We start from the raw sequence: 109,701 nt of genomic DNA on the forward strand, positions 1-109,701 counted from the left end.
CAAGAGCCAAGGGATCAAAACCGAATAAACGCGGAAGAAATGTCTCAATAATTGGAGCTATATCGGTCAAAGAAGTCCTAACATCAGTCAATTTAATAGGTACAACTGATGGAATTACATTTGAGGCTTTTATTATCCGAAAATTAGTGCCAAAATTATGGAAAGCGGTTTGTGTAGTAATGGATAATTGTACTATTCATACCGGAGAAGAAGTAGAAAAAGCCATCCAAAAAAAAGGGGCAAAATTAATATACTTGTCGCCCTATTCGCCGGATTTCTCCCCAATTGAAAATTTATGGTCAAAACTTAAAAATATTCTCCGTTCTATCAAGACACCTAATTATCAAGAGTTAGCAAAAGCCATAGAGTTTGCATTTAGTGAAGTTACATCAGCAAATATTTGGAATTGGTTTACTCACTGCTGTTATTGTACCTCACCTTTGTAAGAAATGCTATATCTTGTAACTTCTCCAATAATAATCTACTTTGGATTGAATTAGACTGTGTTTTGCTGTCATGCCATTTTTCTCCGCGATTTGCCCGTCCACCCATTCCATATCGTCGGTGGGACTGGCTATAAAGTCTTCTAGAGAAACATTGTCTGATAAAACGGCTGCCATTACCATAGCCATTTACTCCCTTTTGTAGAATTCACTCATATTGTAGCAATCTTTGGTAATTGGTAATTGGAAATTGGAAATTGGAAATTGGTAATTGGTAATTGGAACTGAGATATTGCACCATTTTCAGCAACGCAAGATGCCTGTTCCACAAGAAAATCAATATCTTTGTGGAACAGGCATCTTGCCTGTTCATAAAAGGCTTATTGAGAATGGTGCAATATCTCAGTTGGAGTAAAAAAATAACCCATGCCCTATGCCCTATGCCCTATGCCCCATGCCCTATGCCCAATTTACTCAATATTAATTTGATTGGGAGGCTTAGGTTGATTCTGTTGCTCATCCTTCAAAGTTTTACGCCCAGAACTAGCATAATCTTTGTACAATTCCACAAACATCTTTGTCAACTGCTGTAAAGAAAGTTGTTCCCCATTAATTTGAGCTTTCATATAAGCTTTAAGCACTTCAATGTAAGCCAAACCGAGGGCAAGCGTGAGAGTTGCTGCGGTTGCACCGGAGATAGCACCGCCGACAACAGTACCCGCACCAGGAATCATTTTAATCAAATTAGTAACAATACTTCTGCCGACAGCAGTCACACCCCCAGCGCCGCTAATAGCAGACAGCATAGCCGAAATAAACCCCTTATCAAAGGGCATTCCAAAAATCACAGTAATATTAGCAATCATTGCCGTTTGCATCGTCATCAAAATCGGCGCATCTGCAAACGGTACAGGAGTCGCACCGACAATAGCCGAACCGGCTACATAAGCACTTAGATACTTAAATGCCATATCGGATTTGAGCGCAATATTAGCAATTTGTTCTTTAACAAAAGCTTTTTTAGCTACTTCCGGCAGCAGTTGAAAAGTTGCATCTACCAACTTATCTAAACCGTGAGATTTTACTGTATAATCCTCATCTATTTCTTCCGGTTCAGCCATAACGGGGATGATTTGACTGACGGGTAAATTCATGTGTTCCAGTTGCTTGAAAAATTCGCTCGGCTTTTTAGATGTAGTTTGAGTCAAAACTAAAATCACTGGTACATCTTTGACTTCCATTTCTTTTAGCCAGCTTTCCTCCACAGATTCTATTCTATTGGCGCTGTGATTGATGCAGTACCAGATGACGTGAATGTGTTCTTTTGGGTGCAGGAGTCTTTGGTCTTCAATCAGTTTAGCAACGTTTAATTGGATAACTTTAATTTGTTCGGCATTGAGTTCGAGTCCGGGAGTATCGTAGACTGTAATGGGGCAATTCGGTTTGGTATATTGGCGAATGCCTTGAGTGATGGGGCGGCCGACTCCGGTTTCTGCTAAGCGTTGGCGAAAAACGGAATTTATCAGGGTACTTTTGCCGACGCCGGTTTTGCCGATGACTAAAACATTGCACTGTCCCACTTGGTTTTCTGCATCTTTGAAGGCGTAGTAACTTCTATTTAAAAGCTCGTCTAAGGAAAAGTCGTCTGACATGGCGGTTTGCTCCGATAATGGTGGGATATTAATTAAATACCACCGAATAGAATTCCGATGCTCTACAAACGAAGTCCGCGAAGGCGGACTGAGGATTCTTAAACATATTGTAGCAATTTGATTTCAGAACTGGTGCAACGGGTAGAGGAGAGTTTTGTGTTGCGTGCTGCTAAATGAAAGGTTGTAGAATTTAGTTTAAGCTAGCAATCGATCGACATCGATGCTAAAACCGATCAGGATTTGTTGGGTACTGGCGGTATCGCCGGCTCGAAATGTCAATATTTGATTTTGAGTCATCACGAATATTAAACGACTTTCGGGAAAAACTAGCCAAACTTCCTGACAGCTAGATTCTAAATATTCCTGTGCTTTGAGAAAGACATCTTCAGCGATATCGGTGGGTGAAACTATTTCGGCAATTAAAGGGAAACTTTGGGGTAAAGTGGCAAGATTGCCAAATTGTGCAACTAATTCGGGTGTGAGATAAGCGACATCGGGCCGGCGAATTTGTTGCTTAGTGCGGCAAGGTGGTGAAATATAAACTTCTCCTCCTTGTTTGCTGGAAATCATGTAATTTGCCCAAGCACAACCCAGGCTTGATTGAATTTTACCATGCTTGAGCGTGGCTCCATTTTTCTCCACGAGTTGTCCGTCCACCCATTCCATGTTGTCGGGGGGATTAGCCATGAAGTCTTCTAAAGTAAAATTATCCTGTACAGCAGTAGCAGTGACCATAGTTATTTATTCGCTTTTAGTAAACTTACTTGTTACTATTATGACTGATACGGTGAGAAGTTATTGCGTGATGAGTACCCGCATTTTTACGGTAGTTTCTCGCGCAGGGAAAGCCAACTGTTGAGATTTTCATCTAAAACATATTGATAGCTGTCAGCGAGTGCTGCTATAACTTTTAAGCGATTTTTAAGTTTTCTTAACTCGCGAATTTCTGCAATGGGTAGCGTTTTCCAATTAGCTGCTTTTTTTTCCACATCTTCGCACGACTCTTTGATGTTGTTCCAAAACCAGTGTAGAATTAAGTTAACATCGAGAACAGGATGACCGGAAATTACTCCGTGTTTGTCTATCGCCCCAGCCCGCAGCATCATTGAGGAAATCGTAAAAGACTCACCGCTACCTGGTTTTTTGCGATCGGCATCATCGGCTAGGCGATCGTAAATTGCGGTTGCTACTTCTGCCCCTGTGCGATCTGGAAAACCTGAACCATTTGGACTTTTTCGAGCCTTAGCAGAGCAAATATCAGCTAATAATAGCCAGTTAAAGTCTTGTGGTTGCGCGGTTTTACCTGAAAATATGTTGTTTATCCAAATCAGTAGAGATTCGGCATTTGGTTCGAGGATGCGATTGATCGATATTGTCGCAGGATATTGAGTCATAATCCCATGTGCGATCGGCACTGAATAGCAGTTTTTTTACTTTGGCGAACCAAGCCACTTGAGAAACGTATAGCGAAATCTTGTCTGGCGGCTTAAGTCCTGGTAGTTGACTCCTGGAATCGCGCACATTCTAATCTTAACATTGCTGAACTTTGACTGCACTTCCGATTCCAGTTTTTCGAGAATAAATTTCTGCTGATTGTAGGTATCTTCTGGGAAATAAAGTCTCATCTCGCCACCACCGTTAAGACACTTAGCATCCGCATACTTTTCAGCAGTTTCCTTGAGGCTTTTGATATTTAGCTCAACTGAACTTCTTTTACCTAGTTCTGGATTGGCAGGTTGCCAAGCTTTTGCGTCACAAATAAGATGACAGGAACTTACATAAAAATCGGGGTTTAGTTGTTTCCCCGAATTTGATTCAAGCTTAGGTTTTATCTGGAATTCTGACCAATCAAGCTTATCTTCACTGTCAACGTCTAACAAAACTTTCAAAACTGCTAGTTCTCCTGAGTCTCCTAACATTTTGAGCCAAGGCCAACTCTTGTAAGCCAAAGGATTGTTTTTCAAATCTGTGATGATACTTGTGATGATAGAAGTATCAGCAGAAGTATTGGCTAAGCTAATTGTTGGAGAAATGATTGAAGCCAAAAAATTTTGATTCCCAATCGTACCAACACCCCACCGACTTTGTATCTCTTCCAATTCCTCTCTTAAATGTTCAACTTGACTTAAACATTCCTCACACATTTCTAGCAGCGTAGAAAACTGCCAATCTAACTCAGAAGCAGGACACTCAGAGAGTCGATCGGCGCAAGCGCGAACTTCTTCCATCGTTTCTAGTAGTTGGACGACTTTACTCCGCCATTGTTCGATGTCGTCTCTGAGTGTCCCCATATTTTACTCCTTAACCCCAACGGGATTTAATTTCTTCAAGCATTTCTATGGCTGTTCTGAGTTCGCTAGATACCTCGTCACAGCCCTCTGATAAACTTGAGAATTTTCTGCTTAGTTCAGATTCAACAGTCTCAGGAATAGTTGCTGATGAACTACTCACCTCTTCCAGAGACTCAACTATTCTATTAATCATTGCCCGGAATTCTTCAATTTCAGATGATAGACTCATTGAGATACCTCCATCTCAGGAATAGATAAAACATTTTACAATTCGGTAGTGAGATAGCGCCAGAGCGTATCTTCTACTAAGACTTTCTTGCCGACTGGAACTTGAATATAGGGAGTATTTACGTAATTATTGTCATCACCTCCAACTAGCATTAAAACAGCCCTGCCGCGAGATTCTTTTGAGATTTTAGCAGCTTGGCTAGTTGCTATAATAGCTTGACTAGCGTCTGAACTTACTCGGAAAACGATTTTTTCTTCGCAGGATTCAAGCACCTGTGGTGTAATTATGGCAGTTGATGGTCTTTGAGTGCAGTAAATAACATGAAGACCGCATTTACGCCCCTTACGCGCATACTCAATTAATCTCGTCTGAATCGTTTCTTTTAATTTACTGGGCGCAAGTGCTATGTCTGCTGCTTCATCAATAATCCAAAGCGTGCGCTGAATCTCTACACCCTCTTCTCTTAACTGTTGAATATTCTGGACTTCAGCTTCTTTCATTAACTCAATTCGTCTTTGATACTCCTCAGTATGAATTTTTTCAACTAATTTCTGACATTCTTCTACGGTTGTGATAATTTCAACGTTATCTTGGAAGTGCTTCGCCAAAAAGTTAAAGTCAACTCCAGCAAAATCGGCGATATAAATTTTTCCGGTGGGATTAGCATAGAGAAATTGGAAAATTACCCAATTGAGAAAGTTAGTTTTCCCTGCACCTGGTACGCCAGCAACTAAGCGATGAGGAGTTTCTGCCCAGCTTGATATTACGGGATTTCCTTCGTCATTAATGCCTACAATGTAGCAATCTCGGTAAGTATCATAATCTTGTTCGAGAAGATTTTTGTAATACTTGAATAAGCCTTCAGTATTAGCAACGGGCAAGGATTTTTCTGTCCTACTTTCAATAGAGATTTCCTGGGAAACAGCTATGCGGAAAAAGCCGCTAATTTCTTGAGCTGTCGCCAGCCGGTGCAATGGTTTTAAATCAACCATTCGAGATGGGGACGGAGTTGATGACAACTTCGCTAAACCTGAACCATCTGAAACAGCATTATATAGTTGCGGTAAATTTGGATTTTGATCTGAGTTGACACCGCCTATCATTGGTGGTTGATTTGGATGGTACAATGATGGTTTGTCGGGAAGACTGCCAAAATTACCACCGAATTTTGCTAATCCTTTTTTTTCGGGCTGAATTGCATTTACAATTGACATTTGACTGTTGTTTTTCTGCCAACCTTCCCATTCAATAGCACTGGAAATATCTACGTTTTTTGTGGCTTCCAAGCTTTCGTAAAATCCGGGTTTATCTTTGCTAATTTGGATGATTCGGCATCGTTTCCCGTGAGGTGTTTGTTTGATGGCGTGATTGATGAGAGTGTCGAGGACGGGAAAAGCATCGGCACGATTTTCGGCTAGGGCTTTGATGCTATATTGGAATAGGTCGCTGTTGGGATATGACTGTTGGTATTTTTGGTAGAGTGCTGATGTGACTGAGAGAATGTTGTCTTTGATTCCGGTGGTGTTGGCGTTGACTTTATCCAATTGAGCGAGCATTTGGTTGATGGCATTTACCCACAAGAATTTTTGAGTGGGGTTGTCATAGGTTTTCAGGGTGATTTCTAAAATTAGTTTGCTGTCTAAGCGGTGGATGACTTCGCAGACTGCTGACATATCATTGGTTTGATTTGCCTCGAAAAGGTGAGGTAGGTAGTAATTTTGGGGTGGGATGAATTCTTCATGTTTGAGAATTTCGCCAATTGTTTGCACCCATTCTAAGTTTTGAAATGGGGTAAGGTTTGGTTGAGGGGTGAGGGTGAAGAATTGGCTTAATTTGCCTTTGGTGAGGAGGCTCAGGATTTGTTCGGAATGTTCTTCTGTGTGGGTGTTGTGGGGGTGATTGATGAGGAGGTAGGTTTTGAGTTTGGGGGATTGATCGGGTTCATAGATGTAGCGGAGGGAAATTGTTAGGTTAGTACCGAGGTGGCTAATTGAGCTTATTAGCTGTTCTTGGGTTTGCTGGAGGTTTTTACGGAGTTCAGTTGGGCGAGTGTTATCGTGAATAGTCCGCTTAGGAGTAATCTCTAAGCCGAGAAGATATGATTGATTACTTATTCTTTCCATTGAGTATTTAACTTGTATATAAGAGACTGTATGTCTTTAATGTTTTTCTCTGTTTTTTCACGATATCTGACCACAAAGGGAAACCTTATTCCTATTGTTACTATTAATATCACGCCGAGCCATGCCCATCCATAAAAAACTGGTACTACAATAAGTAGGGCATAATATAACACAATTAATAAGGCTTGTGTGTCATTGAATCCACACTGGAATGATAAATTCAAGTCATACTTTCTTAATTGATATAATGTCTTAAATAAATCATCTAATGCTGTTTTTGATGACACGATGGGGTTTAAAAAGGATTGAATAGTTTGATTTTTTTTTATATATTCCTTTATTGATTTCAAATCCATTTGAATTTTGTAAATTTGGTTGTAAGTATGGAATTCTGTAGTATAAAGTACAAAATTTGCGTCACAAACACACACATTTTCAGGAAGAGGAAAAAGACGCAGTTCGCTAGCCCAGGAAGACTCTAAATTAGTCATGATCTCAATAACTTCTTTAATCAAAATTTGATTAGATTTAACTTTTATCTGCTCTGTTTCAGTTTCAGAAATTTGATGTCTTAATACTTGTAGCCAACTTTCAATAGCTGACAGATATTCATCCTGCTTATTTTGCAGAAATTGTTTCAACACTGAAACCGATCGCCCATATCGTTGCGCTAATGATTCGGATGTTGTTATAGCACTTGTAAATAGTTCTGAAATTTTCCTGTAATCCTGACTTGCTGATGAAAAATAAGTTTCTAGTTGTGAAATTGTTAAGTCTTGTAGTTGAGGCTTCTGCAAAGTATTCAAACTGTAGCTAAAAACCAAAGCCTTCAATATCGTATCAGCATCAGGCTCTACTCTAACCAACTCCTGCTTGTATGGAGTCAACAGCCTCACCGCCGCATTCCGCAACTCTATCTTTTCCAACAATAACTGACTCAAGGTTTTCAGCCTTCTGCTTAAATCAGTTGTTGTATTGATAATCTCCGCCGCATAAATTCTCAATGCTATTTCATTGTTGAAATTAGCTAAAAACTCTTCCAAAAGTCCATAGATAAAATCCTCAGCATAGTGATGAAATACTGACTGAGCTTGACGCAGCGCCACTTCATGCAATTTGGGATTTGTCTCTTCCAACAACAACTTGCTTAAAGTTTGCACCCTTCTGTTTAAATCCGTTGCTGTATTGATAATCTCCGCCGCCTTAATTCTCAATGCTATTTCATTGTTGGAATTATGCAAAAACTCTTCCAAAAGTCCATAGATAAAATCCTCTATCTCGGCAGAGGGTTTAAATAACGACTGAGCTTGACGCAGCGCCACTTCATGCAATTTGGGATTTCTCTCTTCCAACAACAACTTGCTTAAATTTTTCAGCCTTCTGTTTACATCCGTTGCTGTATTGATAATCTCCGCCGCCTTAATTCTCAATGAGGTTTCATTGTTGGAATTATGCAAAAACTCTTCCAAAAGTCCATAGATAAAATCCTCAATCTCAGCAGATTCTTTAAAAATTAACTCAGCTTGCCGCAGCGCAGCTTCCTGTACAATGCTATTGGGTGATATCAATCCCAAATACACCCCTCGCCCGTGTAACTTGGAAATGACATCCCCGATTAAATCCTGATAATTCAAAGATCTATCATTATCATTTAATAATTCATCAGCGGGCCCGTATATCCAAAATTCTAGATGTCTTTCATATTCGGCCGTTGTTTCCCCTCTGGTGTTTAGGCGCGGAATTCTGTTAATTTCCACCAGCTTACGATCTCGAATTTCCCGGCGTATGCGATCTAGAGGTTCAGTGAAACCGCCCCCTTGTAAATTTTCTAAACTCTGTCGAGAATATCCGATCGCCTCCAACGCCGAAGCAGCCGCCCACCGAGTCAAATCGTTGCTAACTTCCCCCTTCCCCTTGACTTCCTTCGCGATATCTCTAAGCACATCCCAGTCATCTAGAGCTTCTTTAACGTGATAGTGTTTTGCAGCCACGCCTAAGCCTTGTAGCGCTAGAGCCCGGGTGGTTAGTGATGCTTGAGTTTGCCAGATATTGACGAAGAAAGGAACAGCGCGATCGGGATTGTTTTCTGCAAAATCGAAGAATGCTTGGATTTGTTCTCCTACATTCCTATAGCGATCGGGTAAATCGCCTCCGCCTGGGATGTTTGAAAGGTTACTCATGGGCTTAACTCAGATAGAGGGGGAAGCGCATGGAGAAATTATAACTGTTGCGGCCGAGCTTGTACCAATTTTGTGAAAGTTTGCTGCGAGTAATTCCTGTAGGGGCAATCCCCCCGTGGCCGTGGTTGCCCCGATCCTTATTCGGTGGCATCGGAATTGATATTACCCAGAGTCAGGGCACGGCAGTCCCCTTTCCCTACAATTAATCGGTGATGGTTACATCCGAGCGAGAAAGATTGATTATTTTGGGTAGGGAAACGGGATTGCGGTGTCCTCCTTTGCTTAAAAAAAGCGCCTGAGTTCCCCCAGACGCATACCATAAAATCAACAAATTGTCAACCCTAACCTAACCATTCAAAGCCTCAGCACCGCCGCAAACTTCCAAGATTTCCTGAGTAATTGCCGCTTGCCGCGCCTTGTTATAAGTCAGCGTCAAACTACCGATCAAATCGCTAGCATTCTCACTAGCATTGTTCATCGCCGTCATCCGCGCAGCCAACTCGCTAGCAGCAGACTCTTGCAAAGCCCGCAGCAATTGGTTGTTCAAATACAAGGGCAAAAGAGCCTCCAGAATTTGCGCCGGATCTTGCTCGAAAATCATGTCTCTGGGCAAGCTCTTCGTAGGTGAAGCAACCTTCTCGCGCGATACTTGAAACTGTCCGCCTTGCGATGTCAAGCGGAAGATTTCATCATCGGGAGTTTCCAAACCTTGGGGGTCGAGGGGCAGCAAAGTTTGAATTACCGGACGCGAACTAATTAGTGACACAAACTTGGTGTAAATTAGCTCAACTCTGTCCACAGTTCCTGACAGGAACAAAGAAAGCAATTCGTCAGCAATTTGTGCCGCTTCCGGTGCTGTGGGAATTTGTTCTAAGTTAGCGTAAGTAGCATCAATCGGCTGTTCGCGGCGCTGGAAATACTGAGTAGCTTTGCGTCCTACCAACACGTATTTGTAGTCTAAGCCTTCAGCTTTGATTTCCTTAGCGCGATTTTCGGCGTATCTGATGATGTTGCTGTTGTAGCCGCCGCACAAACCCCGATCGCCCGAAACTACCAACAGTCCCACCGATCGCACTTCGCGTTTTTTCAGCAGCGGCAAATCCAGGTTTTCAAACTGCAAGCGTTCCGCCAAACCGTACAATACCTCTGCCAGTCGATCGGCAAAAGGCCGAGTAGCAGTCACCTGTTCTTGAGCGCGGCGCACCTTTGCAGCGGCCACCAAGCGCATTGCTTCTGTAATCTTTTTAGTGTTCTTGACCGACTTAATGCGATCGCGAATAGTTTTCAGATTTGCCATAACTTTCTCCTTACATCCTTGCCCGCATCTTCTTAATTAAAACCGCAGATTAACGCAGAGTAACGCAGATTAACTTCAGATTATCTGCGTTAATCCGCGTTCATCTGCGGTTCAAAATTCCTACTTGTCTACGCAGAAACTAGAAAACTTTGCTTGTATTCAGTGATGCCTTCTTTCAGCAGCTTCTCAGCTTCATCAGTCAAAGCTTTTCCGCCTTGAACAATTTCGCCGTACTTCGGCTTGCTAGTCCGCAAATAGTCGCGCAAACCAACAGTAAACTTGCTGACTTTTTCCACTGGGATGTCATCCATATAGCCGTTAATACCGGCATAGATTACAGCCACTTGTTCGTTCATCGGCAGAGGCGAACTTTGGGGCTGTTTCAACAGTTCCCGCAAGCGCTGACCGCGCGACAATTGATTCTGAGTAGCTTTATCCAAGTCAGAAGCAAACTGAGAAAATGCTGCCAGTTCTTCAAACTGTGCCAATTCCAATTTCACCTTACCGGCTACTTTTTTCATGGCCTTAGTTTGAGCCGCCGAACCTACCCGCGATACCGAAATACCGGGGTTTACTGCAGGACGCAAACCAGCGTTAAACAAGTCAGAAGAAAGGAAGATTTGACCGTCGGTAATCGAAATTACGTTCGTCGGAATGTAAGCAGAAACGTCACCAGCTTGGGTTTCGATAATTGGCAAAGCAGTCATGCTGCCTTCGCCCAAATCGTCGCTCAATTTAGCAGCGCGTTCTAGCAAGCGAGAGTGCAGGTAAAACACGTCTCCGGGATAAGCTTCGCGACCGGGAGGACGGCGCAGCAACAAGGACATTTGGCGGTAAGCTTGTGCTTGTTTGGAAAGGTCATCGTAAATGACCAAAGTGTGCTTGCCTTTGTACATGAAATACTCGGCTAAGCTAGCACCTGTATAAGGAGCCAAGTATTGCAGGGTTGCGGGGTCACTAGCGTTGGCTGCTACTACGATCGTGTAGTCCATCGCGCCCTTTTCTTGCAGGACGTTGACGATGTTAGCTACTGTAGAAGCTTTTTGACCGATCGCCACGTAAACGCAGATCACGTTTTCCGATTTTTGGTTAATAATCGTGTCGATCGCGATCGCAGTTTTACCGGTTTGTCTGTCACCGATAATCAGTTCCCGCTGTCCTCTTCCCACCGGAATCATCGCATCAATAGCGGTAATTCCTGTTTGCATGGGTTCGTAAACAGAACGGCGAGAAACAATCCCCGGTGCCGGAGATTCAATCAAGCGAGATTCAGTAGTTTTAATTTCTCCTTTGCCGTCAATCGGACGGGCCAAAGCATCAACTACCCGTCCCAACATTGCTTCACCCACGGGGACTTCAGCAATTCTGCCAGTAGCAGTAACTGCCGAACCTTCTTGAATGCCGAGGCCTTGGCCCATCAACACTGCACCCACGTTATCTTGTTCGAGGTTCAGTGCAATGCCCACAGTGCCGTCGGCAAATTCTAGCAATTCCCCAGACATAGCTTTATCCAAGCCATAAATCCGGGCAATGCCGTCGCCTACTTGCAGAACAGTACCGACGTTAGAGACTTTTACGTCTTGGTCGTACTGCTCAATTTGCTGGCGAATAATGCTGCTAATTTCGTCAGGTCTGATTGCTGCCATGTCAGTTGTTTTTTGTCAGTTGTTTGTTGTCAGTTGTCAGTTATCAGTTGTTCAAAACTACCAACCGTTAACTGCTAATTAAATTAGCTAATAGTCATTAGCTATTGACTCTCAGGAATTCAAGCGAATTCCTAGACGGCGCAATTGTCCCCGCAGGCTGGCATCAATTACTTGAGAGCCTACTTTGATTACCACACCGCCGATTAAATCTGCGTCTATTTTGGTTTCAATTTCTACGCTTCTAGCGCTGGTCATCGCCTGCACTTTCTCGCGAACAGTCTGCTGTTGAGCGTCTGAAAGCGGGACTGCCGATGTAACTTCAGCCAATACTGTTTGGTTTAGTTCTCGGAGCCTTGCCAAGTATTGTTTGCCAATCCCTTCTAAAAAAAGAATTCTTCCTTTGTCTACTAATAGCTTCAGAAAGCTGTGCATCAAGGGGCTCATTTCTTCACCCGCTATTTGCTGAATCACGGCTTTTTTAGCATCCGGTTTTACCAGCGGATTGGCTAAAAATTGACGCAAGTCTTCCGAACCTTCTAGCAGGCTCAGCAAGGAACGAATATCTTCGCCGAACTTCTCTGAGAGATTGTTGGACTGAGCCAGTGACATCAAGGCAGATGCGTAAGGCTGTAAGACTTCTGTGCTGACTGTACTCACGTTTTAGCCTCCCAGTAACGCAATGCTGCGATCGATTAATTGGTGTTGAGCGCCGTCGTCCAAGCTAGTTTTTAGCTGGCTTTCCACCTTTGCTAATGCCAGAGATACAACCGCCGATCGCAGTTGGGCGATCGCTCTTTCCCGCTCCGCTTCCAACTCTTGACCTGCTGTTGCTCTCATGCGTTCAACGTCTTGCGCTGCCTGAGCTAGAATTGCTTCTTTTGCTTTCTTGGCAGTTTCTTCAGCAGCGGCACGAATGCGTTCGGCTTCTGCTTGCGCTTGAGTCAATTTTTGCTGTTGCTCTGCTAGAGCTGCTGCTGCATCTTTTTGGCGTTTTTCTGCTTCTTGAATCGCCTCTTGGATGGCCGAACGCCTCTCTGTCAGGATTTTACCTACAAATCCGCGCCCGAAATAAAACAGCACTGCAATAATAATGACCAGGTTAATCAGGTTGGTTTCTAAAATATCGAAATTTAAACCGAAACCACCTTCGCCGCTAGCTTCTGTGGCTAGCAATAAAACAGTCCCCATGATACTCTTCCATAATTGCGCGTGCAGATTGGGTGAAGCGATTTTAGATTTGAGATTCCATCAAAAATCTAAAACTCTTCGGTCTCGCTATTTGGCCAGCGACTGCCCTAATAGCTTTTCGAGAATTTGGCCGCTGAGCGCGTCTACTTGTTGTTCTAGTGAGCGCATTGCTTCTTGCTTTTGCTGCTCTATTTCTTGCCCAGCCTTTTCTCGCGCGACTTGAGCTTCTTGTTGAGCCTCAGCTACTTTTGCTGCCCCAATTTTTTGGGCATCAGCTTGAGCAGCAGCAATTACTGATTGAGACTGTTTGCGAGTTTCTCCCAGTTTTTGCTCGTACTGCTGCGCTAGTTGCTGAGCTTTTGCCAAGCGTTCTTGGGCGGAGACTTGAGTGTTGCGAATGTAATCGGCGCGATCGTCAATTGACTTGCTGAGCGGCTTGTAAAAAATTACATTCAAGACTGCGACTAGAATTAAAAACTGCACCGCCATCAGAGGCAGCGTAGCATCTATATCAAACAGTCCCCCTTCCTTAGCCGCTTCTTCAACTGCTAGTAATACTGTCCAGTGCATCATGATTTTTTGACGGCTTCCATCTAATTCGCTTAATCGATTTTAGATTTGAGATTTTGGATTAGAATCGCCAAAACCTCAAATCTAAAATTTCCAATTATTATGCGAAGGGGTTGGCAAACAGCAGCACTAGGGCTACGACCAAACCGTAAATTGTGAGCGCTTCCATGAACGCCAAACTCAACAGCAAGGTGCCGCGAATTTTACCTTCTGCTTCCGGCTGACGGGCAATCCCTTCTACAGCCTGACCTGCTGCATTTCCTTGACCAATGCCAGGGCCGATTGCAGCTAAACCTACTGCCAAAGCGGCGGCAATTACGGAAGCGGCAGCAACTGTTGGGTTCATGATGATTTTCCTTATCTAAAGTACAAAATTGAGAACAGATAGTCTAGAGAATTGTCCGATTTAACGGGAGGAAGTTTGAGTTCAGAATTTTTCTTTTTCCTCCTTCATTCTTCGCCGTTTATCGTTAGTTAATCGTGGTGTTCTTCGCCGTGACCGCCTTCTAGAGCTTCACCTATGTAGGCTGCGGCTAAGGTTGCAAAAATCAAAGCTTGAATTGCACTGGTAAATAGTCCCAGAACCATCACTGGCAGAGGAACAAATAAAGGCACTAGCAACACTAGCACTCCGACCACCAATTCGTCCGCAAGAATGTTGCCAAACAAACGGAAACTTAGGGACAGAGGCTTAGTGAAATCTTCTATGATTTTGAACGGCAACATGAAAGGCACCGGTTCAACATAGTGGGCGAAATACCCCAAGCCGCTTTTGCTGAGACCTGCATAAAAATATGCTAGAGAAGTCAGCAGTGCAAATGCTACCGTCGTGTTGATGTCAGCGGTAGGAGCTCCCAATTCGCCTGATGGCAGCTTAATCAGCTTCCAAGGAATTAGAGCACCAGACCAGTTTGACACAAAGATGAACAGAAATAATGTACCAATAAACGGTACCCAAGGGCGATATTCTTTTTCCCCAATTTGGTTTTTAGCCAAGTCCCGAATAAATTCCAGCGCATACTCCATAAAATTTTGCATTCCGCTGGGAATTCGCTGGATTTTGCTGGTTCCTAAAATCGAAACTACGACTAAAACAGCAATTACAAACCACGAGGTTAGAAAAACCTGTCCATGAACTTTCAGATTGCCGAGTTGCCAGTACAACTGCTGGCCAACTTCCAATTTGGCGAGGGGGAAACGATTAAAGGTGTTTAGAACGTCAAGCATTGCCATTCAACGGGCTTCCCCATACAAATCGATGAGTTGAGTTTTGCTCTTCTTACCTGACTTACCTGTAATCTAGTGCTAATGCACTTCGGATCACGTAAACCATCAGCGCAGCTTTGTAAGTCAGAAATCCCAAAAATATCGGTAAAATCTGTAGCTGATTCCACTGTGTTCCTACTATCATCACCGCGAAAAACAGACCGAGCCTTGTCTTGCTGATGCGTTGATTTTGGCTGCCGATTCGTTCAACGTCTCTAGCCAACATCTTTAAGTAAACCACACCTGTGACCGCCCCAAGCAAATAATTCAGGGCAATATTGAGCGAGTAAAAAATCCAAACGGAGATAAAAATAATCGCCGTAAAAGCAAGGGTGTACACCAACAACTCTTGTTGGAGGCGATAAAAGTCTTGCATGGGATTGCTAGTCTCGGACGAGGCTGTCGAGACTGTCGAGACTGTGCCAGCTTGAGGAATATCCTCGTTTGCTGCTGCGGGTTCGGTGGGTGTGTTTTGCGTGTTCACGAAGCTCAGAAACTAATGCAGGTAGCAGGCGAGTGCTTTGCAAACTCAGAAAAATCATACCACGCTGCGGTAACAATACTTAAAATAAAATTAATCATATTTTCAGAATTTGGTGTCTGGCGCGTCGGAAACCTCAAGCCGTTAAATGCCCGATCGACCTCACCCTACTTCTCCCACCGCCACACTGCACTTTGTTACACATTGTTCTCTTGCTTCTCACTGATTAAACCTCACTTAGTGAGAATTGACAGAGGACGATCGGGCAAATAGATGATCAGACTCTCCCTTCTCGGACTCTGCGCCCTCTGCGCCCTAGAAAAGTCAATTAAAACTTGATCTCATTCAATAACTTTAAACTCTTGAAGCGCCGGGAGAAAGTTTTTATTCTCGTGGCTCGATCGACTAAGCTTAATCAAAGCAAATCGCTGTAGTGGCTGCAAACTCGCCCACTGTGCCAAAGAAATTGTCACGCCGAGCTCTTGCGCTTTTGCCGAAACAGACTCCGGTACAGTTGCAGCATCCATCCACGGGGGATTTTCATCAACAGCCAAATCTGTTCCCGGTTTGCCTGTCTGTTGAATTAATATTTGATTTAGCTTTTCTCGGTAATCAATAATTTCTGCTTGTGTCAAGCAAGGTAACTCTACAAGACTTTGCCGTTCTGCTTGGTTGAAATGATTCCAATCCTGCAACTTCAATTTAATGCCGCAAGTATCTAACTTGAGACGTACTTGCATCGGAATGCAGCGCAAAGCTTCCACAAAATCAGCTTCAAATTCAAAAAACATATATTTAGCAAGTTTATTTGAGTTGTGAATGATATTTTTTTATTAACCGCAGAGGGCGCAGAGGGCGCCGAGTAAGAGAGGAGGGGGAAGGTGAAAAGAAATTGATGCAGGTTTATTGCTCTATATCAATAATTGCAGAAAATCGAGTCAGCATTTATAATTAAATAATATTACAAACTATTGACATGGATACCGTAGACTACCTTCGGATTAGCTTGATAGACCGCTGCAACTTCCGCTGTCTCTACTGTATGCCGGAAGGTAGCGAGTTGGACTATGTATTGCAGCAGCAGTTGTTAACTCACTCGGAATTGCTAACTCTGCTGCGGGAAGTTTTTATACCCGTGGGATTTACCAAGTTTCGCTTGACTGGAGGGGAACCGCTGCTGCGGCCTGGGGTGGTGGAATTGGTAAGGTCGATCGCCTCAATGCCCCAAACGCGAGATTTGTCAATGACAACTAATGGCTTTTTGCTCGCCGGAATGGCGGAAAATCTCTACAATGCTGGTTTGCGCCGGATTAATATTAGTTTGGATTCCTTGGAACCGGAGACTTTTGATAAGATAATTGGTAGTCGGGGACGATCGCGATGGATGCAGGTTTGGGAGGGAATTCAAGCAGCTTATCAAGCAGGATTCGACCCGCTGAAACTGAATGTTGTGGTAATTCCCGGTGTGAATGACAGCGAAATATTAGATTTGGCTGCATTAACTATTGACCGGAATTGGCACGTTCGATTTATTGAGTTTATGCCGATCGGCAATGGGGAGTTATTTGGCGATAAAGGTTGGGTAGCATCAGCCGAATTGCGACAACAAATTAGCGACAAATACGGGTTAGCCGAGTCGGGAGTGCGCGGAAATGGGCCGGCGGATGTGTTTCAAATTCCGGGGGCGAAAGGCACTTTAGGATTTATCAGCCAAATGTCCGAGTGTTTTTGCGATCGCTGCAACCGGATGCGTTTGTCTGCTGACGGGTGGCTTCGGCCTTGTCTGCTGAACGAAACGGGTCAAATTGACTTAAAAACTGCTTTACGGAATGGGGTGTCTACAGGCGAATTGCGCGATCGAGTGCGGCACATATTAGAGATTAAACCGGAGATTAATTTCAAGCAGCGAGATTCGGGAACTACTCAAGGAAATTACAGCCGCACAATGTCTCAAATCGGCGGGTGAACGGCCCGAAATCGATCGCTGAAGAAATAAAATACTTAAGGCAATACTTGACTATAATTGTCACAGTATTCGATTCTCAACAAACTCGATGACCATCAAGCCGATTCGGTGGGTTGGCCCTGCCCGCGAAGAAATCCAATCTCTTCCTGAAGATGCCCGAAAAGAAGCCGGTTTTTCACTTTGGACTCTCCAGCAGGGCATACAACCACCAGACTTTAAACCGATGTCGATCGTAGGTAAAGGCGTTGAAGAAATTCGGATTCGGACAGAAAATGCCTATCGGGTTTTCTATATTGCTAGATTTGAAGAAGCTATTTATGTGCTCCATGCCTTCCAAAAGAAAACTCAGAAAACAGCCAAGAAAAATATCGAAGTTGGGCAGAAACGCTACCAAGAGTTGTTACAAAATCGTTTAAACTCAAGAGAACCGGAACAATGAGCGAAAATACTATTACCCAAGCAGTCGATAATATCTTTCTAGACCTCGGATTCTCATCTGAAGAAGCGGATAACTTACTAATCCGATCGCAACTAATTCTCGCCCTGACTCATCAGATTAAAGAGCGCGGTTGGACTCTCGATCAAACGGCTCAACATCTCCAACAGTCCAACGATCGAATCAAAGCTCTAACTCAAGGTAAAATAGGGCAGTTTTCCGTTGACAGTCTGATTGCAATGCTCAATAAAGTAGGTATGACTGTCAAAGTCGAAATTTGCCCCAAGGTAGGTTAGGTGAAAATTATGCAATTTGGCGCATTCTACAACTGAAACTCTCCTCCCAAAACTTGTCCAGCCGTTAAATTCAACTGCGGAAATGTTGGAGAAACAAGTGTTTGTTCCCCTTGAAAAACCCCAACTTCGACATACTCACCTGATTCTAGTCGTAGTACCGCTACTATCTCCTCTTGAGGGTCAACAATCCAATATTCAGGGATACCCCGCGCTGCATATTGAGCTCGTTTACTAATGTAATCGCGATCGCGCCCAACTCTACCTGGACTAACAACCTCGACAACCAACTGAGGAGGTGGCATAGTTTGGGTGATGGTTAGCCTGGTTGCTGTCAGCAAGATGTGTTCGGGGCGCAAAACCACCAAATCTGGGTAGCGGTTAGCTGCGTCGCCCTCCCGCAGGATCGGAACTTGGATTTCGCACATATGTGTTCTGATCAGCCTCAGTGGGATGAACCCGCTACTAGCCAGAGTGAATAGTAGATAGTTAGCAATGAAATTGTTGGGGCCCGATTCTGGTGGCAATGTTACTAACTCTCCATCAATTAATTCGTAGCGGTTGTCGGTGTCGTCCTCATAGGTGAGGTACTCTTCAAAGGTAAGTTTCTGTTTGTGGGCTTGTGTCATTTTTTACCTTCCAGGATTGTTATTGTTATTAAAATATTTACACATCGGAGGGAAGCGGCGGCCGCAGTGATTTTCATTGAATTAACAAGCTGGGTAGCACTGTCCGATCGACACGGGGCGATCGGCTCGACACTTGCCACGGCTGACATGGGTGGCACGGCTCCAAAATTGCAGGATAGACGCCCTGTTGTGAGGTTTTGGGATCGATTGCACGTCTGGCACTGGCACGGCTGCCACAATTGCACCCTAAGCACGTCTGACACGGCTCGGAGTGTTGGCAGTGTCGGAGCGGTTGCACCTTGCCACGGTGGGAATGTTGCGGGTCTAGCGCTGTCGGAGTGTTGGAGCGGTGGCGGGGTTGTGTCAGTCTAGCTTTTTTGCATCAAGTGTCGAGATGTAAATAGTTGATGTCTTTAAAAATGTTTTGTGTTAAACTACTTTACTGTAATTTAGGAATGTTCTGTATGATTACTTCACATATAATGATGCCTACCTTTAGAAAGGATTCTTTATTTCAATCTGTTGAAGATAGTTTTACTTTGACAGAGGTCGCTAGGTACGATTTTGACTTAGGTTTAGAAGTAGGTGAGTTAATTAAAATTAGTAATATTACATCTTTATCTTTAGAGCTAGATTACATTGTTGAAGCTAGAGTTAAAAATAAATCAAAAATTCTTAAAGAAGAAAGGATAATTGTTGATGAGGTTGAGAAGGCTAAGTTTATAGTAAGAATTGAGTACGTTGTAGAATTTGAAAATAAAAAGGATTTAGACACATCTTATACTGGTCAAGAAAAAAGTTTCCTCTCATCCGATTCAGATTTGTTTTTAATGGAACTGGTAGAACTAGCGTATCAAGATAGCATAACTATTCCCATCACTCTTTTTGTTCAAGGTATAGTTGTTAAAGGGTGGTTGAGTAATGAAAATTGGTATTTTGTAAACATAAGAAAACATATCAAGAAGGCTATTAGTATTTATCCTACAGATGAAAGTAGAGTTAAATTTTTAGATTCCTTTAGAGAAGGAAGAAAACTGAGAAATCAAGAATTTATCTATTTATCAAGTGCGGAGATTCAATTTGGCAATTCTAGAACTAGAACAACCGATTGGGGTTTTTGGAGAGGTCGTTTAAGCCATGTTGATGGATTTTTGTTAGGTCACGTGACAAACGAAAGTTCATTCAGTTTAGAAGATGAATATTGGAATGATGAGGCTTATAACGATCTTTAATTAAACTTAGTAAAGTAAAGTTTTCGATATCCTTCCATCACTTGTACATACACACAGTTCTAGATGTTTGACGCTCTAAATCAGGAAATCACTCTTTCCTGATTTAGTAAAGTAACGTGCCTGATATTTGTTGATCTTCTTAACTGGTTCCCAGGCTCTTGGCCTGGGAACCGAGATCCAGAGGCTCTGCCTCGCTAACGGATAAAAATAAAAACAGGAGGCAGAGCGTCCTGGAATGTGTTCGGACTGTCACACTGCTACGGCTGGCAGGGTTGGCAAGTTTGGCGATCGTTTCGCTGGCACGGTCGGAGCGGTGGGAGTGTTGGTAAGGTTGGAGCGGTTGCGGGTCTAGCTTTTTTACGTTAAACCTTCAGGTGTATAGGGTTTTTGGGTCAGGTGAGGTATATCGTTCTTATGTTTAAAAATCTTTTGATTGGTCTAATCTCTACTGCCGGAGTTTTCTTTCCTTCTTTTTCTGGTGGGAGTGTCGCTACTCCGTTGCTCCAAGTTCAAAATCCCAACACATATCCAGAGGCTGACAAAAATGGAGACTACCGCATTGTCAACGGAAATAGTGTAGTCATGCCTTGGGTGTGGGAAGCCGTAGATCCAGAAGGTTTGAATGTTCGCTGTCAAGATAGGACTGGTCCGAGTAACCGACTGGATATGCTTGAGTTGCCCGTTGATAGAGTTATGCCACCTGGAGAAAGATTTGATACTGTTGGAATTTCTCTTGACCGACGGGGAAAACCTTGGCTATGGGTTGGTACTTCATTCAGTCGATTTCGCTGCTGGGTTAGAGCTAATACAAATTACGTCCGACCGATTCAAAGAATTAATCGCAACCTATAGCTTTTTTTGTTGGTCTTCTTAACTGGTTCCCAGGCTCTAGCCTGGACACCGAGATCCAGAGGCTCTGCCTCGCTAACGGATAAAAACAAAAACAGGAGGCAGATGCTCATGGAATGTGTTCCCAGGCCTTAGCCTGGGAACGAGCAAACACCTACGCTTTGCGCTTCCGACGGCGAATCAGCACACTCATGACTTGGTTCGGATTGGCTGCACGCTGTACGGGACTCCAATCGCCGACTTCGGCAAATCCCAGACGGTACAAAGTGAGTATGGTTTCCCTGACACCCTTGGGCGAACCTGTCACCGTTACACAAACCACATCCTGTTCCGATTCTGCTGCTGAGTCGTCATTTGGCCGTGCAAATTTGTTGTCGTCAGGCAAGAATTCCTGTGACATAATTATGTTCTCCTGGTTTTGGGTTTTCTAGAAAAACCCAAAAACCCAGCCGCCCCGCTTTTCAACGCATAGCAGGGCGGCTACAGAGAGTGTTATCATACTCCGTTAGCCTCCAGACTGCTGATACCAGTTTGGCGGTGAGCTGTCCATTGCTGCTACCAACAGCTTTGGGCAGTGCAACTAGATTTTTGGGCGACGCGGGTTACTTCCTCTACAAGCAAAGCAACCTCTAACTTCAAAGCGTAGCCGCAGACGGGGGCCTGTGTCAATCCATTTGGGATTTGGGATTTGGGAAAGGTGCGTCAGCTTTGAGATTGCTTCACTACCTTCGCAATAACAGAAAATCCTAGTACGTGCATCCAGGATTAACTGGTTCCCAGGCTAGAGCCTGGGAACGAGCAATCGCCTACTTCCTAGGCTTTGCGCTACAGTTATAATATTCAAATCAATTTAAAAAGTGCGATCGATTTTGTTATCATCAGCCCAAAAACTTGCACTCAAGGATAATTATGCTGCACAATCTTCAGCAATCTCACGAACAAGAGATACAGACGATTACTCAAGTTTTGGGAAAAATCACCAACCGCACGGCGGATCAGATTAAACCATTACTAGATGCGATGCTCAAACAGCTAATTGAACCTCAACAACCTCCATTTTATGAAACAGCTACCCCAACAGAATGGTCAATAGCATTTCAAGAATGGGTTGACAGTCATCGTACCCTAAATCTCCCCACTCTTTCAGATGAAGCTATTAGCAGAGAGAGCATTTATGGAGACAGAGGTTAAATGCCGTTTCTCGTAGATACTAACATACTGCTGCGTAGCATCGATACAGCACACCCAATGAATCCTGATGCCGTTAATGCCGTGATTACTCTGCGCGATCGCGGGGAACAACTTTATATCGTACCCCAAAATTTGATCGAGTTTTGGAACGTTTGCACGCGCCCGATCCAGAGAAATGGATGAGGGCGTACTGCAACAGAAGCAGAGGCAGAAATTAATCGCTTAAAACAGCTTTTTCCTCTGTTGTTGGATACCGAAGCAATTTATCAAGAATGGGAGCGACTGGTGATAACGTATAAGGTTATAGGTGTTAACGTTCATGATGCGCGGCTAGTTGCTGCTATGCTAGTTCATGGTTTAACCCATATCCTAACTTTTAACATTGCTGATTTCGCTCGTTATTCACAAATTACGGCTGTTAATCCTCCAACTGTAAAACCTTGATTAATTGGGAATTTAACATAAATTATACTCCGAGCAAAGAACAGGCAAGATGCCTGTTCCACAAAAGGCTAATTTGATTGTGGGGAGTAGGAGTTAAGCATCTTGCCCGCCCTTAGATTTTACCGGGTGTGAGCAAAATTAGCTGTTTTGATAAGATCGATCGCACTTCATCCAATCCCATCTCCACATCCGCCAAAATCTCTCCCACAGTTCTGGTATTGCAACCTTGCAAAAACTCAAATTCCGCACTTGACAAATTGACCAATTGGTAATTGCAATCAAACACTTGTTGACTAGGCCAACCGTGCATACAACCACTCAACTCTGGAATTGCCGCCAAAAGTGCCTTATCGTCCGACCAATCAATCTTATTAACAGGCTTTTTGCCCAAGAAAAACTCGTAATGAGTGATTTCGGTATCCAACAATTCAATTAATCGATAAAGCTCTCGTTCCGTCAAACCCTGAGCTCTTTCTATCAATTCCGGCGCTTTCCCCAAAAGTCTTTCTAACTGCCAATATCCCGGATTTGAGAAACCGATAAATTCCAATCCCGAAGCGTCAATTAACTCGAACAAAGTCTCAATATTGTAGTCAATTTCCTGCGGGTGAACGTACATATCAGCAAAACATTCGTCTCGCTGATTTTCTCCTGCCCAACGCTGTTTTTCGTACTTGATAAGACGGTTGTTTTCTGGTAAAGAAGCAAAGATTTGACGACCGAGTTTCACACCATCGGGATAGTCACCTTTTTTCGGGCCTTGGAGAAGGGCGATCGCCCTTTGCATGAGTTGAATTTCCCAGCGTCCGAGCTCAGCATACACAAAAATGTGCATCAAACCGCCCTCGGCCAACTTCGCCGCCAGCGCTTGAATGCCCCGGATCGGATCGGGTAAGTGGTGCAACACGCCCACGCAGTTGATCAAATCAAACTCGCCCTCTAACTCGGCGGCATCGTACAGGCTGAGGTGGCGAAAATCAGCTTCGCGGGCCCCCGATCGCCGACAGCGTTCTTGTGCTACCTTCAAAGCACCCGCACTCAGGTCGATCGCCGTTACCGAAGCTTCAGGATTGAGGTGAATCAGATAATCGGTGCTCGAACCAGTGCCGCAGCCAGCATCTAAAATCCGAATATCGAGTTTTGGCGGCTTTTGGCCAGTGCAAAAATTGTAAGCATCAGGCCAACTCCAGCGCCAGTTGTACCCAGGGGGCGGTTCATCTGACAAAGGATCGGGCGGGAAAGGGAAAGTATCGTAAAGCCGCCGCACGGCAGCACTGATATCAGGCGTAGTATCCATAGGTGAGGTAATAGTGCGTGGGTTTTGAGATTGGTTGTCAGTAGCTACGGACGAACAGCGCGACGCGATGCACTTCTATTGCTGCGTTACTGGCAACCAAAGTGGCGTCTCGCCAAGTTGGGAAGCCTAAGAGAGAGCGATCGGGCGATCGACTAACCCCTGGTAGCCAAGCCCTGACAGCTTCTGCGTAATAAAACTTATCATTTTTTCTCATATACGCTCTCTTAAATCTATACAATAAATCTCGGCAGGCTTTTTCACAAACGAGGACTGTCAATAACCCACCGCTGAACTGTCGGGTAAAGCGGAGGCGTCTTTAAGCAGAAAGTTAAAGGCAAGAGAAAAAGGCAGAAGAAATTTTTGATTTTCTTTTCCCTTAATTGACGGCACTTGCTGCAATCGCCCAAAGGCAACTCTCCTGCCGAGTCTTTTTTTCCACGGGTATACCGGCGGATCGCAGCGGAGGGAGTACCCCGTGCCTGCCTTCGGATCGGACATTTCCCGGCAGGCAGAAAGATGAAACCAAAACATTTTAATCTAAGAAAGTAAGCGCGCCCGAACCTCGTGACAGGTAAAGGCAAAAAGTAAACAAAGCAAAAATACCTACTTTGACCTGCATCAGAAGGCAAGGTTAGTCTGGTTAAATGCTGCAACTATTTGGATAGGGAGCTAAGGAGTCTAATGACTGTAAAGGCAAGTGGTGGAAGCTCGGTTGCGCGTCCGCAACTATATCAAACTGTACCGGTCGCAACAATTTCGCAAGCAGAACAGCAAGACCGCTTTCTACAGCGGGGCGAACTCAGCGAACTAGCAAGTTATTTCAGTTCCGGGGCTCTTCGGATCGATATCTCTGCGACGCTGACCCAAAACTCGGAACTGATAGTATCCCGCGCAGCCAACCGGATTTTTACCGGCGGTTCCCCGCTGGCATTTTTGGAAAGACCACAAGAACCTGCGATGGCTGTAGCAGGCGCGGCTCGCGGCGGTACGGCGAATGTCTCTGAAGGCATGAAACTAGGAAATGTCACCTACGTAGAAAGCCGCGCAGGCGGTGGCAACGGCGGTGGCGGCGGTGGTTTCTTGGGGCTAGGAAATCTATTTTCTGGCAACGGTGGCGGCTACAGCGGCCCAATCCCCGCAGGATTTCAGCCGATCAATGTCTCGCGCTACGGCCCGGGCAACATGACCAAATCTCTGCGGGATTTGAGCTGGTTTTTGCGCTACATCACCTACGCAATTGTCGCTGGCGACCCGAATATTATTTCGGTGAACGTGCGCGGATTGCGGGAAATCATCGAAAATGCTTGCTCTTCGGCGGCCACAATTGTGGCAATGCAGGAAATGAAGGCAGCATCCTTGGGCTATTTCAGAAACAATGCAGAGGCAAGTGCGATCGTCGGACAGTATTTCGACGTAGCAATTACCGAATTCAAAGCTCCCACACCTTCAGACAAGGTGCGGCAGCGCGAAAGCAACGACCAGCAAGGGCTGCAACTGCCCCAAATCTACTTCAACGCAGCCGAGCGACGGTCGAAATTCGTCATGAAAACCGGTCTGTCGTCGGCCGAAAAGCTCGAAGTAATCAAAGCAGCTTACCGCCAAGTATTCGAGCGCGATATTACCCGCGCATACAGCCAAAGCATTTCTGACCTGGAATCCAAGGTCAAAAATGGCGAAATCTCGATGAAAGAGTTTATTCGTCGTCTTGGCAAATCTCCTCTTTACCGTCAGCAATTCTACGAGCCGTTTGTCAACAGCCGTGCTGTAGAATTAGCCGCTCGTCACTTCCTAGGTCGCGGTTTGAGCTCGCGGGAGGAATTTAGCAAGTATTTTGCGATCGTCAGCAAAGGCGGCCTGCCAGCCCTCGTAGACGCGATGGTTTATTCCCAGGAGTATTCCGATTACTTCGGCGAAGAAACAGTGCCTTACCTGCGCGGTTTGGGCCAAGAAGCTCAGGAATGTCGCAACTGGGGCCCGCAAATTGATTTGTTCAATTTCAGCGCTCCGTTCCGCAAGGTTCCTCAGTTCATCACCTTGTTTGCTGGCTACAACCAGCCTCTGCCAGACCAGCACGTTTACGGTGTTGGCAATGATCCGTTAGAAATTCAGTTTGGCGCGATTTTCCCGAAAGAAACTCGCAACCCCAAGAGCCGTCCGGCTCCCTTCGGCAAGGACACCCGCCGCATCCTGATCCGTCAAGGTGCAGGTATTGACAATCAGTTGAGCAATCCGGCGGCTCGCGGTGCTGCTCCTGGTTCTCTGGGTCCCAAGGTCTTTAAATTAGACCAGTTACCGAGCAACTATGTTGCTTCCAAGAAAACTGCCCGCGGTGTCTCTAGCAGCTACAGCAATGCTTCCAGTGTCAAATTTACCGAAAGTTCCACCCAAGCGGTGATTCGGGCTGCTTACCTGCAAGTGTTTGGTCGCGATGTGTTCGACGGCCAGCGCCAAAAGGTAGCGGAAATTAAGCTGGAAAACGGCGAGATTCCGATGCGCGAGTTTATTCGGATGTTGGCGAAGTCTGACGTGTTCCGCAATATGTACTGGAGCAAGCTTTACGTTTGTAAGGCGATCGAGTACATTCACCGCCGACTCCTGGGACGCCCTACCTATGGCCGCCAGGAAATGAACGCTTACTTTGACATTTGCGCCAAGAAGGGTTTCTACGCGCTGGTCGATAGCATCCTGGACAGCACGGAGTACAACGAAGCTTTTGGGGAAGATACAGTGCCCTACGAGCGCTATGTGACTCCCGGTGGTTTGTCGATGCGGACGATGCGCTCGGGTTCCGTCGCTGAGCAAAATGTCCAAGCTCAGACGCCAGAAACTCCTCGGTTTATCGAACTCGGCACTGCGCTCGATCGGGGCGAATTCGAGTTACAAAATAGCCTCGCTCAAGGTGTCAGCAAGCGGCGCGAACAAACTAAGGTGTTCAAGCTGACGACTACTTCGGACAAAGTAGCTTTGAAAACTTTAATTCAAGCTGCTTACCGTCAAATTTTTGAGCGCGACATCAACCCGTATGTTGTGAAGAATGAATTCACGGCGCTGGAAAGCAAACTGGGCAACAATGAAATCAATCTCAAGGAGTTCATTGAGGCTTTGGGTTCCTCGTCGCTGTACATCAAACAGTTCTACGCACCTTATCCCAATACTAAGGTGATTGAGTTGGGAACCAAGCACTTCTTGGGCCGCGCTCCCCGCAATCAAGCGGAGATTCGGACGTACAACCAAATCTTGGCAAGTAAAGGGATTAAGGGCTTTATCAACGCGATGTTGAACAGCGTTGAATATGCCGAGGCGTTTGGCGAGGATACTGTTCCTTACCGTCGCTTTCCGACTCTGCCTGCTGCGAATTTCCCGAATACCGAAAGGCTGTACAATCAACTCACCAAGCAGAATGATGAGTTGGTGGTTCCAAGCTTTGAGCCAGTAGCTGCTACTGACAGAAGCTAACAACAAACTGCAAGAAAATTGAGTTGGTAGGTTGACAAAAATCCCTCGCTATGGTAACGCTGTAGCGGGGGATTTTTGGTAGAGGGCGATCGGGAATTGGGAATCCAGTAACAGATGAATCCAAAGGGCAATAACGAGCAATCAAATCCACTGAAAAAACTCAGGACTCCCCCTACAACCTCAGAGGCTCAATTAATTCAAAATCGAGAGACTTGGCTACCGCGTGCCGAAGCTCTAGCAGTAGATAAAGCTCAGGAAGTGATGAATGACCTTTACAGGGAGGGAGCAGAGTACGGTGATGGAAGTTGTGCTTTCATGGTAATGAAGGAACAATTTGAAGGAGGCGTAGGAAATCCACCGCAGTCGCTAAAAGATAGCACCCTCCACGCTGGAAAGTGCCAGCAGTACATTAAGGGACTGCGGAGGCATTTAGCAAAGTTGTCCTCTGAGGCACAGCAAAAAATTGAGCAGGAAATTGTCAAGATGGAAGAGGCGCTAAAATGGGCTGAAGACTACCGCAACAGCGATGAACCGGAGATTCCCAGATGGGCAAAACCTTGGAAAGAACAATTGGGGAAATAAAGTAATGCTTAAGTTAGACAGCAAGCGCAGTCGTTATTTAGGAATGGATTGGCAAAGCAAGCAGCATCCATTTGCGATCGAGCCGAATGACTCTCTAATCTGTTGCGATTTAAGAGGTTGTATCTTTGATAAACTAGATTTATCGGGATGTGAGTTTTTTGGTTGTCGCTTGAATGGAACATCTTTTCAAGGAGCAACTTTACATGAAACAAAATTTATTGGCTGTTTTTCTGATGAAGGAGATCGCCCAACGGATTTTAGCAATACGATCGCAGGAAGTGTATCAGTAGTAAGTTCTCACATAAACTTTCTATCGGAAGAACATCAGCCTAATTTTCAAAATAGTTTCTGGGGTGATGATTTAATCTTGGGAGATTCTATCCGAAATGTTTTTAGATGGCCTTCGGAAGTAGCAAAGGCTGCTGCTGATACACTCTCAGAACGCAATGATGTTAGATACAATGCTACTGTAAAATTGGGAGAGATAGATAATCCCGTTGTTGCTCCTCTACTGGGTTGCTTGCTTGCTGACAAGGAATGGGATGTAAGGGCGATCGCCCTGGAAGTATTAGGGAAGCTACGACATCAGGAATTTGGGTACGGCGACGAAGTATTATTAGAGTGGATGTTTGTATGTCTGGGAGACAAGCATTCGATCGTGCGGCAGACAGCGGCAGAACTTGTAGAAACTATTTCACCGCCAGAGCGCGTTTTACTGACTTCTATTAATAGAATGGTTGTAGGTACTTCCGATGAGGAGCGACTGGCTGGTTTGCTGGCGGTTATTGAACTCTGCCAACTCGATGATAATTATGTTGATTTATTGGATCGAGAAGTAATTGATTCTCTACTTTTAAAGGAAGGATCTGAAATTCGCAGCGAATCCTCGCGGCTGCTGGAGATTATTGGCGATCGGGCGATTTAGAATTATTGAAAGTGGCAAAATTATAAGATCCGTTTGATTTTTGGCAACTGTCTTTCAGATTTCCGAAAAGCCAGCCACATACAATTGTTAACAGCCTATGCAGGTTTGAGGACAAGTGTCAAGCGATTTTCTTTCACCCGAATCGCCACAGTAACCCCCCGCAGCTCACAGAGGCAATCCGAGCCGCCGCTCCTACTTCTGAAGCGCCTGTAATGGCAGAGGCGATCGCTCCACAGAGACTTCCTTGCTCAGTCGTCAAACTCAGGGCAGTAATATTTAGGAGCCAGAGCGTTAAGTGCATCAACTTCAGCATTGCCTTGAGGTTGCAGCAAGTCGATCGACATTCCCGCACTGAGCGCATTACATATCCCGCGCGCACGTTCGATAGCGGCTTGGGGATTTCGCTGAACGCGAGACACGGCATCAGATGAGGCTGAATTGAGCCGTTTGCTCAACGATCGTTGGTAACTATTAAGAAAGTCCTGGTCATTTGGCTGTAAAGCGATCGGGCGGCCTCTGCCACTACTTCCACAAAGCTTACCTAAGTCGATCGTTCGACCATCACTCGTCTGTATATAGCAAACGTAATCAACGGGTATTTGAGCGACTGAATCACTAGATTGAGATAAATCAGCGCCAAAGGCGATCGACACCATTACCAGAGAATAAAACACTCGTTTCGACTGGCGGACGTATTGCACAACTCTTCAAACTCCCACAAACCGTTAAACTTTCATAATTTTCTAGAGAACCAACACCGGATATTGCCACAATCCGGCGTGATTCGTCATATTCTGCATAGTGCGAACATTAAGCGTTTTACAGGCAAATAAAATGCTCGCACTATAAGGCAGTAATGTTATGCTCCTCGTTGAGACTTCCAAGGGCCCCAAATGGCAAACGTGATGCCTGGGGTTTGGATATTAACGAACAAAGTTTGACCATCGGGCGAGAAGCAGGCTCCCGCAAACTCCCGATCGTTGATAGCATTTTTGGCCAGATGATACAGTTCCCCGTTGGGAGTTACGCCCACCACGAACTGCTCATCATTGCCATCTTCGCAAATAATCAGATCACCATGAGGTGCCACAACAATGTTGTCAGGCCCATCGAGTTCGTCAGCCGATTTAGCCTCAACAAAAAGTTCGATCATATCTCGATCGGGAAGATACCGCCAAACCTGACCAAATCCGTTAGGTCTGCCATTGGCATCAACAGAGCCACCGTTCGTACAACAGAAATAAACTTCACGATTGCCGTACCAGATGCCTTCCCCACGAGCAAACTGGGCAGCACCTTTACCGAAACCTTCGACCCGTACCGTATCCGTAGCAGGGTCAGGATTGTCAATTGTCACCCATTCCACCGGCATCGGTTGGCGCTTGGGAAACCCTGCAAAAGTCTTTGCCTGAGCCATATTCTTAATCTTCAGCGCTTGCAGAGTGCCCCCTGCCCTTAAAATGTTCCGTTGAGATGGGATAAAGCGATAGAAGAGGCTATCTGCTCGGTCTTCAGTCTCGTAGACAATTCCAGTTGTGGGGTCGATCGCCACCGCTTCATGGTTAAACCGTCCCATCGCAACTAAAGGTACGGGATTCACAGGAACCTTTGTCTGAGCCGGAACTTCAAAGTTGTAGCCGTGAGATTTCGACACATTGGTCGGATTGTCAGGTCTATTAGTCGCCAGAGTCGAGGTATTCTCCTCGCAAGTAATCCAAGAACCCCAGGGAGTCGGCCCGCCCGCACAATTTCGATAAGTACCGCTAAGCGAAGCGTAGTGGTTGACGAGCTGACGATTGGGTCCTACCTGTAGTGTTGTTGTCCCCCCTTTGCAAAGAGGATCGTAAGGATTTGGACCCACAACTTGTGTTGTAGAATTCGGACTCAGTTCGTGATTGCGAACCAGAATCACCGTATTTTGGGGACCTGGGAAAGCCGCCATGCCATCGTGACCACCGGGAACAGGGGAACCATCGCTCATCATTTCGCCGGTTCGTGAAAAAGCCCGATACTGAAACCCACGGGGTAAATCTAACAATCCATTCGGATCGGGTACGAGTGGTCCATACCCTCCCCCAAATACTGATTGACCATTGGCTTTTCTGGCATAAAGCGCTTCTAGAGGAGAAATCATCAAAGTGCCAGCAGCGCTCGCTCCTGCCAAGGTAAAAAACTTTCGTCGTGATAGTTGCATCAGCTTTTCCGGTGAATTTAAAAAAAGCATACTAAACATCCATCAAGACCAAGATAAGGTTGGTTTAACTTCTCATTAAGGTTTTTTCATAGTTGTTCAATGTCAATCCCAGTGGCTCGTAACGGCTCGGCGAACCTGGCTGTTCGTTGCTCTGTTTTTTCAGCCAGTTGACGTTTTTTTTATGTAGGGACTTGTAGGGTGGAAAGCACGTTAATCAGCTTTATGCAAACACATTTTTCTAATGGGAATGTATGTCTATTCACTTGTCAAATTTTAGGAGAATCCACTAACATTTATGAGGCTTTAGTTGCGCCATCTATTTTTTAGTTTCGCCAGCTTCTATTTTTTTTTAACAGCTTCTATTTCTTCAACATCTACCCGGATAATAGCCGTTTCAAATTCTACGCCCACAACTTGGCTGACTTCGAGGATTTCTACAAAACTGGCACATTCAGATAGCGGTTTGCAATTGGATGCAGTACACCCCAAACGAGGAGCTTCTTCTTTTCGGCATTCTGAGCCTGTACGTCATCCTAATGAGAACCGCTATAAAGTCTTAATTCTCGTTCGCCAGCAGTGCCTGGTAACGCAGATCCAGAGGCTATGCCTCGCGTTGATAGAATTATTGAAATTGGTAAAATTATAACATCCGTTTGATTTTTGGCAACTGTCTTTCAGATTTTCGGAAAGCCAGCCAGATGCGATTGGTAACAGCCTGTGCAGGTTTGAGAACAAGTGTCAAGCGATTTTCTTTCACCCAATCTGCACACAAGTAGTCGGGAAGAACGCTAAAGCCAAATCCCAAGACAACCGCTTGTCTAATTGCTCTTAAATCGGGCACGATAAGTTTCGGATGAACGTCAATTCTTGTGCCAAATACAACTCGCCAAAAGCGGCGGGCGATCGGCAATTCTTCGCTGTAAGCAATCCAAGGTTGGGTTATAAGCCATTGATCGAGTGGATTCAGATCAGCTTGGCTGGTTCCTTCAGCAATAGGATTTGCAATATTTGGCGGCCCAATAAGCCAGAAATTTTCCTCGAATAGCAGTTGACATTCAATATCGGATAAAGTGATTTTTTGAGTGGCAATTACAATGTCTAGCTTTCCTGCTTTGAGTTGTTGGATTAACTCTGGTGTTAACCCAAATTGCACGGTGTAAAAAGTGCGATCGTCCTGCGGTAGTCGATCGAGAATTCGTTCTGTGAAAAATTCTTGGGGCGTACCGATTCTGATTGTTTGCGGAGTTTGGGATGTTGAGTTTTTGTGGGGAATTGATTCGAGTTTCTCGATCGCACCAGCAATTTGAGTATAAAGTCTTTGTCCCGCTTCCGTGGGAACCATCCGCCTCGGAGTCCTTTGAAACAAGGGATTTCCCAAAGCTGACTCTAGGGCTGCGACGTGTTGGCTAACAGCCGGTTGCGTGAGGAGGAGAACTTGGGCGGCCCCCGATACGGTTCCCCCGCGGTAAACTTCGATAAAGCTGCGATACCATTCAAAGTTAATCATAAATAGATTTATACCAGCTCTAAAATTTTATAATTTGTATTTTAGATAAATTCCACCTAGGATCAGAACAACAGGCACAAACACACCTGATAGTAAGAGGAATAGACGATGACTAGCCAAAAAGTTCTGATTGTTTTAACCAGCCACGGTACATTGGGCGACACTGGTAAAGAAACTGGTTTTTATCTCCCAGAGCTGACGCATCCCTTGGACGCATTTACTCAGGCCGGATTAACGGTAGATTTTGTCAGCCCCAAAGGCGGTAAAGCTCCAATGGTTGGGGTTGATTTAGAAGATCCGCTAAATAAGGCTTTTTTAGAGGATTTGCAACAGGTGGCGCGAGTGGAAAATACTCTCAATCCTGCACAAATTGACCCCGCAGAATATGGCGCTATTTTCTACGCTGGGGGACACGGTACAATGTGGGATTTTGCCGATAACCAGGAACTTGCTGCGATTGCTGCTGCTATTTACGAAGCAGGTGGCATTGTGGGTGCTGTCTGTCACGGGCCAGCGGCGTTAGTTAATCTTAAGTTGTCGGATGGTGAGCACCTGATTGCAAATAAGACTGTGGCTGCTTTTACTAATGAAGAGGAAGCCGCTGTGGAACTGACTGAAATAGTGCCGTTTTTGCTGGAGTCGAAATTAATTGAACGCGGCGCTAATTTTACGAAAGTTCCTAATTTTCAGGCTCATGTTGTCGCGAGCGAGAGGCTCGTCACAGGCCAAAATCCCGCTTCTGCAGCAGGTGTCGGTCACAAAATGGTAGAATTGCTCAAAAATAAGTAGTGCCCAAAAAAATATCACACCGAGAAACCCGGTTTCTTAAACAACACCTTCGCGTCTAAGTCACAATGCTCTAAGAAAGTAGGTTGGGTTGAGGCACTCGTACCCAACGCCATCAATTTTAAATTTTAGATTTTAGATTTTAGATTTTAGATTTTTGCTCCCATCTAAAATCTAAAATCTAAAATCAGTTGTTGGTTTCGCTTCACAAGGGCCCAACGTGCTGTAAAAAGGGCGAAGGTATTATAAAAAAAACCTGGTTTCTGGATACCTAATTACTACCTGTTTTTTTTTATTCGGTTAACCGTACTCCAATAGCCAGTTTTATTCGAGAACATTACTGCCAATTTTTCGTCTGTGATGTCAATGAATTCGCGCTCGCTGTACGAGGATAAATTACTTGTTTAGGGGGGTATTAGTGAATTACATTCATTCCCTGTACGCAAAAATTACGTATAATTTGGGAGTGCTGGTTAAGGGGGGAATCAAGATATTGAGAACCCCCTCAAACATCCGAATAAGTTGCGAACTTGTTCGGATTAGTAAAGTAGCGAAACGAATAAGCTATTAGGGCATAATGTAGTTTTGAGCGAACAGGGTATGGAACTAAATTTACAGAAATTTTATAGAGCCTGCAATCCCAGCTACACCCTGGCAGTAGCAAATCAAGAAGACCGACAATACTATATCGATTTCTCATCAGTGCGGGGCGGCACAATCGTCGAACAATTGGAGCGCACCATCAGCCGTCTGTCCCCCGATGCACCTACCTGTCAATTATTCACCGGTCACATCGGCTCTGGTAAATCAACAGAATTGCTGCGGCTGCAAGCTCAATTGCAGCAACAAGGATTTCATGTTGTTTACTTTGAGTCGAGTAAAGACTTAGACATGGCAGATGTCGATATCACTGACATTTTGTTGAGCGTTGCTCGTCAGGTGAGCGAAAGCATTGAGAAAATGAAAATCAAGCTGCAACCTACGGGTTTTAAAGCTTTGCTTAAAGGGGTTGCTGATGTTTTTCAAACTCAAATAGACTTGAGCGCTGAAGCTAATATCCCTGGTTTTGGGGAAATAAATGCCAGCACGGAGGGAGAATTTTCTCTGGCGTTGGGAATTGGCAAAATTACTGCTAAGGCGAAAGATGCTCCGAATCTGCGATCGGAGTTGAGGCAATATTTGGAGCCGCGAACTAACGTAATTTTAGATGCACTGAATAAGGAGTTGCTGGAACCGGCTAATAAAGAACTGAAACGCCAAGGGAAACAAGGACTTGTAGTAATTATCGACAATCTCGATCGCATACACCTGTGCGCGAAACCGACGGGGCGGCTTCAGCCGGAATACTTGTTTGTCGATCGCGGCGAACAGTTGGCCAGACTAAATTGCCACGTCGTGTATACAATTCCTTTGGTGCTGATTTTCTCTAACGATTTGGGCCAGTTGACCAATCGATTTGGGGTAGATCCGAAGGTTTTGCCGATGGTGCCGGTGCAGTTGAGCGACGGTTCTGAGTGCTCTGAGGGTGTGGAATTGCTGCGGCAGATGGTTCTGGCGCGGGCTTTTCCGACGGTGCATCCTTCACAGCGCTATGCTTTGGTTGGCAAAGTTTTCGACTCTGCGGAAACTCTCGATCGCCTGTGTCGAGTCAGCGGGGGTCATGTCCGCAATTTGCTGCAACTGCTGTATAGCTGTCTGCAGAAACAAGACCCTCCTCTGTCGCGGGAAACTTTGGAAAATGTGATCGTCCAGCGCCGCCACCAGCTTACATTGGCGATCGAACCCGATGAGTGGAAATTGCTGCGCCAAGTATCCGCTACCAAAACTGTGAGTGGGGAAACTAAATACCAAATCTTGCTGCGGAGTCTCTGGGTTTTTGAATACCGTTACGGCGAGGATTACTGGTTTGATGTCAATCCGATTTTGGCTGACGCCAAAGAGTTTCGGGAAACAGTTGAGAGTTGAGAGTTGACAGTTAACAGTTGACGGTTTACAGTCACTCGGCGAGGAAAATCGCTTCTGAACCAACGAAGTTCACTCTTAGCCGACTAAAGAATAAGGGCCCAACTGTAGCAGGTTCTGGTACGAAAACTAACAAAACTCAACAGTCAACCGTTAACAGTCAACAGTCAACAGTCAACTAACAACAATGATTAAAGGCACTACTAAACTGTTGGGAGTAATTGGTCATCCCGTCGAACATTCTCTGTCGCCGGCGATGCACAATGCTGCTATTTCCCACTTGGGAGTCGATTTTGTTTACCTGCCGTTTCTGGTAAAACCAGGGGATTTAAAAGCTGCTCTTGCAGGATTTGCGGCGATCGGCGTTCAGGGATTTAGCATAACGATTCCGCACAAACAAGCAATCTTACCGCTGTTGTCGGAAGTTTCCCCGATCGCCCGAGCGATCGGCGCAGTCAATACCGTATACCTGACTGATAAAGGTTGGTGCGGCACAAATACTGACGTTGAAGGCTTTCTCGCGCCGCTGCAAACCCCCCCAACTCGCCCTTACCAAGGGGGGGCTAAAGACGCGACCTCTCCTTTAGAAAGGGGCAATACGGCTGTCGAATCTGATTCGGCTCCTTACGAAACAGGGGCTGTTGAATCCTGTCCCCCCCCTTACCAAGGGGGGGCTAGGGGGGGTTCCGATTGGAGTCAGAAAGTAGCGGTAATTTTGGGGAATGGCGGGGCGGCGAGAGCTGTTGTGGCTGGATGCGCTCAATTGGGATGTGCAGAGATTCACGTTGTCGGCCGCAACGAACAAAATTTAGGGGAATTTCAGCAGAGTTGGGTCAATTCTCCGATGCCCGTGCAGAATTTGCAGATCCATACTTGGAATAATTTGTCAAGGTTAATTTCGCAGGCAGATTTGCTGGTGAACACGACGCCTGTGGGGATGTATCCGCAGGGGGAAAAGTCGCCGGTTGCGGCTGGTGAGATTGATCGAATTTCAGCAGGTGCGATCGTCTATGATTTAATTTACACCCCGAATCCTACCCAGTTTCTCAAAGATGCACAGCTTCGCGGAGCGCGAGCTATTGACGGACTCGAAATGCTAGTTCAACAAGGAGCAGCCGCCTTAAAAATTTGGCTCAACAAAGAATCCGTCCCAGTCGATGTGATGCGCCAAGCCTTGCGACAGCATTTAGGTCTAGACTAATGCCATTTCTTAAAAAAGTAAGTAGCTGTAGTTTTCAGAATTCCTATAAGTAGGAATTTGAGGCTGAATTCGCGCTAAGCTGAGAATTAAAATATACTTCCCCCGCCATTTATGAAATTTCGAGCTATCAGCCTTTTTTTTGCTACTTGCCTAATCGGAATTTTTAGTTTGGTATTCACTCCACCTGCTTGGGCTCTGACGCAGATTAAACTTTCCGACCTTTCTTATCGCGAATGTCCCGCAGAAATGGGAGAAGGAACAGTCACCAGCGGCAGTTCTATGGAAGCTAACTGCTTTTTGATTACTGGGAAAGCTGAAAATAGCACCGGCAAACCAGTTGTCAATGCCGATATTTTCGGCCGCATTTATGATGCCGACGACAATCCGGTGATGCAAAACCGGACTCGCTTGGGTTCTATAGAAGAAGTTCCTCCCGGAGTTAGCGATTTTCAGCTCAGAATTTCGGTTGCCGCCAATCAACGCACACCTTTGAAGCTCAAGCAATTTAAAGCTACAGGTTTTACTGGCGTGGTTCGCCGCTAACGAAACTATTTGAGATTTTAGATTGCTAATTTGAGATTTTGGGTTGGCTGCCCGTGAAACCGATCTGCAGTTTGAGATTTTAGATTTGAGATTGTTGAGTGGCTGGCAATTTCTCATTTCTAATGTAGAACTAACTCCCCAGCTTTTCAACCGGGGAGTTCATGTCAACATCTCAAATCTAAAATTTAGTTGTCTGTAGCTAGGTCTGCCAAACAATTTAGGCTAGATGCTTAAAAACTTAAGCTTTTCAAACTACAAGGATGTTTGCAAGCTGGTCAAAAGACCGATCAAGAATTCCGAGCCGAACTGAAGTACAAAAAAGGCAATCAGTGGCGAAAAGTCAATCCCTCCCAAGGGGGGGATAATCGATCGGAATAGATTGAGGTAAGGGTCCGTTAACTGACTCAAAATCGAAAACGGGGGGTCGTACCAATTGATATTGGGGAACCAGCTTAACAGCACCCGGAAAATCATCAGGACTAGATAGATTTGCAGAAATGTCGCTAGCGTGGTTGCCAAAAGGCCTATTGAAGAACTCATAAATTTTGCTTGTAGTTTGAGTAAAGTTTACAGACACTTTAACTGTGAGTTTAGCATAGCTGGGGGAGTGGGAGTGGGGGGGTGAGAAAGGAGGGAGAGGGTTAGATGGGGAGAGGGGGAGCGTTTTTGTTGTTCCTTGTTCCTTTTGTCTCTCCCTTTTAGCTGGAAAGATGAAGAGAGAAATGTGGGACTGTTGACCGATCGCCCGCATGGATCTGCCAGACTAATCTAAAATTTTCAATGGATTCAGGAGTCTTGGGCGATCGAACCCTCGCCGCCCGGCGCCGGCGCGTTGCCGTTTACGTCGCCGAGTTGCAGCCGCACGTCATCTATTGCCTGATTTAGCTGGGCAATTTTATCTTCTAAACTCAGCCTTGCTACTTCCATGCTGTCGGCTTCGAGTTGACCGGCTTTCCTCTGGCGGATCTTTCTTGTCTTTGCTTCTGAAGGTTCACTCAGCAAAGCTTCAGCAGCGCGCCGCGACAGCACCGCGCCCAAAACTGCACCCACCAAGCCGCCAACGGCAGCTCCGGCAATAAATCCCCCCGTAAAACCCTCTCGATTGCTCATGGCTCAACTCAACTGCGCGATATTTCTTTGATTTGTTTATTTTGACACTCTCCCGGTGAGAAACCGGCAGACGATCGTTCGATTTTAGATTTTAGACTTTTGATTAAAGAATTGAGATGGCGATCGGGAAAATGAGCTGGAGGGACAAAAGCCCAAAGGGGCATCAAGTCGTTTAGTTGTCAGGTAAGGCGAGAATTCCGACTTCAGAGTTAAAGCGGATCATTTCCAAAGATCGATCGCCATAAAGGTCTTCAATGTGTTCCAAGCAGCACTCGATCGCGAAATCGTTCAATTCAGTCGGCTCAACGCCGTACATATCCTGAAACACCTCTGAGTCTACCCGACAAAAGCGCGGTCGATCGGCGTAAATTCCGCATTCTCTGGTTGCTTTGTCAAAATTGATACACCAACCGTCATCTCCGACTAAGCTCAAGTAAAGCGATAATTCGTCTTCAGATAAATACTCGTCTAAGTCAGGGCGCTCTGTTGGGTCGAGGTAACAACAAGCACCGCACTGCTTTACACAACGCCAAGTAGCCATAGTTTGATTTTAGATTTTAGATTTTAGATTTTAGATTTTAGATTCGGAGCATTATGTGGAAAATGCCAAACTTTAGGAGACTGGAGCTCTTCAAGTATATCAATTGCCAGCGCCGGAGGCGGATATCCCGAAGGGGCGGTTCGATTTTAGATTTTAGATTTTAGATTGGGGGGACTTTCCGGGAAGGGGCATCAAGTCCCTGGTTTCTTGGGACTGAGAGGTCGATCGTAGTTTACATTTTGTTGAATTTTGTAAAGTTCCTTAAAAAATATGGTCGATCGCCCGGTAAAATCAGAAGCGGATTTTCTAATTCAACAATCTAGACTTAATCACTACAGTCAGGAGGACAAATGGACTTTATAACCGATCTTTTCAGTGGTCTGGGTGGTGTAGACTACCAACTCATTGTTCAGGTAGCTTTACTCGCAGCCGTCGTGCTTTCTGGCCCGATCGTGATTTTTCTGCTGGCAGCTAGAGGCGGCGATCTGTAATTATAGCACGTTCCGGGGCGATCGAGAGTTGGGAGTTTTGAGTTTTAAATTATTCAAAATTCACAACGCTCGATCGCCAATTTTCCCTGCTGCATGAGCTTTGTTATCCAATACCGAGTTATCAAATACCCAGGGCGTGTTTAGCAGTTTGAATCAAATTCTCAAAAAAAGGTAGAGATACATCGACTTCTCTAGCATCTTTGCGGGAGTTGCCTAACAAACCGATGTTTTGTCCGGGTGCAACAGCCAAAACTTGCCCTTGAGAGTTGCGAATTCTCAATTCCTCGATCGAGCCGGCGGGAGACAGACTGCAAGAATAAGTGCGATCGCAGTAATCAAACTCAACTTTTCCGAACATCCGCGGCCTGGAACTAGCAACACTTGCGGGCAGCCGGACACCAAACAATTCTAACTCCACTGATGTCTTGCCATTAAAACTATTTTCCCGCAATCGGTAAGCAATATCAACCCGCCGAGGCAAAGGAAAATATTCCCCCCAACGCCAAGCAATCGCCTTCACACTAGCCGATACATTTCCATCTTGAGTTGCAGTTAGTTTAACGTGACCTCCTTTACCAACAATTTTCTGTTCAGTTATGCAAACATTAGGCGTCCAAAAGACAGGAGCCTTATTTTCAATCCCGCAAGGTTCCAGAGCATCAATTTGTCGGTAAAGGTCGAGATTAATCTCAGCCAAATCCGCTCGCACGTCAACTGAAACCAGCGGTTTTAGGTGTTCCGGTTGCAAACATTGATTGGCAAAAATTGACAGTTGATTGCGGAATTGTTCGAGATTATGAGCCGGCATAGAAAAACCGCCAGCGGCTTTGTGTCCCCCAAATTTAGTTAATAAATCCGCGCAAAAATTCAGCCCGTCAAATACATTAAATTCAGGAATTCCCCTCGCCGAACCCCTGATAATTTTATGGGCAACCGCCCCTACAGCCTCGTTTTCGCCAGCCTCATCCTCAAAAGTACCGATAAACACAGGCACGCCGTAGCGTTCCACCAACCGAGAAGCCACAATCCCGATCACACCGTGGTGCCAACCGGGTTGCACGACAACTAAAACTCGTTCTTGCTGCAAATCGAGATCACTTTTCTCGCACCAAGCAATTGCTTCCTGCTCAATTTCCTGGCACAACTCCTGCCTGCGCTGATTAATTTGTTCGCACTGCATCGCGTTTTTGAGAGCCAATTCGCGATCGTCCGTAGTCAGCAACTCTATCACAATTTGAGGGTCAGCCAGCCGCCCCACAGCATTAATCCGGGGCCCCAGCCTAAAACCAATATCTTCAGGCTTTAAGGAATTATTAGTTTTATTTGGCGAGTTGAGAATTGAGGGACTTTCGGCACTTCCCGGCTGCACTCCCGCCACCTGAATCAAAGCCTGAATACCCGCCAATTGCGAGTGAGGCAACAGCCGCAAACCCCGCTTTACCCAGCGCCGATTAACCCCAGTCAAAGGCGCTAAATCCGCAATAGTTCCCAACGTGAATAACTCCAGCAGGGGATTTACCAACCCCCCCACTTTCTGCATATCCTGAGCCAAAGTAATGGCCAAAACATAAGCAACGCCTACGCCTGCTAAACCGCGATAAGGTGAAGATTCCGCGATTAATTTCGGGTTGAGAATAGCATCGGCAGGCGGCAGTTTTGGCGGCAAGTCGTGGTGGTCTGTAATAATAACTTTGACACCGAGTTCTCGCGCTCTGGCAACCGGGCCGTAGGCTGCAATTCCGTTGTCAACCGTGAGAATGAGAGCGACACCTTCGGAGTGAAATTCTTCTACAATGCGATCGTTAATCCCATAACCTTCTCGCATCCGGCTCGGAATAGCATAATCCACATTCGCCCCCAGAGCCCTGAGAGCTCGCAGCAACAAAGCCGTGCTCGTCATCCCGTCAGCATCGTAGTCGCCGCAAATCGCAATTTTTTGCCCTCCCGAAATCGCCTCCCGCAACAGTTTGACACTCGCAGCCAAATCTGGAAACTCATCGGTTGGCGCGGGCAAAACCAGAGATTCCGGTTCGATAAACCCTTGCACTTCTTTAACAGAATCGATGCCCCGGTTAATCAGCACCTGTGCCAGCAAGGGCGACAAACCGATTTCAGTGGCAAACTGTTCGGCTTGCTGTGGTTGAGGCGAATAAATTTGCCACCGTTGGTTTGGCAATCGGTGAAAATGCGGAGGCACAGATGTCGGTTGCTCTTGCACGGAAGCTGAGGTTTAAAGATACATGATTAATCTTACCGAATTAAGTGCATCAGTCAATTAATTTGAGATTTTAGATTTGAGATTGCTCCTAAAGATGAGTTTTTTGGTAAAATCCAAAGGTTGTTTGTAGGAAAGCTTTTTTCCGAAGATCTCAGCGTACCCAAATACGGATACCAATCCCCAATAGGAGCCGTGGAGAGCAAAAAAATTAGACGCAAGTTCAAACCCCTGATTTATAGCACTTTTGCTGGTAAGTGCAGTACAAAAAAGCTGTTTTGGTAGGCGTGGTGTCTAGAGAAACCGCCCTCTCGCGATCTGCAATCTGCTGTATTTGTGGAGTAAATCTAAAATCTAAAATCGAATTGGGGCGATCGGGCTAATTTAATTTAATGAGGAGACTTGCATGAGTGTCGATCAACCGTCGTGGTTTAAAATTGCATTACAGGTTCGAGGGTCTGTCATTCCCTCCATTTTGCCGCGCGTTTTGCTGTGCGGCGGATTTGGGCTATTTATTTCCTTCCTGTACTTTTTAAACTTGCCAGTATCCTTGCCGATTTTGTCTAGCATTGTACCGAGTATTGTCCTCGGTTTACTGTTAGTTTTTCGGACAAACACAGCCTACGAGCGATTTTGGGAAGGCCGCAGATTTTGGGGTACTTTAAACAATAACATCCGCAATTTGGCTCGTCAAATCTGGGTAGCAATTGAGGAAAAAGACCCGCAGGATATCATAGAAAAAAAGTCAGCACTGCGCCTATTAGTTGCCTTGGCAGTGGCAATGAAACTGCACTTGCGGAAAGAATCAGTCAATCCCGAGTTGGAGCCGTTAATGTCCCCAGCGCAGTACCAAAAGCTCAAATCGATGAACAATCCGCCCCTAGAAATTGCGTTTTGGATTGAGGATTATATGCACCAGCAGTACGAGCGCAATTGCCTGGATGTTTATCAGTTAACTGGTATGAATGAGTTGCTCAACTCTATGATTGATGTATTAGGGGGCTGCGAGCGCATTTTGAAGACGCCTATCCCTTTGGCTTACGCGATTCACCTCAAACAGCTATTGTTACTTTACTCATTGGCACTGCCCTTTCAAATGGTGAAGGATTTGGGTTGGGGAACCGGCCCAGTTGTGGCTTTAATTAGTTTTACTTTGTTCGGCATCGAAGAAATCGGCATTGAAATAGAAAATCCCTTCGGACACGATGCCAATGATTTGCCTTTGGACAATATTTGTGCTGCCATGCAGCGCAATATGGACGATTTAATTTCTTTATCTCCTAGCGTTCACGAGCGCGTGAAAGATAAGTAGATTCATTCCATTTTAGATTTTAGATTTTAGACTGGTATCGAAAATCTAAAATGGTATAACCTACTGGTTAATTTTTAACAATCAACCGTATTAACCCAGCCAATACTAACAATACAGGCGTCAGCCAATCTCCCCACCGCACGTACAAAGTTCGAGTTTGCCGCCGATAAATAGTAGCATCTCGGACTTCATAGGTATTAATTCTCGACTTCCAAACCGTCTCGCCGCGAGGATTTACAAAAGCAGAGTAACCCGTATTAGTTGCGATAACTGCCCATCTATCAGTTTCAATTGCCCGCATTACATCTAGAGCGTGATGTTGATCCAACATTGGCGGTTTGTAATGGGCATTGTTGGAAGCGGTGATCATAAATTCGCCTCCATTCGCCGCCTGATATCGGAAATTTTCAGCAAAGGCTGAATCGTAACAAATTCCGACAATGGCGCGGCCAAACGGCGTATCAAACAATTGTTTAGAATTACCGGGTACTAAATGAGCATCTAAGGGAGAAAGCCGATTAATAATCCCGCCTAAAATTTCGTAAAAAGGGATATATTCGCCTAAAGGCACTAGCTTTAGTTTATCGTAGCGACCGACAATTTCTCCAGTGCGATCGATCGCCAATAAGCTGTTAGTGATACTATCATCTTGCTGTCCGAATCCTCCAACCCAAGCCACAACGCCGCGTTCGAGAATAGCTTGGTAAAAAGAAAGAGTAGAACGCTGATACTCGTTGGTCCAGATAAAAGGCAAAGCCGTCTCTGGAATTAACACAGCATCGACTTTCCTATCTGCTAACTGTTTGTATCCAGTGGTATAACCTTCCAAAGCGCGCTGCCAACCCACTGAAGCAAACTTAATCTTGTTAGGAATATTGCCTTGAATAATCCCAATCTTTAAAGCGGTTGCAGCTTCTTGATTCAAAGGGCGGTTGTATAAGCTCCATCCTGCAATATGCAAAACTAAACACAAACTCGCCGGCAAAATATAAGGAATCCAATTCTTCCTTCTTCCTTCTTCCTTCTTCCTTCTTCCTTCTATAAAAGCTTCGGCGATTAAGCCATTTACTGCTACAATAGCGGCTGTTACTGCGCTGGGGCCGGAGAGTTGACCGAGGTGCAATATTGCTAAATTGTGGGGGCTTTGCGTGTAAGATAGTGATGTCCACCACAGCGAACCTGTACTCCAAATACTTTCTAAAGCACACCACAAAGCTGTGCCAATAAAAACGCGAGTTAACGCTGAAAATTGAGCTTTACCCGCCCCAGCCCCCCCTTGTAAAGGGGGGGATTTAAGAATAATAATAGAGTTTTTGCCTGCTAAAGTTAGGGAGTTGAGAATTACAAATAGCCCCACCCAAACGGTGACTAAGGCGGCTCCCCAGAGGGTGATGAATACCCAGCAAAAAAGTGCGATCGCCAAACTCGGCCACCAAGGAACTCCCAACCAAGTCATCGGGTGAATTCCCATAATCCAAGATAAAGCTAATCCGTGATACCCAATTCCCCAGAGTAAAGGAAGAAGGAAGTGCGGCAACGCATTCTGTAACCGATGGATGTTGAAGAAAGAAGGAAGAAAGAGAAATTTTTGTTTGTGTTCTTCTATTATTTTTGGCTTTTGATAACTGACAACCAAAACCCACAGGGGAGCTAATGCTACCCAAGCCAATAGCCAAGCATTTACTGGTGCGGTTGTCAATGCCATCAAAATGCCGCTAAAAAATGCGATCGCCCAGGCTAATGTTTTGGATTTATGAACCACGAGTTTTTCAAATTTGTGCCTGTTAAATATCGCCACTTTGATGATTGCCAAAAATAATAATTCTTAATCAATATATCAGATCGATCGGGAAGTTCGGTAAGGCGCACTGTATGGGATTTAACTGATTTAACGGATTTAACAGAAAAAAATCTACAGCAGTTCTCAATAAAGTGAGGTATGCCCTATGCCCTATGCCCTATGCCCGCTTATCAAGCGTGCACCTCATGTTACTGAGAAAGGCTATATCAAATTCTACTTGCCAAAACAAAAAGCGCCCCTATTTCTAGGAGCGCTTTTTGTTAATCAAAAGCTAAATTTAGCCGTTGATGGAAGGAGCAACCATTGCTACTGGGGTGACTTCACCGGCGGCCAAGTCGAGGGGGAAGTTGTGAGCATTGCGCTCGTGCATTACTTCCATACCCAAGTTAGCGCGGTTGATGACATCAGCCCAAGTGTTGATGACGCGACCTTGCGAGTCGATAATCGATTGGTTGAAGTTGAAACCGTTGAGGTTGAACGCCATTGTCGATATACCCAAAGCGGTAAACCAGATGCCGACAACTGGCCATGCACCTAACAAGAAGTGCAAAGAACGGCTGTTGTTAAAACTCGCGTATTGGAAGATTAACCGACCGAAGTAGCCGTGGGCTGCCACGATGTTGTAGGTTTCTTCTTCTTGACCGAATTTGTAACCGTAGTTCAAAGATTCAGTTTCGGTTGTTTCGCGAACCAAAGAAGATGTTACCAAGCTTCCGTGCATGGCGGAGAACAGAGCACCGCCGAAGACACCAGCAACTCCCAACATATGGAAGGGGTGCATCAGGATGTTGTGCTCGGCTTGGAACACGATCATGAAGTTGAATGTCCCGGAGATACCCAAGGGCATACCGTCCGAAAAGCTGCCTTGTCCGATCGGGTAGATCAAGAACACTGCGGTTGCTGCTGCAACTGGTGCAGAGTAAGCGACGCAGATCCAAGGACGCATACCTAAGCGGTAGGACAGTTCCCATTCGCGACCCATGTAGCAGAAAACGCCAATGAGGAAGTGAAAAACTACCAATTGGTAGGGGCCGCCGTTGTACAACCACTCATCGAGGGAAGCTGCTTCCCAGATCGGATAGAAGTGAAGCCCGATCGCATTCGATGAAGGAACAACAGCACCAGTAATGATGTTGTTGCCGTACATCAAGGAACCAGCAACTGGTTCGCGGATGCCGTCGATGTCCACAGGAGGAGCAGCGATGAAGGCGATGATGTAGCAAATGGTGGCGCTGAGCAAGGTGGGAATCATCAAGACGCCGAACCAACCCACATAAATGCGGTTGTCAGTGCTAGTTACCCAGTTGCAAAACTGCTCCCAAACGTTGCCGCTTTCGCGACGCTGTACGGTTGTTGTCATTTGGTTTATGATTGCTTAATTGAATTTTCAAGGTTCGTTGTGGGGATGCCCCACGCTTATATTAGTAACACCATTCACTAAAGTTTGCCAAGGGATTACTGCTGACAATTTAAACATTTTACAAACTTTTACAATAACTTGATTATTAGTAAAGATTTGTATTTTTTTACAAAGTAAAATTACACACCAAACGGGGTAAATACAGCGGCCAGAAGAACTGAATCTCTTGTCTGTAGCTTGGTTCAGCAGTTCGAGCAAATTATTCTTGTTCAGATCGATTCTCTTTCTCTTTAAATATCTGTTAATTAGGTCGTGAAGAGATGATTTTTAATATTTATTTACATATCATCGGTGGATTCTGCGAGGGGAAATTTTTATCGGGAGAATACTGAAAACCGGATTTCTAGTGCGATCGAGCTGCATTCTCAATAAGAGCCAATCAACGGGGTTTATTGACGAAAAAAAAAAACCGGTTTCTGAAGCGCTGGGCAATAGAAATCAACCGGGTTTCTGAGGATGAGTCCGCAAGTTCTGCGTAAAAATTAGCCTTTAGCCTGGGGGCCACTTCATCTGCCGTCCGCCGAGAATGTGAAGGTGCAGGTGGTCTACAGTTTGGCCGCCGTCGCTGCCGCTATTAATGACGACGCGATAGCCGTTGCTAAGTCCGAGTTGTTCTGCTACCCGCTTGACAGTCAGCAGCAAGTGTCCCATGAGAGCATGATCTTCCGACTCGGCATCGGCTAATTTGGCAATAGGCTGTTTGGGAATGACGAGGATGTGGACGGGCGCTTGCGGATTGATATCTCTGAAGGCGAGGGCCAAGTCGTCTTCATAAACGATGTCTGCGGGAATCTCTTTGCGGATGATTTTGCTGAAAAGCGTTTCTTGAGTTGTCATGGGTGTAAACGAAGGAAGAAGGAAGAAGGAAGAAGGAAGAAGGAAGACTCAAGGGGGAAGGGGAAGAGGGAAGAGGGAAGACCCAGCAGGAGAGAAGGAAGAGGAGAAAAAGAAGAGGCAAGGAAAAGTTTTTCTTGCCTCTCCCGATATTCATTAGTCATTGTTAATCATAATAGATGATGAATCAAGGACAGGCAAATTAAGGATTAAGAAAAATGCTTGCTAGGGTGTGGAGTGCATCGATCGTTGGAATTGACGCGGTAAAGGTTGGTGTTGAGGCTGATGTGTCAGGGGGACTACCGAAAATTGTGGTTGTGGGATTGCCAGATTCTGCGGTGCAAGAAGCTAAGGAAAGGGTTAGGGCTACGCTGAAAAATTCGGGATATGCTTTTCCGATGCGGAGTATTGTGATTAATTTGACTCCGGCGGATTTGCGGAAGGAAGGGCCGAGTTTTGATTTGCCGATCGCCATTGGCATTTTAGCAGCATCGGAACAAGTCAGCGGTCAACTTTTGGGAGATTATTTGTTTTTAGGGGAACTTTCTTTAGATGGAAGTTTGCGGGCTGTGGCTGGGGTTTTGCCGATCGCCGCTGCTGCTCAAAAAATGGGTATTTCGGGGTTGGTTGTACCGGCTGGTAACGCGCAGGAAGCGGCTTTAGTAAACGGAATATCTGTTTATGGTTTTGAGAATATTTTTGCAGTTACTGATTTTTTGAACAATCCTGAAGTTTATTCGCCTGTAGAAGTAAACGGTCGAGAAGAGTTAGCAAAAACGCGGTTTTCAGGTCTAGATTTAAAGGATGTAAAGGGGCAAACTCACGCGCGGCGGGCTTTGGAAATTGCGGCGGCGGGGGGACACAATTTAATTTTTGTGGGACCGCCAGGGAGCGGTAAGACTATGTTGGCGAGGCGTTTGCCGGGTATTTTGCCGCCGCTGACTTTTGATGAAGCTTTGGATGTAACTCAAATTCATTCGGTGGCTGGGTTGTTGAAGGATAAAGGGAGCTTGGTGGGCGATCGGCCTTTTCGCAGTCCTCACCATTCGGCATCGGGGCCTTCTTTGGTAGGTGGCGGCAGTTTTCCGCGTCCGGGTGAAATTTCTTTAGCACATCGCGGCATTCTTTTTTTGGATGAATTAACTGAGTTTAAAAGAGATGTTTTGGAGTTTTTGCGACAACCGCTGGAAGATGGTTATGTGACGATTTCTCGCACTAGACAATCGGTGATGTTTCCGGCGCAGTTCACTTTAGTTGCGAGTACGAATCCTTGTGCTTGCGGTTATTACGGCGATTCGATTCAACAGTGTACTTGTTCGCCACAAAAGAGGGAGCAATATTGGGCTAAACTGTCGGGGCCTTTGATGGATCGGATTGATTTGCAAGTGGCGGTCAATCGTTTGAAACCCGAGGAAATTACGCGACAGCCGACGGGGGAAGAGTCGGAACCGGTGCGGGTGAGGGTGCAGCGGGCGCGAGAGCTCGCTACTCGCCGTTTTCAGTCGGAATCTAGTTTGCGCTGTAATGCGGAGATGCAAAGCAGTCACATTAACAAATGGTGTCAGTTGGATGATGCTTCTCGGAATTTATTGGAGATGGCGATTCGGAAGTTGGGGCTTTCGGCGAGGGCAAGCGATCGCATTTTGAAGGTGGCGAGAACTATTGCTGATTTGTCGGGGGATGAAAGCTTGAAAACGAATCATGTGGCGGAGGCGGTGCAGTATCGGACGATCGATCGGATGCAGTAAGTCAGCAACGGCTCAAAAGACACAATCCCCCGATCCCCGACTTCTTAAAGAAGTTGGGAATATAACAGTTGATTCGGCGATTTAAATCGCTTCTAAACATACGAATTCCCAGCAGAGGGGGACTGAGGGATTAAGGAGGTATTTAAGCTCGATTGATGTTGTCTAATTATTTAATTGAGCCAGTGAAACGTCCCCATATTCCCATGTTTAGTGCCTGATTTTGTGCTGCATGGTACCAGGATGACTTGTGACAGTTGCGTAAGTTCTGTTAGTGTTAGATTGGGGGATGCGACAGCAAACCAAAGCAGCAGGTAAAGTGGCGATCGCGGAAGTTTTAGGCCAACTGCCCGAAAGCTACTCAACTGAAGTGTATCACCGCAAATATCAAGAGGTTTATCAGCACGTCTAGGAATCTTATTCTGAGGTCGGACGCAGTAGTTATACCAACGCAGTTTGAAGCTGGTGTAAATGATACCCAGGCACAGCTTTTGTCAAAAAATCATCATAATTCCCTCAAAAATTCATCAATTTTTTACCCACTTTTTGTCATCTTTAGTGTAATTTATGATACCGATCGCCCAAGTAGCCCTAATCTCCACAACGACCTAATTTTTAATATTTAATTTCTCGCTCTCCCTCTCCCTCCCTCTCCCTCCCTCTTGCTCTCTCTTCCTCTTTCCCTGGCCCCCTCTCGGTGTTTCACCCTAAAATTTAAAATTTTTGAGTGACAAATCATGGCACGATCGCAGCGGGTTTTGATACCATGCAATCAAGCGCAAGACAATCAGGGAATGCACTGGAGGTGTGTAAATGGAGCTTTTCGGAGAACAAAAACGGTGTTTGGATGGTTTGGTAAGCTCGATCGACCAATTGGGAGGTCGAGTAGATATTCCAAAGCTGGAGCAGATAGCTGAGCTAATCATTCAAGCGATGAGAGGGCCTTGGCGCTCCTTTCACACGTCGGAACACATTTTTGAGGTCGGGGGGTCAGTCGATCCGATCGAGGTGCTGGCTGCGCTGTTTCACGACCTCGTGTACGTGCAAGTCGATCAGGGCGTTAGTTTCAATATTAGCAGCGCCCTTTGTCCTTTTGTCAAAGAAGTGCGATCGCAGTTAGTTATTAGAGATGAAACCGAACTGCCCGACGATGCCATGTATCAGCTAGTGGCCTCAGTATTTGGGTTTATTCCCGGCAAGACTCTCTCTTCGTTTGCCGGCCAAAACGAATTCTTGAGTGCTGTTATTGCTGCCAAATCTTTGGAGCCTTTTTTGCCACCTAGTACGATCGCTGAGATAACAGCTTGCATCGAAGCTACTATCCCTTTTCGTCCCGTTTCGCCCAGTGGTTTGAGCGCGATCGAACTTTTGCACCAGCGTTTGGTAAGTATAAATCGCGATTTTAACATGGAATGGAACCCTGCAAAAATTGTAGAAATTGTCAAGCGTGCTGTCAGGTTAGCAAATAGAGATGTCGAGAATTTTGCCTCTCCAAATTCCTCTAATTTCTTAGACAATACCTGGAACTTGATGCCAGAAACCAACCACGAATTGACCAATGTTAATTCCTATACTGTTGCCGGATATCGCAAGTCTCTGCAAAAAATGGAAGGATTTTTGAAGTTCCTCAAACCCGAACTGGTTTTCCAGCAGTTTATGCAAGAGCCGGACGATGAAACCTACGCTAACCTGATTGCCCGAACTCGCAAAAATATCGAAGTTGCTAAACTTTATTTTGGTGTCAAGCTAATTACCATCGCCATTTTAGAAGCTCTTTCCTACCGTTTGGGGCGCGATATTCCGCTTTCAACGATGATGGGAGAATTGCGGACACCAGGATTTAAAACCTCGGTTTTGGAGGATTACTTGCCCAACAGACAGAGCGCCTACCCCTTAGAGACTCAATTGCAAAGAGAAGTGTTATACCTGCTAGAAATAGGACGCAATCAAGAATCGCGCTATGATATTAAAAACTCCCCGGTTTCTACGTTTATTATCAAATCTATCGGCTTTGCTGAAACTGAAAACTTGTTGAAGAAAGCTCAAGAGTTTTTTGCAGATCCTACTTCCTCGGAAGAGTTTCTCTCTTACTGCGCTCCCGATGTCATCGAGACCATCTCCTCCGGCGTGATGAAACTCTTTGAGAGCAGGAAGACGGCTTTAGGGAAAGTTAAATTAGTTCACCAAACTGTTTCTTAAGATAGGTTGGCACAATCTTAAAACGTTTTCCATTGCAGAAACTAGGTTTCTTGAGTTCAGCCACAATGTTCGGTTAGTCTGAGATGTTGCACCATTCTCGCTTAAAAGGCTTTCGGGCCTGTTCCACAAAGAATGAGTTTTCTTGTGGGGTAGGCAGGAGATCCCGCCCAAAAAAAGATTATTGAGAATGGTGCAATATCTCAGTTTAAACCCTCAAAAAAAGTCCTCTTTAAAGGACTTTAGCTATGAGTCTGGGATTTGAACCCCTAGCGGACTAATTCGACATCCAACTTCTATTGCGGTGAACCAGTCGCACCCTCTGCGCCGGAGTTGCGCTCAGGTACAGGCGTATTCGTAGAATTAGAATCGCTCTGGCTTTCGGTATTAGTTCCGCCGCTGGTACCTGCTCCCGGAGCGCCCTCATCTTGAGTTGGAGATGGAGTAGCTGAACTCTCAGGTGCTGGAGTTGGCGGAGTGGAAGCTGGCTCCCTCTGCGAATTCGGAACCGTAGTATTGGTATTATTTGACGGCGAAGATGGAGATGGTGCTGCTTGCTGCTGTGAATTTGGAATTGTAATATTGATATTGGGAGCAGGACTTGGTTGAGGAGCCGGACTTGCCTTTTGAGCAGGACTTGCTTGAGGAGCCGGACTTGCCTTTTGAACTGGAGATGGTTGAACCGGAACCGGAACAATCTTTTGAATGATCGTTTTTTCTCTCTCTATAGTCCGAGTCGGAGCTGGTGTTGCTGAAGGCTGATTCGCTTTCGGTACAACAATCACAGGAGCAGCAGTAGGAGTAGGAGCCTCCTCACCTCGATTGAAGTAATATACACTGCCCAGAACTAAGCCTGCCAAAGAAGCAAGAAGAATCCCTAACAGTAACCCGCGGCCCGCATTCTCATTATCGCGGACTTCTTGGACTCCAAGTTGGCGGTGGTTTTCGGCCATTTCACCCTGTACATAACCTTGGTGATGAGCTGCTTCTTTAGAAGCCTTCGCCGTTGTACTCGGAACACTTGTAGTAGTTCGCGTTGTACTGACGTGACCGTTAGTTGCATCGGTGTGAACTTCTTGATGAATTTCACGGCTAGAGCTATTTTCTTCGTTAGGTTTCATAATTAATCTTCGCCACAACTATTCAAAAAATATTTGTCTGTAGGAGATGCTCTGGTTTGAAAACTTGGGCTAAGCTGTTCAGCATTTAAATCACTTACTTCGATTCACTGTCAAGATTCAGTCAAGATTCAGTCAAGATTCATGTGTCAACCTTGGGGGTTTTAGTCATACCCAGTTTAAATGCTTAACAGCTTAATGCTTAGGAAGTTTAGAGAACTTTTGGCTTTTCCTTAATCTGTATCAAATCTAACTAGCCAACGCATTAAGCAGGCTCTACCCTCCGAGTGATTGTCTGAGTCCTCCAAAGGAATAGGATTAGCCGGACTTAAACAAAAAATACAGGCTAAATGAGTTTATATGCTTGCAGAGCAAGTATATAAACTTAAAAGATGAGCAATGAAGGAGATAATCCCCGTCGCAATGCCCCCCTGCTTTTATAAATGGTGTCCAAGATTTGACGATATCTTTCGTCATCAAGCCCAAAAACGGGAATTTAGGAACTATCTAGGCGAATTATTGGGAGAAAGTGAGCCAAACCACCTCTCGCCGATGGTGGCACACGCCGTGCGAGTAACTTACCACAAATTACACCATTTTTTAAGCGCAGCGCCTTGGTCATTCAGTGAAATGAATCAACGTCACTTGAAGGTAATGAACCACTGTCATCAAACCACGATCGGCCAAGGATTTAACCTCATCTTAGATAATTCATTGCACCGCTACAAGTGGCAACTTTACTGCCCGAGTGGGAAGGCAATAGATCATAGAAATCGGGAAAAAAGAGAAGGGAGTAGTGACTGTTACTAGCCATCTATTTATCAAGCCAGTTTGTGCTTGAAGTTTGTTTAAGTCCGGTTAGATAACCACAATTAATTTAGTAGTAATAAAGGTGATTTTTCTCTCATCCATAAAGAGAGGAGGGTCTTACTCACTACCAACAAGGTTGATTGCGGGAAATTAACCGGACATCAGCTATTACTAACAACTGAGTTTTTTTACTCGGTTCTTTCAATGATGATAGTCATGTGAGCGACTAATGCACCTATTGCTCCTACTGCTGCAATGACTGGAAACAAGGCCGCACCGATGACTCCACCGACTACTCCCACCGTCAGAGGAACTTCTACCAAAATCCGTCCCTCTTCATTTTTGATAATGATGCGGCGGATATTTCCTTCGTGAATCAGTTCTTTAACTTTAGCAACCAAATCGTCGCCGTTAATTTTCACCTCCTCGACGCTAACTTTTTGCTGAGTATAAGCTGGGGTTTCTAAAGGAGTCGTTTCAAAATTAACCTCACTAACTTTTTGGGAAGAAACTTTGTCAGATACAGGTATTGATTCGAGTTCTCTTGTCCCGACCGGTTCTTGTAGGCGCTCTGTAGGGGTGTCCATTTTTTGTTCTCCTTTTAGGTAAAAGTATTTTTGTATAGAATTATTTAGAAATATAACACGCAACTTTTTGTCGATCAATCATTCTTTTGGGTGATATTGCTGTTGGTGCTATTGTGCTTTTTTCTCTCGATCTTTAACGGCGATCGCCTAAAATCCTTCCTCGGTAGGTCCTAGCTGCCGGCGTCCCTAGTGCCGCTTGGTTAACAGTCTGCTTCTGCGCCTCGCACCGCCCCACTCTTCAAAAACCTCCGATCCAGACAGCCCAAGGATTAAAGGGACTTTCACACTCTCACAGACTCAGACTCAACAGGTGTACAGGTTGAAATACTGACATTGTACTGAAAGTACGATCGTCCCGCCGTGTTATAGAGTTACCACCTCTACTTCGGGAAACCGCACATGGAAACCGTCGTTTACTTTCCTCCTATGTCATTTCAATTTAGCTCAGTGCGATCGCCCAACCAAACCAGACCCCCCGAGGTTCCTCAAATCAACATCTTAGAGTTTCTAATGAGAATTGCCTAAAAGCAAGGGGGAGGAGAAATAATAATGATCGAAATATTATCGTAACCAAACCAACTTCCTCAAAGTGAAGTTGAAGTTGGGGAAAAGTCGGGTAAAGTAGAATTATTTCTTTCTGCTTCCTCTTGATTCTCCTTGTCGGATTTGCCAGCGACAGAGTTTGAATCTCAAGTTCGTGGCACGACCGTACTCTTGTGGAAACTTTTAAGGCACATTAAGCGGATGTGTGGAATGTGAGTTTTAGTGGCGATCGCACAACTTTAGCATCTGCCCAGAAAAATTTCGTCGGTCAAGCTTTGGAGTCTCGATGTGGCTAAAGTATAAGCTGCCGAACTTGACAAATTGCTCGCCATCGGCTGTCCCTAGCTCGGAGACTACCTACAATACAATCTTCGGGTTGAGCGCGATCGGCATTTGTACGAAAAAACTGACAATTGACATTTCTTGGCAATTGCCCGAAACCGATTTGGCCTGAATTGTCAAATAGGCGATCGGCTGCCGAGTTGTCGCTATTGTTGTCTTATTGTAATATAATTTTACGCAAGGGGTAATACGAAATGTACTGCCACAGGTCGCAGATGTCTATCCATCTGAACCAAATTAATCTCATTAAACATTAAAAATAGTTATGACTGTTATATTCGGATTAGTAAAATCTTGGATATAAATTTCCTACATAGTCAGGTTTCAAGCGGGTGTCTGCTTTTAAATCAATCTAACCTGCAATATCATTTCGGGGGACACCAGCACGATTTAACGAAAAAAAAATCCTGCTGAATTAACTGGATTCCAGGGACCACAGGGAAGTGGATAACTAAGCTATAAAAAGAGTTGAAAAGGCAGTCTAAATAGTAGGCAAGACTCCAGCAGCCAACCGCAACTGCCAATTACCAAAGGAGGGAGCAGTGTATGAAACTGACGGGTTGAGTCCCCTAAAATCGCCGCTTGGTTTGCGATCGACTCTACAGGAACTAACCCTGTACGACTTTCTCCTAGAATCTGAGTGTCCGGGGGACGAAGTTGCTAAAATTTTTCAAGCAAACCCTTTAGTTCCCGGCATCATCATCACTCAGCAAGGAAAGTTTATAGGGATGATTTCGCGGCGGCGTTATTTTGAACACATGAGCCGTCCCTACAGCTTGGAGTTATTTTCTCAACAGCCTTTGTTCATACTCTACCGCTTTACTAAAACTGATATGTTGGTTCTCGATCGCGAAACCTCAATTATGACGGCAGTGCGGCAGTCTTTGGAGCGATCGCCCGAACTGATCCACGAACCCATTGTAGTACAAGTAGAACCGGAAACTTACAAACTTTTAGACGTACACCAACTGCTGCTTTCTCAGTTGCAAATTCACGAGTTATCAACCGTGGCGATGCGAGAGTCGCAAGCGCAATTGAGACATCAAGCCCAACAGCTCGAACTTGCCCTGCTGGAACTTCAGCGCACTCAAACTCAACTAATTCAAACAGAGAAAATGTCTTCTTTGGGGCAGTTAGTAGCAGGAGTAGCTCACGAAATTAACAATCCGATCGGCTTTATTTACAGCAATTTGCACCACGCTAAAGAGTACACGCAAGGTTTAATGCGGATGCTCGACATCTACCGACAGCACTGTCCCGAACCCATCGCAGCAATTGAAGCGGAAGCAGAAAAAATCGAACTCGATTATGTGCTAGAAGACTTACCGAAAGTTTTAAATTCTATGCAGCAAGGTGCAGAAAGAGTGCGCGACATCGTTTTGTCGCTACGGAATTTTTGCAGATTAGACGAAGCTGAAATGAAGCAGGTCAACATTCACGACGGTATCAACAACACGATTATGCTGTTGCAAAGCCAGCTTAAAGGGAAACCGGGGCAGGAGGCGATCGAAATTCACAAAGAATACAGCGACTTGCCGCTGGTGCAGTGCTATCCCGGACAGCTCAATCAGGTATTTATGAATATTTTACTTAATGCCATTTATGCTCTTGTTGAGTCGAATAAATACGAAAATGTCGATAAAAAAAGCCAGAAGAAAAAGTCGCAATTAGGGGAGCAAAAGCAGTCTTGTACTACAAAGACTCAATTATCACTTTCTAACTCTACTCGCTTGATTCCTACGATTCGGATTTGCACGGAGTTAATTGAGAAAAAAAAGGTAATAATTAAAATTTCTGACAACGGCCCTGGCATGACAGAAGATGTTCGGAAGCGGTTGTTTGACCCTTTTTTTACTACTAAGCCGGTCGGCCAAGGAACGGGTTTGGGACTGTCGATTAGCTATGAAATTGTTGTGAACCAACACGGTGGGGAATTGAAGTGCTTTTCGGAACCGGGAAAAGGAGCAGAATTTGCGATCGAAATTCCGCTTCAACAGTCTTCCATAGCACATATTTTGCCTCGCTTTGCGTGATATAGCAGAAGGGAGTTCGGCAACGAGCAATGTACGGGATGTAACGGATGTAACGGATGTAACGGATGTAACGGATGTCCGTCGGAAGAAGGAAGAAGGAAGAAAGAAGAAGCAATAAAAGTTAAGGACTCTGCCGTTGAAACCGCTTCTTGTCAAACTTTCGTTCCTCTGACTTGAGACTAAAGAATAAAGCCCGTCGGCTACCGCGAACCTTTGCAAACCCACTTCCACAAAGGATGACTCGGCCCCCGCTGGCGAATGCGGCGCACTTGTTGTTCCAAACCCTGTTTTTCCCGCACGGGCAATCCTCGCACTCTATTGCGACTTTGCCAAGTTACCACTGCTAAAGTCATTCCCAAGCACAAACCCAAACCGAGAGTCGGCCAGCGATGAAAAGATAAACCGTAGCGCACCGCCGCCCAAGTGAAGTGTTCTAACCACAAAGCAATTTCGCGGCGCAAACCCCAAATGCTCAAAGAACCGACGCTAATCCACAGCAATATCACAGTTAACCAGCGGCCGTAAACTGTTAGTTTGTGAAGCCTTTGGACTTCAATTTGAAAAGTTTCGTCAGTAGTCATTTGTCATTTGTCATTTGTCATTGGTTATTGATTCTTGAGGATTTATTATTAGTCAGTCAACAGTTAACAGTCAACAGTTAACCGTCAACAGTTAACCGTCAACAGTCAATTAAACTTCCTCTGACTGGTTAATTCCTTCTGCGGGGACGGGGATAGAGTGACCGGTGCGACTGCGCCACCAAGCTAGCAGCGTACTGGCAATGAAAATACTCGAATACGCACCCGCAATAAAGCCGACAATCAATGCTAAAGCAAAGTATTTGAGGGTTTCGCCGCCAAACAAAAAGATTGAAAACAAAGTCAGTAGCGTTGTCATCGTCGTGTTAATTGACCTTCCCAGGGTCTGCATGACCGCATCATCGACAATTTGATCGATCGACTGTCCCGGATTCAGCTTAATTACTTCGCGCACGCGATCGTAAATTACCACTGTATCGTTAACAGAAAAACCGATAATTGTCAAGATTGCCACTACAAATAAACTGTCAACTTCCACACCTAGAACTAAACCTAAAATTGAGAAAATACCAACAGTAATGAACACGTCGTGAAACAGAGCTACAAAAGCAAAAAAGGCATAATCTAACTGAAATCGGAATGTCAGATAAATAGTAATGCCCACAAATGAAAGAAATACAGCTAACAATCCCGAAGTAAATAATTGTTTACCGAGGGTAGGGCCAACCGTATCGATTTGAATAGATTGAGGAGCAAAAGCGCCTATTTTCTCGCTCAAAGCGGATTGCAACTTAGTCCGCTGTTCGACATCCAAAGTCTTTGTTCGCAGCGACAAACCGCGCTGTTCTTTGCCGATAACTTGAATGCTGCTACCGGCCAAACCTTGGGTGTCCAGGATTTGGCGGACAGCGGCAATATCGATGGGTTTACAATTTTCCGGTTTCGTGCAGTCGAGTTCAAATTGCAACCGAGTGCCGCCGATAAAGTCCAAACTCGGCCGCAGCGGTGCACGGATGTCTGGACGAGTCCAAGAAATCGCCATCGACACTATACCTGCGAGGATAATAGCGGCGGACATACTCCACCAGATCGATCGCTGTTTGATAACACTGAATTTCATAATTTGAAGGAAGAAGGAAGTTCGGCAACGAATTGTGTAACGGAAGGAAGAAGGAAGGAAGAAGGAAGGAAGAAGTTAACAGTCAACTGTCAACAGTTAACTGTCAACAGTTAACTGTTAACTATTAGCAGTTTTCGACAAATTAGGACAGAACCACTGAGGTTTTCGCAGCGCCGGAAAGCCCAACACTACCAAAAGTAGAGTGCGGCTGCAAGTGAGCGCTGTAAACATACTCACTACCACCCCCAAGGCCAGCGTTACAGCAAACCCTTTAACTAAACCAGCACCCAACCAGAACAAAGCAGCACAAGCGATGAGAGTAGTTACGTTGCCGTCTAAAATGCTGGAAAAAGCGCGGTAAAAACCAGATTCGACCGATCGATAAAGCGTTTTTCCGGCCCGCAACTCTTCCCGCGTGCGCTCAAAAATCAGCACGTTAGCATCCACGGCCATCCCGATGCTGAGCACAAAACCAGCAATTCCCGGCAGCGTTAATGTCACTCCCAAAAGCACGAAAGCTGCCCAAGTTAACAGAGCATAAATTAACAGAGCAATATTGGCAATTACGCCGGGGAGTCGATAGTAGGCAACCATGAAAACCAAGACTAAAGCTAAGCCGCCGATACCTGCGTTAATACTGCTTTGAATGCTGTCTCGTCCCAAGCTAGCGCCGATCGTGCGGTTTTCTACAATTTCGACAGGCACCGGCAAAGCGCCGCCCCGCAATTGCACTGCCAAATCGTTGGCTTCTTGGGTTGTAAAGTTGCCTTGAATTACGGCACTCCCACCAGTAATTCCTGTCTGGGCAAATTCAACACCGACGACTGGAGAACTGATCATTCTTTCGTCTAGGAAAATACCGATACTGCGTCCGGTGCCGGCTAAATTTTTCGTTATTTGGGCAAAGAGTTCGCCTCCTTTGGTATCGAAACGGAGAGCAACGTTCCAGTTCTTCCCAGCCGCCAAGGGTTGAGGTTGAGCGTCTTTGAGGTTTTCGCCACCGAGTCCGCTGCTTTTGAAGAGTTTGGCGATCGCCTCATTGCTTCTTTTCAAAGCAGCCTGATTTTCTTTAATAGCGGCCTCATTGTTGCTAGTTTTCAATGCTGTTTGTTTGACCAGCAATTCCTGCTGCAACTGCCTTTCAATGGCTAATTGTGCTTCTGTTCCGGGCAGTTGTTCCTGAAATTCTAGCTTTGCCGTGCCGCCCAAAACTCGTTCTGCTTGCTGCGGGTCATTTACTCCGGGCAACTGCACGAGAATTTGGTCTTCTCCTACTGTCTGGACTAATGCTTCGGAAACGCCCAAACCGTTAACCCGGTTTTCGACAATCCGCCGCACTGCTTCTAACATTCCCTGGTCTATTTTGGGAATTGTGGGGGTAGTTTTTACCTGAATTGTGAGTTGCGACCCTCCTTGCAAGTCTAATCCCAGCCGCGTCGGAATTGTTACTGTTACAGTAATGGCGGCGATGATTAAAACAAAAATTAGGGCTAATATTGAACGTTGTTTTTGCATATTTAATTATTAGTCATTGGTCAGTTGTCAGTTGGCAGTTGGCTGATTTTAGTCAACAGTCATCAGTCATCGGTCATCAGTCAACAGTCATCAGTCAACAGTCAACAGTCCACCAATGACTACTGACTAATCACTATTTATACTCGCAAAGCTACCATTTTTTGGACTGCCTCGACAATTTGCGTGGGCTGCACAATTGTCAGTCTTTCTAAATTACCGTTGTATGGTGTGGGAATATCTTGTGAAGACAGGCGTAAAACTGGTGCGTCGAGTTCATCAAAAAATCGATCGCTAATCGAAGCAATTAGTTCGGCACCAATGCCTCCTGTTTTCATGCACTCCTCTACAATAATTACTTTGTGAGTTTTGCGAATGGATGCGCCGATGGTCTCCATGTCCAGGGGTTTGAGAGAAATTAGGTCGATTACTTCTGGATCGTAACCTTCTTTTAGCAGTGCGGGCACGGCTTGCAAGACGTGGTGCCGCATCCTGGAATAAGTCAGGATGGTGACATCTTTGCCCGATCGCACAATTTCTGCTTTGTCCAGCGGCACTAAATATTCTGTTTCTGGCAAATTTTCTTTGAGGTTGTAAAGAAGGACGTGCTCGAAAAACAGAACGGGGTTGTCGTCGCGGATGGCTGATTTTAAGAGTCCTTTGGCGTTGTAGGGAGTCGAACAGGCGACTATTTTCAAACCCGGTACTGCTTGGAAATATGCTTCTAACCGCTGGGAGTGTTCCGCGCCGAGTTGGCGGCCGACGCCGCCGGGCCCGCGAATGACCATTGGCATTTTGAAGTTGCCGCCGGATGTGTAGCGCAACATTCCGGCATTGTTGGAAATTTGGTTGAAGGCCAGCAGCAAAAAGCCCATGTTCATGCCTTCGATGACCGGTCGCAGTCCCGTCATTGCTGCGCCTACTGCCATGCCTGTAAAGCTATTTTCGGCGATCGGGGTGTCGAGCACTCTAAGTTCGCCGTATTTGTTGTAGAGGTCTTTGGTGACTTTATAGGAACCGCCGTATTGACCTACGTCTTCGCCGAGTACGAATACGGCGGAGTCGCGGGCCATTTCTTCGTCTAACGCCTCGCGGAGGGCGTTGAACAATAAGGTTTCTGCCATAGGAGGTGAAGCAATGATTGCAGGAGGGTCAGATTAGAATCTTAACCTTTTGGGGGTGTCGATCTAGGAGTCGATCGCAAATTCGGCAATTGAAGCCTGCACGATTGGCAAGACACGTATCATGATTATTTTATTTTGTCAAGTTCCGGCCTTTAGATTTCCGAAAAATGTTTTTGCAACAAATCGTGAATAAATCGATAGCGCCGATCGCCCGTTTTTTGCAGCAACAAGCGATCGGTCGCAGCATCGAGAAAACGCCTGTAATCCCAAGGAATGTAGCCGTTCGACCACAGAACTAGGCGCAATATAAAACTTTCAATCCCCGGAATTCCCGGCAAAAAAGCACTAATTACCGCAGCAACAGCACCCGCAACTATTCCCCAAATCGACCCGGAAACGATGGTGGCAATTAACCCCAAAATTACCCAAATCAGCCCGCCAACCAGCTTAACTCCCAACTGATACTTGCGCCGTTGCTCGCCTGTTTGCAGCCAGCTAGACGGTATGCGATCGAGGTAAAATTCTTGATTTCCTTGCTCTTCCATCCTTCGGGCCAGCCATCCCAGCCAGTGGCGAATTTGTTCCGGCCGCAGTTCCTTACCTCTGGGATACTGCTTGACTTGTCCGGTCATTTGGTGGCGAATATAGGCAGTTAACAGATATTTGCGTTGTTCTTCTGCAGAAGTTATGCGCTTCCAAGCTTCAATTAAAATATCGTCGTAAGCCAGAGCCATCATGCTCAGAAGCAAGGGAACTTTTGCCAATTTCAACAACTCCGGCTCATGCTCAATGCTGTACCAAAGTTCGCGGCTTCTGGCTTCTAGCAAATAATTTTGGATTTTAGTTTCTGTTAAAGGTTTCAATAAAACCGCTGCTTGCAGGCGAAATCTAGTATCGCAGTTTTTGTAAGCTTCAAAACTGCTGCAAGCTACTAAATGTTTGGGTTTAAATTCGCTTTCAACAAATTGATTAATTGCTTGAATGCAGCTATTTTGGCGGTGGGTTTCTACTTCGTCCAAGCCGTCGAGGAGAGGCAGCAATTTTTGTTCGGCAAGCCATTTTTTGCCGACAGCAGGAGAGATGCCGTATTTGAACTGAAGTTGAGCAATTAACCAATCTGCGATCGCCCCGGATTCTGCTTTCCATGATCCGAGTTCAAACAGCACTGGTACTGGCAAACTAGCATCTTTTTGGGCGCGGGAAACTAATACCCGAGCTAATTCTAGCAGCGTCGTAGTTTTGCCTGCACCCGTCGCTCCCAAAATTACCAATTTGCCGCCACTGCGATCGAACACTTTAGCAATGCTTGCTTTGGGAGGAAGCCGAAAACTCGGACGGTTGCCGGCTTTCACTTCCACATCCCAACAGCGGTTAACACCAACAGGCGACGAGTCTTGGCTGAGGTTAGCCAGCACAGCGGCGTGCAAAGACTGCGATCGTCCTGCTTGGACTTCTTGCTTCACCTCCTCCAACAATCGATCGCGAGGCGGTTGTAATCTCAGAGGAATCAATTTTGACATTTTATGTACCTCGCGCTGAACGCTTACCTTCGCAAATTTGCGCGCAAATACCCCAGAGCAAGATTACCATCAGTACAGGCGTCCAGTATATATTATTGACTCAAATTATTGCGGCACTTATGGATCTGAAATTTTATATAGAAATCCTGACCCAGTAGCCCGCACTAGGTATTTCCACTATAAATTAACTGGCGATCGCCTCAACTCCCAAACAAAAATTATTAGTATAGATACAGAGAGGGTTTTTTATGTCATTTACGAAAGCTCAAATCATCACAGTAAGCTTAGCAGGAGTGGCAACAGCGGTGGGAGTAGCTGTTGCAACTATACAGTCGGGTGCGATGAAACAATCCCATCCTCCCCTTGCAGAATCACCGGCATCCACCACAAACCAGATTGCAGGGCCGACGAACAACCCTGAATCTCGGCAACCAAAACCTCTGCAAGCACAAACCCAGGCTACGGAATATCCGAAATCCCAACCCCAACCGGCAAAAACACCAGCCCTTCAATCCTCGCTAGTTGCAGGAGTCTCTCCACGAAAAGTTGAGCCAGTAGTTGTCACACCGCCCAATTCGGGTTGCAAAATCAGCCAAGCTGTAGTCAGCGATCCGAATCCACCGCTAAATGTGCGATCGATTCCGCAAGTAAGCGGCAGCCAAATAGTAGGAAAACTTAAAAATAATACCTTTGTTTCAGTCGTCGAAGAACAAAACGGTTGGCTGCGAATTACCGATCCAGTTCCCGGTTGGGTTGCGAAAAAACGCACCGAAAGCAGTTGTTCTAACGTCAACCAGCAGATTAATTTTCTGCCTGGAGGAGATGAGGCGATCGTCAAAGGGCGAATCATCGGCGGCGGCAGCCACTCTTACCGGATTCGCGCCCGAAAAGGTCAAACAATGACTGTTAGGAATCGGAAAGATGTTTTTCCCCAAATTATAACTCCTCGTGGCAAACTTTTAGCCGGAGATCCTTATCAAGGCAATGAAACAGAGTGGACTGGAAAAGTGCCAGTAACAGGCAATTACACTTTACAATTAGACTCAAATTTCCGGGGATACGAATACGAATTTTCTGTTGAATTGCGATAATTCCCCTGATATCTGTATGCACAGAGCCGTGCCGTGTCCATACCCGGATATGCGACTTTTATTAAATAGTATAATTAAGGAATCTCGGAAAGCGATATATCCAGAATCGCAAACTTCTGCCAATCTTCCGAATCAAAGTGCCACCATTCAGTTGTTATAGCGATAAATCCGTGTTTTTTCATCGCATCCTTAAGCACTTGACGATTTTTCCGAGATTCCGCGCTGCCGCCTTGATAATCTCCGTGAGCTTTTTCGGTAAAATCATCGTAAGGTGTGGGCATTTCTAATTCTTTGCCAGTGCGATCGACTAAAGTCAAATCAATAGCAGCACCGCGATTGTGCCGCGAACCCCTAGCAGGATTAGCAACATAGCGGGGATCTGGCCAAGCTTGCCACATTTGTTTAGTGACAGAGAAAGGTCTGTAGCAATCGTAAACTTTCAAACCCAATCCGATTTTTTCCAAATCTGTTTGAACTAGCCCTAACTGTTGAGCAACAGAACTTCTCAAAGCGCATTTCGATATAGGGTAAAGTTTTCGTTTCAAGAAATTGTTAGTTGTGGCGTATCGGATATCGAGGCGAATGTTGGGATTTACGGTGCGGATGTCAACCAGTCGCGCCGAACGCGGAAGTTGACTCATGAAAATACTTTCAGGTACTACTGGGTTTGATTCTGGTTGGGTAATTTGCACTTGTGGCGGCTCCTGGGCGCGAATCGATGTTGTATAATTCAGTGTGGTTGTAGATAGTAATACGAGGATGGATACAATTAGATATCTTGTAAATAGGTTTAATTTCATAGCTCTGTTAAGTGGATATTTAATAGAGTTTTTACATTTGATATTTGGGGGAATTTTCGCGCTTTTCGTGTTGTCTGCCAGCCCGCCAGACCGACAAGGGTTGAAACCCCTGTCTCATAGCTAAAGTCCTCTGAAGAGGACTGAAATATTTCTCTAAAACTTTTATTTTATGAGTCTTTCAGTCGGTTTTAACCGACTTTAGCTATGAGACGGGGGTTTTAAACCCGGCGAACTGTGGGACAAGCGCGAGAATGAGAAATCACTTCTTGAACTAATTTTTAATTGTTAATTATCCTCAAATTCCCAAGCGCTGATACACTAAATCTAAGTGCCTCAATTGATACTGCGGATCGAAACAATCATCAATTTCTTTGGTCGTCATCTTAGCTATTACTTGATCGTCCTTAGCAATTAAATTGTAGAAATTGCCGCCGGGTTTGTTCCAAGCTTCGTGAGCACAAGATTGCACAATTTTGTAGGCGTCTTCGCGACTCGTGCCTTTTTCTACTAAGGCTAGCATCACGCGCTGGCTGAAGATGACTCCGCCGTAAAGATTCATGTTTTGCTTCATGTTTTCGGGATAGACTAGCAGGTGTTTTACTAAGTCTGTGGTTTCTACTAACATGAAGTGAGTTACTGTAGAACTGTCGGGCAAAATCATCCGTTCTACGGAACTGTGAGAGATGTCTCGTTCGTGCCAAAGCGCCACGTTTTCTAAGGCTGCGACGGCGTTGGCGCGGACGATTCTCGCCATTCCTGTGAGTCTTTCCGATCGAATCGGGTTGCGTTTGTGGGGCATGGCGGATGAGCCTTTTTGCCCTTTGGAAAAGAATTCTTCGACTTCGAGAACGTCGGTGCGTTGCAGGTTGCGGATTTCTACTGCAAAACGCTCGATCGATGCTGCTAAGAGTGCTAAGGTTTGGACGTATTCGGCGTGTCGATCGCGCGAAATGACTTGAGTCGATGCGGTATCGGGTTCGAGTCCGAGGTTTTGACAGGCGATCGCTTCAATTCGCGGATCGATATTAGCATAGGTTCCGACTGCGCCGGAGATTTTGCCGACAGCTATGGACGATCGCAAATTCACCAATCGGGCGCGGCTGCGAAAAACTTCTGCCAGCCATCCTGCTAGTTTAAAGCCAAAGGTGATGGGTTCGGCGTGAATTCCGTGCGATCGGCCAACCATGACGGTATTGCGATGTTGTTGAGCCTGATAGCGAATAGCTTGACTCAATTCTTCGACACGTTCTAACAAAATATTGACGCTAGCGACTAATTGCAGCGCCAAAGCAGTATCGAGCACATCGGAACTGGTTAAGCCGAGGTGAATGTAGCGGCCGGCATCGCCTACATATTCGTTGACATTTGTCAAGAAGGCGATCATGTCGTGGCGGACTTCGGCTTCAATTTCGAGGACTCGTTTCGGGTCAAAATTAGCCTTAGCTTTGATTTCTTCGACTGCGGCGGCGGGGATGTAGCCGAGTTCGGCTTGAGCTTCGCAGACAGCGATTTCTACTTGCAGCCAGCTTTTCAGTTTGGCGGTTTCAGTCCAGATGTTGCCCATTTCGGGCAAAGTGTAGCGCTCTATCACGGTGGGAGTTGGGGAATGCGATCGTCTTATTGTACATCTGCGAAGCATCCGTCTTCAGTCGGGAGGGGGAATTTCGGGCGATCGAACTTTCCAGATATGTGACACATCGTCCGTAGACCAATCGTCCGCAGAGACTGAAAATTGGCAGATGAGTCGATCGAAACAGAAGATTCTGCGTGCTTTAGGTCATCTCGTAAAGCAACGCAGGACAGCGTTGGGAATTTCGCAAGAGGAGCTCGGAATGCGGGCTAATTTAGACCGCACCTATATATCTGGAGTCGAACGCGGAGTCAGAAATCCGTCCATCACTGCAATTGCAAGTCTAGCTACCGGCTTGGGCACAACAGTTTCCAATCTTCTCGAAAATCTAGAAATAGAAGCGGAAAACGTAGAGTGAACAATCAAGATTTAGCGGGAACAATTAAAGCTCAATTAAAACAAGACTCAACTCAATTCAAAGTCTTTCATCTCCTCTCAGACCAAAAATGGCATTGTCGGGAGTGCGAAGGCAAACAGATAGCATCAGCTCAATATGCTGGCGGTGGCGGAATTCAGGGATTGCAGCGCGGAACAAGGAAGCGCCCCGGTCTGGTTATTATAACAGAAAAGAGATACTGTCAAACTTGTCAGGCAACACGTTTGGGCGATTTGTGGACAGGAGAAATTAAATCCGCAAATTCTGCTGCTAACATACCCGCTTCTCTGGTAAAAAGAATTCTAGAAGTTTACTTTTATACAGATGTAATCGAACAGAGAAAACGAGCAGCTCATGAATTAGTAATTGACCATAGATTCCCAATGGAGCGTTGGGGAGATAATGAGCCACCACATCTGGCATCTATGAGCGAATCTGAAATCAAGGCCAAGTTTCAGTTGCTCAAAAAAGATGCTTCAGGCAATCACAATCTTCTAAAATCTCGAAGTTGCGAACGCTGCATCAAAACAGGGAAAAGAGGCACACCTTTCGGAATCAAGTTTTGGTATGAAAGCGGCGAAGACTGGCCTTCCATACATCAGCGCGGGGCTGAAGCTGAGGAAGGCTGCACAGGATGCGGCTGGTATGATTTTGAAACTTGGCGAAATGCTCTCAATCAAAAACTAGCTGAATCTGTTCGGGAGGTTTAACAGTAACTAAGCTAGGCTTATTAACCGCAATATCAGTCAAATATGGAATAAGTGCAAAACCGATACACTCTGCTAAACGGGGCGGCACTGCATTGCCAATTTGCCACATTGCCTTTTTCATTGAACCTTCAAAAATAAATGAATCCGGGAAAGTTTGCAATCTAGCCATTTCGCGAGCTGAAATAACGCGGTTGAGATAAGGATGAATATGAGTGCCACCGTGATTTTCTTTAACAGTCATACTCGGTTTTCCCGGATACTGTCGCTTGAAAGCATCGGCGTAGCTTTCATACAAAGAACCGCCGGGTGGAACTTGAGCAAGTCTTTCCATGTACTCAACAGAATGACGAGTCCATTCGTGGTTAATTTCTGGTATGGTAGTATACTCTGGTAAATCATCAATTGCTGACTCAATCGCTTTGTATTGTTCGGGCAACAATTGCGACTTCGGATAGGGATTTGGCATCCCGAATCTATTGGCAATAAAAATGGCTCGCGGGCGGATTTGCGGGACTCCATAGGTTGCGGATTCCAGAACAGCAACGGACATATGGGGATAGCCAATTTCCTGAAAAGCCTCGCAAATGGCTTGCTTAACAGCTCCTTTTTGTATAGTCAATATTCCGGGTACGTTTTCCATGACAACATACCAAGGACGTATTTCTGAGACTACGCGGACAAACTCTCTAAAGAGGCGATTTCGAGGGTCGTTGGGGTCGCGTTTTCCTGCAACTGAGAAGCCTTGACACGGCGGCCCGCCTACAACAACATGAACTTCTGGCGAACCAATTTCAGCGAGCCACTTTTGGGGATTTAAGTTTTTTATATCGTCGCACAAGTGATGGCTATCGGGAAAGTTTTTTGTATGAGTTGCCGAGGCGATGGGATTAATTTCAACGCTTGCTACTGGTCGAAAACCTGCTTGCAATAAACCTTGGGTCATGCCGCCCGCACCGCAAAAAAGATCGACAAATGTATAGTCTGATTTTGGCAGTGACTGAGATTCAACATCAATGAATATCTTGTAGGGGTCGCAGTCATTTGCTTCTAGTTCGCGTTGAATGCGTTCGTAACGCCCTAATTTTGCTTTCTTCTGCTTTTTGGCAGGAATTGGTTCTGAGTCATTTGAGAATAAAGACAGTTGTAATGCTTCCATTTTATATTTTTTTACTGCGTTCTATCTGATGTTGCCCACTTGGGGCAGGGTGTAGGGCTCGATCGCGTTTGGAGTCGGAGAGTGCGAGCGTCCTATTGTACATCTGCGCGGGGATGCAAGACTCAGAAACCCTGTTTCTGAAAGCAACCAGGTTTTTGTAGTTTGGGCGATCCGCTACAATATGCTAAACCTCGTTAGCTGGCATTCTTCTCTATTCGCCAATAAATGGTTCCAAATGAATAGCCATTAATATTTTGGCTTGACTTCGCCCTTGAGTGCATTTACTCAAAAAGTATTGCGATTTTCAGGGTTATTCGCTAGAATAGCCAACCTGTCAAGTAAAAACATCCCACCAACAAGACAGACATTTCCGACATCCGCTTATGACCATTGCCTATACTCCACCTTGGCTGCTCAACAACGGCTTATTGATGACGTTGTACACCGCATTAAGGGCTAGTCGCCGCTGGGAAAAGACGATCGCTTACCCAGAGCCCCCTTACCGAGAACACATCTTTACTGGTGCCTGTGGAGTTCCGATTTTCGGCTGGGTTGCCATCCCCGAAAATCCCCGATATACCATTGTCGGCACTTACGGCATTACTGGCGATCTGGATAATCAATGGTATCTCAAGCTACTAGGCCGTAAAGCTTATGCCCAAGGCTGTGCAGTGGTATTATTTGACTGGCGAGCTCACGGCAAAACTGCCCAACTCTCTCCCACCCTGACTTCTGATGGCCTATACGAAGGCGAAGATTTCGTTCGGATTGCTGCGGCTGCTAAAGAAATGGGATGTCCCGCGCCTTTTTGGTTCACGGGTTATTCCCTGGGCGGGCAATTAGCCTTGTGGGCTGTAAAATCAGCTCAGACGATCGCAGATTGGGGGCCGGACTTAGGGCTCGAAGAGTCAGAACTAGCAGGCGCGGCGGTGATTTGCCCCAGCTTGGACTCGAACCGTTCTCTGTCTTATCTAGTTAAAGATGAGTGGGGGAAATTTTTAGAAAAAGCGATCGCGCGAGAGTTAAAAAAACTAGCAAAAAACATCGCCGCATCGCATCCGGGGGCGATCGATCCTGCCGCTATTGCACGCGCCAACAGCATTTGGGGCTTTGACCACGAACTGGTAATTGGCCCGTTAGGTTTCTCCTCTGTGGAAGAATACTATGAGGCTAGCAGCGCTCTACACATTTTGCCTCACCTCCATAAACCCACTTACATCCTTTATGCAGCAGATGATCCGATGTTTGACCCGGTGCTTGTCTCTGAGTTGCAAGCCATTAGCGCGAACAATCCTGCCTTAGAATTAGTGGTGACAGCCTACGGCGGTCATGTTGGGCATATCAGTAGTAAACGTTGTCAGCATCAATTTGGTGATAGCGATCGGTGGTGGGCATGGAATCGGATTTTACAGTGGTTCGATGCCTTGAGTGTTGATTAAGATTATCAAATAAAATCTGAACACTTACTTCTCGGCAATAGTTGCAAGGATGAAAGGATTAGGGGGTTTAATCGATCTAGTCCAGAACCTTAAAACTATTTCGCAAAAACACTAGACATCTGGGCAAAAGCTGAATGGCTTACTGGGATTCAATTGTGCATAATTTGCATAGCCGCTTGATTTCACCTCGATTTGACGATCGCATAAGGATTAGAAGCAATTATAGTTAAAAACTGGTGAATAAATATCGATTAATTTATTCGTTTTTTTTATAATTGTGTCAGCTATTAACTAGGTAAAACTAAAGCTCCAACTCTCAATCTAATCAAACCGCAAAGAGCGATAATTACTCTCTCGTATTTAGAGTTCGCTGTACTTGGCTAGCATTGTTAGTGTTATCTTCCCACGTCCTTGATTGATGCCCTCGTCCTCGGCAACAACAAAAAGCACCGCCTCGTACAAAATCTTATTTTAGTTGAGAGACGGGGCGATCGCATCAAAACCAAAGAAACCGGGTTTTTGGCCGTTGCTGTCGGTTTTAACGCCGTATTCTCGTAAAAAACCCGGTTTCTGAGTACCCGCGCTTCGATTTTCAGCTTTTAGAGAGATGTAAAAACTCGCCCGATCACTGCAATATTAATAATTAGGAACTCAGCAATTTTGGAGAAGAGGTGAATTGAAATTCGTTTCCGACCCGCAAATAACAGTCAAAATCCGCAAAATGAAAGAGCGGGTGCGGTGGCAAGAACAGTCGATCGTCCATCGGGGAATCGACCAAACTCGGATGGTTTTGGAATCTCAAACCACCGACTCTCCAGAGTTTTCGTTTTTAGTCGTAGGCGACAGCGGCACGGGCAATCACCGCGGCCACAATCCCCAGCGGCAGATTGCCCAACAGATGGTCTCCGAGCGCGAAACTTGCCGTTTCGTCCTCCACACGGGCGATGTAGTTTATCTCGTCGGTTCCAGCGAATATTACTTGCAAAACTTTATTCGCCCCTACCGAGAATTTATAGTCGGTGGCGAGCATCCCTCTCGGATTGCCTACGATCGCATGGTGTTTAACTTTCCGTTTTTGCCCGTACCGGGAAACCACGACTATTACGACTTGCCCATAGTCTACGGCATTCTGTCGGCGACAGCTTTTCCACTGCGCCGGCTGTTAGGTTCCAAGTTGGATCTCGATGTCGGCTGGCACGGTTCCGATCGCGGAAATGCCTACGCCAAAGCGTTTCTCGACTACCTGCAAGCTCACAAATTGCCCGGAGAACTTGATCGCCACCTAGACACCCACTACACCGCCAGCACCAGCACAGGCCGCTGCCTCCGCTACCAACCCGGACGCTTTACCCGCTTACCCAACCGCTACTACACCTTCCGCAGCGGCGGCATCGACTTCTTCGCCCTCGACTCCAACACCTTCAACGAACCCTTGCCGATCCCGAAAACCAAACAGGGCGACATTCGCCGCCAGAATTTGGAACTCGATCGGCAGAAATTGGAACAAGAAAAATTGGCAATGCTCGAAATCTGCGATCGGCTCAACCCCCAAATTCCCGAAGAAGCCGAGCAGCTAGACGACTTGGGCGCCAAGTTAGAGCAAGTTGACGAAATGCTGATAGATATTGACAAACAACTGTCGCCCCACCAAACAGCCGCCACGGATGTTGAACAGCTCGAATGGCTGAAAAAAAGGCTGATTAACTCTTGGCGCGATTCCGAGGTGCGGGGGCGGGTAATTTACCTGCACCATCCCCCCTACGTGACCGAGGCGACAAAGTGGAATCAAGCTCAAACTTTGGCGGTTCGGTGGCGATTGCGCGAGGTGCTTGACACGGTGGCCGATGCAGTTGGGGAGGTGGCGCGGGGGCGTCCGCTAGTAGATTTGGTGCTGACTGGCCACGCTCACTGTTTGGAATACCTGCGGACTGGGGATACTGGACACGGCGACTCTGGGATTAATTGGATTGTCTGCGGGGGAAGCGGCCACAGTCTCCGCCGCCAGCGCCCGGAAGGGCCGATGTTGCAGGAAGCATTGAGTCCAGAAGCTTATCGGTTGGCGCGGTACTCTGGTTCCGAAACAGCCAGCCGGCGGATAGCGGAATCTTTGCTATTTGTCGGCCGCAGCGGTCAAGGTTCCCACAAACGCCGTCCTTATTCGTGTTTGCGGATTGATGTTCTCGATGGGTGTCCCCCGAAGTTCCGCATCCGACCTTTGATTGTCGAACGATTTGAGGGGAAATGGCAGGAGATCTCGATCGAACCTTTTGTGATTTAACTTTCGTTTTTCTGTAAGTCTCGATCGCCCTTAAAAATTTGGACTTTGACCGATTCCGGTTCCCCCCTTTTTAAGGCGCCGGGGCGATCGAGAGCCGAATGCTCGCACACAATACTCGTATTAACTTAATTCAGGAGAAAAATTCCATGATTGCTAACTTAACCGCCACCGGCTGGGAAATTATTTACCACCGCGCCCACGCCTTGCTCGCGGCCCAACTTGGCGGACAGTGGAAGCGCTCGAAATCTCCGCTTCGCCTCTACGAAACCATAGCCGCGATTTCGCATCACGATGATTTGGAGAAGGAGTGGGAAGAAAATATTTTGACTGAAGCGGGCGCGCCCTTTGATTTTACGTTGCAGACGGAAACTTCTCTGCCTAAAATTAAAGCCATGACGGAGAATTCCCTATATCGTGGTAGGTGGGTAGCAATGCTGATTTCTATGCACATGAGCTATCTCAATGAAGGAAAGCGGGGAGAGTCGAAGGAACTCGACGAATTTTTGGACGAACAACTGGAAAATCAAAAAAAATGGCGCAAAGAGTTGCAAGTTTCTGAGGAAGATGCTAAGGCAGCTTATGCTTTTTTCCAGTGGTGCGATCGGCTATCCTTAATTCTTTGCTGCCGCGAGTTACCCGCCGGAGAACGAGCTTTAGAAATTAGTGTCGGCCCGGACGGCAAGCGCTACGATATTTTACAGCACAGCAACGAACTCGTGACTGTAACTCCTTGGCCTTTTGAAGACGATAAGTTTACTGTGAACGTCGAAGCGTGCCTTTTGGATAAAGTCAAGTTCGACAGCAACAAGGAAATAAAGGAAGCGCTGCAAAAAGCTCCCCGCGAAGTCTTAGAGTGGACTTTTGTCAAGTCTTAATTAAACCTCTACCACAAATACTGCACCGTTCTAGGTTTGTAGCGAGAACTTCAGTTTGATCGAGTTTGATGAGAACTGAAGTTCTCGCTACAAACCAATTTGATTGTTGGCGATTTACCGGACATAATATTATCAATGAGTCCTTACCAATTACCCATTAGCCATTACCAATTACCAAATATGGAACGTTCAGCTTGCCTAATTTTCAATCCCGTCGCCGGCCACAGCGACCCCGACCAAGACTTAGCTAAAATTCAGGAACTTTTAGAGCCTTTTATTGACTTAGACATTCGGCTGACAACCCCAGAATTAGACGCAGATCAAATCGCCCGCGAAGCAGTTGCTAGAGGAGTTGAGGCAATTATTGCTTGCGGGGGCGACGGCACATTATCCGCAGTCGCTGGGGCGATTGTGGGCACAAATATTCCTTTAGGAATTATTTGTCGGGGAACGGCTAATGCTTTTGCTAATGCTTTAGACATTCCGAATACAATTGAAACCGCCTGTGCCACTATTTTTGGAGGGTTGACGCGGGTGGTGGATGCGGCGATTTGCAACGGTGAAATGCCGATGGTTTTGTTAGCTGGAGTGGGATTTGAGGCAGAAACTGTCGAACTAGCCGATCGCGAAATGAAGAATCGTTGGGGAATGCTGGCTTACATTCTTTCAGGAATTAAACAGTTAAACAATTTAGAAAGATTTGAAGCGGAAATCGAAACCGAAGATAGAATTATCAGCCTTACTGCTGTGGCCGTCACCGTGGCGAATGCAGCGCCGCCTACTTCTATTTTAGCTCAAGGCCCGGCGGGGATTATTTTTGATGACGGCTTGCTGGACGTGACGCTGGTTGCGCCTCAGAATAAAGCTGGGGCGATCGCAGCTTCTTATCACCTATTGCAAACAGCTTTGAGCGGCAATCCTACGGATCGCGACGACATCGGTTATTTGCGGGCAAAAAAAGTAACAATTAGTGCCGAGCCGCCTCAAAAAGTGGTTGTAGACGGCGAAATCATCGGCATGACTCCGGTTTCTATTGAGTGCGTTCCGGGAGGTTTAACTATTTTTGTACCGCGAGTGGAAGAAGAGCCAGTGGTAGAAAAACTCACCGGTTTAGCGGATATCGAAATTACATTGAAACCCTCAACTTAAAATTTTTAGCGACACAAACAATAAGAAAGACCGCCCGGGCGGTCTTTCATTTTTAGGCGTCTAAAATTTGACGAATGCGGCGCTCCAAACGTTCGAGATCGAGTCCGCCTTCATCGCGGCTGATGCGGCGCACGGTGACGTTAACATTGCTCAAATCTGCCAGCAAATCTTGCAGGATTTCTTGTTGCTGGCGAGCTTGAGTTATTTCGCGCGGTTCCTGCACCAAATCGCGAACAATTGTATCTTCAGCGCGCGAAGCAACGATCGGGTCTGCTTCGCCGTCTACGTGCACGAAAGTGCGCCGACCCGGCCCCCGTTCTTCTTCAATTGGTATTACTGCTGTTACTCGATCGGAGCGTACATATTTGCCAAATCCCAGGTGGACTAAGACAGAAGATTGTATTTTCATAGATAGCAAGTTTTATTTGTTAGTTATCTATATTTTAACTTTTTAAAATCGGATATGACAACTCAAGTAGAGCTATTATTACTACAATATATGTCTGTTGTTAGTCGGTATTATAGTGGTCATATTTAGTAAAAAGTGGTAATATATTTTAGGATATTCCCACGCGGCAGCAGGGGTTAAAATATTCCCACAATCCGACAGTCTGGAAGTGGTTAAAATATTCGCATGATCCGACAGTCCGGCAGGGATTGAAACCCCCGCCTCATAGCGAAAGTCCTCTTAAGAGGACTGAATAATTTATTGAAAATTACCCTATTTGTGGGTAAAAACGTCACAAATAATGTTAGTGCATATCAAGATAATACCTGGGTCGAATCAAATTACTAAATAAAATATGATTCCATAGTCCTCTTTAGAGGACTTTTGCTATGATACAGGGGTTTCAACCCCTGGCGGACTATCGGAATATGGCAAATCTCGGACTGTTAGATTACTGTCGGAATATGGCAAATCTCGGACTGTTAGATTACTGTCGGAATATGGCAAATCTCGGACTGTTAGATTACTATCGGAATATGGCAAATCTCGGATTGTGCGAATCTCGGACTGTCAGTGCGCGACAGTTGGCTGATAGGTTAACATAAAAATAGAGAGTTTGCGATCGCCCGCAGCGCATTTCAGGGACACAGCCTACCGATTCTAGATTTGAGCATTACTTCCACGGACAAACAGGAATATCTCAATGATCCCAATTAGTCTCGACTTAGTTATCAGCCTCCTGACGGCAATTCCCTTCGGCACCATCAAAGACAAGCTTCAACGCAACGAAGCTGTGATCAAATTATTAAAAAGATTTAACCTCGATCCCGATGCTCCGCCCGCAGATTTTAGCGGAGTTTATGTTTATACTTTAGTAGAATACGGCGCTGGCAAACCCAAGCAGATTTTAGAACTGTTTCGCCAAAAAGAGATTGAATCAGCATTTCGCAAAGCCTTCGAGTCCGATAGCCCAGCCATTTTAATTAAAGCAGGCGATGACTATCTGAATGAGAGTGCTTTAGGCAAAGAACTTCGAGATTTAGGCATTGACCCCAGACGGGAATTCATGGCATTTGCTGCCGTGTTTATGGAAGTAGCAAAGCGGACGCGGACGCTGGGAGATGTGATGATGGGAAATGCGCTCGCCTCTTTGCAAAAACGTTTATCTATGGTAATGGATCGCATCGAACGCCTCCCCACTATAGAAGGAATTCGCACCGAATTTGCCCGCTTAGAAACCGAAGATTATCTGGCACTTCCTGCTGCTGCATCAACGAATATTCACAAGTCTCAAGCTTTTATTTTATCGCAACAAGTTCGTGGTTGGTTTGAAACCTTAAGTTATAAGTTTGAAACCTATCAAATCTCGGAGGATAACTATTTTGAATGGATTATCAATGTCCCCGTCAGACGCAATCGGTACGATCGCATTTTAGTGCGCGGAATTGCCGGAGAAGCCGGACTCAGGGATATCTCAGCTTTGCGCGAGTCGGTGGAAAAACATCGCACCGATGAAGGGTGGTTAGTCACAGCCCGCCGCATCAGTCGCGCCGCGCGGGATGAGGTAGAGAAACCCGAAAATCGTAATTTAGCTTGCTATACGTTTGATGAATTACTCGACCAAGATGCCGATTTCACCGCTTATTTGGATTGGCTAGAAACTGAAATAACCAGCCGAGGAATTGATACTAAATATGTGCCGCTAGCTTGTACGAAAGAAGAATTTGACCCCGATACTCAGCGCAAGATAGGCGTGAGTCATTATGACGGTCGAGATGGCTGGATCGAAGGTTATATTGACCTGTGGTTAGATGACCCAGTTAAAGAACATATTTCAGTTTTAGGAGAATTTGGGACGGGGAAAACTTGGTTTGCGATGCACTATGCTTGGATGGCACTGCAACGCTACCGAGATGCTCAAAAGCGCGGCTTAGAACGTCCGCGTTTGCCGTTAGTAATTCCTTTGCGAGATTACGCGAAAGCAGTTAGCGTTGAGTCGCTGTTTTCCGAGTTTTTCTTTCGGAAGCACGAGATACCTTTGGCGGGTTATTCTGCCTTTGAACAACTCAATCGCATGGGCAAATTTCTGCTGATTTTCGATGGTTTTGATGAAATGGCCGCTAAGTGCGATCGGCAGGAAATGATTAACAACTTTTGGGAATTAGCAAAAACCGTCGTTCCCGGCGCGAAAGTTCTCCTCACTTGCCGCACCGAACATTTTCCGGAAGCCACGGAAGGACGAGCATTATTAAATGCAGAACTGCAAGCATCAACAACTATTTTAACAGGCGAAACTCCCCAATTTGAAGTATTAGAACTAGAAAAATTTAATGACGAGCAAATTCGGCAAGCGCTGTCATTTCAAACAGAAGCGGCGACTGTCGAAAAAGTCATGGGAAACCCGCAGTTATTGGATTTAGCGCGTCGCCCGGTGATGACCGAGTTAATTTTGGAAGCATTGCCCGATATTGAAGCTGGAAAACCAGTCGATATGTCGCGGATTTATCTCTATGCGGTGCGGCGGAAGATAGAGAGAGATATCAAAGCAGAACGTACTTTTACTTCTGTAGCAGATAAGCTTTACTTTTTGTGCGAACTGTCTTGGGAAATGCTGTCTACCGACCAAATGAGTATCAATTATCGCGGTTTTCCCGATCGCATTCGCAGCTTGTTTGGTTCTGTCGTACAAGAGGAAAAAGACTTAGACCACTGGCACTACGACATGATGGGTCAAACGATGCTGATCCGCAATGCAGATGGCGATTATACTCCGGCGCACCGTTCGTTGTTAGAGTTTTTTGTCGCTTATAAATTTGCAGCGGAATTGGGAGTTTTGGCGGCAGATTTTACCGAATTAGTTGCGCCGGAACAGTCTTGTGTCAATCCTGATGCAGCGCCTCGATCGTACACTTGGTCTAATTATTGTCGGCTTCAGGCCCAGAAGAGAAATAACAACGAACTTATCGCGCCTTTAAAGGGATTTGTTGCTGAAGATTTAGGTCAACTCTGTCAGAGTTTCGGACACGCGCCTCTGACGAAAGCTGTGATGGATTTGTTGTTGCCGATGGTTTCAGAAACCGGGGTTTTGCCGCTTCTGGAAATTCTGGAAGCAACGCGGGGCAAAACTGAAAGCGAGGTGGGTTATGTGGGAGGGAATGCGGCGACGCTGTTGTTAAAAAAGGACAAGACTGCTTTAGAAGGTAAAGACCTCTCTAGTGCAGTTATTTTAGGTGCTGATTTTACAAATGCGACGCTGCGCCACGTCAATTTTGCTGAAGCGAATTTGGCTAATTCTGCCTTTACTAAAGTCTTTGGTAGTCTTCGGTCGGTAATATTTAGTCCTGATGGCCAAGTGTTAGCTACAGGTGATACTGATGGCGTAGTTCGCTTGTGGGAAGCTAGCAGTAGCAGAGAAATATTGACCTGTAAAGGACATACCAACGTAGTGGAGTCCGTCGCCTTCAGTCCTGATGGTAAAATCCTTGCTAGCGGGAGTTATGAAAATACAATCAAGTTATGGGATGTCAAGACTGGTGAATGTTTAAAAGTTTTGCATGGACATACCGGATCGGTAATGTCAGTCACCTTCAATCCTGATGGAAATATACTCGCTAGCGGGAGTTTCGATCGCACGATAAGGTTATGGGATATCCGCACGGGTGAATGCTGCAAAATTTTGCAAGACCATACTAAAGTTGTATTTTCAGTCGCTTTCCATCCTGTTGGTGAGATGCTTGCCAGTGGCAGCGGCGACAATACAGTAAGGCTGTGGAATGTCGGTACTGGTCAATGCCTCAAAATTTTGCACGGTTATACCAAAAACGTGTTTTCAGTAGCTTTCCATCCTGCGGGTGAAATACTTGCTAGTGGAAGCGCCGACAAAACAGTGAAGCTTTGGAATATCGGTAGCGGTGAATGTCTCAAAACTTTGGAGGGACATGGCGATCGAGTACGGTCAATAGCCTTCAGTCCTTCGGGCGAAATACTCGCAAGTGGAAGTCACGATCGCACAGCAAAACTATGGGATATCCGCACTGGTGAATGCTTGAATACTTTGCAAGGGCATAGCAATCAAGTAGGGTCAGTTGCCTTCCATCCGGCTGGTGAAATACTTGTTAGCGGTAGTTACGACCAAACGCTGAGGCTGTGGGCGATCGACAGCGGTGAATGCTTGAATACACTGCAAGGGTATAGCAATCAAGTAATATCGATCACCTTCAGTCCAAACGGTAAAATACTTGCTAGCGGCGATGACGAACAAACTGTCAAGCTGTGGGATGTCAGCAGCGGTAAGTGCCTCCAAATTTTGCACGGACACCTCGATCGGGTAAACTTAGTTGCCTTCAATCCTTCGGGTCAAATACTTGCCAGCGCTAGTTATGACCAAACACTGAAACTGTGGGATATTCGCAGTGGTGAATGCCTTCATACTTTGCCAGAATTTGGCAATGAAACACGAGCGATCGCCTTCAGTCCTTCGGGTGAAATACTTGCTAGTGCAGGTTATGACCAAACGGTGAGGTTGTGGGATATCGGTACTGGCGAATGCCTCAAAACCTTGCAAGGACATAATAGTTCAGTACACTCAGTTGTCTTCAGTCCTTTGGGCGAGATATTTGCCAGTGAAGGTTTTGACGGAACGGTGAGGCTGTGGGATATCCATACTGGTGAATGCCTCCAAATCTTGCAGGGGCATACGGGTTGGGTACGCGCGATCGCCTTTAGCCAGAACGGTGAAATACTTGCCAGTGGAAGTGTGGATCAAACAGTAAGACTATGGGATATCAACAGCGGTGAATGCCTCAATATTTTTCACGGGCATACTGATTGGATACGTTCAGTTGCCTTTAGTTATTCGGGTGAAATAGTTGCTAGTGGAAGTGTAGATGGAACGGTAAGAATATGGAATATCCGTACAGGTGAGTGTCTAAAAATTTTGCAAGATCATACCAGTAGAATTAACTCAGTTGCCTTCAGTTCAAATGAAAAAATTATTGCTGCTTGTAGTCGGGATGGCACAATTATGATGTGGGAGATTGAGACTGGTGAGTGCCTCAAAATACTCAAAAGTGACAGACCTTATGAAAATCTGAATATTACAGGGGTTACGGGTTTAACGGAAGCTGTAAAAGCCACGCTTAAAGCTTTAGGGGCTGTTGAAAATTAATCATCGCAAAGGAGGAAGTATGCAGTCAGCAATACGCATTACAACCAAAGTTCTTGCAGGAAATAAACTTGAAATTCAAGTGCCGCCTGGATCTGTGGGTGAAGAGGTTGAAGTTTTTGTGATTATACCAGAAAAGCCTCAAGGCCGGCGGCGTAAAGTGTTGGAATTGCTTACAGAAATCCGCAGCCGTCATGTTTCCAGAACAGTTGAAGAAATTGACCGAGAACTAGAAGAAGAAAGAAACTCATGGGACAACTAAACCTACCATCCTCTGCGACAATTTACTTGGATACACAAGTCATTATTTACACCGTTGAAGCTAACCCGAATTACTATTTGCTTATTCAACCCTTGTGGCTGAAGTTTCAAATAGGTGAAATTGAACTTATGACCAGTGAATTGACGTTACTGGAAACCTTAGTTTTCCCTCTGAGAAATGCTAACACTATTTTAGTCAGTGACTACGAACAACTTTTATTATCGTCAGATATACAGCTAGTTCCCATCATTCAATCTGTACTGAGAACCGCAGCTAATTTAAGGGCTAATACCAATCTCAAAACCCCTGATGCTATTCATGCTGCGACAGCCATCAGTGAAGGTTGTACGCTGTTTCTCACCAATGACAATGGATTTCGTAATGTTCCAAATCTATCTGTTGTCATCCTGAGTGATGTTTTGGCATCATAATCATAGGCGATCGCATGAATATCACGGGTGTTATGGGTTTAATGGAATGTAAAAAAGCCATGCTCAAAGCTGTAGGGGCTCAGTCCTGGACCCACGGGTAGCCAGAAACCGGGTTTTTTCGAGAATACTTCGTTGAGGCCAGCAGATTCGGCCAAAAACCCGGTTTCTAACGTAGCCTACTGACTAAACTGTTGAGCGTAGTAGCCAGCGTAGCGATCGCCCTTTTCCAGCAACTCCTCGTGCGTCCCAGATTCGACAATTCTGCCTTTTTCCAAAACTAAAATGCGATCGGCTCTCCGCACAGTAGCCAAGCGGTGAGCGATAATAAATACCGTGCGATCGCGCATCAATCTTTCCAGCGCTTCTTGCACTAAACCTTCGGATTCCGAATCCAGCGCCGATGTAGCTTCATCCAAAATCAATATTCTGGGATCGAGCAAAACTGCACGGGCGATCGCAATTCTTTGTTTTTGCCCGCCAGATAAGTTTACACCCCTTTCCCCTACCCAAGTTTGATAGCCCTCGGGAAACTGACTAATAAATTGATGAGCGTTAGCAATCTCCGCAGCTTTTTGAACATCTTTCAGTTCATAATAAGATTGACCGAAAGCGATATTTTGAGCAATTGTACCCGAAAATAAAATTGTTTCCTGCGGTACAATTCCGATTTGCCTCCGCAGAGTATTTAAGGTGACATCTTGAATATCAATACCGTCAATTAAAATCTGTCCCGCTTGCGGATCGTAAAATCTCGGTAACAAGTTTACTAAAGTAGTTTTACCCGCCCCGGATGCACCCACGAGAGCAATCATTTCTCCGGGCAGCACCAACAAACTCATGTTTTGCAGAATGGGTGTCTCTGAGTTATAGGCAAAATTAATGTTGCGATATTCCACTTTGCCTGTAACATGGGGAAGTTCGATCGCGCCAGGCTTTTCGACTACTGTGGGTTGAATTGCTAATAATTCAAAAATGCGATCGCTAGAAGCTTCTCCCTGCTTAAAATCCCCGTAATTAGCAGTGGTAATAGCGATCGGGTCAATTAAAAGTGCCACCCCTGCGATATAACTGATAAATTGAGTACCTGTGAGATTTCCTTGAGAAATTTGCCAACCTCCCAGGAAAAAGAGCAAAATCACGCTCATCGCTTCCAGAAAGCCAACTACAACGAACTGAAGTGCTTTTACTCGTTCAGACAGATACTTAGCGCGGCGGTTTTGTTCTGCTTCTTCTGCAAAGCGGGCAATTTCGTAGTCTTCAGCCACAAATGCTTTGATTAAACGAATGCCGCTGAATACTTCTGTCAGCAAAGCGGATAAATCAGAGATGCGATTTTGACTTTGGCGCGAGTAACTCAGCAGTCTCTCGCCAAACCAGCCAATTAAGATAGCCATCAGCGGTGCAATAATTAATGCACCCAAGGTTAATTGCCAGTTGAGATAAATCATATATCCCAGAACCGCAATTAGCTGCAAAACACAAGGGACAAACTGATGAAAAAATTTATTTACGACTTCGCCAATGCGGTCAATATCTTCTGTGAGGCGGTAGGATAAGTCTCCGGTTTTGGCAGTTTCAAAGTAGCCGAGATTGAGTTTTTGCAGGTGGGAGTAGACTTTTTTGCGGATTTCAAAAGCAATTGTCAAAGCTGCTTTTGCCATCAGCGTATCTTGACCGTACTGGGCTGTACCGCGAATTAGAAATATAATGGCGCTGAGTGCAGCAATTTGAGCGAAGCCTTGTAAATCTCCTTTACCTATAAATTTGGCTGTTTCGCCAACTAGCCACGCTATAATTGGCCAAAATATGGTAAATACTACGGTACAAGCTAATGCTTTACCAATGGTTTGTTTTTGGGGACGGAGGTAGGGTAAGATTTGCCAGTATGTCGATCGAGTTTTCAAGATATTTTGCCCTCGCAAATTCTGTTTTTGGGAATCTCTGCAAGAATATTCAAACTTCGATCCCCCCTAACCCCCCTTAATAAGGAGGGGACAAGATTATTATTCAAAGTCCCCCTTCTTAAGGGGGATTTAGGGGGATCTCTGCGTCACTCATTGCGTAAGTCATAGAGATATCGGAGCCAGAATATGATAACAGCGATCGGACAAATCTCAACAATCATTCTTCACCGAAAGCATCCGGGATAGAAAGCCCCCGGATTCATCCGTGGGGTTAATTGTCCAATTCTTCAATCTAAAATCTAAAATCTAAAATCTAAAATCATTCTTGAGCGTCTGCATGAGTCGCCTGCACCTTAGCCCCCGCGACAACTTCGCCCCGAAAGGCTGCTGACTGTCCGGGTGCAAGAGTAACTGGTTGAGCGAAGATAAATCCGTTGTCAATTAAATTGCCTGACTCGTCCAAAACTTCATAATTGACTTTGACATTCTTGATTGTTTTGCAGCCTCGATTAAGCACTTGACCGCTGAAAAAGTTGCCGTCATAATTGGCTGCAGCAATTGACACTTTGGCAGCGATGTTGGAACCGGAAATGCAAGTTTGGGCAGTTCCCGATGCTGGCTGTTTATCGCACAATTTGCCCAAGTCTACTGTTTTGCCGTCCGGGGTTTTCATGTAGCAAAACGGTTCATCAACTGGTAAACTTTGAGCAAGTGTATTTGTAAAGTCTGTAAGCAAAGGGCGAGCCGATATCGGCGACATGAGCAAACTAGATAAAGCTAGTGTTAAAGGTAAAATAATCATGTTTTTTGGCAAGAAATTGTACATAATAATTCACATAATTTTTACGTTTGCATATCTCTATGTATGGTGCACCTTACGAGTAATTTAATTTTTCGGGCGGGCTAGAAGCCCACCCCACAGGAATTAGATGGGTGGGCTAGGAGCAACGGCCCACAAGAATTAGATGCGCGCCGCGCTTTACGAGATTATCTAATACTCGGCTTTCTATTCCTAAGATTCCGCGCTCCGGGAATTTTCCGGCTGGGACGGCGACTGTTCAAACTGCTCGCAGTTCGAGCATTCAAAGCATCAGCAGAAGGTATCAAACCCAAGTCTTGCAAAATTTCAACAGCCGCCCTTTGTCCAGTTTCGCAACCGCCTTCCATGTAACCTTGATTTTCCAGCGAAGTGTGTTCCCCGGCAAAAAATAAGTTCCCAACTCGTTCGCCTTCAACCCCGTACATTTGCGTCCACTGTCCGACTAAATAGCAGGAATAAGAACCTTTGAAAAAGCGTTCTCCCGGCCAATAAGCTCGCACAGCTTTGCCCGATCGCAAATTTCTCACTCCGGGAAAAACTCTTTCAAATTGGTTCAAAAATCTTTGTGCTTGGTCTTCTGGAGTTCCGGCACCGATCGACAAACCCTGCTTTCCTCCTGTAAAATTAGTAACTAAACCGTTAGGAGTAGGAGCGAAAGGCGTAGCTTCCCAGGTATTCTGGAATCCTAAATCGCTATAAACAGAAGCAGTTGATCGATAAAGTTCCCGCCAAATTCGGCTGCGGTAGCCGGTAACTAACTTAGAATTAGTACCGTAACCCAATTGCTCGATCGCCCTACGCTTTGGTTGGGGCAAAGGTACGTTAATTTTAACGTCTCGCAGAGTGCTGAACGGCAAAGTTAACAAAACTCGCTCGTAAGTGCGCTCGAACGCGCTTTGTCCCGATCGCAAATTTACCCGATAGCGACCATCCGGCAAAAGAGTAATCGCTTCCAAAACCGTCCCCGCCTCGATTGAACCAGACAATTGACCCGCCAAACGGTTGATAATTTGACTATTACCGCCGTCAATTTGATAGCGCTCATCGCTGTTGCCGTACAATTCAAAACTGCCCGCTTCAGAACCGATTAAAAACAGCAGATTTAACGCCGACTGTTCTTCAGGATCTCGACCGTATTCAGTCGTGTAAGCAATGCGGAGTAACTGCCGGACAATCGTGCTAGTATCAGCTTTGTCTACATATTCCGCGATCGAAAGATTGTCCAATCTTTCCGCTGCTTCTGTAAAATCTTGATAGCTAATGTTATCTCCGATAGCGCCCAAATCTCCATTAATTTTACTCGCTAGTGGCGCAAATTCCGCGATTAATTGCTCAAGGGAAAAGCGGCGCCCTTGAAAGAAAAAAGTATCCTTCACCAATCCCCGCTGCACCTCAGCTAAGTCGATCGCCCGCAAACCCAATTCCGTCGCCAGCGAGATTAAATTAGTATGACCGGTGTCAATAAATTCTCCCCCCACGTCCGCCGGAATTAGCGTTCCAGCCACCTTGGGAACCGTGCGTATCCGCCCCCCCACGCGGTTAGTTGCCTCGATTATATCAGCGCGCACGCCCGCTTGGCCCAAGCGATAGGCCGCCGTCAAACCCGCAATTCCCGCACCCACAACCAAAATCGGCGATCGTCCGCCCTGTTGAGCAAAAGCTCCCCCTCCCTCCCTGGTAAAAGTCGCAGCAGCGACAGCCCCCGCAGCAGCTAAGCCCCCGTGCAGCAAGCGGCGACGAGATATCGGAGAATTGAGAATGCCAGCGCTCAGCATCCCCAGCAGTTCATCAGCCGGAATGCCGGTTTCCTTTGATTTCTGGGCAATACTCGCAGCGCGGCGCAGCATTGCCATCAGTGCAGATTTAGCCATAATTAAGACATCCTCACAAAACAAAACTTTGATGTAAACTGGATTTTCGATCGTGCAATTTCCAGACTAAAGTCCAGAGAGATTTTTTTAATAATGCTAACCCTCAGAACACTGTTCGACAGCAAATTTTATCTCGAAAACAACCCAGATGTCGCCGTAGCAGTTGCCAGAGGCACGGTATCGAGTCCCTTCGATCACTACCGAAAAATTGGCAAATTTGAAAATCGCGACCCGAATGCCCTGTTCGACGCCAGCTATTATTTAGACACCAATACAGATGTAGCGGTATCAGCCAAACTCAATGGCTTTTCAGCAGCCGATCACTTTATTAGATTCGGTCAATTTGAACGACGCAACCCCAACGCTTTCTTCGATGTTAATTTTTATCTAGCAAGCAACCCAGACGTGCAGACAGCAGTCCAAACAAATCAATTTACCCCATTTGAACACTACTTCAAAGCCGGTCAATTAGAAAACCGCAAAGCCAGCGTTTTCTTCGATCCCAGCTTTTATCTAGAGAAATATCCGCTGGTAGCAGCAGCAGTCCAAAGCGGCGCAGTTAAAAGTGCGATCGACCACTACATTCAATTCGGTCAACAAGAAGGACTGTTGAGCACTCTCCCCGATCCCGCCGACAATTTGAACGCAGCAAAAAGCCTGGGCCTTCTCACAGAAATTCAAACGGCGAGCGATTTTGTAGGAAATGCTCAACCAGCCGACATTTACAGTTTCATCCTCAATACTCCCAGCCTTTTTAGTGCAACTGTTGACGGTTTGAGTGCAGATGTTGATGTTGAATTAATTCAAGATATCAACGGCAACGGCGCAGTTGGATTAGACGATATTATTGCTTCGTCTAACAATTTAGGCACGTCTTCAGAAAAAATTGTCAGCAATGGGCCTTTACCTGCGGGGACTTATTTCGTCCGCGTATCTCAATTTCAAGGCGATACAAATTATGACTTGAGATTGCTAGCCGCTCCTTCAGAAATACCGCCCCAATTTTAAAACCAAATTCACGTATATAGCAAGCCTAAATCAGTCAAGAAAACCCACACTTCTGCTCACTTCTCCTCTCTTCCTTCGCGGTCTTTGCGCCTTCGCGGTTCGTAAAAAAAATCGGGTTCACCAATGATTTAGACTTGCTATAAAACCGGTTGCAAAAAGGGCGATCGACAATTTGCCCTGGTTTCACTTATTAGTTGCTGGTACCCTGGGAGAGGGCAAAGCTTGAACAGGTGTCGGAGGCCAATTAGAGCGACTTCTGGTTAGAGTAGTAGACACCAAAGCATAGCCCAAAACAGCAGGAAGCACGATCGCACTCAGAAACACGATCGTCGCAGCCCAAGTCATCGCATTCGAGATCGGGCCGTAATGAGTGCGGTAAGGGTCAAACGTTGGTAAATTAGGCTTGGGGGCGTCCCGCAGCGCGATCGGACGTTTGAACCGCACCCGCCTGTCGTCTAGCTTTTCGAGCAAAATCCAGCCCACTTCCGCCTCTTCCCGGCATAGCTTGTGAAAAATCGCAGGATTGCGGAACAAATCGTTGCTAGCCCGCACAATCTTGTACTCCCAAACCGTCAAATCAACAGAATGGGGTTCAGAGTTGGGAGTGCCATTGGATCGTGCATTTTCCGGCGCATTAAAATTATCCTCTTGAGATTCGTACCGAGTCAAAACTTCCTCCTCCTCATCGCATTTTTGCCCCGCATCCAATTGCTCGTGGCTCACCAAAAGACCCACAAGCGCAGCCTCCAAGCCGAGACTGCCAATCATCAAACTCCAAATCAGAATTTCAACCATAAAAGGAGTTAAAAGTTAAAAATCAAAAACTCAAAAGACTCGCTTTTAACTTTCAATCTTTAATTTTTAAATAGCCTTCTACCACACAATCTGCACCCACTGTGCGCCAAGAAACCCGCTCTAAAGTCAAAGCATCAGTCATTGCCAAAAAGCCCAAATCTCCTACAGGAGTTGGAGCTCCTTGACCACCGACAATTTTAGGAGCAATAAAAGCCATAATTTTTTGAACTGCACCCTCAGTAATTGCCTGAGCCGCCAAAGTGCCGCCGCATTCCCAGAGTACAGAAAGAAAAGATCGATCGTACAAATAAGCCATAACATTAGTCGGCGTCAGCGGCGAGAGCTCCACAACTTCCACCCCTTTGGCGATCAAAAATTCCTGAAATTCGCGGTTAACCCCAGGCTCAGTCAGCACCAAAGTAGCCGCCACAGAGGTTTCCCACAACCACGCCGACTTCGGCAAATCCAGAGTGCGGCTCATCACCACCCGCAGGGGATTATTCCTATCAGGCTGGTGACTCGTCAGTAGGGGATTGTCCAGACGCACCGTATTTCCCCCAACAATCACAGCATCGCAGCCGACGCGCACCCGGTGTACCTCGCTTCGAGCCTCCTCGCCTGTCACCCAAGCGCTGTGGCCGCTACTGGTAGCAATTTTACCGTCCAAAGTCATTGCATATTTCAAAATTCCAAAAGGCCGGCGGTACAAAATCCGGTGCACAAAAGCCTCGTTGAGTTTCTGGCAAGCTTCCCCTTCCACTCCCGCCACCACTTCAATGCCAGCCTCTCGCAACCGGGCCAGCCCAGTTCCAGCTACCAAAGGATTCGGATCGACCATGCCAGCCACTACTTTTGCCACCTTGGCCTTAACTAAAGCTTCGGAACACGGAGGAGTCCGCCCGTAGTGGTTGCAGGGTTCCAGGTTCACGTAGACAGTCGCTCCTTCGGCGAGTTCGCCCGCTTCCCGGAGCGCAAAAACTTCGGCGTGAGGTTGACCGGCACCGGGATGAAACCCTTCGCCGACAATCTTGCCGTCTCGGACAATTACAGAACCGACAAGGGGGTTGGGTGCGGTTTTGCCGAGAGCACGGCGAGCCAATTCTATGCAGCGGCGCATCATGGCTCGATCAAACTCTTGAACTTCGCTGTTTTCCAGTTGTTTTGTACCTTGCTGCTGTCCGTTAGCTAAGCTGGCGATCGCTTGAGCGTCCGCCGGAAAAGTTTCCATGAGATTTTGGTATGATATCTATCCCTGAGTGTACTGACTTTGATGCTAATTTTGGCTACGAACCGACGATCAATTGCTGCTGGGGCAAACTGTACGTTACCAGGAGATCGTGGCAATGGATGGGCGATCGACCAGGCACGCCGGAACAAATAGCTTTAACATTAGAAAAGAATAGCAGGCGCTTGAGAAAACCATGAGTCAGGAGATGAAGCGGGAATTTGCCAGCCGCGACGAATTAATTGCCTACCTGCGTGAACAGTTCCCCGAAGCCGCCGCCCGGGACAGCAGCGTACCCCCGATCCTAGGCGGGCGGAAAGCAGCCGAGACAGCCCTGCAACAAATTGACCCCAGCAAATACGGCTCAACCCGCAATTTTCTCAACGGTGCGGTAACGCGCTTGTCGCCCTATTTGCGCTACGGGGTTTTGAGTCTTGCGGAAGTCCGGGATGCCGTACTGGAGAAGGTGCGGCATCCAGAAGAGGCAGTGAAACTTGTCAACGAGTTGGGTTGGCGGGATTATTGGCAGCGACTGTATGCCGAATTGGGCAACGGGATTTGGGAAGACCGGGAACCCTACAAAACTGGTTACACTGCTAAAGATTACAGCGAAACTCTCCCGCAGGATGTCGTCGAGGGCACGACTGGTTTGGTTTGCATCGACAGTTTCAGCCGCCAGTTGCGAGAAACTGGTTATTTGCACAATCACCAGCGGATGTGGACTGCCGCTTATCTCGTACACTGGCGCCGCGTGCGTTGGCAAGTCGGGGCTCGCTGGTTTTTGCAACATTTGCTAGATGGAGATCCGGCAAGCAATAATCTTTCTTGGCAGTGGGTAGCAAGCACTTTTAGTCACAAACCTTATTTTTTTAATCGGGAAAATTTGGAGCGTTACACTAAGGCGGTTTATTGTCGCGATTGTCCTTTTTATGGGCAATGCGATTTTGAGGGAACTTACGAATATTTGGAAGGCAAGTTGTTTCCTTTGGGAGAAAAGGTCGATCGCAGCGGCGGTTCTAAAAGTTGGGATCGGCCTAAAAAAGGTCGCAGAAATTAAAAAGTCAGTTGACTGTTGTCAGTTGTCAGTTGTCAGTAGGCAGTTGTCATAAGTTAACAGTCAACAGTCAACAGTCAACAGTCAACCGTCAACCGTCAACAATTCGCAATTTATGAACAATCCGATTATTTGGCTGCACGGCGACTGCTTGAGTCCTGAAGGCCCGGCTTTTCAAGCGCACCCAGAGGCATCGGCAATCTGGGTTTGGGATGATGCGCTCATTGATGAATGGCAGTTGAGTCTCAAACGAATGGTGTTTATTTACGAATGTTTGCTGGAGTTGCCGGTAGTTATTCGGCGGGGCGATGTGGCGGCAGAAGTTATCGCTTTTGCGATCGAATCCGGCGCGAATCAAGTGGTAACTACCGAAAGTCCCAGTCCTCGGTTTCAGGATATTTGCCGGGAAATTAAGCGATCGCACCCAGTAGAAGTTTTGCCACCGGAACCCTTTGTCCGCTACGATGGTTACATTGATTTGAAGCGTTTTTCCCGCTATTGGCGCGTCGCTGAAAAATATGTTTTCTAATTGGAAAGTGAGAATTGGGAATTGGTAACTACAAATTGGTAACTGGGAATTGGTGTTAAATCCATTAAATCCTGTACACTGCTTGTTGCCAAACTTCAACTCCCCTTCAAACGCTCCAACAGCCATTGAAATCTCGATTCCGCCAAATCGGGATTTTCGGCATTTTCCGGGAGAGCGTCCTCGTCGTTGGGTTCTTCATATATTAAACCATCACTATCATCGCCGAAGCGTTTGACTGTACCCCGCAGTCTCGACGACAGAAATTTGGTAATCGCCCGATAAAAGCGCAGCGAAAAAAGCACGTCTTGCTCGAGTTTTTCAGTTAGCAGCCGCCGGGGAATTGACAGGATGAGGCACTCTTCAATTGCCGTGACGCTAGCAGAAGGAAGCCTCCCGTCTACAAAAGACATTTCGCCCAAAACTTCCCCGGAAATAATTTTTCCAATTTCTTTGTCGCCCAAAGATGATACAGCAACGCTCAAAGTTCCCTCTAGAACTATGTACAGGGCGTCTAAGGGCTTACCTTCGGTGATCAGAGTTGTGCCGGGGAGGAGTTGGGTGCGGGTGCCGTTGGCGAGCATCCAATCGATGTCGCGATCGCTCAATTCGCCTAATATGACTAGAACTTTGCTCATAAAGTCAGGTTGAGAGGAGATAATTTGTATTTTTTTACTTGTTTAGTTGCGTGCTGTTGTTAGATGGTCAGACCCTGAGCGAAAGCGAAGGCTAAACTTTACAAATAGAACACTAAATTTTACACAATTTTCATAATATTCAGTAATTTTGACACGATCGATCCACAAATATTTCTCGGATCGGTGGTATTATTCTACATTAATTGTCATGGACTGTGCAGCAGCCGATCGCGTTGTATTAACTGCACTTGCTGTGGACGGCGGGGCTGCCAAAACTGTTTTGAAAGCTTGTTGTCACTTGGTTTCGAGCTGGTGCGCCCTCAAAAACCGGATTTTTCCGGCGTGGCTGCGAGTGCAGCGCCCCCAAGTACAGTATTGTAGAATGCAAGCCAGACGCACGATCGACCCCTCAATTAAACAGGAGCAAGGGTGCAATCATCCCTAGGATTGATTTTTTGCCGATCGCTCTGTAAATTAAAATTAGCTTCTAAACCCACCGTCCGTTCTTGAATCTAATCAGCTTGAGAGTTGACTATTCAACGGTAAAATGGCAATCTAGGAACAACACAACTCATATTTGTGTCTTTTTTTAGCAAAGCTCTCGACGGTCGCCCTCAAACACTTACACTTTTAACACACCCTTCAGTGAGGAGTTTCTATGAATAGTCTATTTTCCAAGTCTACTTTTGCGTTAATAAATCTTGCAGCTTTAGCTGTTTGTTGCAGTACCATGTCAGCGAAAGCTGAAACTGGCAACTTGCCCGATGTCGCTACAACTGCAACAATAGCCGCTCAAAATATTGACCAAATTTCTGAGCCGACGGCAACTTCAGCAGTTAAACTCGAGGCAGAAACAACGGCTAGTAATAAAAAAATTGATTCTATCAGTTGGAGCGAACTAACAGAAGCGGCAGAGCCAGCAGCCTCTGAACCGGCCGCCAACTTGCAAGTATCTATTGCTGCACCAGAAAAATCAGAAGCAGCAACATCTGAAATTGCTGAGACAGAAACAGCGCAAAATACCTCCATTGCTGCTGAGACTGAAAAGTCGGAAGAAACCGCTAAAATTGCTGATAATATCGTCAACGTGGAGTCAACGATCGAGACAGCCAAAAAGAGCGATCGATCTACCTCAATTGTTGCCGAGAGCAATAATCTTGAAGTAACAGCAACGAAGGAAGAAAAAGAAGTCCAAACAGCACAAGAATTGTTGAGCAATCCTGTCAGCACTTCCGCCTCAGCTTTGACAAACCAACCGAAAGTTGCTGAAAAACCGGCAACTGCCTCAAAAGCAACTGAAAAAGTGGCTCAAGGAACTCAAATCCGACCAGGCCGAGCTACCCGTTCTGGGCCCAGCTACATCGGCATTGGCGGCAATGTAGGTTTTGGCGGAGATTCAGCCTTAGGCGACGGTTCATTTGCGATTATTAGCAAAATCGGTTTGACGAACAATTTGTCGGTGAGACCGACTGTTTTGTTCCGCGACAACTTAACTCTTTTAGTTCCCGTTACCTTCGATTTTGTATCTCAAGAAACCGTCGAAGTCAGCGATGATTTTGTGATTCGTGCTGCTCCCTATGCAGGTGCTGGCGTGATAGTTACTACCGGGGATGACGGTAATTTTGGCTTCCTGATTTCGGGGGGTGTAGATGTGCCGCTGACGAGAAATTTAACAGCAACAGCGGGACTGAATATTGGTTTTGTTGACGGAGCTGACGTGGGATTGTTAGTCGGTGTCGGCTATACGTTCCCGAATATTGCCCGGTAGTGTTGCTGTTTGAGCAAACGCAAGACAAATAAATAGGCGCGGGGTTGGCTGTAGGAATACAGTCAACCCTTTTTGATGATGGAAAATCTTCCTATGCGATCGATGTAGGGTGCGCCATAAGCACAGACCGGTAATGTAGGTTGCGTCATAAGCACAGAGCGCTGATATTGATTTTTGTGAAAGATATAATGATGGTGCGATCGCACTTTCTCAGCAACCACCCGAAAAAACCGTGACCAAAACAGAAATCTTAGCAGCACTCAAAAATCTGACAGCAGAAGAACGTCTAGAAATCATCGAAACAGCTTCGCGGATGATGCGCGAAGAAATAGAAGAAAAAGCCCAGCGCAAAGCCGAGAGAAAACGGAAACTCAGAGCCGCAGCAGAAGCAGCAGTCAAAGATTATATGCCGGGAGGTGCTTTACATGATTTGTGGTCGGCTGACAGCGAACCCTATTTTGAATCCGAGGAAGAATACCTTAACGCAGGGATAAAAACTAATGCGTAGAGGCGAAATCTGGCTGGTTGCGCTTGAACCTACTGTGGGCGCCGAAATCGGCAAAACCCGTCCGGTAGTAATTGTCAGCGATGAAACGGTTGGAATTTTGCTGCTTGAAGTTATTGTTCCCATCACTGACTGGAAAGAGCGATACACCGAGAGAAATTGGATGGTTCGACTAGATCCCAGCGACGAAAATGGCTTGACTAAACTCTCCGCCGCCGATACTTTTCAAGTCCGTTCCGTCTCGCAACAAAGATTTGTCCGACAACTCGGAACCCTGTCCGAGACAATTATGGAAGAAATTGCAGAAGCACTGACAATTGTTCTGGATCTAGATTGAATAACTAGGCAACAGCGTACAAATAGTGTTATTTATAGATAGATTGTATGGCGCGATGGCCTAAATGATTCCTATACAACTTACACTCAAAAATTTTCTCAGCTATCGCGAAGCTGCTTTAGACTTTCGCGGCTTGCACACTGCTTGCATTTGCGGGCCTAACGGTGCTGGCAAATCCTCCCTCTTAGAAGCCATGTCCTGGTCACTTTGGGGCTGTTGCCGCAGCGATACAGAAGACGATATCATCCATATCGGCGAAACAGATGTGCGCGTTGATTTCACTTTCTCCACCGGCGGCCAAATCTATCGCGTGATTCGCAACCGCCGGCGCGGACAATCGGGAAGTTTGGAATTTCAAGTCAGCTTGAATTCGGCCGAGAGTAAGGAAAAACTTAATTTTCGCACTCTCACAGACAAAGGTCTGAGAACAACTCAGCAAAAAATCCTCGAACACATCAAACTAGATTACGATACTTTCATCAACTCGGCGTATTTGCGGCAGGGGCGAGCTGATGAATTTATGCTCAAAAAGCCGATCGAACGCAAACAAGTTTTAGCCAACCTGCTCAAGCTCGACTCCTACGATACTTTATCCGACCAAGCCAAAGATACCTCCAAACAATTTAAAGCTCAAGTCGAAGTGCTCAAACAGAGTTTGCTAACCGTACAAGAGCAACTGCAACAAAAAGAGGCGATCGCCTCCGAACAAATTCAATTGCAGCAAGCAACAGATTTGCTTCAGCAGCAGCAGCAAGCCGACACAACCGAGTTACAGCAACTGCAACTCCAGCACCACAACCGCCAAACTTGGCAAAAACTCCTCGCCGGCCACCAGCAACAGCACTACAATATCACTCAAGAATGCCGCCGCTTGCAGCAAGAACTCAGCGCAGCAAAACAGCAGCAAAATGAGCTACAAGCCCTCCTAGGGCAAGAAAAGGAAATAACAGCAGGCATTGCGTATTTCCACAGCTTGCAAGCCACAGAAGAAACTCTGGCTGGCAAATTCAAAGCTCACCAACAAGCCCAAAATCAGCGTCAGCAATTGCAAGAACAGCAACGGCAAGAACTGAGCTTTTTGCAAAGCAAAATTCAGCAGTTGCAAGCTCAATTAGAGGTTTTAGAACAAGATGAAAAAGATGTTCTGGAAATTCTCAAACAGCAGCCGGAGGTTGATAAAGGACTCGCACAGTTGCAAGCAGTTCGATCGCGCGTCAACGAACTAGAGCAACTGCAATTGCAAGTTTCGCCCCTCTTACAACAGCAGCAGCAAAAGCAACAAAAGCTCGATCGGGCCCGCGCCGGTTTAACCGCCCGCTTAGACGAAATCAACCGACAGGTGCAAGTTCAGCAGCAGCAGCGACAGCCACAATTACAGCAGGAAATCTCGGCTATCGCCAATCAAATTTTGCAGTTGGAAAACAAGCGAGTTTATCAGCAGCGAGTCCGCGAAAAAGGTCAAGAAAGGCACGACTTTCTAGGAAACCTGCAAGCCAAAAGCCGCGACTATCAAACCAGACTCGCCGAGATCGACCAAAAACTGCAACTGCTGCGGAAACATGAAGGAGAAAAAACCGCAGGTGAAGGTAAAGCCTCGAATTTTGCGGAAAACGAGCCATCGAATTCGCCTTTAATGGTGCGGGATGCAAATTTTGGCAATTGTCCTTTGTGCGATCGACCTTTAGACGAACACTACTGGAATTTGGTAGTCGCAAAACACCACTCCCAACAGCAGGAAATCTGGAACCAACTGTGGGTTGTGCGCGAACAGTTGGCCGTCTCGGAGCGCGAAATTCAAGTTCTCAGACATGAATACCGCGAACTAGAAGAGGAATTAGCGCCCTACCAAGAATTGCGGGAACGCCGCAGCCATTTGCAAGCACAATTAGATAGCCTGGGCCAAGACGAAAACCGGCTGCAAAGTATGCGTCAAGACGCTGCGGAAATAGAGCGGTTGCTACGCACCGGCGAGTATGCAGCCGATGACTTGGGCGAACTCCAGCAAATTGAACAGCAACTGCAACAGCTCAATTACAGCGATCGCAGCCACTCCCTCGCCCGCAGCGATGAAAAGCGCTTGCGGTGGGCGGAAATTAAGCAAGCTCAAATCAAAGATGCTCAGCAGAAACTGAATAAAATTAATGCCCGCCGCCCGGATTTGCAAACTCAATTAGCCACAGTACAGCAACAGTTAGAACAGCAAAAAAATAGCTCGGAAATACAGCAGCAAATTCTGTCTTTAGATAGATACATTGCGGAAATTGGCTATAATTTGGAACAGCACGAACACGTCCGCAGCGAAATGCGCCGATCGCAGTTTTGGATCGCCCGCGCCGAAAAATTGCGATCGGCAACTGTGCAGTACCCGCAAGTGCAGCAGCGGGTTAATGAAATAGCAAATTCCATTGCAGTGCGCGATCGAGATTTGCAAGCTGTCAGCGCTCAAACTGCCGCGATGAACCAGCAATTGCAAGAACATCCCGATCCCACAGCCAGAATAAGTGCGATCGAACAGCAAATGAGTCGCCGCCGCCAGCAGCTAGATCAACATTTGGGAAGTCTCGGACGCCTCCAGCAGCAGCAGCAAAATCTGGAGAATCTGCAAGTTCAGCTAGTAGCTCAAAAAGAGCAAATGCAAGTTGCTAAACGCCAGCAGCGAGTTTATCAAGAGTTGGGTCAAGCCTTTGGTAAAAACGGCATTCAAGCTTTAATGATTGAAAATGTTTTGCCTCAACTCGAAGCTGAAACCAATCAGATATTGTCCAGATTGAGCGCCAATCAATTGCACGTTCAATTTATTACTCAGCGGGCTGCTGCTTCTAAAAAAGCAACTAAATTGATTGACACTTTAGACATTTTAATTGCTGATGCTCGCGGTACTCGCGCCTACGAAACTTACTCGGGCGGTGAAGCTTTTCGGATTAATTTTGCGATTCGGCTGGCGCTGGCGAGACTGCTGTCTCAGCGGGCGGGTACGGCTTTGCAAATGTTGATTATTGATGAGGGGTTCGGGACTCAGGATGCTGAAGGGTGCGATCGGCTGATTGCTGCAATTAATGCGATCGCCTCGGACTTCGCCTGCATCCTCACCGTTACCCATATGCCCCACCTGAAAGAAGCTTTTCAAGCCAGGATTGAAGTAAGCAAAACTGCTCAGGGTTCTTCCATCAGCTTGTCAATTTAAAAGGGTTGACGAGCCGGATGGAACGAGGAGAAGAAAAAAAGTTCAACATAGCAGTATTTTTACTGAAGAAGAATTCTGAATTTAGGAGGCAGAATCCAGAATGAATTCTGTGCGACTGGATGGAGAATCCAGGTTTAAAGCCCCCGATTTTAATCGTGTAGCCGGAAAAATTCTTTCCGTGACCGTTACCCCTGACTTGGGGCATGGGATATTCTGAATTCTAAATTCTGTCTTCTGACTCCTTATCATCTTCTGTTTTCTTTGGGCATTCGGTATTTTCACCTTTTGTTTTCTGGATAAGTGCCTAATGCTTTCGGTTGTACTACTTTCAAACCAGAAGGCAACTGTATGCCCGTGCCCCAAACCATAATGGAATCAGTCATTGCCAATCTAAAATCTAAAATCTAAAATGGTATTAGTCGTCTCCCCATCGGCTTTTTTGGGCTGCTGACTTTGTTAAAAAAGCTAAATTGAAAATAACATTATAGAATAAGAATGGCTCAAGCTATTTATAATTTTTTATTGTTCTGTCCGCTCCCTGGGAATTTGGATATTGCCACAGATGACAACAGACTCTTTCAACCTGTCTCTCCTACAACGGGCGATCGCAGCGTCGAGCAACAGCATCCTAATCGCCGATGCTCGCAAGCCTGACACACCTATTATCTACTGCAATCCTGCTTTTGAGAAACTGACGGGTTACAGTACCCAAGAAGTTATTGGACGCAACTGCCGATTTTTGCAGGGCCCCGATACCGATCAGGCCGAATTAGACAAACTTCGCAGCAGTTTACGATCGGGGACGGAAATTCAGGTAGTTCTCAAAAATTATCGCAAAGACAAAACTCCTTTTTGGAACGAATTAATGGTTTCCCCCATCCTAGACAATGAGGGAAAATTAACTCATTTTATCGGAGTTCAGAACGATATTACCAAAAGAGTAGCAGCCGAAACAGCCAGGGAAGAAAGCGAAGAAAGATTGCGCGTGATTGCCCGCACGACTCCCGTTCCCATGTTAATTACGCGCCTAGAAGACAGCCTTATTTTGTATGCAAATCCTGCTCTAGGGGAAAGTTTAGGGTTAAGTTATGAACAACTTATTGGGGGGGGGAAACTTGATTTTTATGCCGATATCAACGCTCGGCGTCACTTGCTAGAATTAGTCAAACAAAACGGCTTTAGTGACAGCGAACAAATCTGCCTCAAGAAAGCAAATGGCAGTTTTTTTTGGGTCAAAATGTCGATGCGAGCGATTAATTTTAATGGCGAAGCCGCAATTTTATCGGCATTTTACGATATTACCGATCGCGTAGAAGCAGAAACAGCACTACGGCAAAGCGAAGCGAGGTTTCAAAAACTAGCCGCCAACGTTCCCGGGATGATTTATCAATTTCAGTTAGCAGCAGACGGCGCTATGTCATTCCCCTACGTCAGTTCCGGCTGCCGTGATCTCTGGGAATTAGAACCAGAGGTACTCCAAAATTCAGCTATTCCCGCCATCGAAATGATTCATCCAGACGATGCGCCAAGCTTCCAGGAATCTGTTGCTATCTCAGCTAAAACTTTAGAGCCTTGGCGGTGGGAAGGCAGATTTGTTTTTCCGGGCGATCGGATTAAGTGGATTAGCGGGGCTTCGCGACCAGAACTGGGCGAAAAAGATAACATTATTTGGGATGGCTTGTTGATTGACATTAGCGATCGCAAACTTGCAGAATCAGCACTGCGGCAAAGCGAAGCCAGATTCCAAAAAATGGCCGCCAACGTGCCGGGAATGATATATCAATACTTGCTGCATCCCGACGGTTCCGATGAATTCATTTATGTGAGTTCCGGCTGTTGGGAACTCTACGAATTAGAGCCAGAAAAAATTCAAGAAAACTCCCGTTTAATGTGGTCAATGGTGCATCCAGAAGACCTAAAAACTCTGTTAGAATCAATCGCAATTTCCGGCGAAACTCTCACACCTTGGATATATGAAGGGCGGATCGTAACCGGATCGGGAAAACTGAAATGGATTCGCGGCATCGCCCGCCCGGAAGCGCAACCTGGGGGCGATATACTGTGGGAAGGGGTGACAATCGACATCAGCGATCGCAAGCTAGCAGAAATCGCCCTCAGCGAGTCAAAAATCGCCCTGCAACAAGCCAATCAAGAACTGGAAAAGCGCGTCCTAGAACGCACGGAAGCCTTGGAAACCTCCCAAAAAATGCTGTGGTTGGTAATCAATAACATCCCTCAGTTAATCGCCTGGAAAGATCGAGATTTAGTTTACTTGGGAGGTAACAAAAACTTTGCCAAAGTCGCAGGTTTCAATGACCCCAGTGAAATCGCCGGTCTCACCGACTTCGATATGCCGTGGAAGCCGGAAGAAACAGAATTTTTTCGAGCCGGCGACCGCCGCATCATGGCAACCAACACCCCAGAATATCACATCATAGAATCCAAAATGCAAGCCGACGGCACCCAGTGCTGTCTGGATACAAATAAAATACCTTTACACGACAATTCCGGCAATGTTGTCGGCATTTTGTCTACGTTTGAAGACATCACCGATAGGCTTTCCCTAGCAGCTAAAGTCCGTGCCAGCGAGGAACTATTTCGCACAATTTTTGAAGATGCACCCATCGCTATCTACTTAGCCAATTTAGATGATAACAAGTTAGTACGAGTCAATAAAACTTACTGTGAAATGCTGGGATATACCGCAGCAGAATTGCTCGCCAAAACATTTATTGAACTTGGGCATCCCGACGATTATCTCAAAAATATCCAAGTTGCTGATTCTCTTGAGCGGGGAGAAATTACTCACTATCAAATCGAACTCCGCCAGATTACCGCTACAGGTAAAATTGTTTGGGTAAATGTGACAGCTACTTTGATTCGAGACGGTGAAGGAAAACCTATTTACAACTTAGGGATGATTGAAAATATAACCAATCGCAAAATCTCCGCCGCCGCACTCCAAGCTTCCGAATCTCAATTAAGAAAACAAGCCGCTCAATTGCAAGAAGCCTACGAACAGCTACAAAACGCTCAAATCCAATTAGTTCAATCCGAAAAAATGTCGAGTCTCGGTCAGATGGTTGCTGGGATTGCCCACGAGATAAACAATCCAGCAACTTTTATTAACGGCAATATTTCTCACACTTACAACTATTTTCACGATTTAATTGAACTGTTAAGTCTCTACCAGGAATGCTACCCGTCCCCAGGGCCTCAGATTGCTGAAAGAGTTAAGGAGTTAGAGTTGGATTTCCTGAAGGAAGACTTGCCAAAAATGCTAAATTCCATGAGAGTAGGAGTAGAAAGAATCAGTAATATTGTGTTGTCGCTGCGGAACTTTTCGCGACTGGATGAATCAGAAATGAAGTTGGTAGACCTTCATGAAGGAATTGACAGTACGCTGTTAATTTTGCAGCACAGATTGCATCATGCAAGTATAAAAGGCGGGATTGAAATCATTAAAGAATACGGAAAAATATCCAAGATTTACTGTTGTGCGGGTCAGTTAAACCAGGTCTTTCTAAATATTATCAGCAATGCGATCGACGCTCTAGAAAACCAACCGGAACCTCGGACGATCGTGATTCGCACCCTCATGAAAAAAGCTGGGTTGAAAAGCCACAGTAAAAACCAGCTCAGTGATTGCGATCGCATTGTAATTTGCATCGCCGACAGTGGCCCGGGAATGAGCGAAGAGGTTCGCAAGCGGTTATTTGACCCCTTCTTCACCACCAAGCCCGTAGGGGCTGGAACTGGGTTAGGATTATCCATCAGCCATCAGATTGTGGTAGAAAAACATAAGGGAAGCCTGCGGTGCATCTCAGCGCCCGGACAGGGAGCGGAATTTTGGATTGAAATCCCCTGTTGAGCGATCGTCCATTAATCTAAAAGTTTAAATATCTAACTTTTAATTCCCAATTGCCGTCGGTGCTTGAGTTATCAGGGTTTTGAATTAACCGCACTCAGAGGCCGGAACAAATCGCACTCAGCGGTGTGCTAATCTGCTGCCCTTATTCGCTAGGCAATTATGCTGAAAAAACTACCTTTATCCTGGTCTCGCTACATTCCAGCCGGGTTGACGCTGGCTTTGGGTGTCGGACTGTCGATCCTGGCATTCGCCTTGGTTTGGGAGTGGGAAGACAACCGCCGCGACTACGAAATGCACCGCCGCATCGACGATATTTCGATCGGCATCGAACGCCAGCTTAACTCCGACTTAGATACTGTTCTCGCCCTCAGCGACTACATGAAAGCCTTCAGCGCGGTCGAGCGTTCCTCTTTTGCCCGGTTTGTCGCCCGTCCCCTATCCGTCCACCCCAGCCTGCAACTCCTGGCTTGGGCCCCCCGTGTCCCCAATTCGCAGCGGCGCAACTACGAAACCAAAGCTAGAACCGAAACAGAGCCCAGCTTCGAGATTACAGAGCGCGGCCCGCGAGGAGAACTCCGCAAGGCCCTCCAGCGTTCCGAATACTTCCCGGCTTTCTACGTCGAACCACCAGCCGGAAACGAGACAGTATTAGGCTTTGACCTCGCCTCCCAGCCAGAAATCCGCGCCGCGCTCGATCGAGGGCGCGATACTGGGGAAATGATTGTCACCAACTACATCGGCTTAACTCATGGCAATTCCCAGGAACAGGGTCTTTTGTCTATAGTTCCGATTTACGAAAATAGCAGTCAACCCACTACCCTGGAATCCCGTCGCCAACTGCTACAAGGATTTGTTCTGGGCGTATTTCGAGGCAAAGATATTTTCCAAACCTCTTTAAAAGGACGCAATACCGACTACCTCAATATTTATCTCGTTAGCGAGGCTCCAGACAAGCAAGAAGCAGGATCACTGTTACCGCAAAGGGCAAACCCGGTTCTCAAAAATCTCCCTGCTGAGAGGCGAATTCAGCAATTTGGGGTGCAGTTCCAATCCGCGAGCCAACAAGTGCTTCCAGCATCAGCCACTGCTGACCTAGCCATGATGCAAAACTGCCCGATTCTTGACAATCCAGGCCCGAACTATACAGCTTGCAGAAGGCGACTGAAAATTAGCGGCCGCCAGTGGTCTATGTACGTGTCGGCAACGCCGGAAATTCGCAGGATTCGCAAGCACTGGCGGTCTTGGGGAACTCTGACGATGGGGATGCTGTGGACTCTGATTCCGGTGACATATATGCTGACATCCTTGAGCCGCACCGCCCAAATCGAAAAGCTAGCCCGAGAAAGAATTCGTCAAGCCGAACAGTTGCAGGCTGCTTACCTACAACTGGAACTCGAACAAGCTAAATCCGAGCAACTGCTGCTGAACGTTTTGCCGGCAGCGATCGCCCTGCGTTTGAAGGACAATGAACACAATATCGCCGAAAGTTTTGCGGAAGTAACTGTGATGTTTGCCGACATTGTGGGGTTTACAGAGCTTTCGTCGAGAATTTCAGCGACGGCAGTGGTGGAAGTGCTCAACGATATTTTTTCGGCTTTTGACCACTTGGCCGATCGCCACGGTTTGGAGAAAATTAAGACTATTGGTGACGCTTACATGGTTGTCGGTGGTTTACCTACGCCCCGAAAGGATCACGCCGAGGCGGTTGCGAACATGGCGATCGATATGCTGCACGAAATTCGGCTCCTGAGTTTAGAACATTCGGAACCTTTCAGCATTCGGATCGGGATTAGCAGTGGCCCTGTCGTTGCGGGCGTCATCGGCTTAAAAAAGTTTATTTACGACCTCTGGGGCGACACAGTAAATATTGCTTCACGCATGGAATCCCACGGGATTACCGGCTGCATTCAAGTCACCGCCGAAACCTACGAGAGATTAAAAGATAAATATACTTTTCAGAAGCGCGGCGCTATTCAAGTTAAGGGCAAGGGATACATGGTTACTTATTTGCTCACTGGGAAAAAAGATTATTGACACTCCCCGCTCTTTCATATCAAATCCGTTAGCATCGGAATAGTAAATTAGAGTTCACTGTTCACAGTCAACTGTTCACGGCGTCAACAGTCAACATCATAAGGAGTGTAACCGGAAATGATATCATAGACGGGGATTCTTGGGGAGCATCTCAATTTTTGTAAAAAGCATCTTTGGTATAAGCAAGCGAGGGGGGAAGCTCGCACTAGAAAAGCTTGCACACAGTTATTTTTTAGCTCGAATCACTAAATCAATTAACTGTTCTCTTCCCCAGAGTTGTACCCCATTCGCTTGAGCCAGTTTATGAGCATTGGATGTAAACATACTGTTTGTAATAACGATCGCATCTTGCGCCCCGTAATACTTAACCGCACTAACCACTTCTTGCACGGCGGAATTTCCCACTTTTCCTTGATAGCGTTTTGCCTGGACAACGGTTTTCTTGCGGGCTTTAGAGAGAATCAAGTCCGCACCAAAATCCCCCGTTTTGGGTGTCATTTCGACCGCATAACCGAGATTGCGGAAACAGCAGGCTAAAAATTCCTCAAACTCTTCTCCCGTCATGCGATCGACCTGATCGATTAAATACCCAATCTCTGCCACTTCTAACCGCGTAGAACCTGCTAAAATCTGCTTGAATTTTTTCAGCAGAATTGCACTCAACTTAGTAGAAGGAGAATGAGAAGATAAGGGGGGAGCTTGTGATTCAGTATCTATTAAATTCGCAATCTTTGGCACGTCTAATCGCCCAGCAACTTTTATGATTTTTTGGAAATTTTGCAGCAGACTCGAACTCAACTTATTAGTAGAAGGAGAATCAGAAGATAAAAAGGGAATTTGTGACTCAGCTTGGACTTCAGTTTGTGCTTCAGTGGGTGGCGGTACAGCATCCTCGATCGAAGTTTGCTGGGCTGGCTTTTGAGCTTGCTTTCTTTTGCTCAAAACAGCCCGTTGAATTGTCAGCAAAATTTTCCCCTCTTGTTGATTAATTTCACCGTCAGCCTCGATTATCTCAGTGCATCGCTTTAAAAGTGGTTCGGCAAAGTCAAGTTCGAGTTGTGCGAGTAAAATATCCAACTTGGGAAGCAATTTAGACTTATTTGTCACAGCTTCAATCTCAGCTAAAGTCCTGGGATTTAAATTCGCCGCTCGTAATTCCGGTAATAACTCATCCCATCGGGTGAATTTTTTGCTGGCATAGACGACATACACCAAAATCCAATCCATTACCGTTTCTTGTGCGATCGCTGTCTCTAAATATTGCTCACTTTCCGCTTGCAATACCTCTTGTAAATCTTCGAGCTTGGTTTCGATTTCCGAGGAATCGAGATGCGCTTCATAAAACCGACAAGCACCGTATCCCAGCGCGTAAATCATTGTCGCACTGGCGCTAGCATTAATTACCGCACCCGCCAAGGGAATATTGCTGACAAGCGTAACTCCAGCTTCGATCGCTAAATTGCTACCCAAGGACAAACCAAAAATAGCGACAACTTCTGCTTTGCGATCGCTTGATCGCAAATCCATGCCATAGGCGGCAGCAATTTGATAAACCAACTCGGCAGATAACGCCGTCATTGCCGCTAAATCCATGCCAGACAACGCCAAAGCCACGCCGGGAACTAAACTGCTCACCAAGCCACTTCCTGCCGCTAGCAAGGCTTTTTCCACCATCAAGTGATGTGCGATCTCTTCGGGTTTCTCGTGAGGATATTGGCGCTGTAACTCTCGAACTTGCGCCTCGGCATTTACGACGTCAACAGCATCTATAGCATTAACTAACCAGTCGATTTTGAACTTTTGGGTCAGTTTTTTCAGGATAGGACTCTGCGAAATAAAAACTAGGGATGAACCAAAAAAATTGGGAACTTGCATTGCTGCACTTCCCGCACTCGCCGCTGCATTCCCTACCGCACTCGCGGTATTAACAAAAATCGCACTTCCAGCACTCGCCGCTGCATTCCCCACCGCACTCGCCGTATCAACAATCGCACTTCCAGCAGTGCCGGCGGCATTCCCCACCGCACTCGCCGTATCAACAATCGCACTTCCAGCACTCGCCGCCGCACTCCCCACCGCACTCGCGCTTGTAGAGACGGCTCCGAACACGGAACCGAACCAATTGGATGTATCCTCTGGTTTAGCCGGCACATTCGATTTGGCTCGATCCTTGGTTTCTGATACTTCGGTTGCTGAGAGAACTTCTTGTGAGTGGGTGCTGTCTATTTTGCTTTCGTTGTTATCTAGCATGGCTTTACTGTGGGTTGAGATTTTCAATGCAGCTTTTTGAGCAATGCGTTGGATTGACACTCCCCACTCGCGTACAGATAGGGATTCGTTTCCTGGTAATAGTGTAGTGCGATGTCCCGCTGGCGATTTTTCGTCTTTTGCAGTGCCAGCAGGACGATCCCAATCCCTCATTTTTCAACCATTAAACCATGACCGAAGACATCAATTCATCGGTCATTTCAAAATTCGCCGTCACACTTTGCACGTCATCCAAATCTTCGAGTGCATCCATTAACTTAAGGAGCGATCGAGCTTTTTCAGGAGTGTCTATTTCCACTGTATTGCTGGGAATCCAGCGAGTTTCCGACTGCAAAACTGCAAATTTTTTTTGTTTCAAAACATCAGCCAGTTGTTCCAAATGAGCCACACTTGTAAATACCTCTGCACCTTCAGTATCCTCATCAATTAATATCAAATCATAAGATTCCGCAGCCGCCTCTAGCGACGCTTCAAACAATTGTTCCTCATCAATCGGGCCGCGTACCGTACAAACTCCTTTGTGGTCAAACATCCAGCCCACACAACCAGTTTCGCCCAGGTTGCCGCCATTTTTAGTAAAAGCTTCTCGCAAGTCAGCCGCTGTGCGGTTGCGATTGTCTGTCAGCGCTTCAATCAGAATAGCAACCCCGCCAACGCCGTAACCTTCGTAGCGAATAGCTTCTAATTCCGAACTCCCCCCCGCCAAGCCAGCACCTTTGGCGATCGCCCTTTCTATGTTTTCATTAGGAATACTCGCCGCCTTCGCTTTTTCTATAGCCGTCCGCAGTTGAAAATTGCCAGCGGGATCGGGAACTCCGCTGCGAGCCGCGACAATAATTTCGCGAGATATTCTAGCAAAAACCTTGCCTTTAACGGCATCAACTCTAGCTTTTTGGCGTTTAATATTCGCCCACTTACTGTGTCCTGCCATACCTATTTTAGATTTTCTATTTAAAATGTGCGATCGAGATTAAAGAATAACACCCAGATTCGGACTAATCAGATTAACGTAGGGTGCACCTCAGCGCACCTTACACACATAGCATAAAATGCGATTTTTCGCACGAATCTCAACTTTAATTAAACCGGATCACGGTTTCAGAGTCAGTCAGATGAGAAGTATCGCCATTAAGTGCGATCGACCATCCTTCCTCACCCCGCACCACTTTCACCAAACAGCACAAAGAAGCGTTAATTTCCGTTTCAGCACAGCCCGCCAGCCCGATCGCAGTTCCTAAAACCGACGCACCGTGACCTACTAATAACATATCTTCTGGAAACTCAGCCGCGAGGCGTTTAGCAGTTTCCCCCGCCCTTTTGAGACAAGCTTCCCCAGTTTCGGGATAATTAGCAATACCGCCTTTATAGGAAGCATCAATCCGGGGAAAACGCCTGCACAAAGCTTCGACCGACTCAGTTTCCGGCATTTCTGTCATCCATTCCGGATTCAGCCATTCGCACAGTCCCCACTCTAGTTTAATTGATAAATCGAGAGCTTCAGCCGCGTGATTTGCTGTTTGGACAGTTCGCAGAAAAGGGGAAGCAAAAATATGAGAAATTCCTTCACCTTTGAGGCGATTGGCGAGTTGTTTAGCTTGAACGTGACCGTCTTCGGAAAGGTGGGGATCGTAGCGGTGTTCTGCGGTGAGAAACCAGTCGGGGTTAACGAAGTCGATGCGGTTTCCGTGTCGTGCGATCCAGACTGTTTGTGGCATGAGTTGGTTTGAGTTTGGCTTCTAGATGTAATATTATATCAAAGTTTGTTAATTTGATTTGTTGCGAAGCTATTGATGAGATTTTTTTAACCGCAGATGCACCCAGATAGACGCAGATGGATGGTGGATTGGGTAAGGGGTGATGAGTGCGATCGCTTTGGCTGACCTTAAACCTTTGACAGTCACTTATCTAAGGATAAATTTACTAATGAATCTAAAGGATAATATAGCCAAGTAAGTTTTTTAAACGGAATAATAAAAAGGGTTTACTAGACCTCGGGCAAAAATATATGTTATAATTAAATGTATTGAATTTTAGGCCTGACAGCTAACTCATAATTGTAAAGTTTTGACAACAAATTACAACGGATATCATAACGGCGGCGACGATTTCGATAACGACTTGACAAAATTTTGAAAACTTTTAGACTCCTAAGCTGTTGCACATTTAAACTGTGATAAAAGCATTACCCTTGTTTTTGCTTTTGCGACCCAATTTAATTATTAATTGCCCTTCCTTGAAGAGGATATGCAATAAATACTCTAGCTCTTCAATTGATGTAAAAAGTCGATGGGCAATATATTCTTTTGTCGAATGCAATGCTAATTCAATTAAGTTATAGTCTGGGCTGTATTCGGGGAGAAATTCTAAATGAATATTAGGCATTTCTATTTCAATTCTTTTCAGGTACTCTTCTTTCTGATGAAAACTACCATTATCAATAATAATAATGATCACTATTTTGGCTTTTTTTTTAGCAAATTCGGAGGCGTGATTACCTGCTAATACCCATTCATTGATTAGCTCTTAATAAAAGAGTTTTAGCACTTGATAAAAATTATATGAATTGCCTTCCTTGAGAACTCTAACCACTTTTTTTATCCGAATTCCTCACTCCTCCCATTACATTAACTCTGTCTCTTCTTAGGTTTCCTCGGACTTTTTTTGGCTTCCCTTTTTACACCAATTCTTTATTCGTGTGACTCTTAAACTAAATCCACTCTCCTCCCAAAACCCGACCTGTAATCTTTCTGGCGTTGATTTTTCTACTTTTAAATATTCGGCTATTTTTATTTTAAACCCTGTTTTTTTTCGGGATTTATCTTGGACTCTAGGCTATACCTAGCCCAGATATAAACATAGTTTTTTTGCTTTAATATCCTCCGCACTTGTCCTCTACTTAATTTTATTCCTGTGCATTCTTCTAAGTATGTTGCTAATCTCTGCGCTGTCCATCGTCCCAAATTATATCCTACTTCTTCAGGGTCTTTCTCTAGAGTTTTTAATAAAATTTCTATATATTTATTTGTGGCTTTTTTGTGATTACCTTTCATCCTCTCATCTATTAGACCTTCGAGATTTTCTGGGTATCCCTTCACACACTCTTTTAAATACTTTGTTGACTGAGTAACCTAAAAAATCAGAGACTTTAGATTGCGTTTTGTCGTCCTTGAGCAATAATAAAAACAGAATTATTTCTCTAATTTTTGCCTTATCTTCATCTCTTAAGGCTTTTTGTAGTTCCTCTATTTGTTCGGGATTGAGATGTTTTTTTTGCTAGCATTTTTGTATTGATTGACTAAACTAAATTTTTATTATACGCTATTTAAAGGCACAACAGCTTATTTTGCTCTCATTTAGGTAGATATTTAATACAAAATCCTGGTTAAATATTCCTCTTATTTCTTAGTCCGCGAAGGCGGAATTTGTTTGTCTAGTAGCGGTTTAAACCGCCGGATAATCAAGGTGGTATCTATTATGCCACCATTTTAACATACTGTTTTAACACAGGTGGAATCGTGAAAACGGTTTCTGTTTCACAGTTCAATTTTGCGAGCATTCCCCGCCTTGCTAGAGATAGAATTGCTTTACATAATTCGCCTTGTAATCCTTGAGATTTTGCCATCCATTGGGTAAACGAAATCGGCTCACTTTCATTACTAAGTTGCGAAATCGCCTGTTTTTCTATTTCCGACAACCGCTGATACTGCTGCTGCAATATCGGGGTCAATTCATCGCTTAAAAATACTGGTTGATAGCTTAAATATTGAGAGACTCTACCGCCAAATAAGTTGTTAATGGTTTGAGCGACTAATTTTAACCACAGGGGATTACCTTGATAAAGGTTAATCAATTCTGGCCAGTATTCTTCATCCAACAAACCTTTTTCTCTAAAAATTTCTGTGGCGGCTTCACCTAAACCACTTAATTGTAATAAACATACTGCTGAATTATCGTCGGTGAATGTGATGATGTCTGAGGGAGGTTCCCAAGTATTGAGGATTAAGCAGCTATTGTGGGGAATTTCGCCGATGAGTTTAAATAGGGTTCCGTAGTTTTCATATCCGGGTTTATAATTTCCTGCAAGTTGCCTGCTGCTGAGAATTTGCTGCACGTCATCGAGGATGATGAGACAGCGATTTTCGCGCAATGTTTCTATTAGGATTGACAACTGAGCATCGATGTTGGCGGAAAAGTTAATTTCTGTGCGATCGGATAGAAATTGAATCAGGTTTTTGAGGGTTGTTTCGAGGGGTGGGGAGGTGCGGAGACTGAGCCAGATGATGCGATCGAATTGAGTTTGAATTTGGGGGATGAGGTGACGGGCGATCGCACTTTTGCCGGTGCCTGCCATGCCTGTGATGGTGAGGAGGCGGCAGTTTTGGCGGGCGATCGAGTTTTCGAGGGCGGTGAGGGGCGAGTTGGGGTAGTTGTAGAATGTTCTGAGTTCCGGTGCATCTCTTAAATCGAGTCGCGGTTTTTGTTGGGTGTCGTCTTGATTCGAGGTTGGTGTTGGGGGTGAGTTTTGTGGAGCTTTTGGAGGCTGTGAGGCTTCTGTGCAGACGTTTATATTCCCTTTGTGGACAAGGTTAAAATAACCAGAATTTGAAATTTTAGAGATTTCATATCTTTCCATTGTGGAGCTAAAATTGGATTTATTAATATCTTCCTCTAAGATTTTTGAAAGAATTTGCCATAACTTTGATGCAATATTTCTGACATGGCGTTCAGTACAATGAACCTCTTGGGAAATTTCGGAGTATCTTTTACCTTGCCAAGTTCCCCGTACTACTGCCTGTTGCAGATCGTCTAGGTGTTTGCCCGTCTTAGTGAACACCAAGCCATCGGCCAACCTTAAGAGTTCTTGAACATCCATTTATTGGGTAGGTGTAGGAAGTTTTATCTATTGTATCAGACTTTTTCTGACTTTTTCTGACTTAGGAGGGCAAAATGTGACTTTTAACGGCTAGCTAATTTTATCAACTACTGGCCAATTGTGACATTCTCCTACTGGACAATACATAAAAATTAAAGTTAAACTTTTTAATGAGGGGCATTAAAGCAAAAAATTGCTTAAAATGTGGTTGCGTCAGTGAGCAAAGAAGTAAATAAAAAGGCTCATAAATTAGTTGTACCCTTAGTTTTGACATGGGTAGGAGTGCCGGTGTTAATCCGCCTGGGTTTGCTTTTTTATCAAGCAGCTTTTTTAATAATTGCAAGACGTTTTGGGGCTTTTCACCTCGTGAAATGTTCGTAAAGATTTGGTAATTTCCAACAGGATAAAAAAATATGTCTAGTGCATTATCCCTACCGCAAGCTAATTTAAAAATGGCTCTCTGGCAAGTCGATGCTGATGCAATGAGTAGCAGCGACTTGTATGTGTGGTTAAATGATATCGGCTTGCCACATGAAGTCTCGATGCGGCTGCATGAACTCGCCACATACACGAAAAAAGCTGCTAACAAAGTTTTACTTATAGGCAAAATTCTCCTCATTAAAATCATAGAATTTGTCAAAGCGCATCCCCATTTAGCGATAGGGGTTGCTGTTGGTGTCGCTGTAAGAATTTTGGCAAGTTCGATACCATTTGTCGGCCCGTTATTAGAACCTTTGGCAACAGCGCTGGGTATCCCAATTGGTGCAATAGCTGGCCACCGACTCGATCGAGGCAAAGAGGTGTCTGATGGAATTATTGGAATTGTTCAAGAGATTATTGAGATTGCCAAAGATTTTTTTCAATTACTGGTAGACGTTTTCAATACAATTTTCCGCAACGTCATCACTGCTTAACTGCCAAAATTAGCAAAAAAATTGAGGTCTAATATGTCGGCAAATAAAACGCCAACCAAAGAGCAAATTCTGAAGTCAATAGAGCAACTGAAAAAAAATCCACATGATAAATTAGGGATTTTAGCAGATATTGGCATTGGTGTGGTGGGGGCTGCCGGTGCTGGTGCGGCGGTGGCAGCTTTCGGTGGTGTACCAGTTCTATTTGGGTTGTGGGTCGTTGCACCTCCCGTAGGATTAGTTGTTGGCGGTGCAGCTTTAGGTGCTGCTGCTCTTGTAGGGGTAAAACGAATATTTGATGGCAATTTTGACCAGGGAAAACAAGCAGAAATACTTAAAAACTTAGAAAAACAGCTAACAGATATTGAAGAGAAAGAAAGAGCCTATAACCTGAAAGACAGCGATAAAACTAAATTTATTGTTTCCTTGAAAGAACCCGTCAGGCTCGATTTACAGCACTTCCGGATGTTATGAGGTACAATAGAATCGACTAAAAATAATATACCAATGAAAGCATACTCAGTAGAT

103 protein-coding genes and 2 pseudogenes are annotated in these 109,701 nt (G+C 45.7%); 50 read left to right on the forward strand and 55 right to left on the reverse strand.

The genetic code is table 11. The annotated features are described in order from the left end of the window. A partial coding sequence (locus QUA04_RS02020; RefSeq protein WP_333253282.1) for a transposase occupies positions 1 to 446 on the forward strand: 446 nt, incomplete at its 5' end. 6 nt (positions 447 to 452) lie between these two features. Here QUA04_RS02020 and QUA04_RS02025 read toward each other — a convergent pair. From QUA04_RS02025 to QUA04_RS02105, 17 genes are all read right to left on the reverse strand, one after another. After that, positions 453 to 632 (reverse strand): hypothetical protein, encoded by a 180-nt coding sequence (locus tag QUA04_RS02025; RefSeq protein ID WP_333253284.1) that lies wholly within the window; start codon positions 630 to 632, stop codon positions 453 to 455. Positions 633 to 913: 281 nt separating this feature from the next. Continuing rightward, positions 914 to 2,095 (reverse strand): GTPase, encoded by a 1,182-nt coding sequence (locus QUA04_RS02030; protein ID WP_333253286.1) that lies wholly within the window; start codon positions 2,093 to 2,095, stop codon positions 914 to 916. Positions 2,096 to 2,290: 195 nt separating this feature from the next. Continuing rightward, on the reverse strand, positions 2,291 to 2,830 hold the full coding sequence (locus tag QUA04_RS02035) for a Uma2 family endonuclease (protein ID WP_333253288.1): 540 nt from the start codon (positions 2,828 to 2,830) through the stop codon (positions 2,291 to 2,293). Between the two features lie 86 nt (positions 2,831 to 2,916). Beyond that, positions 2,917 to 3,489 carry a hypothetical protein gene (locus tag QUA04_RS02040; RefSeq protein ID WP_333253290.1) on the reverse strand — a complete coding sequence of 191 codons (573 nt, stop codon included), beginning with the start codon at positions 3,487 to 3,489 and terminating at the stop codon, positions 2,917 to 2,919. A 36-nt stretch (positions 3,490 to 3,525) separates the two neighbouring features. After that, entirely contained in the window at positions 3,526 to 4,386 is an 861-nt protein-coding gene (locus QUA04_RS02045; protein WP_333253293.1) for a hypothetical protein, read from the reverse strand. A gap of 10 nt (positions 4,387 to 4,396) precedes the next feature. Next, on the reverse strand, positions 4,397 to 4,615 hold the full coding sequence (locus QUA04_RS02050) for a hypothetical protein (RefSeq protein ID WP_333253295.1): 219 nt from the start codon (positions 4,613 to 4,615) through the stop codon (positions 4,397 to 4,399). Between the two features lie 35 nt (positions 4,616 to 4,650). Continuing rightward, entirely contained in the window at positions 4,651 to 6,738 is a 2,088-nt protein-coding gene (locus tag QUA04_RS02055) for an FtsK/SpoIIIE domain-containing protein (protein WP_333253297.1), read from the reverse strand. Further along, on the reverse strand, positions 6,726 to 8,729 hold the full coding sequence (locus QUA04_RS02060) for a hypothetical protein (protein WP_333253299.1): 2,004 nt from the start codon (positions 8,727 to 8,729) through the stop codon (positions 6,726 to 6,728). Before QUA04_RS02060 ends, QUA04_RS02055 begins: the two co-directional genes overlap by 13 nt. Positions 8,730 to 9,264: 535 nt before the next feature. Then, a complete protein-coding gene (locus QUA04_RS02065; RefSeq protein WP_006631110.1) occupies positions 9,265 to 10,215 on the reverse strand; it encodes a F0F1 ATP synthase subunit gamma in 951 nt (316 codons plus the stop codon). A 128-nt stretch (positions 10,216 to 10,343) separates the two neighbouring features. Continuing rightward, positions 10,344 to 11,861: a F0F1 ATP synthase subunit alpha gene (atpA, locus tag QUA04_RS02070; protein WP_333037344.1), complete on the reverse strand. Its 1,518-nt coding sequence runs from the start codon at positions 11,859 to 11,861 to the stop codon at positions 10,344 to 10,346. A 111-nt stretch (positions 11,862 to 11,972) separates the two neighbouring features. Continuing rightward, the gene (atpH, locus tag QUA04_RS02075) at positions 11,973 to 12,518 is read right to left on the reverse strand and encodes an ATP synthase F1 subunit delta (RefSeq protein ID WP_333102795.1); all 546 of its coding nucleotides are present in this window, start codon (positions 12,516 to 12,518) and stop codon (positions 11,973 to 11,975) included. A gap of 3 nt (positions 12,519 to 12,521) precedes the next feature. After that, on the reverse strand, positions 12,522 to 13,049 hold the full coding sequence (locus QUA04_RS02080; RefSeq protein WP_333048365.1) for a F0F1 ATP synthase subunit B: 528 nt from the start codon (positions 13,047 to 13,049) through the stop codon (positions 12,522 to 12,524). A gap of 87 nt (positions 13,050 to 13,136) precedes the next feature. Continuing rightward, on the reverse strand, positions 13,137 to 13,622 hold the full coding sequence (locus QUA04_RS02085; RefSeq protein ID WP_006631106.1) for a F0F1 ATP synthase subunit B': 486 nt from the start codon (positions 13,620 to 13,622) through the stop codon (positions 13,137 to 13,139). A 97-nt stretch (positions 13,623 to 13,719) separates the two neighbouring features. Beyond that, the gene (atpE, locus tag QUA04_RS02090) at positions 13,720 to 13,965 is read right to left on the reverse strand and encodes an ATP synthase F0 subunit C (RefSeq protein WP_006631105.1); all 246 of its coding nucleotides are present in this window, start codon (positions 13,963 to 13,965) and stop codon (positions 13,720 to 13,722) included. A 128-nt stretch (positions 13,966 to 14,093) separates the two neighbouring features. Then, entirely contained in the window at positions 14,094 to 14,852 is a 759-nt protein-coding gene (atpB, locus tag QUA04_RS02095; RefSeq protein WP_242717111.1) for a F0F1 ATP synthase subunit A, read from the reverse strand. Positions 14,853 to 14,907: 55 nt separating this feature from the next. Continuing rightward, complete coding sequence (locus tag QUA04_RS02100; protein WP_333253301.1) at positions 14,908 to 15,369, reverse strand: ATP synthase subunit I; 462 nt, start codon at positions 15,367 to 15,369, stop codon at positions 14,908 to 14,910. Between the two features lie 338 nt (positions 15,370 to 15,707). Further along, complete coding sequence (locus tag QUA04_RS02105; protein WP_333253303.1) at positions 15,708 to 16,157, reverse strand: nitrate reductase associated protein; 450 nt, start codon at positions 16,155 to 16,157, stop codon at positions 15,708 to 15,710. Between the two features lie 185 nt (positions 16,158 to 16,342). Here QUA04_RS02105 and moaA point away from each other — a divergent pair, with 185 nt between their 5' ends. From moaA to QUA04_RS02120, 3 genes are all read left to right on the forward strand, one after another. Continuing rightward, positions 16,343 to 17,332, forward strand: a complete 990-nt coding sequence (gene moaA / locus QUA04_RS02110) for a GTP 3',8-cyclase MoaA (protein WP_333253306.1) — start codon at positions 16,343 to 16,345, stop codon at positions 17,330 to 17,332. An 88-nt stretch (positions 17,333 to 17,420) separates the two neighbouring features. Next, positions 17,421 to 17,771 carry a type II toxin-antitoxin system RelE/ParE family toxin gene (locus tag QUA04_RS02115; protein ID WP_194009249.1) on the forward strand — a complete coding sequence of 117 codons (351 nt, stop codon included), beginning with the start codon at positions 17,421 to 17,423 and terminating at the stop codon, positions 17,769 to 17,771. Continuing rightward, a complete protein-coding gene (locus tag QUA04_RS02120) occupies positions 17,768 to 18,064 on the forward strand; it encodes an XRE family transcriptional regulator (protein ID WP_333253309.1) in 297 nt (98 codons plus the stop codon). Before QUA04_RS02115 ends, QUA04_RS02120 begins: the two co-directional genes overlap by 4 nt. A gap of 26 nt (positions 18,065 to 18,090) precedes the next feature. Here the strand turns inward: QUA04_RS02120 and QUA04_RS02125 are convergent, their stop codons facing one another. Next, a complete protein-coding gene (locus tag QUA04_RS02125; protein WP_333253311.1) occupies positions 18,091 to 18,690 on the reverse strand; it encodes a Uma2 family endonuclease in 600 nt (199 codons plus the stop codon). Positions 18,691 to 18,756: 66 nt separating this feature from the next. On the opposite strand from QUA04_RS02125, the gene QUA04_RS02130 reads away from it, so the two are divergent. The 3 genes from QUA04_RS02130 to QUA04_RS02140 all read left to right on the forward strand — a co-directional run bounded on the left by QUA04_RS02130 (position 18,757) and on the right by QUA04_RS02140 (position 20,774). After that, the gene (locus QUA04_RS02130; RefSeq protein WP_333253313.1) at positions 18,757 to 19,062 is read left to right on the forward strand and encodes a hypothetical protein; all 306 of its coding nucleotides are present in this window, start codon (positions 18,757 to 18,759) and stop codon (positions 19,060 to 19,062) included. A gap of 92 nt (positions 19,063 to 19,154) precedes the next feature. Beyond that, positions 19,155 to 19,922 carry a hypothetical protein gene (locus QUA04_RS02135; protein WP_333253315.1) on the forward strand — a complete coding sequence of 256 codons (768 nt, stop codon included), beginning with the start codon at positions 19,155 to 19,157 and terminating at the stop codon, positions 19,920 to 19,922. 414 nt (positions 19,923 to 20,336) lie between these two features. Next, on the forward strand, positions 20,337 to 20,774 hold the full coding sequence (locus QUA04_RS02140) for a hypothetical protein (protein WP_333214099.1): 438 nt from the start codon (positions 20,337 to 20,339) through the stop codon (positions 20,772 to 20,774). A gap of 151 nt (positions 20,775 to 20,925) precedes the next feature. Here QUA04_RS02140 and QUA04_RS02145 read toward each other — a convergent pair whose 3' ends face one another. Next, positions 20,926 to 21,171, reverse strand: a complete 246-nt coding sequence (locus QUA04_RS02145) for a hypothetical protein (RefSeq protein WP_333253317.1) — start codon at positions 21,169 to 21,171, stop codon at positions 20,926 to 20,928. A gap of 89 nt (positions 21,172 to 21,260) precedes the next feature. On the opposite strand from QUA04_RS02145, the gene QUA04_RS02150 reads away from it, so the two are divergent. The 3 genes from QUA04_RS02150 to QUA04_RS02160 all read left to right on the forward strand — a co-directional run bounded on the left by QUA04_RS02150 (position 21,261) and on the right by QUA04_RS02160 (position 22,145). Then, the gene (locus QUA04_RS02150) at positions 21,261 to 21,404 is read left to right on the forward strand and encodes a hypothetical protein (protein WP_333253319.1); all 144 of its coding nucleotides are present in this window, start codon (positions 21,261 to 21,263) and stop codon (positions 21,402 to 21,404) included. A 276-nt stretch (positions 21,405 to 21,680) separates the two neighbouring features. Then, the gene (locus tag QUA04_RS02155) at positions 21,681 to 21,962 is read left to right on the forward strand and encodes a hypothetical protein (RefSeq protein ID WP_333179978.1); all 282 of its coding nucleotides are present in this window, start codon (positions 21,681 to 21,683) and stop codon (positions 21,960 to 21,962) included. Beyond that, entirely contained in the window at positions 21,963 to 22,145 is a 183-nt protein-coding gene (locus QUA04_RS02160; protein WP_333253321.1) for a hypothetical protein, read from the forward strand. Positions 22,146 to 22,518: 373 nt separating this feature from the next. Here the strand turns inward: QUA04_RS02160 and QUA04_RS02165 are convergent, their stop codons facing one another. The 3 genes from QUA04_RS02165 to QUA04_RS02175 are packed head-to-tail and all read right to left on the reverse strand — an operon-like array spanning position 22,519 to position 24,201. Continuing rightward, entirely contained in the window at positions 22,519 to 23,703 is a 1,185-nt protein-coding gene (locus tag QUA04_RS02165) for a class I SAM-dependent methyltransferase (RefSeq protein WP_333253323.1), read from the reverse strand. A gap of 37 nt (positions 23,704 to 23,740) precedes the next feature. Then, positions 23,741 to 23,917, reverse strand: coding sequence for a hypothetical protein (locus tag QUA04_RS02170; protein WP_333048382.1), 177 nt, complete (start codon positions 23,915 to 23,917; stop codon positions 23,741 to 23,743). Positions 23,918 to 23,976: 59 nt separating this feature from the next. Continuing rightward, complete coding sequence (locus tag QUA04_RS02175; RefSeq protein WP_333253325.1) at positions 23,977 to 24,201, reverse strand: hypothetical protein; 225 nt, start codon at positions 24,199 to 24,201, stop codon at positions 23,977 to 23,979. A gap of 183 nt (positions 24,202 to 24,384) precedes the next feature. On the opposite strand from QUA04_RS02175, the gene QUA04_RS02180 reads away from it, so the two are divergent. The 3 genes from QUA04_RS02180 (at position 24,385) to QUA04_RS02190 (ending at position 28,666) form a co-directional block, all read left to right on the forward strand. Beyond that, positions 24,385 to 27,159 (forward strand): phycobilisome rod-core linker polypeptide, encoded by a 2,775-nt coding sequence (locus tag QUA04_RS02180; protein WP_333253326.1) that lies wholly within the window; start codon positions 24,385 to 24,387, stop codon positions 27,157 to 27,159. 114 nt (positions 27,160 to 27,273) lie between these two features. Next, positions 27,274 to 27,741, forward strand: coding sequence for a hypothetical protein (locus QUA04_RS02185; protein WP_333253329.1), 468 nt, complete (start codon positions 27,274 to 27,276; stop codon positions 27,739 to 27,741). Positions 27,742 to 27,745: 4 nt separating this feature from the next. Beyond that, positions 27,746 to 28,666 (forward strand): pentapeptide repeat-containing protein, encoded by a 921-nt coding sequence (locus QUA04_RS02190; RefSeq protein WP_333253332.1) that lies wholly within the window; start codon positions 27,746 to 27,748, stop codon positions 28,664 to 28,666. 248 nt (positions 28,667 to 28,914) lie between these two features. Here QUA04_RS02190 and QUA04_RS02195 read toward each other — a convergent pair whose 3' ends face one another. The 4 genes from QUA04_RS02195 to QUA04_RS02210 form a co-directional block, all read right to left on the reverse strand. Further along, positions 28,915 to 29,367, reverse strand: coding sequence for a DUF732 domain-containing protein (locus QUA04_RS02195; RefSeq protein ID WP_333253334.1), 453 nt, complete (start codon positions 29,365 to 29,367; stop codon positions 28,915 to 28,917). Between the two features lie 158 nt (positions 29,368 to 29,525). After that, complete coding sequence (locus QUA04_RS02200) at positions 29,526 to 30,860, reverse strand: alkaline phosphatase PhoX (RefSeq protein WP_333253336.1); 1,335 nt, start codon at positions 30,858 to 30,860, stop codon at positions 29,526 to 29,528. A 339-nt stretch (positions 30,861 to 31,199) separates the two neighbouring features. Next, complete coding sequence (locus tag QUA04_RS02205) at positions 31,200 to 31,349, reverse strand: hypothetical protein (protein WP_333253339.1); 150 nt, start codon at positions 31,347 to 31,349, stop codon at positions 31,200 to 31,202. 151 nt (positions 31,350 to 31,500) lie between these two features. Continuing rightward, positions 31,501 to 32,367, reverse strand: coding sequence for a LysR family transcriptional regulator (locus QUA04_RS02210; RefSeq protein WP_333253341.1), 867 nt, complete (start codon positions 32,365 to 32,367; stop codon positions 31,501 to 31,503). A gap of 108 nt (positions 32,368 to 32,475) precedes the next feature. Here QUA04_RS02210 and QUA04_RS02215 point away from each other — a divergent pair, with 108 nt between their 5' ends. The 4 genes from QUA04_RS02215 (at position 32,476) to QUA04_RS02230 (ending at position 36,859) form a co-directional block, all read left to right on the forward strand. Beyond that, positions 32,476 to 33,156 carry a type 1 glutamine amidotransferase domain-containing protein gene (locus tag QUA04_RS02215; RefSeq protein WP_333253343.1) on the forward strand — a complete coding sequence of 227 codons (681 nt, stop codon included), beginning with the start codon at positions 32,476 to 32,478 and terminating at the stop codon, positions 33,154 to 33,156. Between the two features lie 597 nt (positions 33,157 to 33,753). Next, complete coding sequence (locus tag QUA04_RS02220) at positions 33,754 to 35,118, forward strand: P-loop NTPase fold protein (protein ID WP_333253345.1); 1,365 nt, start codon at positions 33,754 to 33,756, stop codon at positions 35,116 to 35,118. 184 nt (positions 35,119 to 35,302) lie between these two features. Next, a complete protein-coding gene (locus tag QUA04_RS02225) occupies positions 35,303 to 36,316 on the forward strand; it encodes a shikimate dehydrogenase (RefSeq protein WP_333253347.1) in 1,014 nt (337 codons plus the stop codon). 111 nt (positions 36,317 to 36,427) lie between these two features. Then, on the forward strand, positions 36,428 to 36,859 hold the full coding sequence (locus QUA04_RS02230; RefSeq protein WP_015175619.1) for a hypothetical protein: 432 nt from the start codon (positions 36,428 to 36,430) through the stop codon (positions 36,857 to 36,859). A gap of 252 nt (positions 36,860 to 37,111) precedes the next feature. On the opposite strand, the gene QUA04_RS02235 is transcribed toward QUA04_RS02230, so the two are convergent. The 3 genes from QUA04_RS02235 to QUA04_RS02245 all read right to left on the reverse strand — a co-directional run bounded on the left by QUA04_RS02235 (position 37,112) and on the right by QUA04_RS02245 (position 38,510). Continuing rightward, entirely contained in the window at positions 37,112 to 37,399 is a 288-nt protein-coding gene (locus tag QUA04_RS02235) for a YggT family protein (RefSeq protein ID WP_006631083.1), read from the reverse strand. Between the two features lie 246 nt (positions 37,400 to 37,645). After that, positions 37,646 to 37,969, reverse strand: a complete 324-nt coding sequence (locus tag QUA04_RS02240) for a hypothetical protein (RefSeq protein ID WP_333253351.1) — start codon at positions 37,967 to 37,969, stop codon at positions 37,646 to 37,648. A gap of 172 nt (positions 37,970 to 38,141) precedes the next feature. Further along, entirely contained in the window at positions 38,142 to 38,510 is a 369-nt protein-coding gene (locus tag QUA04_RS02245; protein WP_333253352.1) for a YkgJ family cysteine cluster protein, read from the reverse strand. A gap of 350 nt (positions 38,511 to 38,860) precedes the next feature. Here QUA04_RS02245 and psb30 point away from each other — a divergent pair, with 350 nt between their 5' ends. After that, complete coding sequence (gene psb30, locus QUA04_RS02250) at positions 38,861 to 39,001, forward strand: photosystem II reaction center protein Ycf12/Psb30 (RefSeq protein WP_333094330.1); 141 nt, start codon at positions 38,861 to 38,863, stop codon at positions 38,999 to 39,001. A 121-nt stretch (positions 39,002 to 39,122) separates the two neighbouring features. Here psb30 and recJ read toward each other — a convergent pair whose 3' ends face one another. Further along, the gene (gene recJ / locus QUA04_RS02255) at positions 39,123 to 41,219 is read right to left on the reverse strand and encodes a single-stranded-DNA-specific exonuclease RecJ (RefSeq protein WP_333253354.1); all 2,097 of its coding nucleotides are present in this window, start codon (positions 41,217 to 41,219) and stop codon (positions 39,123 to 39,125) included. A 403-nt stretch (positions 41,220 to 41,622) separates the two neighbouring features. Here recJ and QUA04_RS02260 point away from each other — a divergent pair, with 403 nt between their 5' ends. Next, complete coding sequence (locus QUA04_RS02260; protein WP_333253356.1) at positions 41,623 to 42,528, forward strand: bestrophin family ion channel; 906 nt, start codon at positions 41,623 to 41,625, stop codon at positions 42,526 to 42,528. A 67-nt stretch (positions 42,529 to 42,595) separates the two neighbouring features. On the opposite strand, the gene lnt is transcribed toward QUA04_RS02260, so the two are convergent. The 3 genes from lnt to QUA04_RS02275 form a co-directional block, all read right to left on the reverse strand. Next, entirely contained in the window at positions 42,596 to 44,326 is a 1,731-nt protein-coding gene (lnt, locus tag QUA04_RS02265; protein ID WP_445242276.1) for an apolipoprotein N-acyltransferase, read from the reverse strand. Between the two features lie 280 nt (positions 44,327 to 44,606). Beyond that, positions 44,607 to 45,689 carry a photosystem II q(b) protein gene (gene psbA / locus QUA04_RS02270; protein ID WP_333253359.1) on the reverse strand — a complete coding sequence of 361 codons (1,083 nt, stop codon included), beginning with the start codon at positions 45,687 to 45,689 and terminating at the stop codon, positions 44,607 to 44,609. A 549-nt stretch (positions 45,690 to 46,238) separates the two neighbouring features. Beyond that, entirely contained in the window at positions 46,239 to 46,586 is a 348-nt protein-coding gene (locus QUA04_RS02275) for a histidine triad nucleotide-binding protein (RefSeq protein ID WP_190657440.1), read from the reverse strand. Between QUA04_RS02275 and QUA04_RS02280 the strand changes: the two genes are divergently transcribed. The 4 genes from QUA04_RS02280 to QUA04_RS02295 all read left to right on the forward strand — a co-directional run bounded on the left by QUA04_RS02280 (position 46,585) and on the right by QUA04_RS02295 (position 50,527). Beyond that, the gene (locus QUA04_RS02280; protein WP_333253361.1) at positions 46,585 to 46,743 is read left to right on the forward strand and encodes a hypothetical protein; all 159 of its coding nucleotides are present in this window, start codon (positions 46,585 to 46,587) and stop codon (positions 46,741 to 46,743) included. The genes QUA04_RS02275 and QUA04_RS02280 overlap by 2 nt on opposite strands. A gap of 58 nt (positions 46,744 to 46,801) precedes the next feature. Further along, complete coding sequence (locus QUA04_RS02285; RefSeq protein ID WP_333253363.1) at positions 46,802 to 48,331, forward strand: YifB family Mg chelatase-like AAA ATPase; 1,530 nt, start codon at positions 46,802 to 46,804, stop codon at positions 48,329 to 48,331. A gap of 286 nt (positions 48,332 to 48,617) precedes the next feature. Beyond that, positions 48,618 to 48,740 (forward strand): hypothetical protein, encoded by a 123-nt coding sequence (locus QUA04_RS02290; protein ID WP_333253365.1) that lies wholly within the window; start codon positions 48,618 to 48,620, stop codon positions 48,738 to 48,740. 401 nt (positions 48,741 to 49,141) lie between these two features. Continuing rightward, positions 49,142 to 50,527, forward strand: a complete 1,386-nt coding sequence (locus QUA04_RS02295) for a hypothetical protein (RefSeq protein ID WP_333253367.1) — start codon at positions 49,142 to 49,144, stop codon at positions 50,525 to 50,527. Between the two features lie 293 nt (positions 50,528 to 50,820). Here QUA04_RS02295 and QUA04_RS02300 read toward each other — a convergent pair whose 3' ends face one another. After that, complete coding sequence (locus tag QUA04_RS02300) at positions 50,821 to 51,645, reverse strand: hypothetical protein (RefSeq protein ID WP_333253369.1); 825 nt, start codon at positions 51,643 to 51,645, stop codon at positions 50,821 to 50,823. A gap of 396 nt (positions 51,646 to 52,041) precedes the next feature. On the opposite strand from QUA04_RS02300, the pseudogene QUA04_RS02305 reads away from it, so the two are divergent. Continuing rightward, positions 52,042 to 52,402 (forward strand): annotated as a pseudogene (locus QUA04_RS02305) (transposase); the annotation flags it as partial. Positions 52,403 to 52,640: 238 nt separating this feature from the next. Here QUA04_RS02305 and QUA04_RS02310 read toward each other — a convergent pair. Further along, positions 52,641 to 53,039: a DUF4342 domain-containing protein gene (locus QUA04_RS02310; protein ID WP_190735383.1), complete on the reverse strand. Its 399-nt coding sequence runs from the start codon at positions 53,037 to 53,039 to the stop codon at positions 52,641 to 52,643. Positions 53,040 to 53,868: 829 nt separating this feature from the next. Between QUA04_RS02310 and QUA04_RS02315 the strand changes: the two genes are divergently transcribed. Continuing rightward, positions 53,869 to 54,036, forward strand: a complete 168-nt coding sequence (locus tag QUA04_RS02315) for a hypothetical protein (RefSeq protein WP_333253371.1) — start codon at positions 53,869 to 53,871, stop codon at positions 54,034 to 54,036. A 430-nt stretch (positions 54,037 to 54,466) separates the two neighbouring features. After that, the gene (locus QUA04_RS02320; RefSeq protein WP_333253373.1) at positions 54,467 to 55,957 is read left to right on the forward strand and encodes an ATP-binding protein; all 1,491 of its coding nucleotides are present in this window, start codon (positions 54,467 to 54,469) and stop codon (positions 55,955 to 55,957) included. Between the two features lie 200 nt (positions 55,958 to 56,157). Here the strand turns inward: QUA04_RS02320 and QUA04_RS02325 are convergent, their stop codons facing one another. From QUA04_RS02325 to QUA04_RS02345, 5 genes are all read right to left on the reverse strand, one after another. Beyond that, complete coding sequence (locus tag QUA04_RS02325; protein WP_333253375.1) at positions 56,158 to 56,538, reverse strand: hypothetical protein; 381 nt, start codon at positions 56,536 to 56,538, stop codon at positions 56,158 to 56,160. A gap of 109 nt (positions 56,539 to 56,647) precedes the next feature. After that, positions 56,648 to 57,616, reverse strand: a complete 969-nt coding sequence (gene secF / locus QUA04_RS02330; RefSeq protein WP_333253377.1) for a protein translocase subunit SecF — start codon at positions 57,614 to 57,616, stop codon at positions 56,648 to 56,650. Positions 57,617 to 57,733: 117 nt separating this feature from the next. After that, on the reverse strand, positions 57,734 to 59,131 hold the full coding sequence (gene secD, locus QUA04_RS02335; RefSeq protein WP_333253379.1) for a protein translocase subunit SecD: 1,398 nt from the start codon (positions 59,129 to 59,131) through the stop codon (positions 57,734 to 57,736). Between the two features lie 137 nt (positions 59,132 to 59,268). Further along, on the reverse strand, positions 59,269 to 60,252 hold the full coding sequence (locus QUA04_RS02340) for an alpha-ketoacid dehydrogenase subunit beta (protein WP_333253381.1): 984 nt from the start codon (positions 60,250 to 60,252) through the stop codon (positions 59,269 to 59,271). Between the two features lie 152 nt (positions 60,253 to 60,404). After that, complete coding sequence (locus QUA04_RS02345) at positions 60,405 to 61,772, reverse strand: NACHT domain-containing protein (RefSeq protein ID WP_333253383.1); 1,368 nt, start codon at positions 61,770 to 61,772, stop codon at positions 60,405 to 60,407. A 248-nt stretch (positions 61,773 to 62,020) separates the two neighbouring features. Here QUA04_RS02345 and QUA04_RS02350 point away from each other — a divergent pair, with 248 nt between their 5' ends. Further along, on the forward strand, positions 62,021 to 62,863 hold the full coding sequence (locus QUA04_RS02350) for an SH3 domain-containing protein (protein ID WP_333253385.1): 843 nt from the start codon (positions 62,021 to 62,023) through the stop codon (positions 62,861 to 62,863). Between the two features lie 74 nt (positions 62,864 to 62,937). On the opposite strand, the gene QUA04_RS02355 is transcribed toward QUA04_RS02350, so the two are convergent. Continuing rightward, positions 62,938 to 63,663, reverse strand: coding sequence for a M15 family metallopeptidase (locus QUA04_RS02355; RefSeq protein ID WP_333253387.1), 726 nt, complete (start codon positions 63,661 to 63,663; stop codon positions 62,938 to 62,940). Positions 63,664 to 63,958: 295 nt separating this feature from the next. Continuing rightward, entirely contained in the window at positions 63,959 to 65,254 is a 1,296-nt protein-coding gene (gene purB / locus QUA04_RS02360; protein WP_333253458.1) for an adenylosuccinate lyase, read from the reverse strand. A gap of 148 nt (positions 65,255 to 65,402) precedes the next feature. On the opposite strand from purB, the gene QUA04_RS02365 reads away from it, so the two are divergent. Continuing rightward, positions 65,403 to 65,651: a helix-turn-helix domain-containing protein gene (locus QUA04_RS02365; protein ID WP_190740357.1), complete on the forward strand. Its 249-nt coding sequence runs from the start codon at positions 65,403 to 65,405 to the stop codon at positions 65,649 to 65,651. Beyond that, positions 65,648 to 66,379 (forward strand): restriction endonuclease, encoded by a 732-nt coding sequence (locus QUA04_RS02370; RefSeq protein ID WP_333253389.1) that lies wholly within the window; start codon positions 65,648 to 65,650, stop codon positions 66,377 to 66,379. The genes QUA04_RS02365 and QUA04_RS02370 overlap by 4 nt, the downstream gene beginning before the upstream one ends. Here the strand turns inward: QUA04_RS02370 and QUA04_RS02375 are convergent. Then, positions 66,342 to 67,535 carry a DNA cytosine methyltransferase gene (locus tag QUA04_RS02375; protein ID WP_333253391.1) on the reverse strand — a complete coding sequence of 398 codons (1,194 nt, stop codon included), beginning with the start codon at positions 67,533 to 67,535 and terminating at the stop codon, positions 66,342 to 66,344. The two genes, QUA04_RS02370 and QUA04_RS02375, sit on opposite strands and share 38 nt — an antisense overlap. A gap of 383 nt (positions 67,536 to 67,918) precedes the next feature. Between QUA04_RS02375 and QUA04_RS02380 the strand changes: the two genes are divergently transcribed. From QUA04_RS02380 to QUA04_RS02395, 4 genes are all read left to right on the forward strand, one after another. Then, entirely contained in the window at positions 67,919 to 68,974 is a 1,056-nt protein-coding gene (locus QUA04_RS02380; protein WP_333253393.1) for an alpha/beta fold hydrolase, read from the forward strand. Positions 68,975 to 69,650: 676 nt separating this feature from the next. Next, a complete protein-coding gene (locus tag QUA04_RS02385) occupies positions 69,651 to 71,252 on the forward strand; it encodes a metallophosphoesterase (RefSeq protein ID WP_333253395.1) in 1,602 nt (533 codons plus the stop codon). Between the two features lie 146 nt (positions 71,253 to 71,398). Further along, positions 71,399 to 72,127 carry a DUF3891 family protein gene (locus tag QUA04_RS02390; RefSeq protein WP_333253397.1) on the forward strand — a complete coding sequence of 243 codons (729 nt, stop codon included), beginning with the start codon at positions 71,399 to 71,401 and terminating at the stop codon, positions 72,125 to 72,127. Between the two features lie 135 nt (positions 72,128 to 72,262). Next, positions 72,263 to 73,276 (forward strand): YegS/Rv2252/BmrU family lipid kinase, encoded by a 1,014-nt coding sequence (locus QUA04_RS02395; protein ID WP_445242275.1) that lies wholly within the window; start codon positions 72,263 to 72,265, stop codon positions 73,274 to 73,276. A 52-nt stretch (positions 73,277 to 73,328) separates the two neighbouring features. On the opposite strand, the gene QUA04_RS02400 is transcribed toward QUA04_RS02395, so the two are convergent. Then, positions 73,329 to 73,685 carry a hypothetical protein gene (locus QUA04_RS02400; protein WP_006631047.1) on the reverse strand — a complete coding sequence of 119 codons (357 nt, stop codon included), beginning with the start codon at positions 73,683 to 73,685 and terminating at the stop codon, positions 73,329 to 73,331. A gap of 467 nt (positions 73,686 to 74,152) precedes the next feature. Between QUA04_RS02400 and QUA04_RS02405 the strand changes: the two genes are divergently transcribed. The 4 genes from QUA04_RS02405 to QUA04_RS02420 all read left to right on the forward strand — a co-directional run bounded on the left by QUA04_RS02405 (position 74,153) and on the right by QUA04_RS02420 (position 79,581). Next, positions 74,153 to 74,329 (forward strand): hypothetical protein, encoded by a 177-nt coding sequence (locus tag QUA04_RS02405; RefSeq protein ID WP_333253399.1) that lies wholly within the window; start codon positions 74,153 to 74,155, stop codon positions 74,327 to 74,329. Between the two features lie 98 nt (positions 74,330 to 74,427). Then, complete coding sequence (locus QUA04_RS02410; protein WP_333253401.1) at positions 74,428 to 78,891, forward strand: WD40 domain-containing protein; 4,464 nt, start codon at positions 74,428 to 74,430, stop codon at positions 78,889 to 78,891. A gap of 19 nt (positions 78,892 to 78,910) precedes the next feature. Continuing rightward, the gene (locus QUA04_RS02415; RefSeq protein ID WP_333253403.1) at positions 78,911 to 79,150 is read left to right on the forward strand and encodes a hypothetical protein; all 240 of its coding nucleotides are present in this window, start codon (positions 78,911 to 78,913) and stop codon (positions 79,148 to 79,150) included. Further along, positions 79,138 to 79,581 carry a PIN domain-containing protein gene (locus tag QUA04_RS02420; RefSeq protein WP_333253406.1) on the forward strand — a complete coding sequence of 148 codons (444 nt, stop codon included), beginning with the start codon at positions 79,138 to 79,140 and terminating at the stop codon, positions 79,579 to 79,581. The genes QUA04_RS02415 and QUA04_RS02420 overlap by 13 nt, the downstream gene beginning before the upstream one ends. 176 nt (positions 79,582 to 79,757) lie before the next feature. Here the strand turns inward: QUA04_RS02420 and QUA04_RS02425 are convergent, their stop codons facing one another. From QUA04_RS02425 to QUA04_RS02435, 3 genes are all read right to left on the reverse strand, one after another. Next, positions 79,758 to 81,485 (reverse strand): ABC transporter ATP-binding protein, encoded by a 1,728-nt coding sequence (locus tag QUA04_RS02425; RefSeq protein ID WP_333253408.1) that lies wholly within the window; start codon positions 81,483 to 81,485, stop codon positions 79,758 to 79,760. Positions 81,486 to 81,804: 319 nt separating this feature from the next. Continuing rightward, positions 81,805 to 82,287: an FxLYD domain-containing protein gene (locus tag QUA04_RS02430; RefSeq protein WP_333253410.1), complete on the reverse strand. Its 483-nt coding sequence runs from the start codon at positions 82,285 to 82,287 to the stop codon at positions 81,805 to 81,807. Positions 82,288 to 82,472: 185 nt separating this feature from the next. Continuing rightward, on the reverse strand, positions 82,473 to 84,176 hold the full coding sequence (locus QUA04_RS02435; RefSeq protein ID WP_333253412.1) for an NAD(P)/FAD-dependent oxidoreductase: 1,704 nt from the start codon (positions 84,174 to 84,176) through the stop codon (positions 82,473 to 82,475). Positions 84,177 to 84,269: 93 nt separating this feature from the next. Between QUA04_RS02435 and QUA04_RS02440 the strand changes: the two genes are divergently transcribed. Then, positions 84,270 to 85,184, forward strand: coding sequence for a PPC domain-containing protein (locus tag QUA04_RS02440; RefSeq protein WP_333253415.1), 915 nt, complete (start codon positions 84,270 to 84,272; stop codon positions 85,182 to 85,184). A 183-nt stretch (positions 85,185 to 85,367) separates the two neighbouring features. Here the strand turns inward: QUA04_RS02440 and QUA04_RS02445 are convergent, their stop codons facing one another. After that, positions 85,368 to 85,979 (reverse strand): hypothetical protein, encoded by a 612-nt coding sequence (locus tag QUA04_RS02445; protein ID WP_333253418.1) that lies wholly within the window; start codon positions 85,977 to 85,979, stop codon positions 85,368 to 85,370. Positions 85,980 to 86,031: 52 nt separating this feature from the next. Beyond that, positions 86,032 to 87,207 carry a bifunctional diaminohydroxyphosphoribosylaminopyrimidine deaminase/5-amino-6-(5-phosphoribosylamino)uracil reductase RibD gene (gene ribD, locus QUA04_RS02450; protein ID WP_333253420.1) on the reverse strand — a complete coding sequence of 392 codons (1,176 nt, stop codon included), beginning with the start codon at positions 87,205 to 87,207 and terminating at the stop codon, positions 86,032 to 86,034. Positions 87,208 to 87,218: 11 nt separating this feature from the next. Between ribD and QUA04_RS02455 the strand changes: the two genes are divergently transcribed. The 3 genes from QUA04_RS02455 (at position 87,219) to QUA04_RS02465 (ending at position 88,787) form a co-directional block, all read left to right on the forward strand. Then, on the forward strand, positions 87,219 to 87,404 hold the full coding sequence (locus tag QUA04_RS02455) for a hypothetical protein (protein ID WP_333253422.1): 186 nt from the start codon (positions 87,219 to 87,221) through the stop codon (positions 87,402 to 87,404). Next, positions 87,401 to 88,261 (forward strand): FAD-binding domain-containing protein, encoded by an 861-nt coding sequence (locus tag QUA04_RS02460; RefSeq protein WP_333253424.1) that lies wholly within the window; start codon positions 87,401 to 87,403, stop codon positions 88,259 to 88,261. Before QUA04_RS02455 ends, QUA04_RS02460 begins: the two co-directional genes overlap by 4 nt. A gap of 112 nt (positions 88,262 to 88,373) precedes the next feature. Further along, positions 88,374 to 88,787, forward strand: coding sequence for a hypothetical protein (locus QUA04_RS02465; protein ID WP_333253426.1), 414 nt, complete (start codon positions 88,374 to 88,376; stop codon positions 88,785 to 88,787). Positions 88,788 to 88,882: 95 nt separating this feature from the next. Here the strand turns inward: QUA04_RS02465 and QUA04_RS02470 are convergent, their stop codons facing one another. Beyond that, positions 88,883 to 89,422 (reverse strand): cyclic nucleotide-binding domain-containing protein, encoded by a 540-nt coding sequence (locus QUA04_RS02470; protein ID WP_333253428.1) that lies wholly within the window; start codon positions 89,420 to 89,422, stop codon positions 88,883 to 88,885. Between the two features lie 148 nt (positions 89,423 to 89,570). On the opposite strand from QUA04_RS02470, the gene QUA04_RS02475 reads away from it, so the two are divergent. The 7 genes from QUA04_RS02475 (at position 89,571) to QUA04_RS02505 (ending at position 101,121) form a co-directional block, all read left to right on the forward strand. Continuing rightward, positions 89,571 to 89,867 carry a hypothetical protein gene (locus QUA04_RS02475; protein ID WP_333253430.1) on the forward strand — a complete coding sequence of 99 codons (297 nt, stop codon included), beginning with the start codon at positions 89,571 to 89,573 and terminating at the stop codon, positions 89,865 to 89,867. A 213-nt stretch (positions 89,868 to 90,080) separates the two neighbouring features. Next, the gene (locus tag QUA04_RS02480) at positions 90,081 to 91,190 is read left to right on the forward strand and encodes a hypothetical protein (RefSeq protein ID WP_333253432.1); all 1,110 of its coding nucleotides are present in this window, start codon (positions 90,081 to 90,083) and stop codon (positions 91,188 to 91,190) included. Between the two features lie 232 nt (positions 91,191 to 91,422). Then, the gene (locus QUA04_RS02485; RefSeq protein WP_333253434.1) at positions 91,423 to 91,698 is read left to right on the forward strand and encodes a hypothetical protein; all 276 of its coding nucleotides are present in this window, start codon (positions 91,423 to 91,425) and stop codon (positions 91,696 to 91,698) included. After that, positions 91,691 to 92,032 carry a type II toxin-antitoxin system PemK/MazF family toxin gene (locus tag QUA04_RS02490; protein WP_333253436.1) on the forward strand — a complete coding sequence of 114 codons (342 nt, stop codon included), beginning with the start codon at positions 91,691 to 91,693 and terminating at the stop codon, positions 92,030 to 92,032. Before QUA04_RS02485 ends, QUA04_RS02490 begins: the two co-directional genes overlap by 8 nt. Before the next feature lie 64 nt (positions 92,033 to 92,096). Continuing rightward, positions 92,097 to 95,216, forward strand: coding sequence for an AAA family ATPase (locus tag QUA04_RS02495; RefSeq protein WP_333253438.1), 3,120 nt, complete (start codon positions 92,097 to 92,099; stop codon positions 95,214 to 95,216). A 562-nt stretch (positions 95,217 to 95,778) separates the two neighbouring features. Then, positions 95,779 to 99,087 carry a PAS domain S-box protein gene (locus tag QUA04_RS02500; RefSeq protein WP_333253440.1) on the forward strand — a complete coding sequence of 1,103 codons (3,309 nt, stop codon included), beginning with the start codon at positions 95,779 to 95,781 and terminating at the stop codon, positions 99,085 to 99,087. Between the two features lie 159 nt (positions 99,088 to 99,246). Continuing rightward, on the forward strand, positions 99,247 to 101,121 hold the full coding sequence (locus tag QUA04_RS02505; protein WP_333253442.1) for an adenylate/guanylate cyclase domain-containing protein: 1,875 nt from the start codon (positions 99,247 to 99,249) through the stop codon (positions 101,119 to 101,121). A 225-nt stretch (positions 101,122 to 101,346) separates the two neighbouring features. On the opposite strand, the gene QUA04_RS02510 is transcribed toward QUA04_RS02505, so the two are convergent. The 5 genes and pseudogenes from QUA04_RS02510 to QUA04_RS02530 form a co-directional block, all read right to left on the reverse strand. Next, positions 101,347 to 103,542, reverse strand: a complete 2,196-nt coding sequence (locus QUA04_RS02510; protein ID WP_333253444.1) for a restriction endonuclease — start codon at positions 103,540 to 103,542, stop codon at positions 101,347 to 101,349. A gap of 10 nt (positions 103,543 to 103,552) precedes the next feature. Then, positions 103,553 to 104,320, reverse strand: coding sequence for a YebC/PmpR family DNA-binding transcriptional regulator (locus QUA04_RS02515; protein WP_333253446.1), 768 nt, complete (start codon positions 104,318 to 104,320; stop codon positions 103,553 to 103,555). Positions 104,321 to 104,465: 145 nt separating this feature from the next. Continuing rightward, positions 104,466 to 105,104, reverse strand: coding sequence for a histidine phosphatase family protein (locus QUA04_RS02520; RefSeq protein ID WP_333253447.1), 639 nt, complete (start codon positions 105,102 to 105,104; stop codon positions 104,466 to 104,468). Positions 105,105 to 105,552: 448 nt separating this feature from the next. Beyond that, positions 105,553 to 106,635 (reverse strand): annotated as a pseudogene (locus QUA04_RS02525) (IS630 family transposase). A 226-nt stretch (positions 106,636 to 106,861) separates the two neighbouring features. Then, on the reverse strand, positions 106,862 to 108,262 hold the full coding sequence (locus QUA04_RS02530; protein ID WP_333253450.1) for an NB-ARC domain-containing protein: 1,401 nt from the start codon (positions 108,260 to 108,262) through the stop codon (positions 106,862 to 106,864). 413 nt (positions 108,263 to 108,675) lie between these two features. Here QUA04_RS02530 and QUA04_RS02535 point away from each other — a divergent pair, with 413 nt between their 5' ends. Together QUA04_RS02535 and QUA04_RS02540 are read left to right on the forward strand one after the other, a co-directional pair. Next, positions 108,676 to 109,176, forward strand: coding sequence for a hypothetical protein (locus QUA04_RS02535; protein WP_333253452.1), 501 nt, complete (start codon positions 108,676 to 108,678; stop codon positions 109,174 to 109,176). Positions 109,177 to 109,209: 33 nt separating this feature from the next. Continuing rightward, positions 109,210 to 109,647 carry a hypothetical protein gene (locus QUA04_RS02540; RefSeq protein ID WP_333253454.1) on the forward strand — a complete coding sequence of 146 codons (438 nt, stop codon included), beginning with the start codon at positions 109,210 to 109,212 and terminating at the stop codon, positions 109,645 to 109,647. Positions 109,648 to 109,701: the final 54 nt, after the last annotated feature.

The sequence above is a fragment of the Microcoleus sp. S13_C5 genome, from assembly GCF_036700845.1.
In the GTDB taxonomy this organism is placed as follows: Bacteria; Cyanobacteriota; Cyanobacteriia; order Cyanobacteriales; family Microcoleaceae; genus Microcoleus.

What these genes read in the sequence shown, in the direction of transcription:
- QUA04_RS02025 (WP_333253284.1), bottom strand. Translation starts at nt 632, where the DNA reads ATGGCTATGGTAATGGCAGCCGTTTTATCAGACAATGTTTCTCTAGAA.
- QUA04_RS02030 (WP_333253286.1), bottom strand. Translation starts at nt 2,095, where the DNA reads ATGTCAGACGACTTTTCCTTAGACGAGCTTTTAAATAGAAGTTACTAC.
- QUA04_RS02035 (WP_333253288.1), bottom strand. Translation starts at nt 2,830, where the DNA reads ATGGTCACTGCTACTGCTGTACAGGATAATTTTACTTTAGAAGACTTC.
- QUA04_RS02040 (WP_333253290.1), bottom strand. Translation starts at nt 3,489, where the DNA reads ATGACTCAATATCCTGCGACAATATCGATCAATCGCATCCTCGAACCA.
- QUA04_RS02045 (WP_333253293.1), bottom strand. Translation starts at nt 4,386, where the DNA reads ATGGGGACACTCAGAGACGACATCGAACAATGGCGGAGTAAAGTCGTC.
- QUA04_RS02050 (WP_333253295.1), bottom strand. Translation starts at nt 4,615, where the DNA reads ATGAGTCTATCATCTGAAATTGAAGAATTCCGGGCAATGATTAATAGA.
- QUA04_RS02055 (WP_333253297.1), bottom strand. Translation starts at nt 6,738, where the DNA reads ATGGAAAGAATAAGTAATCAATCATATCTTCTCGGCTTAGAGATTACT.
- QUA04_RS02065 (WP_006631110.1), bottom strand. Translation starts at nt 10,215, where the DNA reads ATGGCAAATCTGAAAACTATTCGCGATCGCATTAAGTCGGTCAAGAAC.
- atpA (WP_333037344.1), bottom strand. Translation starts at nt 11,861, where the DNA reads ATGGCAGCAATCAGACCTGACGAAATTAGCAGCATTATTCGCCAGCAA.
- QUA04_RS02080 (WP_333048365.1), bottom strand. Translation starts at nt 13,049, where the DNA reads ATGGGGACTGTTTTATTGCTAGCCACAGAAGCTAGCGGCGAAGGTGGT.
- QUA04_RS02085 (WP_006631106.1), bottom strand. Translation starts at nt 13,622, where the DNA reads ATGATGCACTGGACAGTATTACTAGCAGTTGAAGAAGCGGCTAAGGAA.
- atpE (WP_006631105.1), bottom strand. Translation starts at nt 13,965, where the DNA reads ATGAACCCAACAGTTGCTGCCGCTTCCGTAATTGCCGCCGCTTTGGCA.
- atpB (WP_242717111.1), bottom strand. Translation starts at nt 14,852, where the DNA reads ATGGCAATGCTTGACGTTCTAAACACCTTTAATCGTTTCCCCCTCGCC.
- QUA04_RS02105 (WP_333253303.1), bottom strand. Translation starts at nt 16,157, where the DNA reads ATGTTTTTTGAATTTGAAGCTGATTTTGTGGAAGCTTTGCGCTGCATT.
- moaA (WP_333253306.1), top strand. Translation starts at nt 16,343, where the DNA reads ATGGATACCGTAGACTACCTTCGGATTAGCTTGATAGACCGCTGCAAC.
- QUA04_RS02115 (WP_194009249.1), top strand. Translation starts at nt 17,421, where the DNA reads ATGACCATCAAGCCGATTCGGTGGGTTGGCCCTGCCCGCGAAGAAATC.
- QUA04_RS02120 (WP_333253309.1), top strand. Translation starts at nt 17,768, where the DNA reads ATGAGCGAAAATACTATTACCCAAGCAGTCGATAATATCTTTCTAGAC.
- QUA04_RS02125 (WP_333253311.1), bottom strand. Translation starts at nt 18,690, where the DNA reads ATGACACAAGCCCACAAACAGAAACTTACCTTTGAAGAGTACCTCACC.
- QUA04_RS02135 (WP_333253315.1), top strand. Translation starts at nt 19,155, where the DNA reads ATGATTACTTCACATATAATGATGCCTACCTTTAGAAAGGATTCTTTA.
- QUA04_RS02140 (WP_333214099.1), top strand. Translation starts at nt 20,337, where the DNA reads ATGTTTAAAAATCTTTTGATTGGTCTAATCTCTACTGCCGGAGTTTTC.
- QUA04_RS02145 (WP_333253317.1), bottom strand. Translation starts at nt 21,171, where the DNA reads ATGTCACAGGAATTCTTGCCTGACGACAACAAATTTGCACGGCCAAAT.
- QUA04_RS02155 (WP_333179978.1), top strand. Translation starts at nt 21,681, where the DNA reads ATGCTGCACAATCTTCAGCAATCTCACGAACAAGAGATACAGACGATT.
- QUA04_RS02160 (WP_333253321.1), top strand. Translation starts at nt 21,963, where the DNA reads ATGCCGTTTCTCGTAGATACTAACATACTGCTGCGTAGCATCGATACA.
- QUA04_RS02165 (WP_333253323.1), bottom strand. Translation starts at nt 23,703, where the DNA reads ATGGATACTACGCCTGATATCAGTGCTGCCGTGCGGCGGCTTTACGAT.
- QUA04_RS02170 (WP_333048382.1), bottom strand. Translation starts at nt 23,917, where the DNA reads ATGAGAAAAAATGATAAGTTTTATTACGCAGAAGCTGTCAGGGCTTGG.
- QUA04_RS02175 (WP_333253325.1), bottom strand. Translation starts at nt 24,201, where the DNA reads ATGTCCGATCCGAAGGCAGGCACGGGGTACTCCCTCCGCTGCGATCCG.
- QUA04_RS02180 (WP_333253326.1), top strand. Translation starts at nt 24,385, where the DNA reads ATGACTGTAAAGGCAAGTGGTGGAAGCTCGGTTGCGCGTCCGCAACTA.
- QUA04_RS02185 (WP_333253329.1), top strand. Translation starts at nt 27,274, where the DNA reads ATGAATCCAAAGGGCAATAACGAGCAATCAAATCCACTGAAAAAACTC.
- QUA04_RS02190 (WP_333253332.1), top strand. Translation starts at nt 27,746, where the DNA reads ATGCTTAAGTTAGACAGCAAGCGCAGTCGTTATTTAGGAATGGATTGG.
- QUA04_RS02200 (WP_333253336.1), bottom strand. Translation starts at nt 30,860, where the DNA reads ATGCAACTATCACGACGAAAGTTTTTTACCTTGGCAGGAGCGAGCGCT.
- QUA04_RS02210 (WP_333253341.1), bottom strand. Translation starts at nt 32,367, where the DNA reads ATGATTAACTTTGAATGGTATCGCAGCTTTATCGAAGTTTACCGCGGG.
- QUA04_RS02215 (WP_333253343.1), top strand. Translation starts at nt 32,476, where the DNA reads ATGACTAGCCAAAAAGTTCTGATTGTTTTAACCAGCCACGGTACATTG.
- QUA04_RS02220 (WP_333253345.1), top strand. Translation starts at nt 33,754, where the DNA reads ATGGAACTAAATTTACAGAAATTTTATAGAGCCTGCAATCCCAGCTAC.
- QUA04_RS02225 (WP_333253347.1), top strand. Translation starts at nt 35,303, where the DNA reads ATGATTAAAGGCACTACTAAACTGTTGGGAGTAATTGGTCATCCCGTC.
- QUA04_RS02230 (WP_015175619.1), top strand. Translation starts at nt 36,428, where the DNA reads ATGAAATTTCGAGCTATCAGCCTTTTTTTTGCTACTTGCCTAATCGGA.
- QUA04_RS02235 (WP_006631083.1), bottom strand. Translation starts at nt 37,399, where the DNA reads ATGAGTTCTTCAATAGGCCTTTTGGCAACCACGCTAGCGACATTTCTG.
- QUA04_RS02240 (WP_333253351.1), bottom strand. Translation starts at nt 37,969, where the DNA reads ATGAGCAATCGAGAGGGTTTTACGGGGGGATTTATTGCCGGAGCTGCC.
- QUA04_RS02245 (WP_333253352.1), bottom strand. Translation starts at nt 38,510, where the DNA reads ATGGCTACTTGGCGTTGTGTAAAGCAGTGCGGTGCTTGTTGTTACCTC.
- psb30 (WP_333094330.1), top strand. Translation starts at nt 38,861, where the DNA reads ATGGACTTTATAACCGATCTTTTCAGTGGTCTGGGTGGTGTAGACTAC.
- QUA04_RS02260 (WP_333253356.1), top strand. Translation starts at nt 41,623, where the DNA reads ATGAGTGTCGATCAACCGTCGTGGTTTAAAATTGCATTACAGGTTCGA.
- psbA (WP_333253359.1), bottom strand. Translation starts at nt 45,689, where the DNA reads ATGACAACAACCGTACAGCGTCGCGAAAGCGGCAACGTTTGGGAGCAG.
- QUA04_RS02280 (WP_333253361.1), top strand. Translation starts at nt 46,585, where the DNA reads ATGGGTGTAAACGAAGGAAGAAGGAAGAAGGAAGAAGGAAGAAGGAAG.
- QUA04_RS02275 (WP_190657440.1), bottom strand. Translation starts at nt 46,586, where the DNA reads ATGACAACTCAAGAAACGCTTTTCAGCAAAATCATCCGCAAAGAGATT.
- QUA04_RS02285 (WP_333253363.1), top strand. Translation starts at nt 46,802, where the DNA reads ATGCTTGCTAGGGTGTGGAGTGCATCGATCGTTGGAATTGACGCGGTA.
- QUA04_RS02290 (WP_333253365.1), top strand. Translation starts at nt 48,618, where the DNA reads ATGCGACAGCAAACCAAAGCAGCAGGTAAAGTGGCGATCGCGGAAGTT.
- QUA04_RS02295 (WP_333253367.1), top strand. Translation starts at nt 49,142, where the DNA reads ATGGAGCTTTTCGGAGAACAAAAACGGTGTTTGGATGGTTTGGTAAGC.
- QUA04_RS02300 (WP_333253369.1), bottom strand. Translation starts at nt 51,645, where the DNA reads ATGAAACCTAACGAAGAAAATAGCTCTAGCCGTGAAATTCATCAAGAA.
- QUA04_RS02310 (WP_190735383.1), bottom strand. Translation starts at nt 53,039, where the DNA reads ATGGACACCCCTACAGAGCGCCTACAAGAACCGGTCGGGACAAGAGAA.
- QUA04_RS02315 (WP_333253371.1), top strand. Translation starts at nt 53,869, where the DNA reads ATGTGGCTAAAGTATAAGCTGCCGAACTTGACAAATTGCTCGCCATCG.
- QUA04_RS02325 (WP_333253375.1), bottom strand. Translation starts at nt 56,538, where the DNA reads ATGACTACTGACGAAACTTTTCAAATTGAAGTCCAAAGGCTTCACAAA.
- secF (WP_333253377.1), bottom strand. Translation starts at nt 57,616, where the DNA reads ATGAAATTCAGTGTTATCAAACAGCGATCGATCTGGTGGAGTATGTCC.
- secD (WP_333253379.1), bottom strand. Translation starts at nt 59,131, where the DNA reads ATGCAAAAACAACGTTCAATATTAGCCCTAATTTTTGTTTTAATCATC.
- QUA04_RS02340 (WP_333253381.1), bottom strand. Translation starts at nt 60,252, where the DNA reads ATGGCAGAAACCTTATTGTTCAACGCCCTCCGCGAGGCGTTAGACGAA.
- QUA04_RS02345 (WP_333253383.1), bottom strand. Translation starts at nt 61,772, where the DNA reads ATGTCAAAATTGATTCCTCTGAGATTACAACCGCCTCGCGATCGATTG.
- QUA04_RS02350 (WP_333253385.1), top strand. Translation starts at nt 62,021, where the DNA reads ATGTCATTTACGAAAGCTCAAATCATCACAGTAAGCTTAGCAGGAGTG.
- QUA04_RS02355 (WP_333253387.1), bottom strand. Translation starts at nt 63,663, where the DNA reads ATGAAATTAAACCTATTTACAAGATATCTAATTGTATCCATCCTCGTA.
- QUA04_RS02365 (WP_190740357.1), top strand. Translation starts at nt 65,403, where the DNA reads ATGAGTCGATCGAAACAGAAGATTCTGCGTGCTTTAGGTCATCTCGTA.
- QUA04_RS02375 (WP_333253391.1), bottom strand. Translation starts at nt 67,535, where the DNA reads ATGGAAGCATTACAACTGTCTTTATTCTCAAATGACTCAGAACCAATT.
- QUA04_RS02380 (WP_333253393.1), top strand. Translation starts at nt 67,919, where the DNA reads ATGACCATTGCCTATACTCCACCTTGGCTGCTCAACAACGGCTTATTG.
- QUA04_RS02390 (WP_333253397.1), top strand. Translation starts at nt 71,399, where the DNA reads ATGATTGCTAACTTAACCGCCACCGGCTGGGAAATTATTTACCACCGC.
- QUA04_RS02395 (WP_445242275.1), top strand. Translation starts at nt 72,263, where the DNA reads ATGAGTCCTTACCAATTACCCATTAGCCATTACCAATTACCAAATATG.
- QUA04_RS02400 (WP_006631047.1), bottom strand. Translation starts at nt 73,685, where the DNA reads ATGAAAATACAATCTTCTGTCTTAGTCCACCTGGGATTTGGCAAATAT.
- QUA04_RS02405 (WP_333253399.1), top strand. Translation starts at nt 74,153, where the DNA reads ATGGCAAATCTCGGACTGTTAGATTACTGTCGGAATATGGCAAATCTC.
- QUA04_RS02410 (WP_333253401.1), top strand. Translation starts at nt 74,428, where the DNA reads ATGATCCCAATTAGTCTCGACTTAGTTATCAGCCTCCTGACGGCAATT.
- QUA04_RS02415 (WP_333253403.1), top strand. Translation starts at nt 78,911, where the DNA reads ATGCAGTCAGCAATACGCATTACAACCAAAGTTCTTGCAGGAAATAAA.
- QUA04_RS02420 (WP_333253406.1), top strand. Translation starts at nt 79,138, where the DNA reads ATGGGACAACTAAACCTACCATCCTCTGCGACAATTTACTTGGATACA.
- QUA04_RS02430 (WP_333253410.1), bottom strand. Translation starts at nt 82,287, where the DNA reads ATGATTATTTTACCTTTAACACTAGCTTTATCTAGTTTGCTCATGTCG.
- QUA04_RS02435 (WP_333253412.1), bottom strand. Translation starts at nt 84,176, where the DNA reads ATGGCTAAATCTGCACTGATGGCAATGCTGCGCCGCGCTGCGAGTATT.
- QUA04_RS02440 (WP_333253415.1), top strand. Translation starts at nt 84,270, where the DNA reads ATGCTAACCCTCAGAACACTGTTCGACAGCAAATTTTATCTCGAAAAC.
- QUA04_RS02445 (WP_333253418.1), bottom strand. Translation starts at nt 85,979, where the DNA reads ATGGTTGAAATTCTGATTTGGAGTTTGATGATTGGCAGTCTCGGCTTG.
- ribD (WP_333253420.1), bottom strand. Translation starts at nt 87,207, where the DNA reads ATGGAAACTTTTCCGGCGGACGCTCAAGCGATCGCCAGCTTAGCTAAC.
- QUA04_RS02455 (WP_333253422.1), top strand. Translation starts at nt 87,219, where the DNA reads ATGATATCTATCCCTGAGTGTACTGACTTTGATGCTAATTTTGGCTAC.
- QUA04_RS02460 (WP_333253424.1), top strand. Translation starts at nt 87,401, where the DNA reads ATGAGTCAGGAGATGAAGCGGGAATTTGCCAGCCGCGACGAATTAATT.
- QUA04_RS02465 (WP_333253426.1), top strand. Translation starts at nt 88,374, where the DNA reads ATGAACAATCCGATTATTTGGCTGCACGGCGACTGCTTGAGTCCTGAA.
- QUA04_RS02470 (WP_333253428.1), bottom strand. Translation starts at nt 89,422, where the DNA reads ATGAGCAAAGTTCTAGTCATATTAGGCGAATTGAGCGATCGCGACATC.
- QUA04_RS02480 (WP_333253432.1), top strand. Translation starts at nt 90,081, where the DNA reads ATGAATAGTCTATTTTCCAAGTCTACTTTTGCGTTAATAAATCTTGCA.
- QUA04_RS02490 (WP_333253436.1), top strand. Translation starts at nt 91,691, where the DNA reads ATGCGTAGAGGCGAAATCTGGCTGGTTGCGCTTGAACCTACTGTGGGC.
- QUA04_RS02495 (WP_333253438.1), top strand. Translation starts at nt 92,097, where the DNA reads ATGATTCCTATACAACTTACACTCAAAAATTTTCTCAGCTATCGCGAA.
- QUA04_RS02500 (WP_333253440.1), top strand. Translation starts at nt 95,779, where the DNA reads ATGACAACAGACTCTTTCAACCTGTCTCTCCTACAACGGGCGATCGCA.
- QUA04_RS02505 (WP_333253442.1), top strand. Translation starts at nt 99,247, where the DNA reads ATGCTGAAAAAACTACCTTTATCCTGGTCTCGCTACATTCCAGCCGGG.
- QUA04_RS02510 (WP_333253444.1), bottom strand. Translation starts at nt 103,542, where the DNA reads ATGAGGGATTGGGATCGTCCTGCTGGCACTGCAAAAGACGAAAAATCG.
- QUA04_RS02515 (WP_333253446.1), bottom strand. Translation starts at nt 104,320, where the DNA reads ATGGCAGGACACAGTAAGTGGGCGAATATTAAACGCCAAAAAGCTAGA.
- QUA04_RS02520 (WP_333253447.1), bottom strand. Translation starts at nt 105,104, where the DNA reads ATGCCACAAACAGTCTGGATCGCACGACACGGAAACCGCATCGACTTC.
- QUA04_RS02530 (WP_333253450.1), bottom strand. Translation starts at nt 108,262, where the DNA reads ATGGATGTTCAAGAACTCTTAAGGTTGGCCGATGGCTTGGTGTTCACT.
- QUA04_RS02535 (WP_333253452.1), top strand. Translation starts at nt 108,676, where the DNA reads ATGTCTAGTGCATTATCCCTACCGCAAGCTAATTTAAAAATGGCTCTC.
- QUA04_RS02540 (WP_333253454.1), top strand. Translation starts at nt 109,210, where the DNA reads ATGTCGGCAAATAAAACGCCAACCAAAGAGCAAATTCTGAAGTCAATA.